We start from the raw sequence: 115,343 nt of genomic DNA on the forward strand, positions 1-115,343 counted from the left end.
AAGACAGCGAGGGGCGTTTAATTGATTTTAAAAACACCCTTATTTTATTGACCAGTAATATTGGTTCAGCGCAGGTTATGCAGCAATGTATCAATACTGATCCGAGTATTACGGACTTTAGCTTACCCGACAGTGATAGCTTAAAACAGGCCATTAATCCGCATCTGTACAAAGCCTTTAAACCCGCGTTTTTAGGTCGTCTGACAGTGATACCTTACTATCCATTGACTGATGACGCGCTGGCAGAAATTATTCGCTTAAAGCTGGATAAAATCACTGGGCGTATTCGTGATAATTATGACGTCCCTTGTGTCATTGATCCGGAAGTGATCGAGCTGATTTTATCGCGTTGTCACGAGGTCGATTCTGGTGCACGTAATGCCGATGCGATTATCAGTCATACCTTGCTACCGCAGCTGGCGGGTCAGCTGCTTGCTCATGATGACAGTCAGAGTGTGCTAAAGAAGATTACAGTATTCGTCGATGAGGACGATAATTTTGCCTATCGTCTCGATACTGATGCCGTCGTGGCGCTCAATCAAATGGCGCAATACAGCGAAGATGAAACTGAAGATCAAGTTGAGAAATCGCCAAGCAAACCAATTTCAGCCAAAAAGTCTACCGTTAAAAAGCCTGCCATTAAAAAGCCGATAGTGAAAAAAACAGCCAGTAAAAAGGCTATTAAAGAGGAGTCATTATAATGAACACTGATAACTCTTTAGTAATTAATATTGATGCGCTTATCGCGCCAATTGGTGGCAGTCATCATGGCGTCGGTGAAGATCTGATATTTGATCCACGTATCGATGCCATCGTTGCTGCTCGTCAAGAAGATGATCCATTACTGGCGCAAGGCAATTGGGTCACTGAGCTAAAAGTCGCCGATTGGGACTTTGTGAAAAATCAGTGTGCCGATTTGCTCAGTCATACCAGTAAAGACATGAAGCTCGCACTTTGGTATGTCGATGCGTTAAGTCATACCGACCATTTAGCAGGTATCAGTCAGGGTTTGAGTCTATTACAGGCGCTGAATGATGAGTATTGGCTGACCATGTATCCGCCACTAGATGGCGAGGAAGACAGTATGGATATCAGGGCAGGGCTGCTGTCATGGTTCGTCAAGGCACTCACTGATGATATCAAACAGCTGTCGCTCGCTGATACTAAAGCAGGAAATTACAATTATAACTACTATCTAACCGCTCGTGATCATGACAAGCAGCGTCAGCAAAACCCCGATAGCGAAACGTCCAATCAACTAACGCTGAGTGACTATAATCATGCCATAAAGACCAGTAGTGAGACTTGGCAACAAGCACTCATGGCCAATCTTAGGGCAGTTACTGAGCAGTGGCAGACACTGACCGACCAGCTCAATAATCTGATGGGTATGGATGCACCAGTATTCGCACCAGTCACGGATTTATTGGTGGCACTGACCCAACATCTGCGCCCATTGATACCAGAGTATTCTGATGATAATAGTATGTCCGCTCAAGATAGCGTAGCCGATACTATGGACAGTATGGGTGATAGTGACAGTGCGATATCGGATAGTAGTGGGCAATCAGCTAGCACAAAAAATGTTACCTCAACCAGTTTTAATCCTAGTAACCGTGATCATCAAAGCAATCGTCAGCAAGCGCTTAAATTGCTGGGTCAAATTCAAGACTACTTTGCGACCAATGAGCCGCACAGTCCGGTGACCTTTTTGCTTGGTCGTGCTATTGATTGGGCGGATATGCCACTCGACCAATGGCTCACCCATATTATCAAAAACGAAGACCAGCTGGCGATGCTCTCTGACATGATTGGTATTCAACCCAAGCGTGATTCATCTGACGATGGTTAGTCACTGAATCAATTACTAACGAATGCTTGGTTAACTGGCAATCTATATACAATTTGTGATCTTGCAATATTAAACTTTCCACCTTTGGACTGATAGAGAAGGGCTTGTCATGGTATGGACTCAAACAAAGCGGCATGTGCAACTGAGTAGTGCCCATCCTGATATTGCCACCAGTCTCATTCAACAGGCTGACTTGGTTGAAAGCTTACTTGGGATGCCATTGCCAGACAGTGTCTGGAGTAAGCCCGCGCTTATGCCAGCACCTACTACCTATCCAAGTCCATACCATCAAGACCAACGACAGCAATCTTATCAAGAGCGCCAGCTTGCTCTTTATTGCGGCTATCGTATTAGCATTACCCTACTGCATCCACGAGCAGGACTGGATATAACGCAATGGCTAGGACAAAGCCTAGCTATTCATTGGCATACGGGTGACACGCTACTGCCAAACCAAACCCGCCACGGTTTCATCACCGAAGCAGTAGCCCTTGGCAGCAACAGCGGTATGGCCGCCTACCGCATTATTTGCGAGCCTACGTTAAGCCAGTTACGTTTATCTAGCCATAACCGCCGTCATCATCATCTCAGTCTCAGTGAGTTAATTACTCAAATCATCAGTCCATATGATATGAACGTTGAGATTGACGAGCGCCTCAGTGATGACAGCAACTACCATATTCAGCACAGCGTGCAATACAACCAAACCGATTTGGCCTATCTGACCCAATATCTTGCCCTCTACGGCATCACCGGCTACTACCGTCATGAGAGCGACAAGCACACTCTAGTCTTACTACCTAGTGATGGCGAAATATTACGTCCAGACACAAATGGTATTCAAAGTATCTTAAGTCAAAACCCTGCCAACCTTGCTGATAGACAAGACCGCATCACTGCCATTCGTCCGCGTATTGCTCAGCATACTCAGCAAAGCGACCTACATCGTTATGACAGTCGCTTGATGAGTACTTATACCGGCAGTAGCAGTAGCGAGCAACCTATCGACTCATCAAACAGCACGCATCAGCGCTTTTTGCACAGTCATAGCCGTTTTGATGATGACAGTCTCGATAAGCTTGCCACCCGCTACCAGCAGAACGCGCAGCAGCGTGCCAATCTAGGCAGCTTAACTGGTAATATCCGTCACCTGAAACTACCAAGCGCGCATCATATCGATGGCAATCCTTATTTAACCGATCCCGTCAGTCTGGTTTCTATTCATCAGCACATTAACAATCATATTCCGGCAGATTGGCTAGGTATAGCCGCCTTTGATCCTATTACATTACAGCCAAATACCGACCATGAAAATGATGACGACAACGTTCATCACGTTACGGCTTGTTATCTACCATTTCCGCACCATTATCATATTCCTTATGGGGAACAGCTTGCTACACTTGGACAACCGCATCCGAGTCTAACAGGTCTTATGAGCGCCAGTATTATTGACACCGATAGCAGCGCCATTACTCATGACCGCAACCACCGTGCTCATATTAGATATCACTGGCAGCAAGAAGAAGGCAATGAACAAAGCAGTCATCAAAGCCAAGACAGCGCCCATTGGATACCCATTGCTAGTCATTTAGTCGCTGACCACATGGGACAAACCCATCCTTTGCGTCATGGCCAACATGTCCTGATTGACTTCATCGGTGGCGACATTACTCATCCCATCATCATTGGCAGCACCCATAACGGCCAAGGTAACTCTGATGCTCAGCATAATAGCATCGTCAGTGACACCGATACCCTTGATGCTACCAGTCCGACTTGGTTTATCAATCAAAGCCATGCTTATCCTATTGATGGCATCAAGACCCAAAGTATCGATAGCAGCCGAACAGGCGAGGCCACCAAAGACAGCCTTATTAACGGTTATAACCAGCTGATGTTTGACGTTCATCCTGACAGTCCGCAGATTAACGTCTATAGCAGCAGCTTCCAGTCTAGCCTAACCATCGGACATCTGTATCAGCATAGCGACCACACTCGCGGTCAAGCGCGTGGACAAGGCATCAGCATCGAAACCCAAGCCGCAGCCAATATGCAAGGCAGCACAGGCATTCATATTAGTAGCCATCAATCAGGCAGTCAATCAAAGCGGCACATGAGTCATGACAGCCATAGCAAACTGCAAGCTGCTGACCAGCATCAACAAGCCTACACGCAGCTTGCCGAGACTCATCAGCCAGTGGGACTAGAGGGCAGCAGCAAAGCCAATAACACCGCAGAACAGCAAACACCGTTTGCCCAGTTTAGCAAAGACACTAACGATATTACGCTTAGCGAATCTGGACAATGGCAAAAAGCCAACCTGCTCATTGACTCCCAGCGTCATCTCGCACTGTTAAGTGGACAACATAGTCAGCATACCAGTACAGAAAGCACGCATAGCCACGCCACCGACAACACCCATCATCACAGTCAAACCCAGATGAATCAACTGGTGGCAGGCAATATTCACTACTACTCAAACAAAGCTCAGACCCATACCGCTGCTCATGGCGATGTGACGATACAAGCGCATCAAGCGCAAATGCGCCTTGATAGTGAGCAAGTTCTACGTATCCATAGCCGAGACAGTATTGAGATTATCGCGCCTGATACGCTGACCCTAAAAGCGGCAGGTAGCGGTATTGAGATAGCAGGGGGTAATGTAACCTTTATCACACCGAAGCAAGTGGGCTATAAAGCCAGTAAGGTGGATTGGGGGAGTGGGGGTGAAAGTAGTCCAACGATTACTATGCCGCAAGATGAGCTGGCTGACTGTGTTGCAAAGACAGAGAGTGCTGGCAAAAAAGGCGGAGCCGTCTAGCTATGCTAATACCAAAAGTAGAGTTTCTTGATGATATTCAAGCAACTGACGATTATCAAAAGCAACTTAATGCTTTATATCTAACAGTTTCTGATAATCAATATCAGCAGCTTACTGTACTTGTTGATCTGAATGCTTACGGCACAGCAGTTTTTGATTTATTAGACTGCGGCATAGATTTGCCATTCGAGCGCATCAAACGTATTCATCATACTTTCAAAGATGATTTAGTACTCATCGACATTCAACTCAATAGCAGTACTGGTCAGCGTTTACTAGAGCAGCTACTGGCATTGGCACTATATGAAAACACCTATGATATATCTGATCATCCGCATAGTATTTGCCTGTGGCTGTTTGATCAACCAATCACCGAAATGCTCAAACATAGTATATACCTGATAGGACAAGCATATGGGCTAGGTTCAAACAAACGACGCTATCTACGTTACTGGGATCCAAGAGTACTCGCGCTACTAACCCACATCTGGACAGCTGAGCAAAAACTACAGATATATCAATTGGGACTGGCGCACATTCATTATGTGGACTGGAACAATACCTTTAGACAGATAATGCTACCAACACCTATTGAGGTATATCCAACCGGTACGCGAACTGCATTAGAGCAACTTAAGCCATTACCTTTTAGATTTAGTCAACAGCAGTGGCAAGTGCTTGAGCAGGTGGAGTGGATGAATATGATACTGCGGCAATTAAAGGATCAGATGACCATGACGGACAATATTTTAAAGATAGTCATATCAGAAGCATTACTCATTGCTCAGCGTCAAATGACTCAACAGCAGGCTATTGATAATATTGTTAAAGACTTAGAGCAGTTAGAAGGGGTAGGGTATGAGTAAAGATATATCTGAAATTATGAAAGATATGACTAACGATCATAAAAAAGATTTAACAAGACAAAAGCAAGCTGAAATAGAACAAGCTCGAAAAGATCGTGAAAGAGAACGACATAACACTGTTCAAATTAAAGACGAAGATATCCCAGTAAGCTTAATTAGATATTGTGATTATGATTGTGAAAAGTTTGGCATTCCCATACTTCCTGTTTTTTTTAGTAGATTAGATTACAAATTGTCTTCTAAAGATGAAAGGTTTTTTGATCACCCTTTGACAAACAAATCTAGTAAACATGATGCGATTACTAGTATGCCTAATCGAACGTATTTATACGTTTATGTAGAGAATACAAACTCATGGATTGAGTACTACTGTGGTAAAGATGGCGCTTTTAGTATATTGAATATATATGAAAGATATGCATTAGAGACAACGGAACGTAAGACTGACGGTGATAGATATATTTATCAAGAGGAACATGCTGATCCAGATTCCGAGCAACCCTTTAACTGTTCAAAATCTGCGCACAGTACCTTAGCGACTAAATATATAACCGTAAATGTAGGAGATATAAATTGGTTAATGATTAGCCATACAAAACTGAGTAAAGGGGCTCTAAAAAGGTACTCTGATGATAAACAGCGACGAAGCAAACGAATGCAGAGTTTTGTAGGTAGAAGTCTAACTAACAATGTTAACACAGTAGAGATGACGAATAGAGAGATAGGCTATATTGAAAGTTTTTATCGTCGTAAAGAGTTATCAAAAGAAAGTGGCAGCCTTGATTCAAAAACGAATATGCAAGAAAAGTCTTCGGATGCAGTACATACATATTCTCAAGAGGATCATTCCAAAACAGTAGCTGCAGTTAGTTATACAGACTCTTATGAGGTCAAGGGTCAAAGTCAGATAGCTAATAAACTGTTCGAACATATGAATAACATTGCTATCTTGAATAAGAGAATACTACCTGAAAGCAAACCCATGATGGTCGCCCTACCAGATCCTGTAGGCGAAGTGATCGCGGCAGCAGAGAAGCGAAATTACTTACTTAGCCAGCTCAGTGAGATATCAGAAGACAAAGACCATAGTCGTAAAGTTATTAATGCTTTGATTATAAAAAATCTTGAAAAATCGAGCATAAAGACCACTCAGTTTGAAGATAAAAAAGTATTTAACTGGGGGGATAGTGATTATGTAGGGACATTACTCAATATAGGTTTTTCAGATACTGATCCAGATGATTTAATATACCCCCACATTAATATCAGTAGCTACAAGTCTTATCTAAAAGCTTCTCAAAAAATAATTGACCTTAAAAATAAAATTGTTAGTGCTCGTCAAGTCTTTGTCAAAGCCATTACTAGTGAAGAGTTTAAATTCGTTCTAGAAAGTGATTTCGATATCGAGCTTTTACATGATGAGGAAACAGCTAAAGGCTTCGAAGCTATAGTCGCGGGTTGTACTGCTGGTTGCGGTATTGATGATAGTAATCTTGGAATACCGCAAAGTATCCTTGATGCGTTTGAAACTGCTGCACCTAAAAGTAACGTTGCTGCCGACGAGGAGTTTAAAGCAGCATTATTACCTCAACTTAGTGCAGGTATTGATATAAACCAGAACTGGCTACTCAAAGCGCTCGGTGGCTTAGATAAAGAGTTGGTTGAAATACTCTATAACTTTAGTAAACAAGATAGAGCTTCGGAAGCAACAGGTGCAGGTATTGGCTACATCAGTGAAAAAATCAGCGTAACTTGGCTGAATAAAATTACAGTAGATAATAAACGTAGTGCCCTTGAAAACAAAGATAAATTAATCAAAACTTTAAGTCAAAACTTATTGAAGCTCAGTTTTTACGATCCAAAAGCTTTTCGGGCTTTGTATAAAACACTTGAACTTAGTATCTATGGTCATTCAGGAGTAGTGGTCGTTCCTATAAAGATTACGGCCACAGCAGATACTATGGCTGCCTTTGCAAATTTCGCCTTAGGTGCAGTATTTCCGAAATCAGTAGTTAGCAAAATTAACGCCAAGGCTAATAAAGCTAGACAAGGTATCACCAATGTTGTGGAAGCTGCTACCGATACTACGATTGTACGTACTCCAAAGATTAACAGTCCGCAGCAATCTGAAACTTTTGTTGCATACTATTTTGATGAAGCTTATTCAACAGGTAAAGGGATGGATTCCTTAAACCAGCTAAATGACGGTCAACGATCCATTAACCTTGACAAGCTAGATGCTAAAGCATTAGCAGCTGAAGCCATTAAGTGGCACAATAATGTCCAAAAAGTAGCGAATGGGGGTATAGGTGTAGTGTCTGGTTTTATCGCATATTTCCAGTTAAATGCAGTGATTGCCAGTATGCCAGCCATTGCCAGATTGAAATACGCAGGTAACCCGCTACGGCTAACGGAGGTGCAGTTAGGGACAATAAGCTCAGGGCTTGCACTGGTCACCGCTAGTATGGATGTTACCGCTTCAGGCGCAGGCGTACTGGGCAAAACCGGTTTTGCAAATAGACTGGTATATCGGGCAGGGTGGATAGGGATAATTGGCGCAACATTTGAGGTGGGCAGTTTAGCCATTTATGGCTATCGTAAGTTTAATGATGGTAATGTAACATCTTCAGCGTTAACAGTAGGTTCAGCTTTCTCGATAGGTGCTTCAGCTTATGCTGGATTAAACCTAGGGTTGTTAGCGATAGCATCGCCAACTGCGCTGCCTGCGTTACCATTATTGGCAATAATGTTCGTTGGCATGACGCTAAGTTATGTCTTTCAACGCTTGGCCTTCAAATTTGATGATAAAAACAATACCTTGATAGAATACTGGCTAGACAACAGTGTCTTTGGTCATAAAGCCATGCGAGGACAAGACTATTATCTGATAAATCCGTTCCAGACACAGTCAGCGTTTATCAGTTTGGAGCAAGATATTAGTGGCTTTATCACCGCTTGCACCTTATTTTTAGCCAATAATCGCCTGCAAACCTTTCAAGGTAGGATGCCTGTGGAGCACAAAGCAAACTCAAATAGTGAGATAAGGCTGCCACCAGTATTTGAAAGTGTGCGAGAGCATCTGACCTTATTCGAAAGTAAGATACTCATTGGAAACTGGGATAAAGCAAGCCAGTTGACTATAGAAGTAGTCGCTGACAAAAATGGTAGCGAACAAAGCCTATATAAAGCGACATTCTATAACTCCGCCACTGGCAAACCCTCTGCTAGTAATATCACATCACTGGCTATCGAGGAGTTGATGCCTATAGTGACTCAAAAAGAGTCAGAACATCAGTTTTTCATTGATACGCAGTTATTAAAGTTTGAACCCCATAATATTAACAAGGCAAAGGTGATTGTTACTTATACTCCTGATACTAGCCGCAATCCGCCATACCCTCTAAAAGACGTTAGCTATTTAGACAATAATAGCTACTAAAGAAAGGTTGCAAATAAAACAATGATCTACAATCCTCCTAATAATACCCATCCTATCGAGAAACTCCTTAGTCGACCTTATGAGGAAACCTTACCTGCTTATCGAGAAAAGATACCTAGTATAGAGAAGCTAAGCCGTTATGTGCATGAAGTAAATCCAGATTATCTACTGTTTCATCCGATTATTAATTCACATCAATTGGTTAGTTTTTTAATGGCTTATACCTTTAGTTGGATTTTTGGGCAAGGTTTTTTTTTCTTTCTAGTAGTAATATTTAGTTATATATTTGTCAAGAATTTTGAATACGCAGCGTTGTTTTTAATAATCATGCTTATCTTGTTTCTGATAGTTTTTGGTTTTGGATCATACTTGGTTTTAAGTCAACTTAAAGATAAGAGATCCTACTACAATAAAATCTTATTATTAAAAAGCACCCAACAGATTGCCTATTACGAACACAATCGCAAGCAAGCTCCTATTTTTCATCTTATTAACTACAAAGACATTGTTGCTTCGGTTCGACGTAATAATGGCGTTGTCTTTGAAGCCCTGAACTTGCATGTGACTGACCCCAAAACAAAAGAAGTTGTTCAAAGTATCAATCTTGAAGACATGCAGCTAAGTCCTTATGACCAATGGTCGTTTATCCGTACCTATATGGAACGTCCAGCAAACGAGCTGCCGCTTGACCCCCCGATATGCCCACGCCTGTCCAACCGATGTCAGTACCTCGCTCCTTGCCTGTGCTGACATTGCTCAAGAAAAAAAGAACAAAGACTTAACAGGGCTACGTCATGAAGTGACGGTTATGGGCTGGTTGCGAGCTTGTACTATTAGCTTTTTAGACCTTGCCGAAGGCAACATTTATCAATCGAGTGCCAACTCAGCACTACATCCTGAAGTGCAACGCAGACTCATGTGGGATGGTCAAAACAATCCGTATAACATCTTACCTGTCACCGCAGAGCGCCAATCAGCCTTTGCTAAGCAAAATAAAGCCGTTAAGCGGAAATGGTATTCAGGCATTGCTATTAATGCAACGTGGTTTATTGGCTCGATACTGTATGTGATGTTAGTAATTGCTTAGATGAGAAATTATCAGCCAATGTCAATTAGACAATACGAGAACCAATAAAAAATGAATAACTACATCATCAGACCTCAAGAAATCTATTGACTGGAGCGCTATAGTTCAGCCGCTTACTTTGAAGAGATGCGCGATGCTTTTGCGAATATGCTGAATACGCTCTAGAGCTGTTTGTCAATGATTTACCGTTTGATTACCGTACGCGTCCTATCAACAGACAACCTGATATTGTCTGGGGCGAGCGGGTATTGCCGAATTTACGCAATACTTTAGACAGTCTTAACGTCGGCTATCAAGAGCTGTTAAAAGGAGACTTAGCGGCAATAGGCTATGGCGGTAATGTAAAAAGTGATTTTCGGGCTATCAGTATGGATTACGATATCGACTGGATGCCTGAGCAGCAACAACTGGATTATTATAAATGGGAAAGAGAGGCAAGCTTACGTGCCTTTAACATGAAAATAACCAGTTACTTTGGCTGGTGTCTTTACGGTTTAATAGAAAATTACAGTATTGAATCAAGAGGACCGCTCAATCCACCTGAATCAAGGCCTATCTATAGCCTAAACCAACAATATAGCGTTAAGACAGATGAGATCGTCCCTGTTGCAGGCATTTATGTACCAAATCGAGCAGATGCCAGTGCCCAAGTGCTATTAGATGGCATGTTAGCAAATGAAGCTAATGTCGGTTATGATCCTGATACGACACACGCTGTCGGTGATGCAGCGGTCACGTGGATGCTAGTCGAGCGTATCGCTGATAGTGGTGGTGGCAGTAGTGCAATACCGGAATCTTCACGTTGTGAGGCAGATAAGCCCTGTCCGCAGACGGGTCTTTGGTGGTCACCTGCGAGTCAGGAACTGCAGCACTTTCAAGCAGATGACATCATGCCAGACATGACTATAGAGATATGGGAAACCATTTGGTATTTTAATGAAACCAATCCGATGGATATTCAACCTACTACTAATTATATAAAAAGGGAAAGAGTAAGGCGCCCCAAAGCTTACAAACGACACAATGGAAATGCGTATTTAAATAGCTATGTTAAATATGCATTTCTTACTATTATCATAATAGATACCACAATTCTGCTTTTTGTTGAACACACCTGTGGACCAGTGGTCTATGGGCAGTTATTAAAGGCTATCTTTATGCAGGCGCTGTGTTTGTTTATGCTCACGGATTCCAAATTGTTACTTGCGTTAGCTAGTATCGTCAATAGGCCGCTTGTGTTTGCTGATATTGCCAATAGACCGTTAGCTATAGTAAAACCCACTTAAAAGTGTTATAAGCTAATTATCAAATCCAATTGTTATTATAAAGACCATGACTTACTCACTAGATTTTCGTAGACAAGTACTAAAAAGCTTAGACGAGGGTATGACCTTTGTTCAAGCGGCTGAATTCTACAATCTCAGCCCAACCACCATACAAAACTGGAAGAGACGTGTTCATAGCAAAATAACCAGGCAAACTAAGCCCTATAAAATACCAGATGACGTGCTACTTAATGACGTCAAAGAACATCCTGATGATTACCAGTATGAGCGAGCACGTCGTTTAAACTGTAGTAAAACAGGTATTTATCACGCCTTAAAGCGTCTTGGCATCAGTCAAAAAAAAGACACTGGAGTATCCAAAAGCGTGCCCGATAAAAAGAGCGACTTATCAAGGTAAGCTGGAAAGTTTTACGCACCAAGGCTACCCCATTGTATATATGGATGAAAGTGGCTTTGAGGCTGAAACCATTCGTCCTTACGGCTATGCACAGATAGGCAAACCTTGTATTGATCGCTACAACTGGCAAGCAAAAAAGCGAACTAACGTCATCGGTGCTCTCTATGAAAAGATACTGTTTGCGCTTGATTACTTTGAGCACAATATTAACAGCAGCACATTCTACTACTGGTGCAAACACACGCTGATCCCAAGTCTTAAAACCAAATGCGTGATAGTCATGGATATGAGCGAGGATAAAGCAAAGCACTGCTTTGCCCGAGCGCAAGGCGAGAGCTGTGCTCGAGTGACTCGGTTTCATAAGAACAAACGCATTCAAAAGCTACTCAATAGACATGGGCATCGTATTCTCTGGCTGCCACCGTACAGCCCAGACTTGAACCCTATCGAGAAAAAATGGGCTCAGGTGAAGTTTCTACGCCAAGGCTGGATGCAAAATGACTTATCTAAATTATTTTATGATATTTGTCCTGGCCATAACAGTTTTATTTTGAACTGACTATAGCTTTCATAAGCGAGTCCAAAGACTACTCAACAGGCACGGTCACAGGCTTCTATTCTTACCGCCTTACAGTCCTGATCTAAATCCCATTGAAAAGAAATGGGCTCAAGTGAAGTTTCTACGTCAAGGTTGGATGGAAAACGACTTATCTAAATTGTTTTATGATATTCATCCAAAACATAACTCTTTTATGGTGCAGTGACTATACTAGGAATTAAGCTGTGAAAAAAATAAGAGTATTTTTACATTTATTATCATTTATATTCTTTACCTCATTGCTTTTCTATTGGTTTTTAAGCGATATGGATAAATCAAAAAATGAAATTTATGGAGTTTTAGGTGCTTATTTATTATTTGTAATTCCTCCTATTCTAAGTTTAGCGTTACAGTATGAAGTAAGTAAAGATAGGATGTTTTTTATTAAATTTATAAATAGTAATACTGAAAATCTGAAGATGGACGACTACCTTCGTATTTCTTTCCTATTGTTTTATCATCTAGGAGCCTATACTGGTGTTGAATTAAGAAAAATATTATTAAAAAAGAATTATAGAAAGACAGATATGGTGCATTTAGAGTTGATAGGAGAGATCATTAAGAGAAAAAAAATTCTGCTGGCCATATTGATGGTTCAGTTAATAATGATAATTGCACTGTTTAGTAGTTATTTTTTTATAAAATAAGATAATGTCCGAAAGAATAAAGGTAAAATCCGAGAGCAAGTTAATGCCATTATTATTGATAATATTAAAAGTAGCATAGAAGCTGTTAATCAATCATCAGTTCATGAACAACATGGTTATTCAAGAGCAGGACTTAGTCGTAATCATAAGGAAGTATCAGTAGTTGGACGAAACATCTATAATTACATTAACGAATCAAAATTCAAAGCTGTCTTAGCATCTGCAAAAAAAAGCCGTAAAGATAAAGAATCTATTGCCAAAGCTAGGCAAGTATTCATAGATACCATTGGCTATGACAAAAACAAACAGGGCACACTAGACTTCGCTTTTGTCATGCGTGAAGACTTTATAGAAAATGATCCAGACTGTCACGCAGGATATGCCCAAATTATCGCTGAAGCGATTCAAGGTATCGGTATTGATGAAAGTAACATTGGCATACCAGATGCCATATGGGCAGACTATAAGTCCGAGCAAGCAGCAGGCATAACAGCCAAGCAAGAGTTTGAGCAGACGTTATTACCCTGTCTCTCAGGAGAAAAACCACCTGAAGACAATTGGCTATCTAAAGCCTTAATCGGCCTAAATTCCGAAGATAATCACAAAATGCAAGATGCGCCAGCATATGAAAACTTCGCGCGCGCGAGTGACTTTATTGGTACAGCAACAACTGGTCACTTGAACATACGCTAAAGCAATTTGACCATGCTGTGGCTGGCGAAGATATTGACCTACGGGATAACTAAATGATAGACATCAATGGCAGAAACCCCTTTGCAAAATTTACTTATAGAGAAGTTAATCAAAAGCTAGATAATAATTTTGGAATGGGCTTAGGTGGTCGAGTCAGAGAGCTTAATGACTTTAAATGGCTTGATAAAAACCATCGTTATGACGTACCACTTTATCCTCAGCGTACCGTCGTACAGTTTAATTCCACCTATATGGAGTTAACAGGACGTCAAGATAGAATACGCGGGGATGTCACGTTTAAGGCGCTATCAGAATGCTGTCGATATTGCCTCAAATGAGTTCGTTAAGATAATAGAACCGCGAATAGCAGCAGATAGTATATCGAACAAACTAGCTACGGGTGGTACATTGGTGCAGGCTATAGCCTGTATGAGCTTGGCTGCTGGTATTTATAGTAATTCTACAGAGCAAGGACTACAAAAAGCAATGGTATCTGAGAGCGGTGCAAAGCTTATTGCTGGTATCGGCTTTTTATATGGCGGAATATTAGATCAACGCGGTGCTATACAAGGTATAAAAGTTAAAAATCCAGCACTTTCAGCTGCGACAAAAGAATCACTAGATGAATCTATTGCTAAAAATGCTACATGGGCGAAAAGACTTAACATAGGCGCTGCTGTTATATTCTCTGGCTTTGATTTTTACCATGCCTATGATGAAGCTGCAAATAAAGGCAATGCAATAATGTCAGGACTATATTTTGTGTCTGGAGTTTCAGGTATTGGTGCAGTAGTGGCAGTCGGTTTAGAAGGTGGCATAATATTATTTGGTGCTAGTATCAGTTGGACAGGTATAGGTATCGTCTTATTTGTTATTGCTATTGGTGTTGGATTTTTAATCGCTAGATTCACTTTATCGCCTATTCAAGAATGGATACAGAACAGTATTTGGGGCAGCGATAGCCTACAGTTATCTCATGCAGCAGATATAGCAGCGTATAAAGCAGCTATTGAAAGTATAACAGCAACATCCGATGATAATGATCAATCAACCAGCAGTGGCTCAGATACTAGCAATAGCTCTGTGAATTCAACAAACAATCAAAAAGCTACATCTAACTCTAATACTGATATACCTGATTATCAATATTTTGAAGCTGACAAGCCACTCGACTATAAAGATATTGAGTATGAGCCTGTTGAGTATAGTCCCGAAGTAAAACGAGAGCTTGAACTTGCGAGACAAAGCCTTGAAAGACAAAGTGACGATTATAAAATTACAGGTATTCCACCAACACCAACACCAACACCAAAATCAAAAGAAGCATTTAGCGTAGATTTCAGAAAAGGTGACCGAACTGAACTTGTCATGAAACAAAAAGATACTCTACCTATTCATGATCAAAAAGCGGAAGAAAAAGCACGAAGACTGAAAAAACTACGACGTCAATTAGAGGCGTTAGAGAAGAATAAAAACTAACGTCTATTTTAGTTTATATCGTGTTTAAATCAAAACTTTCATGAAAATGACTACATAATTGAGAACTTGAGACTACATTATGCTTATTGACCTTGCTGGACGTTCAAAAAACAAAACTTATAACACTATAGGTCAGCCCTATAAAAAAGAGTATGAGGTCCACCGCTTATACCAGCAACAGAACTACGAATTACCACTACGTCCACAGCGTACGGTTGTACAGTTTAACAGTACTTCTATGGAGTTGGTCGATAGATGGGAGTCTGAAAAAGGTTCATTAGTAGTAACATATACATTAGGCTTACTATTAGGACTCTTTGGATTAGGTGTATGCACTTTAATATTTTTTAAAGAGTTATTTGATCATGGTTTTAACTGGGCTATAGTAGCTTTTTTTATCTTAATAGTTATATTAATAGCAGGTGTTTGGCTCGGTATAAAAATACTAAGCCGCGAATTATTTACCTATACCTATTTCCCAGTACGCTTTAACCGCAAAAACGGTAAAGTCTATGTTATTGGTGCGAATAAACAAGTGGAAACCTACGACTGGAACAAACTAAAGATCCATATGCAGAACGATATCAACGCTCCTTGGGATGTACGCTGTTGTGACGTAGATAATGCCGGTATTATTCAGCGCACCTTTAGCTTACCTTTTAGACATACCAGCCCTAATGAGTTTTTAAAACACCACTTTGCCTTTGTCAACGCTTATATGAACAGTAAGACCGACAAAGACATTAAACAAGTGGCGGACAGTATCAGACATGTCTTTCCCATTCATCGGCGCAAAGAGATCTTGCAAGAGAGTATTGAGCGCAGTCGGTTTGAATATCATAGCAGATGGAAAGATATGGAATACCCTGAAACTAGCTTGAAAATCGATTTGCACTATCTAGCGTCCACGCCTTTTTGGTTACTAAAGCTATTGGGACGTCGCTTAGCCGTATTAACCTGTACCACACCGCACTTTCCTTTTGAGATAGAGGCTGAGTGTGATATAAATCCTAATGATAAATTTGATTTAAATAAAAACCCGCCCAATCCGCCAAGGCGAGAGTACAGCTTACTAGAGAAAGCAGGTATTGGCGTGCTACTTGTCATAGGTTCAATTATTGGCTTGTCTGTCTTTGCCTTATTTATAGATATCATGGGCGCGGCAAGACCGCATGGCGACTATCCAAGCTTCTTTAAGATGCTTTGGGATGTATTGTTGTTTCGGTGGTTGTGAGTTTAAATACTAAACTAGTCATTAAAATTAACTATGAGAAGAGTGATATAGAAGTTACATAGCCATAGATAGGGAATAAGAAGTTTTTTATCAAACCGTGCCCATCCTGATATTGCCACCAGTCTCATTCAACAGGCTGACTTGGTTGAAAGCTTACTTGGGATGCCATTGCCAGACAGTGTCTGGAGTAAGCCCGCGCTTATGCCAGCACCTACTACCTATCCAAGTCCATACCATCAAGACCAACGACAGCAATCTTATCAAGAGCGCCAGCTTGCTCTTTATTGCGGCTATCGTATTAGCATTACCCTACTGCATCCACGAGCAGGACTGGATATAACGCAATGGCTAGGACAAAGCCTTGTAGTGGTCAACTAATTTAGGACACCTGATAAGAGGTTTTTATTAAAGTATCGTTTCTCTTTTTCTAGCGGTGTTAAATAATCGTTGAAAGTATGCGGTCTCACGGTTTGATAATAGCCCCAGATATAATTACTGATGGCGATCTTAGCTTCAGTAATATTCTCATAACCGCCCTTTGGCATCCATTCAGTCTTAAAACTTCTAAAGAAGCGTTCAGTAGGCGCGTTGTCCCAACAATTACCACGACGACTCATACTCTGTGTCATACCTTCACAACTCGCCACGGATTCAGCAAACTTCTTACTGGTGTAATGGGTTCCCTGATCAGAGTGAAACAGCACTCCAATTGGCTGTAAGCGCGTCTGATATGCCATCTGCAGCGCTTTGGTTGTCAGCATACTGTCAGGCGAATCTGACACGGCAAAGCCAACAATACGACGGGCATATAAATCTAAAACAACAGCTAAATAGCACCAGCCGCCTTTGATACGAATATATGTGACATCGCCCGTCCAGACTTGATTGGGTGCTGTTTGACTGAAATTTCTATTTAAGATATTGTGATGCGTTTTATGCGCCTCGTCAGCGTGCTTGTATTTATGCATCTTTAACTGACAGCTTTTAAGCCCCATCTGCGCCATGAATTTACCTGCTATATAGCGGGTCAGCTTGATGCCGTGTTCATTCATTAGTATGGCGGCAATGCTGCGAGCGCCTGCTGATTGCTTTGAGTCGTTAAATATTTGACGAATTAATGCCTTGTGCTTGACGGTTTCAAGACTGATGGGCTTGGGCTGCATGCCATAGTAGTAATTGCTTTTCATCACGCCAAACAGCTTGAACAAAAGGCTTTTACTCACCTGTTTATCTTGCTCTGCCAGATTTCTTATCAACGATAGCCGTTCAGACTGTCCAATGCCAGCAGAGCAGAAGCCTTTTTTAGAATGTCACGCTCCATAGTCAGCCGCTTAACTTGTTTGCGCAATTCTTGAAGTTCTCGCTGTTCATCCGTTAAAGCGTTGCCGACTTTAGGTGCTTGGCCACTCATTTCTTGACGGTATTGACTCAGCCATTTCTGCAAGGTGGATTTACCTATCCCTAAGGAATCGGCCACATCAGGTATGGTGCGGTTGTGATCAACAACTAAGCTGATGGCTTCTAATTTAAATTCTCGGGTATATTGATTGCGTTTGTTGGTCATACTATTTTCCTCTTTGGGTTAGTATAAACCTCTTACGTGCTGTCCTAATTTATTATGCCACTACACCTAGCTATTCATTGGCATACGGGTGACACGCTACTGCCAAACCAAACCCGCCACGGTTTCATCACCGAAGCAGTAGCCCTTGGCAGCAACAGCGGTATGGCCGCCTACCGCATTATTTGCGAGCCTACGTTAAGCCAGTTACGTTTATCTAGCCATAACCGCCGTCATCATCATCTCAGTCTCAGTGAGTTAATTACTCAAATCATCAGTCCATATGATATGAACGTTGAGATTGACGAGCGCCTCAGTGATGACAGCAACTACCATATTCAGCACAGCGTGCAATACAACCAAACCGATTTGGCCTATCTGACCCAATATCTTGCCCTCTACGGCATCACCGGCTACTACCGTCATGAGAGCGACAAGCACACTCTAGTCTTACTACCTAGTGATGGCGAAATATTACGTCCAGACACAAATGGTATTCAAAGTATCTTAAGTCAAAACCCTGCCAACCTTGCTGATAGACAAGACCGCATCACTGCCATTCGTCCGCGTATTGCTCAGCATACTCAGCAAAGCGACCTACATCGTTATGACAGTCGCTTGATGAGTACTTATACCGGCAGTAGCAGTAGCGAGCAACCTATCGACTCATCAAACAGCACGCATCAGCGCTTTTTGCACAGTCATAGCCGTTTTGATGATGACAGTCTCGATAAGCTTGCCACCCGCTACCAGCAGAACGCGCAGCAGCGTGCCAATCTAGGCAGCTTAACTGGTAATATCCGTCACCTGAAACTACCAAGCGCGCATCATATCGATGGCAATCCTTATTTAACCGATCCCGTCAGTCTGGTTTCTATTCATCAGCACATTAACAATCATATTCCGGCAGATTGGCTAGGTATAGCCGCCTTTGATCCTATTACATTACAGCCAAATACCGACCATGAAAATGATGACGACAACGTTCATCACGTTACGGCTTGTTATCTACCATTTCCGCACCATTATCATATTCCTTATGGGGAACAGCTTGCTACACTTGGACAACCGCATCCGAGTCTAACAGGTCTTATGAGCGCCAGTATTATTGACACCGATAGCAGCGCCATTACTCATGACCGCAACCACCGTGCTCATATTAGATATCACTGGCAGCAAGAAGAAGGCAATGAACAAAGCAGTCATCAAAGCCAAGACAGCGCCCATTGGATACCCATTGCTAGTCATTTAGTCGCTGACCACATGGGACAAACCCATCCTTTGCGTCATGGCCAACATGTCCTGATTGACTTCATCGGTGGCGACATTACTCATCCCATCATCATTGGCAGCACCCATAACGGCCAAGGTAACTCTGATGCTCAGCATAATAGCATCGTCAGTGACACCGATACCCTTGATGCTACCAGTCCGACTTGGTTTATCAATCAAAGCCATGCTTATCCTATTGATGGCATCAAGACCCAAAGTATCGATAGCAGCCGAACAGGCGAGGCCACCAAAGACAGCCTTATTAACGGTTATAACCAGCTGATGTTTGACGTTCATCCTGACAGTCCGCAGATTAACGTCTATAGCAGCAGCTTCCAGTCTAGCCTAACCATCGGACATCTGTATCAGCATAGCGACCACACTCGCGGTCAAGCGCGTGGACAAGGCATCAGCATCGAAACCCAAGCCGCAGCCAATATGCAAGGCAGCACAGGCATTCATATTAGTAGCCATCAATCAGGCAGTCAATCAAAGCGGCACATGAGTCATGACAGCCATAGCAAACTGCAAGCTGCTGACCAGCATCAACAAGCCTACACGCAGCTTGCCGAGACTCATCAGCCAGTGGGACTAGAGGGCAGCAGCAAAGCCAATAACACCGCAGAACAGCAAACACCGTTTGCCCAGTTTAGCAAAGACACTAACGATATTACGCTTAGCGAATCTGGACAATGGCAAAAAGCCAACCTGCTCATTGACTCCCAGCGTCATCTCGCACTGTTAAGTGGACAACATAGTCAGCATACCAGTACAGAAAGCACGCATAGCCACGCCACCGACAACACCCATCATCACAGTCAAACCCAGATGAATCAACTGGTGGCAGGCAATATTCACTACTACTCAAACAAAGCTCAGACCCATACCGCTGCTCATGGCGATGTGACGATACAAGCGCATCAAGCACAAATGCGTCTTGACAGCGAACAAGTACTACGCATCCATAGTCGAGACAGTATTGAGATTATCGCCCCTGACACGCTGACCCTAAAAGCGGCAGGTAGCGGTATTGAGATATCGGGTGGTAATGTGACCTTTATCACGCCTGCTCAGGTAGGCTATAAGGCGAGTAAGGTGGATTGGGGTAGTGGAGGTGGTATTGGCTTTCCTGCTGTACATTTGCCAACGGCAAACCTGCTTGAGAATAGTGAAATAATTAACCCATTAGTAAAGGTATTTCCACACATTTTCCCACCTTGTCATAATATTCTAGCTTCTATTGAAAAGTTAGATGGCAGCCGTTTCGAGAGCTGTAATGAACTCAAATTTACAAGTGGTATGATTGCTGAGAAATGGTTGGCTGCTAATGGAAAAATTTATTTTATTCCTCAATCTGATATTGCAGGCAATTACACTATATTTATAAATAATGAGCCTTACTCATTAAGTGACGATGTTTTTTTATCTGAACAACCAAAAGATATTATCCAATCTACTTATGATCAATTACAAGTCTTGAATGACATGGGAGCGCAATATGAATCTGAATTTGGGAAAGGAAGTAGTTGCGATATATCATTAAATACAGGTTTAAATAGGTATAGCATAATACTTGATTATATTGAGTCAGCTAATTGGAACCGAGATGATATGAATAAGTTGATTAATATAATGCAAGGCGTATCTATAGATTTTACGGAGAAATACTAATGCCGAAAGCTGCTCCCATATATGAAGAATTGACAGGAGGTGTTCATATTGTCACTTTACCTGGTTCTAGCATAAGAATGACTCCAATACTTCAAAGAGGAACATCGGTACCTTGGCATTTTAGGCATACTGTAGAAGAGGCTCAAGAAGAAGGAGGTTTTGACGTTTGTATTAATGCTCAGTGGTACGATCTTTCTCTTGGTACTACAGGCAATGAAGGAATTGCTGTATTGGGTACAGGTGAAAGATATGGTAGTAGTTTTCCTAGCCTATGGAGCGTTTCACAAACTAGTAACTATAAGTGGGTTGTTCAATACGGAGATCCGCCCAGCAACGCATACACGGGTATCGGAGGATTATGCCCTCTAGTTATTGACAACTTAAAATATGGCGAAAACAATCAATACAGTCGTCAACTTGTTAATTCTGTTCCGAGAGGTGAGCCATTAGCGCGTCATAGACAGTTCCTTACGCAAAGAAGTTCTGCTAGATTTGCAGCATTAAATATTGCAAAAAATAAAGGTAAGGCAGGATTTGGAATACTGTTGGACGGTAGTGTTGTAGTGATTGTTGAACAGGATGATACAGCTAAATTAACATATTATGAGTTTCGAGACTTGTTTGTAGAACGTAACTGTATTCATGCAATGGGATGCGATGGTAGTGACTCGGTTTTTTTATATTATGACAACACTTGGGAAGTAAGCGCTAGTTTCATAAAAAATAATACTCAAACCTCTGGACTAGGATTTAGAATTGATGGATAGCTATAAAAAGAATAAGCTTAAAATTGTGTTTTTTATTATATTACTCTCTATGTGTATCGTATTGAATATTACCTATGTTTCAGTTTTCTTATTAGAATCCAAATATAGTTTTATTTGGTTATGGGCTTCTAAATCGTCAGCAAAAATTTATCAGTTATATTATATAGCTTTTATATTTAACTGTTTAATTTGTATCATTTCTTTGTCAATTCCAGTTTTTCTATCTAAAACCTTACAAAAAATTATTTTAAGGCTTTTTTGGTTTCTTATCATACCGATTTTAATTTTAACTATAAGAGCATTTGTAGGATTTGTAGTTTTTGATCTAGAACTATACCCATTTGAACCATCAAGTTATGTAGAGCAAACCGATATATCGTCTGAATATTATAGCAAGATGTATTGTAATTATTGGAGTTTTGGTGTAGATAGTAGTTATTCACATCCAGAGTTATGCGGTAGGCCGAATTAAAAATATAAAAATGAATAACTACATCATACGACCACAAGAGATTTATCTACTAGAGCGCTATAGTTCACCCGCTTACTTTAAAGAGATGCGCGATGCCTTTGCGAATATGCTAGAAGCTGCTGAATATGCATTGGAGCTGTTTGTCAACGATTTACCCTTTGATTACCGTACGCGTCCCATCAATAGACAACCTGATATCGTCTGGGGCGAACGGGTATTGCCAAATTTGCGTGATACTTTGGATAGTCTTAATGTCGGTTATCAAGAGCTGTTAAAAGGGGATCTAGCGGCAATAAGATATGGCGGTAATGTACAAAGTGATTTTCGGGCTATCAGTACGGATTATGATATCGACTGGATGCCAGAGCAGCAACAGCTGGATTATGAGAAATGGCGGAGAGAGGCAAGCTTATGTGCTTTTAATATGAAGATAACTAGCTATTTTGGTTGGAAAATAGGTAGTCTGACTGAACGCTACACGACTGAATCAAGAGGACCGCTGAACCCACCTGAATCATGGCCTATTTATCGTCTTAGTCCAAAATATAGCGTTGAGTTAGATGAAGTCGTGCCTGTCGCTGGTATGTATATACCAGACAGAGTAGATTGTAGTGGCATAATTAAATTGGACAGCGCATAAGAGGTTTATACTAACCCAAAGAAGGAAAACAGTATGACCAACAAACGCAACCAATATACCCGAGAATTTAAATTAGAAGCGATTAGCTTAGTCACTGATCACAAACGTAAAATACCTGACGTTGCTGATTCATTGGGGATAGGCAAATCCACCCTCCAGAAATGGCTAAGTCAGTACCGTCAAGAAATGAGTAGCCAAGCACCTAAAGTCGGCAATGCCTTAACCGATGAACAGCGAGAGCTCCAAGAGCTGCGTAAACAGGTTAAGCGGCTGACTATGGAGCGCGACATCTTAAATGAGGAGGGATAAAACGAAGCACTGCTTCGTCCCGACGCAAGGCGAGAGCTATGCTCGAGTGAGGCTTCTGCTCTGCTGGCATTGGACAGCCTGAACGGCCAGCTTGCAGAGCAAGATAAACGGGTGAATAAAAGCCTTCTGTGTAAGCTATTTGGCGTGATGAAGAGCAGTTACTACTATGGAGTAAAGCCCAAGCCAATTAGCCTAGAAATCGTCAAGCACAAGGCATTAATCCGTCAAATATTCACCGATTCAAAGCAATCAGCTGGCACTGCATCGTTGCCATACTTATGAATAAACACGGCATCAAGCTTACCCGCTATATAGCAGATAAACTCATGGCGCAGATGGGGCTTAAAAGTTGTCAGTTAAAGACGCGTAAATACAAGCACGCTAATGAAGAACACAAAGCTCATAACAACATAGTGAACCGCAACTTTAGCCCAACAGCGCCCAATCGGGTCTGGACAGGTGATGGCACTTATATTCGTATCAAAGGAGGCTGGTGCTACCTAGCTGTTGTTTTAGATTTATATGCCCGTCGTATTGTTGGCTTTGCTGTATCAGATTCCCCTGACAGCGTACTGACCGCTAAAGCGTTGCAGATGGCGTATTACAGCAGACTCAAACCTAGTGGCGTGCTGTTTCATTCCGATCAGGGAACCCATTACACCAGTGCAAGGTTCGCTGAATCTGTAGTAAGTTGTGAGGGGATGATACAAAGTATGAGCCGTCGTGGAAATTGTTGGGACAACGCGCCAACTGAGCTCTTCTTTAGAAGCTTTAAAATGGAATGGATGCCAGAGGGCGGCTATGAGAATATCGCTGAGGCTAAAAGCGCTATTATTGATTATATTTGGGGCTATTATCAAACCGTGAGACCACACCGTTTTAATGATTATTTGTCACCAGCAGAAAAAGAGAAACGTTACTTTAATCAAAACCTCTTATCACGTGTCCTAAATTAGTTGACCACTACAACCGCAGTACTCGCATCGCACATCATCTAAATAGGCAAAACATTGACCGATTGTCTCGAACAGTAATTGAGAGCTAATCTCATACTTTTCACAGACTGTCTCTACATGCGCGATATAATCACTTTCGTTATCATATGCCCAGTAATCGCTACAGATTCTTAGATCTCGTGCGTTCTGCGTCATATTCGGCTGAAGCTTTACACTCATCACATTCTCCTCATTAGCCGTCATAACCAGACTGCGGTAATAGCTCATAAAGCTCGCTCTGAAGCTTGCTGCTCACATCTTCCACAAAGTACCCATCCTGAGTATCCAGGCGCTTCTGCACCCATACACGCAGTGCAATATCATTATCAAAGTAGCGCTTCACTCCTAAGAAGCGTGCTAAGTTATGACCCGATGAAACATACAGCTCACGCATCAATGCATTAGCGATAACATTCGCATCTTCACTGATCGCACCGTCAGGTTTAAACTCGCTAAACAGCTCTTCATAATTGATAATTTTCATCGTGACGTCTCCTTGTCAGTCTGTGCATTCGTGCTGAGTGTTTCAGTGCTAGCGCTATTCGATGCGTTGGTTAACTTCTCCTTGCTCGCTAGTAGCAAATTATCCATCGCTGAGCCATCCTGACGGGTGATATCAGGCACATAACGGCTATACACCCGAAACAGCATCTCCGTACTGCTATGACCCATCTGCCGAGCTATCCACTCAGGATTCTCACCAGCAGCCAGCCAAAGCGTCGCTGCCGTGTGCCGAGTCTGATAAGCACGTCGGTGTTTCAAACCGAGTAGGGCAAGGGTAGGTTTCCATACCCGCCGATTCACATTGCGGTACTCCATCGGATTGTCTTGTGAGTTGCAAAACACAAACTCTGACTTACCAAAGGTATGTGCTTTCTGCTCCAGTAGGGCGTCATAGACCAGTTGCGACATCGCAATATCACGCTGTGAGCCTAACGTCTTAGTCGGACCCATCTCGCCATTTACTAACGCCCCTCTAATACTGATTTCACGGCGATCAAAGTTAATGCAGTCCCACTTAAGCCCATCAATCTCACTGGTACGCATCCCGGTAAAGAAGCGAATGGTATAGTAGGGCTTATAGTCCGCACGGACATGTTTTAAAATCAGCCATACCTCACTCAAGGTAAAAGGATTCACATCCGGACGAGCTTGTTTGAGATTCTTAATGTTTTTATAAGGAATCTCAAACTCATGGCGATCTGACGCTTCTTCTAGTATCATACGAAGAAGTATCATGATCTGGTTGATCCGTGCTACTGACAGACTTGACTGACCCTCTTTACCGTAACGAACTTTGGCGAGAGAGCTACGGAAGGTCAGCAAGTCTGGTTTTTTTATCGCATGTACTGCTTTACCACCGAACTCAGGTAATAAGTACTTGTTCAAAATAATCTGCGTCTTTTGCCGATAGCTCGGCCGCCATTCAATTTTCTTCTCCTCATACCAAATCTCTGAAAACTGCCTAAAGGTTGGATTACGACTGATACAAGCTTCCGCTCTATCAGCCAGTGCCATCATTTCCTGTGCTCGCTCACTCTTTGGGAAGTAAGCAGCGTAGTCGAATATACCTAGGGTGATTTTGACTTAGCTTTGGCTAATGATGAGCTACTGGGAGCAGCAAAAGAGTTGGAAGTTTGGTTGCGAGGTAAAGAAATGTGTATTGGATATTTGACACCTAGATACTTAGAAAACTAAGGTTAACTGAAATAGTTGACGACTTATCAAATAAATAGGGTAAAAATATAAACTTTATGATTTTTAATAATAGGGAAAACGCTAGGGGGAAATAACCAATTGTTGAAATGAAAAAATAAGGTATCAATCATGAAATTATATGAAGTTTATGGAACTTTCCTTGACTTAGTAAGTGCTAAAGAAAAGATAGAGGTATTATGTTCTTTGAAATTTGAGGAGAACGATAGCTCTTACTACGGGACATATTACATTTGTGGGAAGAGATATAAGGAGGAGAGTTTCCAAGTCGTCAATAATCTTGACTTGCTCAATAATAAACCATTAGAAGAAGATAATTTCCCTGTGGTCTTATATATTAATAATATAAAGTCTGACAAGAATAAGATTATTGCAGAGTCGAAAGATTTTGTTTTAATTTCCAGAGAAGAGGTTTAATAAAAATTTAAGCATAGTTAACCGAAGATACAGCTCACGTTATAAAAAAGCAGGTATAAATTATCTATCCTTAACGTAGAAAATTTGGTTGTGCTCATTTCTGTTCGATCTTTAGTGACTGTCTATTCTAACAGCGTTATAACTGGAATAGCTTTTAGTTTTGGAACGTGGTCACGTTTTGGTCTTTTAATATGTTAGATAAGCTTAACGATTATACTAACTAGCTAATACTAAGGTCGCTATAAGCCTCGAAAATTGGACAAAAAAAAGCCTCACCGCTCATATAAAGAGTAGTGAGGCTTTTTAAGTATTTGGAGCGGGAAAAGAGATTCGAACTCTCGACCCCAACCTTGGCAAGGTTATGCTCTACCACTGAGCTATTCCCGCTAATTATCAATTAACTATCGTCAGTTGATGATGGCGTATTATACGCAGTTTTTTGAGTGTGTCAATAGTCATCAAGAAAAAAAGTAAAAGTTAGCAAAGTAGGCATGTTATTCCAGTATAGAACTATGATATAACAGATTGTTATAATCTGCATTCCAAAAGCTTTGCTTTTCATAAATAGGCTGGAATACAGCTTTATAATAATTTTCAATCACAGTTATAACTATGATTATTTATAAAACAAGTCTTAAGGATAAGCAACATGAGTAAGCAATACACTATCGCTGATTATTTATTTGATCGTGTCGCTGAGGCGGGCGCTACTGAGATATTTGGTGTACCCGGTGATTTTAATTTAACGTTTTTAGATAATGTGCTCGCCTCTGATAAATTGCGCTGGGTGGGTAACACCAATGAGTTAAATGCAGGCTACGCTGCTGATGGTTACGCACGAGAGCGTGGCTTTGCTGCTATGGTGACCACTTTTGGTGTCGGTGAATTGTCAGCGATTAATGCCACCGCAGGCTCTTTTGCTGAGTATGCGCCAGTACTGCATATCGTTGGTGCGCCTAGTATGGCTTTGCAAGATTCAAAAGGTCGTATCCACCATACATTGGGTGACGGTGTGTTTAACCATTTTATCAAAATGGTAGAGCCTGTAACTGTGGCACGTGCACAGATTACGCCTGATAACGCCGCCTCAGAAATCGATCGCGTCATTCGTCTGATTCTTAAAAAGCATCGTCCAGGGTACTTGATGCTATCACCGGATGTGGCAAAAATGCCCATTTATCCACCGACGACCAAGCTTGTCGATAGTGAAGAAGATATTACCAGCCAAGCGGCGCTGTCAGACTTTAAGCAAGCGCTTATAGAATTCTTACCCAATAAGACCACCACGCTAATGGCAGACTTAATGGTGCATCGTTTGGGATTACAAAATCAGCTTAAAGCCTTAATTGCTGATACCGATATCCCTTATACGACGTTATCATGGGGTAAAACCTTGCTCGATGAAAATAGCGAGCGTTGGGCGGGAACTTATGCGGGCGTCGCATCGCGCCCAGTGGTCAAAGATGCGGTGGAAAACTGCGAATGTTTGATAAAAATTGGTGTGCAATATACTGACACCACTACAGCAGGCTTTAGCCAAGACATTGATGAGAATGTAGTGGTTGATTTGCATTATGAGCGCGCTAGCATTGCCGGCAAAAACTTTGCACCTATCGCTTTAAAAGATGCTTTACAAGTATTGCATGAGGTGATGACCTCAGGTATCACGATTGTGCCTAAGCCATTCTGTCAAGAAATGAAGCCGCATGAGCAAACTGGCAAGGATGACGAGCCTATCCGACAAGATGACTTGTGGCATATTATTGCTGATGCCCTCGATGATAAGAACTTGGTGTTCTCTGATCAAGGTACGGCTTATTTTGGTATCAGCGATGTGCGTCTACCAGCAGGTGTGACTTCGTATGGTCAGCCGATGTGGGGCTCAATTGGTTATACCTTGCCTGCAAGTTTAGGCGGTGCTATCGCTTCGCCGCATAAACGTAGTATCTTATTGATTGGTGATGGTTCTGCTTTATTGACCATTCAAGAAATTGCAGTAATGATTAAAGAGCGCATTAATCCTGTGATTGTACTGATTAATAATGATGGCTATACCGTTGAGCGTGCCATTCATGGTGAAAACCAATGCTATAATGATATTCCTACATGTAATTGGCAATTGATGCCGCTGGCATTTGGCGCTACCACGGATAATAGCTTAATACTTAAAGTGGAAACGGCGGGCGAGTTAAAAGCTGCTCTGAAAAAAGCTGCCGTGACAAAAGATAAGCTGGTTATGTTAGAGGTAATAGCAGACAAGCATGACATTCCACCGTTATTGGCTGATATCAGCGCGGCGCTTAAACCTAAATAATATGACTTTTTAACTGTTTAGTAAAAGTAGTCTGTATAAGTCTAACAAATATAAAATTTGTTAACCGTAAAAAGCCCTATTTAGTATCAATGCTAAATAGGGCTTTTTTTAGATATAAACAGCGTTTTCTATATAAATGAGAGGTTTTTAATTAAATTGCTCAATATCGCCGTTTAATAAGGGCTGCCTGCCAGATTGTATGTTATAAAATACAGTCAGGTTTTTGATTTGGATAACTTTAGTCTTTTGATACTTTGAGTACGTTTGATTATTTTTACTATATATGGGCTACAACCTGCAGGAGGGTAAAGCCAATACTGTGATAACAGTGAATAAAATAACGATTAAAATAGGGCATAAAACAACATGGATACCTTAAATATCCTTTATCTAGTAGGAGCAGTATTAATTTTTGCCAGTATTATGGCAAGTACCTTGTCAGCACGTTTGGGCGTCCCTTTATTATTATTGTTTTTAATAGTTGGAATGCTGGCGGGCGAAGAAGGTATTTTGGGTATTGAGTTTTCCCAATATGGAATAGCTAATTTTGTTGGGCAGGCAGCATTAGCATGTATTTTGTTAGATGGTGGACTGCGCACCTCATTTAAATCGTTTCGCGTTGGTCTGAAGCCAGCCGTCACCCTTGCTACTTGGGGCGTGCTGGCTACCGTCATGATACTGGGTGTATTCGTGACTTGGCTACTCGATGTCGATTGGCGACTTGGGCTATTGATGGCGGCGATTGTCGGCTCGACCGATGCGGCAGCGGTATTTTCGTTGCTGCGTAATGGCGGTGTCAAACTTAACGATCGTGTACAAGCCACGCTGGAGCTAGAATCTGGTGCCAACGACCCTTTGGCCATTTTGCTTGTGACAGGATTGATTGCTTTAAATGTCGATCCCGCTGGACAGACGGCGCTAGGGTTTCTGGGATTATTATTACAGCAGCTGAGTTTTGGCTTGGGCATGGGTTTGCTGTTTGGGTATTTATTGGCGAGGCTATTACCCAAGATATTATTAGCAGAGGGCATGTATGCGATTTTGATCATGTCTGCTGGTTTGGCAGTCTTTGCCGCTACTAATTTGATTGGTGGTAGTGGATTTTTGGCGATTTATCTTACCGGTGTGCTGATTGGTAACCATAAAGTCCGCTCAACCGAGCATGTGATGCGGGTGATGGATAGCTTTGCTTGGCTATCACAAGCAGTGCTATTTGTGGTATTGGGTTTATTGGTTACGCCATCGAACGTTATCAATGTCTGGTATTATTCAGTCGCGATTGCCGCCTTTATGATTTTGGTTGCCCGTCCTGTCGCCGTTTATACCAGCGTTAAGCCATTTAAATTTAAAGACAGAGAGATCGGCTTTATCTCTTGGGTGGGGCTACGCGGCGCGGTGCCTATTACCCTTGCGATTTTACCCGTGATGGCAGGGATAGATGGCGCTTTTATGTTATTTGATATTGCCTTTGGCGTGGTGGTTTTGTCTTTAATTTTACAAGGCACGACCATTCCTATCATGGCAAATTTATTCAAAGTGCGTATTCCTAGTAATAAAGACCCAGAAGCAGAGCATGAAGTGTGGGTATCTGATAGGGCGAGCATTACTTTATATGAATTTGAAGTAAAATCAGGGGCGTTTGCGATTGACCGTCATCCGATGGGCATCTCTAAGCGCATTAGCTCTGATGAAATTAGTATATTTGCCTTAGTGCGTAGGCAACATATTGTGATAGTTGAAGAAACGACCAAGCTCAAATTTGGTGATAGAGTGTGGTACGCGATGAGAGGTAACCATGCCAGTCAAATTGCGAAGATTTTTAATGATACAACCTTAAACCATAAAGCCATTGATGACTTTTATGGTGATTGGCTATTATCACCCAGTGTGAAGCTTGGCGATTTGCCGTTTTTTACTGGCATTATGACCTCAGAATCTTTGGTAGATAAGTTAAAGTCAAAACCTGAAGACAGCTCAAAAAGCATGTGGGAGCAAACGGTTGCTGAATATGTCATAGATAACTTGGATATAAAGCCAGTATCGGGCGATACGGTCGCGATCAGTGATGAGTGGTCACTGGTCATTAAAGAAGTGGATGATAAAGGTAAGCTGAGAACGATTGGTTTAAAACATGAAGAGCTTGCCAAGGTGAGCTAATTTTTCTAGCTATAAATATACATGATATATAGATGCTAGCTAAGATGTTTGGAAAATAAAAAGCCCTATTGATAATCAATAGGGCTTTTTCAATAGCATTTTTTATAATATTGACTACCACATCAAATCATCTGGAATCACGTAAGCTGCATACGGATCATCTTCTGCCAGCTCATCTTCTGCGGTATCATTTGATACCACCATAAAGCCTTCCATTTTTGCATCGATACGATCAGCAAGCGGGCGCGGTAGTAGCGCATAGCTGTCATCTAAACGAGCAATGACCACGTGACCTGCCACGATTTGATCGTATAGCTTTTGAGTGATATTAATTTTTTTGACTTTAGCATCATCGACAAACTGATAACTGATGTCGCCAGTTGTCTCAGTTAACTGATGCTGTTTAATCATTTGAATGATATTGGCTTTTAGCATCTTTTCTTCTAAAATCTGTTGTTTTTCTTGATTGAGCTTTTGATCTTTCTCTATCTTTTTTGCTTGTGCGTCTGCCAAGGCTTTTTTAGCTTCAATATTTGATGAATCGCCAGTACGCTTAGCATGCTGCGTCTGCTTGCTTATTTTATTGGCTTTTTTGCTATCAACCAATCCAGCTTTTAAAAGTTGAGCCTGTAGGGCGTTTTTGGCCATGTCTGTATTACCTAAGTGAAATGAGCTAAATCATAAAATCCAAAAAGTCATGGTAGCAAATTTCACTAAGATATGTCACCAATCCGCATTATCTTTAATTTGGTATCCATTAAATAAATATTACAGTATTTAACTTAAATCAATTGCAGTGATTCATACTTACTTCAGTTGCTGTCAGTGCAATTATTTTAATCGGTACAGCAAACTTCCATTCCATACCACCTGTACAAAGGAAACTGTTTTCCTTAGCAGAGACGATAAAAGCAGTAAAATCGTTATTCACTAAATCCTGCATCGCTTCTTCATCACTATAATCAGCCACTGCGCACCACACTTGTTGATCACCTCGAGCTAGCATGGCCCGGGTTAAATGACTGCCTGTTAATCCATTATTTAACATAATAACTTCCATTAGAACCGATTTGAATTTCTGCTTTAATTCATTATTTTTTAGACTTTAGAACTAATTTTGAAAATTGAAAGCGCTGTTCATAAACCATTTAACAACATAATATAACAATGCACACTATATATATAATATGTCATTAATAAATATGGCACAATATGAATCTACTGTAATGGCAAATAACTAAAGAGTTGTAGGCAACGGACACATATTAGGTCTTATTTTTATAGTAAAGTACTCCCTTTTTATCTCGCTCAGGATGAGAGTTTGAGCGCATAGGTAGGACTATAAATAACATATAATTTTACCTTTATTAATAAACATAAGTTTATAAATATTAGTTCGTATTAAAATTAATATGGCTTATATTTAATAAATATACGAATAGTGACGGTTTCTTAAACCTAGGCTGCAGTATGATAAATTTACATTTTGGTTTAATTCGTTATTCCTCGGTTGCTGAATTAAGTTGAGAGTGGGTTTTTATTCATCTTAAAATATTAAGGACAGGGTTAATGGACGCGCTCAGTACGTTATTACAGCAAACACAGCATTTAAGTGAAACGAAGTACTATGGTTTAAAGGTTACAGGCGATTGGGCCTACTCAATAACGAATAGCGATACTATTTATTTCTATTTGGTTCAGTCTGGCAGTTTTAATATGAAGATAGGAGATGTCTCTCAAAGAATTCATAAGGGTGACATCGTTATGGTTCCGAATGCCAATAAGCATGTTTGTTATGCGCAAAATCATCATGGAAACAATGCCAAACCGCTAGATAAGACGCTATTTAATTATGATCAAGGTACTATTGAGTGCACTCAGGGCATAACATTAAACGCGCAATTGATATTGGTTGAGTGTCAGTATGATAAAGATTTGCTAGGACCGCTATTATCTGCGTTACCAGTAATTCTGCCTGAACATGAACATATGCACGAGAGTCGGTTTAGATCGCTTGATGGAGCGGTTGGGTTCTTAAGACTAGAATCTGAATACGAACGTTTGGGTAAACTTGCGATGATTAATCTTTGGGCAAGTATTGTAATGGTCGAGTGCCTGCGTACTTATATTGAAAGCCTGCCTAATACAACAAAAAGCTGGTTACTAGCAATTAAGGATCCGTACTTGTCGAAAGCGCTGACCTTTATGCATGATAAACCAAATTATAGTTGGACGACTCACCAGCTTGCTAGAGAGGCAGGGATGTCTCGTTCAAGCTTTACTCAGCGCTTTAAAGATACTGTTGGTGTGCCGCCAATGACTTATTTGATTGAGTACCGCTTACGTATCGCCGCCCGTCATCTACGCTTACAACAAAATAGTATCGGTCAAATTAGCGAGCTGATCGGTTATGCTTCAAATTCAACCTTTAGCCAAGCCTTTAAGAGACTTTATGGAATGTCGCCTAGAGAATATCGGCAGCAACACCGAGTTGCTATCAGTATCTGAGATAGATAGGGTTGGTGAATAATTATTATCAATCTTGTATGAATGAGACTACTTTTAGCAGTACTAAAAGTAGCCTCATAGTTTTTATAAGCATTATAAAAAAACCGCCAAATAAACTTATTATTTGGCGGTATCTAAAATACAGCGGCTAGTGTCATATTTATAATGACAGTTATAACGAAAACTATAGCGAGATGTGCTGAGCTTCACCTTTCTCGACAGCAAGCTTAGCCGCAGCGGAAGCTACTGCTAAATCTTGCAAGCCAACACCGGTACCATCAAAAATGGTGATTTCTTCAGCTGAGCTACGACCCGGATGCTCACCGTTGATGACATCGCCAAGCGTCGTAATATCACTTTCTTTGATAGCACCAGACTTAATCGCATGCTGTGCTTCACCAATAGTGATCGATTGCGCGATTTCATCAGTAAATACGGTAGCAGACGCTATCAGAGCAGCATCAACTTCTTGCTTACCAACCGTATCGGTACCCATACAAGCGATATGCGTACCGGGTTTGATCCACTCTTTCATAAGCAGTGGCTCAAACGCTGAAGTAATGGTAATGATCACATCTGCCTCGCTACATAACTGTTCGCGTTCAACGGACTCAAATGGTACGCCTAGTTCTTCAGCAACCGCTTGTAAGTTCTTAAGGCGATCTTTATTCTTATTCCAAGCAACTACTTTTTCAAAGTTGCGTTGTTCAAGAGCGGCACGTAGCTGAAAAGTAGATTGATGACCTGCACCAACCATACCAAGCACTTTGCTGTCTTTACGTGCTAGATGGGCGATTGATACTGCCGATGCTGCGGCAGTACGTACCGCCGTTAAGTAGTTGCCGCCAACTAGGGCACGCAATTTACCATTATCAGGATTGAATAAGAAAATCGTTGACTGATGGTTGGTCAAACCTTTAGCCGCATTGCCTGGCCAATAACCACCTGATTTTAAACCCAGCGATTTACCAGCACGGTCAAAACCTGATTTAAAGCCATATAGCGCATCAGCATAACCGATAGCTTCGCGAATAACGGGAAAGTTGTAGGCATCGCCACGTGACATAGATGCAAACACATTTTCAACCGCGATAAATGCAGAAGGGCGATCAATCACTGATTTGCAAGCGGCTTCTGATACGATCAATAAGCCTTCATTGTTAGCATCGTTACTGTTATTTTCTTCACTCATTATAAATTCCTTTTTATACTTCTTAATTTGTAATTCTTAAATACTTTAAGTAAATAAGGGCTGTTGTAGGCTAAAGCTACAACAGCCCCTTTAAACCAAACTAATTCAGCTCATAGTTCTTAATACAGTTCTTAGTACATTTTACCGCGTGCAGATACTGGCCATACTTTTTCAACTTTGCCGTTACGGACACCAATATAAAAATCATGAACGTTACAAGTAGGATCACAATGACCTGGTACCAGTTTTAGTTTTTCATTGATTTTAAGTACGCCATTTGGATCACTTACGACGCCATGTTCGTCTGAACATTTAACATATTCAACGTCATCACGACCGTAGATGAAGGGTAGGCCACTGTCAACTGACTGCGCTTTTAGACCAGCATCAACGATGGCTTTGTCAGGTTTGGCATGGCTCATCACAGAAGTTAGGATGAATAGGGCGTTTTCCCACTCACCAGCATCGATACGGTTGCCATCTTCATCTAAGATACGACCGTAATCGGCGTCCATAAATGCGTAAGAGCCACACTGTAATTCATTGAAAACACCTGAATTACTTTCGAAGTAGTAGCTGCCCGTACCGCCACCTGAAACGAATTCTGGTTTTAGACCGATTTCAGTCAAGGCATCAATAGCATGTTGAACTTGATCGATAGCCACTTGTGTTTTAGCTTTACGATCACTAAAGCTATCCATATGTTGCATCGCACCTTGATAAGCTTGAATACCAGTGAAATGGATATTTTCTGCAGCGTCAATTGCTTTAGCAATTTCAACAACGGCTTCGGTAGTAGTAACACCACAACGACCTGCGCCACAGTCAATTTCGATATAGCAATTAAGTTCAGTACCCGCTTCGGTTGCAGCAGCTGATAGCTCAGCTGCGCTATCGACGTCATCGACACAAACGGTGATTTTTGCGCCTAATTTAGGCAAGTTAGCTAGACGTTTAAGTTTAGCAGGCTCGCGTACTTGGTTTGATACTAAGATATCTTTGATACCACCACGTGCAAACACTTCTGCTTCAGAAACTTTTTGACAGCAAACGCCAACCGCGCCGCCAAGCTCTTCTTGCAAGTTTTGTACATCAACTGATTTGTGCATTTTACCGTGGCTACGGTGACGCATATTATGGTCTTTAGCATAATCGCCCATTTTTTTGACGTTACGCTCAAGGGCGTCCAAGTCTAAGATCAAACAAGGGGTTTGAATGTCAGCTTCGTCCATACCAACAGCGGCTGGTACGTTGTAACCTACTTCTAATTCTTCAGTAATCATTTTAATTCTTCCATGTTATGAGTTAGTTTTATAAAAAGCCGTTTAAACTTGCGCATTATTTGCGCTTAGTTAACGCTTAATTTTCGTACAAATGATGCTTAGTTATTAATGCCTAATATTTAGTTCTAATTAATTAGTTCCAAGGCAACTTATCAAGATCAACGTTACCACCAGTGATGATAACGCCAACTTTTTTACCTGCAAAAACGTCTTTGTTCTTCAAAATGACAGCAAGCGGTACGGCACAACTTGGCTCGATGACGATTTTCATATGAGTCCAAGTCAGCTTCATCGCTTCAATGATTTCTTCTTCAGTCGCCGTCAAAATGTCAGTCACATAATTGCTGACAAAATGCCACGTTAAATCTTTAAGCGGCACTTTTAAACCATCAGCAACCGTGTTTGGTGCATCATCAGCGATAATATGACCCGCTTTAAATGAGCGCGCGGCATCATCAGCATTGACAGGCTCTGCAGCATAAATTTTGACATCAGGGGCTAGGTTCGATAGCGTCAGGCAAGTACCTGAAATCATACCGCCGCCACCAATAGGTGCTACCACCATGTCAGGTTTTACACCCATCTCTTCCATTTGCTCTAAAAATTCACGTGAGCAAGTCGCTTGTCCAGCGATTACGCGTGGGTCATTGTACGGATGGACAAAGTCGCCGCCCGTTTCTGCTTGAACCTTGGCGAACACTTCTTCACGTGAAGTGGTTGATGGCTCACACTCAGTAATAATACCGCCGTAGCCACGTACCGCTGCTTTTTTAGCTTCTGGTGCGCTATGCGGCATCACCACATTACACGGTATACCACGGCGACCTGCTGCATAAGATAAAGATAGGGCATGGTTGCCTGAGCTGTGTGTACAAACGCCATTTTTTGCGGCTTCGTCAGACAGACCAAACACCGCGTTTGATGCACCGCGAACTTTAAAGGCACCGGCTTTTTGAAAGTTCTCACATTTAAAGAACATCTCACAACCTGCCATCTCATTTAAAAAGCGAGAGGTCAAAACAGGGGTGCGATGGATATATGGCTTAATGCGCTCATGCGCCTCTAGCATATCATCAAGGGTTGGAATCACTAATCCATCTTCGTTTGTGATCATAAAAAATAGTCCTTCATCTTTTGTTTAATAGCTCGTTATTTAATGGCTTGTTATCTAATAGCTTTTATTTAGTTGGTGCAGTATTGCGATAATATTCTTGCGCAGCAGCGACGCCTTGACCCAGTTTGATAGGGTAGTCCAAATCAACCATCGCCATCTCAATCGTTGCAAGCCCTGCTAGTACCATGACTTCAGTCAATGAACCTAGATGACCTATTCTGAATGCTTTACCATTCATCTCGCCCAAACCAATACCAAATGAGATACCGTATTTATTAAACGCATGGTCAGTAAGCTCGTTACTGTCAAAGCCTTCAGGCACAAAGATGGCGCTGACGGTATTAGAATAAAGATCAGGCGTTTTTGCACATAGCTTCATACCCCAAGCGCTAACGGCTTGGCGTACGCCTTCAGCTAAACGGTAATGACGTGCATAGACGTTTTCAAGACCTTCGTCAAACAACATTTCAAGGCTTTCTCTTAGACCGTAGATGAGGTTTAATGGTGGCGTATAAGGAAAGCCGCCGTTGGCATTGGCTTTCAACATATCACGGAAGTCAAAGTAAGTACGCGGTAGCTTGGCTTCTTCCATATGACCCAAGGCTTTTTGACTGACGCCTAATATTGCCATACCAGTTGCCAGCATAAAGCCTTTTTGTGAGCCAGCGACAGCAACGTCTACGCCCCAAGCGTCCATCTCAAAAGGCACACAAGCAATTGAGCTGACACCGTCGACGAATAACAAAGCAGGGTGGTCACTGCTATCCATGGCTTTGCGAACCGCGTTAATGTCACTTAAAACACCAGTCGCGGTTTCGTTATGAGTAACCATGACGGCTTTAATTTCGTGCGCGCTATCTTCGCTTAGAATCTTTTGGAATTGGTCAGCAGGTGCGGCTGTACCCCAATCGCATTCAACGACTTGCACATCAAGTCCATGGCGCTGACACATATCTATCCAGCGATGAGAGAACATACCATAGCGTGCAATCAGAACTTTATCACCAGGTGACAAGGTATTGCTAATCGCAGCTTCCCAGCCGCCTGTGCCGCTAGAGGTGAATAGGATAATTTCGCTATCTTGAGTGCCAAATACTTTTTTACAATCAGCAAGTACTGGTAAGAAGGTGTCTGAGAAATCAGGAGCACGGTGATCTTGCGTCGGCACGTTCATCGCGCGACGTAATCTGTCAGGAATATTGGTAGGACCAGGAATAAAAATTGGGTTTTGTAGCGACATGATTTACATCCTTGTAAGTGCATATTAAGGGGGCACAATAGTAGTATAAGCAGGGGTTCATGCGAATTTAATGCAAGAGTCTTCCTGACTCATACAGTTTGGTTTTTGTGTTTTTCAGATTTAAAAAATTAACCATGTCAAAGAAAGGAGTTGCAGGTGATTGGTCACTTTACTACTTACTGCGTTCTTTTTATGGTGTTCTTGCGGTAACGGTTTTTACGAAGGATAAACTAAGAGGTTTTGGTTGAAAAAGTGTAGGTACTTATCAACCAGTTAAAATATAGCATTAATGGTAAGTTGTAACAAGGTATTTTTAAATAACCTTTGTGCTAGACTATGCTTAACTATTACAATGACTATTTTCTGCTCACTTGTCAAGATACATCCAAGTGTTAAGATTTACCTAGGTCATCATAGTTTTTTGCCAACAAACTTACTTTGATTGGTTTTGTTCTGCCAATAGCCAATAGGGTAACGTTTACATCGCTATTCCTGAGCCGTGACACTTAAGTTAGCAGTTTTTTTGCCAGCTTCTGCTTTAAATTCTGTACTATAGCTCTGCATTTTCTTGGTCATGGTAAACGCCTCGTCGAGTGATTGGTTTACCACGTTTATCTTTACAATTTTTTTAGCATTGCTCGACTTCTAACTGACTTATTCAATGAAGCAAACCCAATAAAACAATCCCTTCGTTATCAATACTGAAGGCTTATGGAAGAGATTTAATTTGTTATGGGTATCAATCCTGAATTGTGTTGGTTTGAATAATGTTAAGAAAGTTAGATATAAATATGAATTTAAATCATTTCTGTTATTTCATAAATCGTTTAAAACATTTAAACCATTAACTTTGTACCATCATACACTTTAATAAGAAGATTTTATTATGACAAACAAACGTCCGTTATATATTCCTTTTGCTGGACCAGCACTATTAGAAACCCCTTTACTAAATAAGGGTAGCGCTTTTTCATCAGAAGAACGCGATAGCTTTAATTTAACCGGTTTATTACCTCATAATATTGAGACGATTGAAGAGCAATCATTACGTGCTTATCATCAACTTCGCTCATTTACGAGTGATATGGATAAGCATATTTACTTGCGTAATATACAAGATACGAATGAGACATTATTTCATCATTTGATTGAGCAGCATATTGAGGAAGTGATGCCGCTCATATATACCCCAACGGTTGGTCAAGCTTGTGAAAAATTCTCTCAAATTTATCGTCGTAAACGTGGTTTGTTCATCTCTTATCCTGAGCGTCATAAAATCGATGACATGCTGCAAAACGCCACCAAACAAAAAGTAAAAGTGATTGTTGTCACCGATGGCGAACGTATTTTAGGCTTAGGTGATCAGGGTATTGGCGGCATGGGAATTCCAATCGGTAAATTGGCTTTATATACCGCTTGTGGTGGTATTAGTCCCGCTTATTGCCTACCAATATTACTAGATGTCGGTACCAATAACCAACAATTGCTTGATGATCCTATGTATATGGGTTGGAGAAATCCAAGAATTTCTGGCGATGAATATAATGAATTTGTAGACTTATTTATTCAAGCCGTTAAGCGTCGTTGGCCAGAGGTATTATTACAATTTGAAGATTTTGCACAGGAAAATGCGACCCCATTATTGAATAAATATCGTGATCAGCTATGTTGCTTTAATGATGATATTCAAGGAACCGCTGCTGTTTCAGTCGGTACATTGATAGCAGCGTGTTTAAATAAAGGTCAAAAGCTTAGTCAACAAAACATTGCCTTTTTAGGTGCAGGTTCAGCTGGTTGCGGTATCGCCGAGCATATTATTCGCCAAATGCAGCGTGAAGGGTTAACGGAAGAGCAGGCTCGCAGTCAGGTATTTATGGTTGACCGTTATGGTTTACTAACTGATGACATGACAGAGCTGCAAGAATTCCAAGCACCGTTAGTGCAAAAAAAATCAGCTATTGAACACTGGGATAAGAGTCAGAAACTCGGTTTAGCGCAAGTGGTTAAACAAGCAGGAATCACGGTATTGTTCGGCGTAAGTGGGCAAAAAGGCCTCTTTACCCAAGAGGTTATCGAAGCGTTATGTGTTAATACTGAAAATCCAATTGTATTACCGCTGTCAAACCCAACGTCCCGTGTTGAAGCAACACCGCAGGAAGTGACTAACTGGAGTCGTGGTAAGGCAATTATTGCCACGGGTAGTCCTTTCCCTAATACCACTTTTGAAGGTCAGTCTTTCGAGATTTCCCAGTGTAATAATAGCTATATCTTTCCAGGTATTGGTCTAGGTGTTTTAGCAGCACACGCGACAGGTATCAGCGATAATATGTTAATGGCTGCAAGCCAAGCACTTGCGGATATCTCAATGGAATATGAAAAAGTACCCGGTGCCATATTACCGCCTATTAAATTCATTAGAGAAATCAGTGAAAAAATAGCCTATGCAGTTGCCCTACAAGCGATTGAAGATAGATTGGCATTACCTGTAACGGCAGAAAATTTAGAACGTCGATTAAAAGCTAATTTCTGGTTACCAACATACCGCAACTATCGCCGTACTTCTTTCTAACTATTAGAAACACGCATAAAAAAGCCGAATGTTACTATTAAAAGTAGCATTCGGCTTTTTTTATTGATTTTTATTTCATCTTAATATTTGGCTAATATAAAGATGATTGAATTTGAAAGTATAAATGAACCACCGCGACTTTATCGGAGGCAGATTTATTTGAGTCAGGCAGCAATGCTTGATAGGGTTAAACTATAGTAATGAAAAAGACACATCAAGAATACGAGCAACATCTATCAGCTAAAGATATGGACAAGCTAGATAGTAAGTATATTAGCCCACCAGAATTTGGTGAGCTAATTATGATTGCTGATGGTGTACTTTGGACTCGGTTCAAAATACCAGCTCAGTTGAATCATAGTTCATACACTTTAAAAAGAATACAGTGCTGCTGGGATAAATTTTTCGAAGCCTCTGGAGTGCGAAGCGTACAGCAAGCGAGGAAAATTTATCCCAGCATAATGCTATTTTTAACGTACCTCTTTTATATTGAACTGACTATATGGTGACCATAGACCCTAATATGGTTAATATTTTAGATTTAGAAACAGGAAATTGGTCTAGAAGAGATAGTATCAAAGAGAGATGGTAAATAATGGAATGCTTTATTATATTTTATTTATTTAAAATAAATAAGTAGGCTTCATATATTCGACTTTTTAATAAATATATGTAAGTGATTACAACATGGCTCATTAAAGACATTAAATTATAAGGCACGTTATGTACAGTCCAAAAAATGTCATATCTCATTGTTTAAATAGAACATACCTTAGCCAATTGCTAATCGTATGTTTTTTCTTTGTGCTTGGCATTTTTTTTGTATAGGCTGAAACGAATATTAGTAATAATATCACGTCGAATACGATATGGAGTCAAGCTAACTCCCCTTATATTATTAGTAATGATATAGCTATTACTAATCGAGCGGTATTGGATATTGAGGCTGGAGTGACTGTCTATATGCAGCCACAATCTTCTCTCTCAGTTGAGAATGGCAAGATATTAGCCAAAGGCACAGCAAGTGCGCCTATTTTTGTGACCTCAATTAAAGATAATAAAGTCAGTAATCAGGCAATAAAAGGTAATAAAAGGCGATTGGAAATCGTTGGAACTTTAATGCTGGTAGTAAAGACTCGACACTAAGTTATATTGAGTTCAGGTATGGTTCAGGTATGGTTCAGGAATAACGCTTCAAAATACATCGCTAACCCTAAATAATACTACTATCCGTAATATGAAAGGGGCAGCTATTACATCAGATCTTGAATCGTCATCGTATGGATATAATAACAAAGCGAGTGATAACGATACCAATGCCGTACTTTTGCCCTCTGGGGATATTTTAAATTCAGTTAATTGGAAAATGCAGGGTATACCTTATTATGCAGGGTCGGGTATTATCTCAGTTGGTAAATCATCCGCTATTACTAGTGCTAGCAATCCCTCATTAATGATTGGTGAAAATAAGGATATAACCTTTAAGGGTAATAGGTTAGAAGGCGTTACGCGCGTTCAGTCAATCCCCGAAGGTATCACTGTTAATAAAGTGGTTAGTACTGGCACCTCAATCAGCGCGACACTATCAGCAGTTGGTAGTGATTGGAAGAAATGGGATAAAGCAAAAGATTGGAAGAAAGGAAACGATAGAAATGAAAGCTATAATAGTAAAGGAGTAAGACTTCGTGACTGATACCGACCATATGAATTCAATAAGGAGCTTAAATCTTGAATCTATATATTCTCAGGGTTATGATATTTTCTTCTCTAATCTAAATGATAATATAAATTATTTAGAACCTCCATTCGATAACCCAAAATTGTTTGCTTTTTATGAAAAGTATATTGAAGAAACGCTGCTTTTCGGAAATAATGATATAAAGCGTGAAATGGCTAATTTATTAGAGGTGATGCTATGGGCTTTCTTTAGAGTATGGGCAAAACGAGTTATAGAGACAGGCTTAATAACTTATAGTTTAGGAAGTGAAAACAAACTGATAGTATTAGATATGTTTTTAGACAATCTAGATAATGAAGAAGGTGCAGAATGCCTTTCTATTTTTAATAGCAATCTATCCAATCTTAAGTCTCAAATTAAATGAAATTAGATAAAAAGTATTTAGGGGAGAGTATCTTGCATATAAATCCGGCATCGAAAAACTAAAGAAAAAATGGTTAGAAGCATCAGTAGCTTCGAGGACATTAAGTAATATATAAAAGTAATTTATGCAATCCTTTATCGATACTATCTTTAAAGCTAAAATAAATGGTAACTCTTCCAAGCATAAAACACTAATCAAATAGAATTAAGCTGCCTGAGATAGTTTTTGCACAGGCGTAAAGCTAAGATAACGGGTATTTTGGTCACCCGTTCGCATCCGGATCGTATCGGGTTGGCAGGGTGGTTGCAGTACTTTTACTTTTTATTGTGAGCAATACCGTCAGCAACTTGTATGCTACTTTAGGGTGCCGATATTTCAGGCTTAGACATCGAGCGCCACAACATACCGAATAAAACGTCAAAATTTGCATTTAGTGGCGTATCTGCTTGACGAATATTCTGCATAATGCCAAGTCGACTGACGAACCCCATAAACACATCAAATAGAATATGCAGTGGTACTGTATCAACGAGTACCCCTCGTTTTTGACCATCCTCTAGTACACTCAAAAACGCATTAATAAGCTCTTTATTCTTATAAATAGCAATGTTGTGAAAACGCGCTATCGATACTTTAGATAGCACCATCACGGCGTCAGGTTGAGTATCTACAAAATCAAGACATACCCACAATGTCTTACGTAAGCGATCCTCCACACTGTCAATGCCTTGTAGATGATCCATCATTCTCGCCGCTAACCTCCCCAGCACCAAGTCCATAATGGTGTAGAGCACCGTTTGCTTATCACCAAAATATTTATAGAGCGTTTGCAGCGATACGTTTGCAGCATTTACAATCTGTATCATAGTGATATCGCTTGCATCATGACCTGCAAATAACTGGCGTACTGCTTTTTCTATTTTGTCTAAAGTGGCGGGTCGCATATCGGATAAAGGAGCCAATGATAAGGGTTTAGTCTGAGCCTCTTTTTTGGAGGCTGTACTATTGGTTTTACTATTAGTCTTGCTAACTCTGTGATTAGTGCTCGCATCAGCACTGAGTTGTGGTTTTGAGCGAGTGGTTTTCATACCTTAGGGTTCCTTTATAGTATTGGCCTTTGAAGGGTTTTAGAGTTTATAGTAAATCGATAAAGACAATATATATTACCATTGTAAAATAATCGATTGCACAAGTTGTATTAATTTTCTAATATAATAGCCATACAGATTAGTATTCAATGAGATTATAAGTATTATAGTTAAAGGTAATATTAATTACCATTATTTTATAAATATAATATAGCTGTTATTTTCCAACTCTATTTACCATCTACAAAAAGGGATTTTTTATGACTGAGACTGCCTACATTTATGAGTCACTTCGCACGCCACGTGGCAAAGGAAAAAAAGATGGCTCGCTTTATCAAGCGACGCCTATTTGGCTAGTTCGCACTTTGTTAAAAGAGATGCAGCAGCGTCATAACTTAGACACCAGCTTAGTTGATGACGTGGTGCTTGGCTGTGTAACCCCTGTTGGCGAACAAGGCTCTGATATTGCCCGCATTGCGATCATTGATGCAGGCTGGGATCTGAGTGTGGCTGGTTTAACGCTGTCTCGGTTTTGCGCATCAGGTCTTGAGTCGATCAATCTGGCCGCTGCCAAAGTCATGTCAGGTATGGAGGACATGGTGGTCGCAGGTGGCGTAGAATCGATGAGCCGCGTCCCAATGGGTTCTGATGGTGGGGCATGGTATATGGATCCACGCGTCAACGAAGCCACTCACTTTGTCCCGCAAGGGGTTGGTGCAGATACTATAGCGACGCTCAAAGGCTTTAGTCGTACTGATGTCGATGAGTTTGCCACCGAATCGCATCGCCGTGCTGCTAACGCGTGGGAGCAAGGCTACTATGATAAATCAGTCGTCCCTGTTACCGATATGAATGGCATGCTGTTGTTAGACAAAGATGAAACCATTCGTCCAAACACCGATGTGGCAACCTTAGCTGGCCTTAACCCTTCTTTTATTATGCCGGGAAAAATGGGTTTTGATAGCGTTATCTTGGACAGATACACCACCATTGAAAACGTCAACCACGTCCATCACGCTGGTAACTCGTCAGGCATTGTCGATGGCGCTGCGCTTTGTTTAGTCGGTAGCGCCGCTGCTGGTCGCAAAGCTGGTCTAAAACCACGTGCCAAAATCACCATGGCTTCAGTCATCGGCTCAGAACCTGCCATTATGCTGACAGGTCCGACGCCTGCCTGTCAAAAAGCCCTCGATAAAGCGGGCATGCAAGCGTCAGATATTGACCTTTGGGAGATCAACGAAGCCTTTGCTGCCGTACCACTCAATACTGCCAACGACTTTGGCATCTCACTTGATATTGTCAACGTCAATGGTGGCGCTATCGCTATGGGTCATCCCCTTGGCGCGACAGGCGCGATGCTCATGACTACGGTACTTGACGAATTAGAACGTCGCGACCTAAAAACGGCGATGATCACCTTGTGCGTAGGCGGTGGTATGGGAATTGCGACTATCATTGAGCGCGTATAGCACTGATAGATAGCACTGATAGATAGCACTGATAAATAGCGCTGATAGATTTTTAGTGATTGTCATTAGTCTTTAGTGATTAAAGCGAAATACAATAATATAAGAAGGACTTAATATGAACACAAATAGCGTAAATGCCATCAATGCATTGAACCACTTTTCTGCCGAATCTGATAATGGCATCATCACGGTTATTATCGATCAAGCAGACCGTAAAATGAATGTCATCGGTGATGGCTTTACAGACTCCTTTGCTAAGATGACCGATAGCTTTATCAACGATGCGTCTGCCAAAGGTTTGATTTTAACCTCTGGTAAAGAAACCTTTGTCGTCGGTGCCGATATTGACCAATTGGCTAGTATCCAAACTGCTGAGCAAGCGTTTGACTTGGTTGAGGATCTAAAAGCCAGTATGCGTAAACTGGAGTTATCTGGTAAGCCAGTCGTCGCTGCTATGACTGGCACTGCGCTCGGTGGTGGTTTAGAGTTGGCCTTGGCCTGTCATTATCGTATAGCGATTGATTCTCCTAAAACCAAACTGGGTCTACCTGAAGTTAAGTTGGGTCTGCTACCGGGCGGTGGGGGTACTCAGCGTTTACCGCGCTTGGTTGGTATTCAAGCGGCATTAGAGCTTATGACTCAAGGTAAAGAGCTGCGTCCAGCTGCTGCTAAAGATATGGGTCTGATTGATGCCGTTGCCACTGATAAAGTAGATATGCTAAAGCAGGCCAAAGACTGGATCATAGCCAATCCTACTGCGCAGCAACCGTGGGATAAGAAAGGCTTTCAAATCCCAGGTGGTGATAGCAAAAACCCTAAAATAGTACCGATATTCTCTATTGCACCCGCGATGGCCAACCAAAAGTCGCATGGCAACTATCCTGCGATCACCCACATTATGTCTTGTGTATTTGAAGGATGCATGGTCGATATTGATACCGGTCTTGAGATCGAGTCACGCTACTTTGTCGGCTGTGTGCTCTCAGCTGAATCTAAAAATATGATCAACACCCTTTGGATACAGCTTAATAGCATCAAAAAAGGCCAATCACGACCTGATGGTTTTGAGCGCTATAAAACTAAAAAAGTCGGTATTCTCGGTGCTGGCATGATGGGGGCAGGTATCGCTTATGTCTCAGCCAAAGCGGGCATAGAAGTGGTTCTTTTAGATACGGCTATCGAAGGCGCTGAAAAAGGCAAAAATTATTCTACTAAGTTGTTAGACAAGGCTATCAGCCGTGGTCGCTCTACTGAAGAGAAAAAGCAAGCGTTATTAGATAAAATCAAAACGACGGTGTCTTATGATGATCTAGAAGGCTGTGATTTAATTATCGAAGCAGTCTTCGAAGATGTAGACATCAAAGCAGAATGTACTCGTAAGTCTGAAGCGGTTATACCAGAAACTGCTGTTTATGCATCAAATACATCGACGCTGCCTATTACCGAGCTTGCGAAAGCCAGCATACGTCCAAACCAGTTCATCGGTCTGCATTTCTTCTCGCCAGTTGATAAGATGCCGTTGGTTGAGATTATCGTTGGTGAAGATACTGATGAGGCAACCTTAGCCAAAAGCTTTGACTATGTCGGTCAGATATCTAAAACGCCAATCGTCGTCAACGATAGCCGCGGTTTTTACACCTCTCGTGTATTTGGTACTTATGTCTCAGAAGGTATTGCGATGCTAAGTGAAGGGATACATCCACGCAGCATCGAAGTGGCTGGTATGAAATCTGGCATGCCCATGCCGCCACTGGCGTTACAAGATGAAGTATCGCTCAGCCTGTCATTACATGTTATGCAACAAGCTAAGCGAGCACTAGAAGCTGAAGGTGAAACGTTCACACCACATCCTGCAATGCCAGTGGTTGAAAAAATGGTCAATGAATTTGGCCGTGAAGGTAAGAAAGTCGCTAAAGGCTTCTATGATTACCCTGAAAATGCTGAAAAACGTTTATGGCCTGAGCTTACTGAACTGTATCCAACTAAAGATGAGCAACCGTCGCAGCAAGACTTAGTAGACCGTTTGTTATACGTTCAAGCGAATGAGACCGCGAAATGCTTCGAGGAGAATGTCGTACGTACAGTAGCGGATGCCAACATCGGCTCTATCTTCGGCTGGGGTTTTGCACCTAACCAAGGTGGTACGTTGCAGTTTATCAACTCAGTAGGCGTTAAAAAGTTTGTAGAGCGTAGCCGCGAGCTTGCTAGCAAGTACGGCGAGCGTTTTGAACCAGCTCAGATTCTTGTGAAAATGGCCGAAAAGGGCGAGGAGTTTGTCGATGGCTAATTTAGCTAATACTATGACAAATTGCTTGGATGGATTGTGCGTCGTTGACTTGACGCGCAATCTCCCAGGACCTTTTGCCACCAGACTGCTTGCAGACTTAGGTGCTGAGGTTATCAAGATTGAGCCGAAAAATGGAGATCCTGCGCGTGCGTTGGGTGATTTGTTTACCGCACTCAATCACGGCAAGACAATTGAGAAAGTTGACTTTCGTGACCCTGAAGGTATTGAAGCTATCAAAGCGCATCTTAAAGATGCGGATGTGATGCTCGACAGTTTCCGCCCAGATGTGCTTGAAGGTATGGGACTGGACGCTAAGACCCTGCATGCTCTCAATCCAAAGCTGGTCATGGTATCGATTACTGGTTATGGCATGGCTGATGGAATATCTGACGGCAGTAACGACTCTCAAATTAAGCCGCATATTAAACATAATTGGGCTAACAAAGCTGGTCACGATATCAACTTTATGGCGATGAGCGGCGTGCTTGACCAGCTCAAGACTGCTACTGGTGAGCAGGCAATGCCTAATATCCAGTTTGCAGACTTGGCAGGCGGTAGTGACACGGCAGTGATTGCCCTTTTGGCCGCCGTGTTTTCAGCACAGCGTACCGGTAAAGGTCGTCATGTTGTAGTCAGTATGACGCACAGCTTATACCAGCATATGATCATGCCCAAAGCGACTGGGAAGCTGGTAAAAAGCTTCTCTGGTAAAAATCCAAAGCCGCAACATGACTTTTTAGGCGGATTATTGCCTTGTTATCGTTTATATAAAACAGCAGACGAGCGCTACATGGCAGTAGGTTCGCTAGAGTTGAAGTTTTGGCAAGGGTTGTGTGAAGTACTAGAATTGCCAGAGCTCAAAACCAAACACTGGCAAATGGGTGTCATGCCGAATACCAAAGACAGTCAAGAGGCGGCTCAAGTGGTCGCTGATAAGTTTGCTAGCCAGCCGCTTGCTTACTGGCAGCGGATCTTTGACTCAGCAGATGTTTGCGTTACCCCTGTGTTGACACTGGAGGAAGCCCGCGCGCATCCTTTATTTGCCCATCAAGATGAACATAGTGCTACACCAGGTTGGCAGTAAAGCATAGTCAGTCCTATATAAATCAGATACGGTGTCAGGCTCGCTTAGTCTACTATTTGTAGTACTTTTACTCGCCTTCCTTGTATCCAAATTATATTGAACCGACTATAGCTCATCAAGTTAACCATCAATGATAAAAAACCAAGGAGGGTTTGTTATGAAAAAGGTTTGGATAGAGAACTATCCCAAAGGCGTGGTAGCTGATGTTTCAGCGACCAACCAATCCCTATTAGAGCTGTTTGAGAGCTCTTTTGCAAAATTTTCTCAAGATGAGCTGATCACCAATATGGGCGTGACTTATAGCTACGCTCAAGTTGACGAGGTTTCTAAAACGGTTGCCGCTTGGATACAAAGCCTAGACCTCAACAAAGGATCAGTGATTGCTATTATGATGCCTAATGTCAATCAGTATCTGCCTATTGTTATTGGTGCCATGAGAGCAGGGATGGTCATTACCTTGGTCAACCCTCTATACACCGCACGAGAGCTTAGGCACCAACTTAATGACTCTGATTGTAAAGCCATATTTATTTTGACGCCTTTTTGTGCAACGCTTGAAAAAATAGTTGGTGAAACCGGTATAAAAACCATTGTTTGTAGCGATATCGGCGATATGTTAGGGGCTGTCAAAGGTAAAATCGTCGATTTAGCGGCCAAATATGTCAAAAAAGCGGTTCCAGCTCACACGCTCAAATCCAATAGCCAGTATAAAGTCCACCCCTATAAATCTATTTTAAGAAAGGGTAAGGGTATGCGCTATACCCGACCTGAGATTAGTGCTAAAGACATAGCGCTGCTGACTTATACCGGTGGTACGACTGGCATGGCTAAAGGGATCATCGTCAGCCATCACAATGTAGAAATCGCAACCTCACAGTATGAGGCTTGGTTTCAACCTATTTATGATGGAGTGACTAGCAAAGAGCAAATAAACACTATCGTTGCATTGCCTCTGTATCATATCTTTGCTTTTGTAATCTCTATGGTAGGTATCAGAGTGGGTCAGCACCTAACGCTGATTACCAATCCGCGTGATATAGATGGTTTTATCAAAACACTCAAATCGCGTCCATTCCATCTATTGCCAGCAGTAAATACGCTATTTCAAGCATTAATGGCGCATCCTCATTTTAAAACGATTGATTTTTCAGCGTTTAAAATCGCGGTTGCTGGTGGTATGGCAGCAACGCCAGAAACCGCTAGAAAATGGCTTGAAGCAACGGGTCATCCTATCTTGGAAGGTTGGGGCATGTCAGAGACCATCGGTGTGGGTACTGCTAATCCTTTTACCAATAAAGAATTTAACGGTAGCATCGGCGTGCCATTACCAGGTGTAGATATCAACATCCGTGATGAAGCTGAAAACGTTTTACCGTTAGGGGATGTTGGGGAGCTCTGTATCAAAGGCGATAATGTGATCTCTAGTTATCACAATATAGACAATGTGGGATTTTTCACCGCTGATGGTTACCTAAAGACAGGTGATATCGGCACTATGGATGACAAAGGCTACGTAAAAATATTCGATCGAAAAAAAGATATGATTATTGTGAGTGGTTTTAATGTTTATCCCAATGAAGTCGAAAATGTTATTGAGACGCACCCCAAAGTTGCTGAATGTTCGGTGGTTGGCGTTGATAGTGAATCACAAGGTCAATCGGTCAAAGCCTACGTAGTAAAGTCAGATCCCAGTGTCACTGAGCAAGAAATTAAAGCGTTTTGCAAAGAAAGCTTGGCAGGCTATAAATGTCCTCGTGACATTGAGTTTATCACCGAGTTGCCCAAGTCAACGGTTGGTAAAATACTGCGTCATGAACTGCGAAAAAAAGCCAATGAGGCGGCTTAATCATTAATAGTCATTAATTATCACTTATTGTATTAACTATAGCAGTCAATAGGATGACGCTATTCAACTCGGCAACTAATAATGTTGCTCATTTTATTCATCATGGAGGATGTCTAATGCAAAGAACTTTCTTACTATCGCAGCTTACTTGTGCGCTTGCCGCCCTGTCCCTAACTTCTATAGCAGGAGCCGCCGGATTAGATCGTTCCGGCCAGCCAAGTGAAGACTTCAGCTCAAGCGGTACGATAGCTTATATGAGTGCCTATCACATTAGCCCTGATATTTCAGGCGTAGAGTCAAACGGTGACAAAATCGGAGACCTTGGAGAGGAGTATGAGGGCTACGGTTACGGTGTCAAGACCGACATCAATGACAAATTTAGTGTTGGTGTATTTTACGATCAGCCCTTTGGTGCTGCAGTTCTTTTCGAAGGTGACAATTCACTAACTAACATTAATGCTGTTGACGATGATCGTAAGCGAACTTCAGCTAATGTCAAATCAGATAATTTCACAGGGCTGTTAGGTGTTAATTTAGGAGCCAACAATAACTTCAAAATTTATGGTGGCCCTGTGCTGCAGAAGATTGAAGCTAACGTAAAAATTAATAGTAAAAACTCTCAACTTGCTTCTGTAAACGGTTATGACCTTAATATCGCTAAAAACGATGCCTATGGTTATATGATCGGTGCTGCTTATGTCAAGCCAGAAATTGGTCTAAAAGCTGCTATCACCTATCGTTCAGAGATTGAGCATGATGCGAATTATGCAGAGTCTATGCCATTTATTAACGGTGTTAATACTCAATTACCGCCTGCACTCCAATTAGATGCTACACAAACGAGAGAAAGCGAGCTAACGACTCCTAAATCAGTCAATATCGACTTTCAAACAGGCCTGAATAAAACCACGCTATTAACCGCAAAAGCACGCTGGGTTCCTTGGAGTGACTTTAAGATTACGCCACCATTGTTAAATGAAAATGGCATTGCCTTAAACGCATTACAAAGTAAGACCGTAGATCAAGTAAATCTTTTACAGTATAGCGATGACTCTTATATGCTTGAAGTGGGATTGGGTAAACGTCTTACGCCAAAACTAGCCGTGTCAGGTTCAGTCGGTTGGGACAGTGGTGCTGGTAATCCAGTATCGCCATTAGGACCTACCGAAGGATATTATAGTGTCGGTCTTGGCGCTAAATACAATTTAACGCCTGAGTGGGCAGTATCTGCCGGTGCTAAATATTTGATGCTAGGTGATGCCGAGGGTCTTTTGGCTGCTAGTGGCACGCAAATTGGTAAGTTTGAAGACAATGATGCCTATTTATTTGGTATGAAACTGTCTTACGCATCTAAGTGATTTAATAAAATTGCACTATAAAAACTGAATTTATCTAAAGCAAAACGATAATATTTTTTAGATTCTTAGCCACTATAAAGAAGCCATTATTCATAAATAATGGCTTCTTTTGTAAGATAAATTTGAACTAATATTGACCTGATTCTAACTTAAACACCTGATTTCTTTAAACGATTTGCTTGGACACGGTAAACTGTCAATGGATTGGTTTCTAATAGTGAGCTCAGACCGAGAACCTGATTAATAGTATCTAAATGATTCATCCGGTAGTTATCACGGATGACTTGACCTATACGCGTTGAACAGTTATCTACTAGACCATCGTTGGGGATGCCTTCATGCGTCTGTCCAGTCAATGCTAGAATATAATCGCTTGGATCTAAGACGTTAGTTATATTACTAACACCCGCCCATGAATAATACTCAACACCGTTCATCACATTATTCGCTGGTGGTTGACCACAATACGTGTTTGGTAATGGTGCTGGATACTTAGCATTAAAAGCAGCACTACTTTCAGTGGTCGTTGTGGTAACGAAGTTTAGACTATTTTGGTCTTGTAGTTGATCTAGCGGTACACCGGATAGTATGTCTGCCGACACTCCAAACGCCTCAACACTGGCGGTCAATACTTTAGCCCCTAACTGATTTAGAGGCTTGTCACTGTTTATCAGGTTATCTAGCACATATTCACTCGTCTTACTACCTTTGTGTGGACTAGATACCGCTGTGACAGAAGCGACTTTATCAGAAGCAACGGTTGCAATATAGCGACTATCAAGACCACCTTGACTATGACCAATCAAGTTTACTTTTTTCGCTCCAGTAATGGCGGTGATGTAATTGACTTGTTTTAATAGCTGCTCACCGCGGACTTCAGAGGAATTGACAGAAGAAGTCTTAGTGGTAAAGACATCCGCTCCGTTTGTGATTAGAGTTTGTGGCACGCCAAAAAAATAATCTAAGCTACTGGCAAGCTGGTTCCAACCCAAAAATCCATGTACTAATACCATAGGATATTTAGTAGCGCCGTAGCTGCTAGTGAATATTCTTTTATCGACCTTAGTACAGCTCGTCGGCGCGTCACAAGTGTAGTATGACGATGATGCAGAAGCTGATGTAGAAGTCATTGCTAGTAGGCTTATGGCTGTTATAGCGGCGCCCGTTGATAGCAATTGGAAACGATTAATCCTGTTTTTCATATAACTTCCTTGTTAATGAATAAGCTTGTTAATGAATAAGCTTGTTAATGAATAAGCTCGTTAGTGAATAACATCGATACCATTATCGATGATGGTTGTACAACTTCGTACTTATGGTCTAAATCCTTTAGCCAAAACCCTTTGCTAAGTTACTTAGAGAAGTCTAAATACTGTTTCAAACAGCCTTTATTAAATGAGTGTTACCACTTAACATGGATAACAAATTACCTATTGCAGTCAGTTCTATTTATTTGACTTTATTTTCTCTATTTCCTGCAGTTCAGCATAGCCTGTGAGTCTTTTGCGCTCATCTTCATTAAATTGACTTCGCTCAAGTTGCTCTATTTGTGCTCGAGCTCCCGCTTCATTACCTGCACTATTAATCAATGCTTGTCTCTTTGCTTGGTATTGATTAAATCTATTATCAAAATCCGCTTCTCTTGTATCTACTTCTGCTAAACGAGAAGCTGCTGCTTCGCCAACCAAGCCACGGCGCATAGCGAAAAGTTCCTCTGCACTGGCACCCTTTGCTTTCATCTCTTCGGTACGCTGAGTGAGCTCACCAAAATTCGCTTGTTGTTGAAAGTTTTGCTTTATATCGCCATCTGGTAGCCGACTGATATAATCTTCACGGCGAGCCTTTTTCTGTGCCTCATCCAAGCCAGTATCTTGTTCGATACTGAGCATAGCAACGCTATAGTCTTCATACGCATCCTCTCCGCCAAAGAAGGCTTCAATCGTTGGCTGATCGAACAGCTGTTGACGTAGGCGGTTAACATCTTGCCGCCGCTGAGCAATCAAGTTCAGGTCCAGTTTGCCTGCTTGGGTCGTCTGCATCTGTAGGCTGCCGTAATTGGCTTGTAGATCATCTAACCCTTTTAGATAATTGACATATTGCTGAAATATTTGGATGGCTGAGCTGGCCGCAGGTTCTGGCGTATGACTGCGGATATAGGCTTCCACTCTTGCAATAATAGTCGCTTCATCTTCCTCACCCATTGCTGAGAGGAAGTAATCGAATAAGCGTCGCAATCCTTCCGTAACGACTAGCTGTCTATTTTCATCAACGATAATTCCACCATCGACATCGGTACCTTTTAAAGAGTTAGGTAGTTGTTCAAGCCCAGTAGTAAACCTAGAAAGGTTATCACTGTTCGTGATTTGATTATTATCATTGGCTGTGTCAGTTGTATTGGTTAAGGAAGTGGATAGCGTTGTAGATGAGATTTTGGTCTCTTTGGCAGGTATTGATACTGATTTTGGTTTTAACCACCAAATCAGTCCAGTTAAAACTGCCAGTAGCAATAAAGCAATAATGATAATAGTTTGAGTGTGACGTTTATTATTCATAAGAGTATCGATATCCTGACAATATTTAATCTAAGCTATCCAAGCTAAAACAGACTAAGCTAAGACAGAGTGCTATTGGAGTGACAGCTATCAGCAGTACGCATTTATTAATAGGAAAGGTGTTTATTCTGCTTGTATGGTAATTATTATTACTATAATGATTTGTAATAAAGCTAATTAATGCTTGACTATGATTGGAATATTGACAAATAATAGGGTATTAAGCAATATTATGAATATTAATAGTAATAAAAATTACCATTGACTTAATATCAATTAAGTTGCTTACTTTGAACCATAAATATCACGAAGCGTGTTTTAGAAAACTGTGATTATTTTATAAATTTTTTATCAACTTAAGATCAACACACAATCAAGGAAGACTTTATGGCTATCGCCTGTTTTAAACCAAAGTGGATGGACGAAGAGATTGAAATGTTGCACGAGAGTGCATTGAAGCTATTTAAAGATTGGGAACAGCATGATGAAAAGTGGCGTGAAAGCGGCATGCTTGATCGTGAGGCGTGGTTAGAAGCTGGCGAGATGGGTTTTTTATGTGCCTCTATGCCAGAAGAGTATGGCGGAGCAGGCGGTGACTTTCGTCACGAAGCGGCATTAATTTATGCGCAGTCAGAAGCCAACCAAGCAGGATTTGGCGGCTTTTTGCATTCAGGAATCGTAGCACCTTATATCTTGCATCATGGTACCGAAGAGCAGAAGCAGAAATGGTTACCGAAGATGGCGACTGGTGAGCTTATCGGCGCTATTGCCATGACTGAGCCAGGTACCGGCTCTGATTTGCAAAACATCAAGACTTTTGCGGTCAAAGACGGTGATGACTATATTATCAATGGCTCAAAGACCTTTATCACTAACGGTCAACTAGGCAACTTAATCATCGTTGCTTGTAAGACCGATAGAGAGCAGGGTGCTAAAGGCGTCTCGCTAATTGTGGTAGAAACCGACAATGCTCCCGGGTTTGAGCGCGGTAAAAAGCTGAAAAAGCTAGGTTTGGCTTCACAAGATACCTCAGAGTTATTCTTTAGTAATATGCGTGTTCCGCAAGCGAATTTGCTCGGTACCGTTGAAGGTATGGGCTTTATGCAGCTGATGCAAGAGTTGCCGCAAGAGAGATTAATTGTAGCGTTGGCAGGGATTGGCGCTATGAAACTAGCACTAGATTTGACCATTGACTATACCAAAGAGCGTACTGCTTTTGGCAAACCGGTATGGGGCTTTCAAAATACCCGTTTTAAGCTGGCTGAGTGTAACAGCCATTATATTGCTGCAAGTGCGTTATGTGATGCCGCTATAGAAGCCTTATTAGAGAATAAGCTCACCGTACAGCACGCCGCGTTAATCAAATATTGGGTCACGCAAAAGCAGTGTGATGTGATGGATGAATGCGTACAGCTATTCGGCGGTTACGGCTATATGATGGAATATCCTATCGCTCGACTCTATGCCGATGCACGCGTACAAAAAATCTATGGTGGCACCAATGAGATTATGAAAGAGTTAGCGTCACGCTTTATGTAATCTTTAATTTATTAAATAAGGTATCAAAAATAATTTTTTGGGTGTTATTAATACGCTTGTCATTTTGATTTTTTAAACCTTTGATTAATGTGCTAGATTAGGTAACACCCAACTATTCAGAACAACCTTTCAAGGAGGAAAGTATGCTCGGACAGATGATGCAACGCCCATTATTGATTAGCCATCTAATTCAACATGCTGCTAACTACCATGGCGATACCCCAATTATCTCGCGTGAGACTGATGGTAGTACCACTCATTCCGATTGGAAAACCATACATAGTAATAGTAAGCGTCTTGCTAATGCTTTGGCTAAACTTGGTGTAGAGCAGGGTGATCGCTTAGCGACTATCGCTTGGAATAATAGGCGTCACCTTGAAATCTGGTACGGCGTGTCTGGCGCTGGCATGGTATGTCATACTATCAACCCGCGTTTATTCCCACAGCAAATTATCTATGTCGTCAATGATGCGCAAGACCAAGTGCTGTTTTTTGAAAAGACATTTTTACCATTAATAGTCGGGGTTAAAGACCATCTACAGACAGTCAAACACTTTGTTTGTATGACCGCACCAGATGAAGAAGTCAGAGCGCAAATACCTAATGTTATCTTCTATGATGACATCGTTGATGAAGAGTCGGATGAGTTTGAATGGCCTGAGCTTGATGAAAATACACCAGCATCATTATGCTACACCTCAGGCACGACCGGTAATCCTAAAGGCGTGCTATATACCAATCGTAGTACGGTGCTGCATAGCTTTGGTATCAGCTTGCCTGACTCGCTCAATCTATCAGCAAAAGACATAGTCTTGCCTGTGGTACCGATGTTCCATGCTAATGCTTGGGGTTTGCCTTATGCCGCAGCGATGATTGGCTCATCATTAGTGTTACCAGGACCGAATCTAGATGGGCACAGTTTGGCGAATATGATTGATGACTATAAGGTTAATGTCGCTGTTGGCGTACCGACTATTTGGCAAACCTTACTAGCCGCTGCTAAAGAGACGGGTACTAAGCTGCCTAGCCTTAAACGCAACGTGGTCGGTGGTTCAGCGTGTCCGTCGTCTATGATTAAAACTTTCCGTGACGAGTTCGATTGTGAGACTCTGCATGCGTGGGGTATGACTGAGACCAGCCCGCTAGGAACGGCCAACCAGCTCAAGGCTAAACATAGCGATTTATCAGAGGAAGATAAACTAACGATCCGTTTATCGCAGGGTCGCCCGCCATTTGGTGTTGAGATTCGTATCGTTGATGCCGAGCAGAATAATCAACTGCTACCTAATGACGGTAAAACCTCGGGCAACGTGCAGATCAGAGGTTACTGGATCGTTGATACTTACTTTAATAGTGAAAAGTCGGCGCTTGAGTCGGATGGCTGGTTTGATACGGGCGACATTGCAACCATCAACGAAGATGGGTATTTAAGGATTCGAGATCGTGCCAAAGACTTAATCAAGTCAGGTGGTGAGTGGATATCCTCAGTAGAGCTAGAAGACATTGCCATGTCGCATCCGGCAGTAGCGATGGCAGCGGTTATTGGCGCCACACATCCAAAATGGGATGAGCGTCCGATTATCATTACTCAACTGGCGGTTGGCGAGCAGGTAAGCGAAGAGGCGCTAATCGCTCATTACGAAGGTAAAGTAGCAAAATGGCAGCTTCCTAATGCTGTCATCTTCGTAGAAGCAGTTCCGCTAAATGGCACTGGGAAAATGCTCAAAAAAGACTTACGTGAGCAGTATGGTAATCATCTTATTGAGCGCGGTTTGATCGACTAAATAAGCAATATTTCGGCTTTCATTTAAAAGAAAGTTATTTATTCGACAAGCTGTTGATACTACATATTTTGTAGTATCAACAGCTTTTTTTATAAGATTAAGAAAGTAATAGTCCTGTCTCCTAGGGCAGGATAGGAGATATAGATCACATGGTTACCTTACTAAAGGCCAAGTATGCTTAGGTCAATACCACTGGTAACTTAAAAATCAAACCAATGCTATCGGTGCTATTTTAAATAATGATCTATTTGCAGTGGGGCTATGCAACTGCAGTATAAAAAGTGATGTCTTTCACAGCTGGGTGAGTCAGTGACTGCTACCCACTCTACACAGCTATTAATGTTTAATCCTGTTAGGTTTAACGTCCTGACTCCAATTAAATAGTCATTAACATAGCAATAGCGGTCTATATTTGGTTATGTTATTTTTAGGACAACATTATGAGTATTATTATACCTAAAATCGTTGTTATTGGCGGTGGTGCTGGCGGATTAGAGCTTGTAACTCAGTTAGGGCACAAATTAGGCAAAAAAAAGCACGCGGACATACTGCTAATAGATAAAAATCGCACCCATATTTGGAAGCCATTACTGCATGAAGTTGCAACAGGCTCTATTGACCCTGATTTAGATAGCGTTGTGTACTCAGCGCATGCCGTCAAACATTATTACCGTTTTCAGCTTGGGACATTTTTTAATATTGACCAAAGTAATCAAACTATTACTCTTGCCCCTTTTTATGACGAGTTAGGCCACACTATTCTGCCAGAGCGCAGCGTCCCCTACGATTACCTCGTTATTGCCATAGGCAGCGTAAGCCATGACTTTAATATCCCTGGTATCAAAGAGCATTGCTACTTTTTAGATTCAAATCAGCAAGCACAGCGTTTTCAGCACTCACTACTCGATAGCTTTACACGTATTCATCAAGACGATAATCAACAGCAATCACTCACTATTGCCATTGTTGGTGGCGGTGCTACGGGAGTAGAGCTTTCGGCTGAGCTGTATCATGTCTCTGGTTTATTGAAGCTATACGGTTTGACAAATATGTCATCTAAGCGCTTACGTATACAGCTGATTGAAGCCGGACCGCGTATTCTACCTGCCTTGCCAGAACGCATTGCCACTAGCGCTAAACTTGAGCTATCGAAACTAGGTGTTAATGTGTGCGAACATACGCAAGTCAAAGAGGCTAACGAGCACGGTTTTATTACTCAAAATAATGAGCGGATTGACGCTGATATTATGGTATGGGCAGCAGGTATAAAGGCGCCTGACTTTATTGAAGACTTGGGTATTTTTGAGATTACTCGTAGCAATCAAATCCAAGTAAACCAATTTTTGCAAAGCACAGTAGATGACAGTATTTTTGTATTGGGCGATTGCTGCGCCTTTACCCAAGCCGATGGCATACAAGTACCACCGCGTGCCCAATCGGCGCATCAAATGGCGCAATGTGTTGAGAGAAATTTGATTGCGACATTAAAAAATCAGCCCCTTAGTAGCTTTGAATATAAGGACCATGGATCGCTGGTTAACTTATCTGGTTATAACACGGTAGGAAATTTAATGGGCAACCTAACCAACAATAGCTTTTTTATTGAAGGAAAAATTGCTCGTTTTATGTATATATCCCTTTATCGCATGCATCAACGTGCTATTCACGGCATAGTCAAAACATTTATCTTATGGATTGTTGAAAAATTACTGCGCGTAGGGCGTCCAAAAATGAAGTTACATTAATCAGAATAATCATTATAGATTGCTCATTCCTATAATTTTAAACCATATACAGTCTCTATAGAATGCAAGTAATCCAGTATCTTCGGAGAAAGACCATTAAGCGGGTTTCCCTTAAGATTAATACAGTCTAGATTGGTTAGCTGCAAAATACTGTCAGGCAAGTTGTTAAGATTACAGTGAATCAGATCAAGCTTAGTGAGGTTAGAGAGTTGACCGATGCTATCAGGCAGATCTTTAAGATCACAATGACTGATGAACAGCTCAGTTAGGTTAGTGAGTTGTCCAATACTATCCGGTAAATCTCTAAGTTCGCAATGACTGATATAAAGCTTATTTAGGGTGTTGAGTTGGCCCATGCTATCAGGCAGATTTGTAAGCTTACAACCAGTAAGATTAAGCATAGTAAGACTAGTGAGCTGTCCAATACTATCTGTCAACTCTCTAAGCTCACAGTGGATCAGATTAAGCACAGCAAGATTAGTGAGTTGACCAATGCTATCCGGTAACTCTTTAAGCTCACAGTGAATAAGATTAAGCTCAGCAAGGCCAGTCAGTTGTCCGATGCTATCCGGTAAGTTTTTAAGCTTACAGTGAATAATATCAAGTTTAATTAAGTTAGTAAGCTGCCCAATACTATCCGGTAGGTCTTGAAGCTGACAATGACTAATGAACAGCTCAGTTAGGTTAGTGAGTTGTCCGATATTGTCAGGTAATTCTTTAAGCTCACAATGATTAATATAAAGCTTATCGAGGATGGTGAGTTGACCAATACTATCTGGCAACTGTCTAAGCTCACAATGAATCAGATCAAGCTCAGTAAGATTACTGAGTTGGCCGATGCTATCAGGCAGATGTTCAATCTTACATTCACTGATAAAAAGCTTAGCAAGATTAGCCAGTTGACCAATAGCGTCAGGTAACTCTTTCAGCTCACAGTGAATAAGATCAAGTTCAACAAGATTAATGAGTTGACCAATACTGTCAGGCAATGCTTTAAGCTCACAATGACTGATAAAAAGTTCAGTAAGGTAAGTGAGTTGGCCGATACTGGTAGGCAATTCTTTAAGTTCGCAATGACTAATAACTATCTTAGTTAAGTTACTGAGTTGACCAATACTGTCGGGCAGGTGTCTGAGCTTACTTTTATCAATAAAAAGCCCCGTAAGGTTACTCAGTTGCCCAATGCTATCAGGTAGCTCTCTAAGCTCGTAACGATTAATAAAAAGCTTCGTTAGGTTAGTGAGTCGGCCCATATTATTTGATAAGTCACTCGAATTAATACCATGAAAATTAATTTCCACGTGACTTGTGAGGTAAGCCAGTTCGTTAGAGCTATAATTTATTCTATATATACGTCTATATTCCCGTTCATCCAGCCCAGTGACTTCCACTTCTATAATTTCTAGAACCTCTAAAGTCTCTAACTTTCTGATTGCCAGTGACGACTCTTTATCATGAGGCGTCTCATAGCCGAGCATATCAAATGTGTCTGCCCAATCCCATATTTCCTCAATCCAACTATCGTTAATATCTAGCGCTTTAACCTCTAGCGCTGTACTGAAAGTATCAAATATAGAGATTTCTTGAGATTTATTATTAGTATCTTGACTCATAATCTCGCTCCTTAGCCTGCTTGGTTAATCAGCATATTACGCAAGTTGCCAATGGCTTTAGTTGGATTCAAGCCTTTTGGACAATACAACACGCAATTCATAATACCGCGGCAACGGAATAAACTAAAGGGGTCTTCTAAACGTAACAAACGTGCTCGGGTATCTGTATCACGGCTATCAACAGCGAAGCGATTAGCGTTCAATAATGCGGCTGGGCCTAAAAACTTATCAGGATTCCACCAAAACGAGGGACATGCCGTTGAACAGCAAGCGCATAAAATACATTCGTAGAGACCGTTCAGTTTTTCGCGCTGCTCAGGAGTCTGCAAGCGCTCCGTTACTGGCAGTGGCTGATCGTTGATTAAGTAGGGATGAATCTTTTCATATTGTTCATAAAATTGGTTCATATCAATAACCAAGTCACGAACAACGGGTAAGCCTGGTAGCGGACGAATGGTGACTTTCTCAGGCAAGCTATTCATATTCGTTAAACACGCCAAGGCGTTTTTACCATTGATGTTCATACCATCAGAGCCGCAAATACCTTCACGGCAGGAACGGCGAAAAGTGATGGTTTCGTCTTGTTTTTTAAGGCGTATCAGTAGATCAAGCAGCATACGATCTGAATCTAGTAGTTCAATCGTATAGCTTTGCATACGCGGCGCTGCGTCCTTATCAGGATCGTAGCGATATATTTCGATGGTGCGAGTACCTCGGCTCATAATGCTAAACTCCCAATATAAGTAATCTGCTTTTCATAAAATATATAGCTATATATGACTATATACTAATTTCTTACTTAATAGTGGTCGATAAGTTCAAAGTCGGGTTTGATGGTAATTGTCATTTGTGAACACTAGGGCGTGTCCTTCAATTCGAATGATAGTTATCTTAATAGGCTAAAAATGGCTAAATCTACGCCAAAATCCGTCAAGTATCTGGCTGATATACTTATATTACCTGCGCTATTTTTATTATTTGGCTAATATTTATTACCATTTTTCAAATGAGGACATGCCCTAGGTATCTTTACTTTATACTAAGATAAAAGCCAATGTTAATTTTGATTGAATGAGAGGGTTTATGAAAATCTTGCCGACATCATCGCTAAATGCATTGCTAACAAAAGTAATCAAAACCGTAGAAACCACTGCGCTTAAACGTACCAATCAGCGACACGTCCTGCATTATATTCTAAAAGGGTTAGGTGACTTACCAACGCCAGTCCTTGAGCGACTTAATCGCTATCTAAAGTCACCTACAGTTGAACAGTACCCTAACGCTGATGCTCATATGAGGCTAATTATCGGTTTGAACGATAAGCTTAAGCCGCCTATACAAATCACGCAATTAATACAGTTACGGCAAAAATTTGCAACCGAGATGGTCGCTATTCAATCTCCAAGTGTATGGCAGCAAAGAAATGCTGACGATAACTTTAAAAATAAAAAACGTAACCATAAAGAAAACGGCAATTCGGTGAGCTGGCAAGACAAGGTTATTGCCAACGCTGATAGTGGGGATATGATTATTCGCTGTTATCAGGCAGAGTCTAGCGCTACTCAAAATCCTGAACAAAACGATGATAATGTGGTGATGTTATTTTTTCATGGGGGCGGATTCTGCGTCGGTGATGTCAATACAGATCATGAATTCTGTCATGCCGTTTGTGCGCAAACCAGCTGGGCAGTTGTCAGTGTTGACTACCGGCTGGCACCGGAACACCCTGCTCCCACCGCTATTAGAGACTGTCTTGAGGCTTATGCTTGGTTGGCTAAGCATGCTCATACCCTTGGCGCATCATCATCTCGTATCGTTTTAGCAGGTGATAGCTCAGGCGGTGGTCTTGCAGCATTGGTAGCGCAGCAGGTGAGCAACGCCACTGTTAGGCAATCTTCCGATAAACAGGAATATATTAATATGCTTGATGACTTCACTATTGATATTTTCCAGCAGTTGCAAAATTTACCGCGTCCACTGGCACAGCTATTGTTATACCCGATTACGGATATCGGAACGGATTATCCAAGCTGGAAGTTGTATGGTCAAGGCTTAATGCTAGATTATAAAGATATTGAATTGTTTCATGCCGCTTATCTGAAAGATAGCTCCTTAACACAACCGCACGCGCTTATCTCACCCATGTATGGTGATAATACAGAGATATGTCCAAGCTATATCGTTGCTGCTGAATTAGATATTTTACGTGACGAAGCACTGGTTTATGCCAAAAATCTGCAAGATCATGGTATCAACGTGCAGACTCATATTATCCTTGGCGTACCACATGGTTTTACTCATTTGATGAGCGTACATAAAGGTCTTGGGCGTGAGATGACTGATACTATCGATAAGTTTGCCATTTTTGTACGGCAGATAATTGGTACAGAAACAAACACAACGATGTTGGAATAAAAATTCATAGGGATTATTGAGGCGGTTATGATTGATAATTTTAGCGCTAAAGGTTTTACTTTTAGTGCAAAGGGTGTGTCAGTTGGGCGTTAAATAAAATGCAGTTATTAAGATGCGGGCTGGTTTGACCTATGCTGTCAAATCTGTAGACATTCACTTGGGAGATTTTAGTTACGCAGCCTGACGATAATAATCAAACCACATTTGTCTTAGTGTTCTATAGCCTAAACCCTTTTGAATCCTAGTCTGGTTATACTCAAGCACTATATATTTAGTCATATATAGTGCTTTTATAATATAATTTTACAGATATGTTGATTTTGTGCTTTAATAAGTTACAGTTGTCATTTATAAGAATTATTAATGTAACTCATTAATCTTCTAACAAATACTTTTGCTTTAAGTTCTAGCTAGAACCTTTATTTTATCAACGAATAATTTTTTAGGCTTATGGAGCGAACTATGAATAAGGTGTTTAAAAAAATTTGGAGTAAATCATTAGGTTGTGTCGTTGTGGTATCTGAAAGTGCTAAGAGCGCTGGTAAGACTAACTGTACCACTGGCGCTGTCACCCAGACTGCTCGCTCAACTGGCTATAAAGTGCTGATTATAAAAGGAATTGTTTTCAGTATTGCAGCTGTTAGTGGCACTACAGTTTGGGCAGGCGTAGTATGCGTAACTGATCCTGTTTCTGCGGGAAGTACCGCAGTAGGTGCAACTACACTGGCATGTGGAATAAATAACACAGCTAACGGTCTCTATAGCAATGCCTTAGGTATTGATAATAAAGCAATGACTGAAGCTAGTGCATTAGGTTATGCAAATGAAGCAACAGGCGACTCTAGCAGTGCAGTAGGGTTTTTTAATAAGTCCACGGGTAATGATAGCAGTGCGTTAGGCTATATAAATACTGCATCTAAAATTAACAGCAGTGCCGTAGGGTCTAACAATATCGCATCAGGTAGTTATAGTAGTGCGTTAGGTTATAGGAATACTGCATCTGAAACTAAAAGTAGTGCAGTTGGTTATGCTAATGAAGCATCAGGTGATTCTAGTAGCGCAGTGGGTTATACCAATAAAGCGTCAGGTAGTTATAGTAGTTCGTTAGGTTATAGGAATACTGCATCTGAAACTAAAAGTAGTGCAGTTGGTTATGCTAATAAAGCATCAGGTAATTCTAGTAGCGCAGTGGGTTTTGAAAATACATCAGAAGGTGATTATAGTATTGCAGTTGGTTATAGAAACACTGCATCAGGTGAAGATAGCAGCGTGTTCGGAAGTTATAGCCAAGCCACTGCAACAGGCGCAACCGCCATTGGTAGTTTCTCCATTGCAGATGAAAAAAATACGGTTTCAGTTGGTAGCAAAGGTTTCGAAAAGCGTATCACTAACGTAGCAGATGCGACAAACGAAACGGATGCTGTAAATAAACGTTATACCGATGGCAAAGCATCTGAGACTTTGACCGCATCCAAAGGTTATACCGATGGAAAAGCGACCGAGACTTTGACTGCCTCCAAAGGTTATACCGATGGCAAAGCGACCGAAACCTTAACCGCATCCAAAGGTTATACCGATGGCAAAGTATCTGAAACTTTGACTGCCTCCAAAGGTTATACCGATGGAAAAGCATCTGAGACCTTGAGCGCATCAAAAGGCTATACCGATGGCAAAGCATCTGAGACTTTAACCGCATCCAAAGGTTATACCGATGGCAAAGTATCTGAAACTTTGACTGCCTCCAAAGGTTATACCGATGGCAAAGTATCTGAAACTTTGACTGCCTCCAAAGGTTATACCGATGATCAGGTTTTGATCGTTAAACAGAGTATTGCTGCACAGCATAAATACCTAAAAGTTAATGGTGGTACGTCTGCCGAAGGGATTGCTAGTGGAGACAACGCAATGGCTTTAGGAGCTAGTGCAATTGCACGAGGCAAGCAATCTATTGCAATGGGCGATGGTGCCCAAGCAATAGGTGAGCAATCTATTAGCATTGGTACAGGTAATAAAGTGACTGGAAATTATTCAGGTGCGATTGGTGACCCAAGTACTGTCAGTGGCAATAGCAGTTATAGTATGGGCAATAATAATACAGTGTCTGGCGACAATACTTTTGTGCTAGGCAATAACGTCAATACTGCTGCAAAAAATGCAGTGGTACTCGGTAATGACTCTAGCTCTAGCCGTGAAAATACGGTGTCGGTTGGTTCTGCTACTAACCAACGTCAGATTATCAATGTTGCTAATGGTACCGCTGATAATGACGCAGTCAATGTAAGTCAGTTACAAGCCGCAAAAACGAGCGCTATCGAAACCTCGAACACCTATACTGATGAAAGATTTACGTCTCTAAATGATTCGATTCACAATTATGTGCAAGACAATGGACAGCGTTTTAAAGAAATTGATGAGCGTTTTGATCGTCAAGGTGCGATGAGTGCTGCGATGTTAAACATGGCAACCAGCACATCAGGTCTACAAGGTAGAAACCGTATAGGTGTAGGCGCAGGTTTTCAGGGTTCTGAGCAAGCGGTCTCCTTAGGTTATCAACGTGTTATAAACCCCAATACCAGCTTCAGTCTAGGTGGTGCTTTCACTAAAGATGAGAGCTCTGGTGGTGTGGGTATGGGCTTTAGCTGGTAAGCCTTAAGTAAATCAAAACTAAGAAAAGGGACATTAATTTGTCCCTTTTACGTAACTATCATTCCACATTCATTATCTACATTCCATCAAAAAAAGTGAAGGCAAGCAGGTTTCTACGCTAAGCCTAGATGGATAATGATAGAGATAAACATACCCTTTATAACTGGTGCCTTAAAACGATAAAAAAATAACTATTTTACGCATCGCACTGTTTGAACCGCCCTGATATTGTCATATTCTCTCAGAATGTTGAGTCTCCGACAATCCCGGGGCGGTTCAGAGCTTATTTTTTAGATACTAATGCATATACAAGGCGATATCCTGAATCACCTGCGGTCGAAACATAGTCTGCTTTCTCTTCTGCTATCAATTTTATCTCATAATACTCAGCATAGTATTGCTCAAGTTGAGATTGTGTCACTAAGAAAGGGGGCAAGTTTTTATGATTATCACTGCGCTGCTTTTCGCCATCATAAGCAAAAGATAAGAGAAGTTGGCTTGCTTTATTACTAAGCGCCATAATTTTCTGTGTATAGCGTGTCCGTAGATTATCAGGCTTAGTATCTGGAAGAGCTACTAATGCACCACGATCATAGACAGCATCTATTTTTCCAATATCAATAGGACTTAATTCAAATATATCACCCACCCAGATTTTGAGAGCTTGTCCTTCGTGTTCAGTTTGATAACAGGTGAGATTAGGGGTATTTGGATGTGGTGATACTGTCGCTTGCAAATCGTTTTCAGTAAAAAACTGTGTGACTGCTATCTGTGACAGCTCAACACCAATAACATCAAAACCCTGATTTGTAAACCATAGCATATCCACGCTCTTACCGCATAATGGCACAAAAACGCGACCATTTTTATGTGTATTAAGTGCTTTGAAATGATGGGTTAGCATAGGGTTTGGTTTTTTCTGAGTAAAATTAGTTTGGCTCTTTTGCCATGCGTTTTTCCAAAATTCAGGATTCATAACATTAACCTTTATTGTAATAGACTGATTCTGCCTTGTTCTTTTACTATGGATGGTATTAAGCTTACTAAAGTAGTTTAATGCATAATTATTTTATATGCCTTTTGTCTAGTTCTATTAAAGTGAGTTATATAAACCGTTAAATGCAATAAAAAGGAAGCCTGCCACCATCCTATTCGATACCTGTTGCCACCCACAAATATCCTCCGATATCACCACGCCCGATGCTTTTTGCACACTGAATAGCTGAGGTATTATTAAAATGAATCGTTCCAAACAACATATCAGTTTTCTGTCTTTTTGATTGTCTACTTTGATTATTAACCAACTGATATATCATAGCCTGTTGCATCCATTTCCCTAAACCCTGTTCTCTATATTCAGAAAATATAATGTTTTCAATAATATAAAAGCCTGTCATTCCTAAGCTATTATCAGGCTCTACTATTATCACGCCTGCTAACTTATCGTTGACACATAACAGATTAACGAAGCCCTGAGCCACCCAAGTTCTCATATCCTCTATCGGCTTTAATTCCATCATCACAGCATGTTGGGGGAATTCATCAAGCAACTTGTTATATGCCATTTCATATTGGTTATAAAACGTAAGAGAGTTTGCAGATACTAGCTCACATTTGGTATGAGCAGGACAGGCTATATCTTGTACTGCGTTTTCAGTTAGCGTGTCTAGGGAAGTTGCTAGTATACGATTGTCCCAATGGGCTGAGGAAAAGTTTGCAGGATCAATGTCTAAATAACTTGGAATATAGAATTGAACATATTGAGGCTTAAAGCCCTCAAATGCCTTTGAGATATTATCTACCAATACATTAATACTATTTATACTGAGTGGTTTTAGCGTAGCCGTTACAGTGACAAATGGTTGGGAGATATCCATACCACGAAAGCGAATACCGCATAATGCAATATTGCCATTGTCGCAGTTAATTAAACGGGTTTTGTATTCTGATGGATGCCGACCAGTAATGGACGCGTATTTAGCGGATAATAATGCTAAGTGATCACTTTCCAGTCTTTCTATATCCTCTTGAAGCTCATGAGCACATTGCTTATACGGATCTGTTTTAGTATATATTCTTTTCAATAGTGGGTGTGCTTGAGCAGCTTTTGCTTGTATTAACGATTCAATTATTTTTGTCATGTTCGACCTGATATGGAAAAATATAGAGTATAAATATGACTTTTAAAAGTTTAGAATTCGAGATAATTTCAGTTAAAAAAAGTACACATAAATAATGTTGTTTGAAATATTCTTATCGATAAAGCCATTACGATCCGCACAAAAGCACGACTATTTTTAGGTGTGTTAATTGCTTTGAGATGATTTATTAACATGGGGTTTGGTTTTTTCTGAGTGAAATTAGTTTGGCTCTTTTGCCATGCGTTTTTCCAAAATTCAGGAGTCATAAAGTAAACCTTCGCTTTGATAAGATAGGTATGAACGGTAACTAGCACGCCATTTACTGATAGGGTATTTCTTAAGTAATTTTCTTCAATATTTCATAATAGTTCTCAGGCAAAATCGTTATTTTATTCGAGTAATGGTTATGAGCCTATCCTTAATTTTACCGATGTCTGCCTTCGCCTTAGTAGCTTCTATTTCTCCTGGCCCTGTGAATATCGTTGGTTTGAGTAGTGGTGCACGCTATCCTTTATCTAAAGGCTTAATTTTTATTACTGGTGCCACACTTGGTTTCGTTATCTTATTTTTAGCTATAGGTTACGGTCTTAGTGCTTTGCTAGTCACTTTTCCAAATTTTGAAAAATGGCTGACGTGGGCAGGTATCGCTTTTTTGTTATATCTGAGTTACCGCTTAGCGCGTGATGATGGCAAGATAGACGCAGAAGCCATAACAAAAGTACCTGGGTTTTTTACCGGATTTTTAATGCAATGGCTCAATCCAAAAGCATGGATTGCTTCTGCCGCTAGTATCGGTGCTTATACCAATAATGGAGAGCTTGCTCAGGTTTTGTTGTTTGCTGGGCTATATCTACCTATATGCTGGCTGTCTTTAAGTTGTTGGGTTTATGCTGGTGCTTTTATGCGCCAAAAGGTTCAGCAGCCTAAAACATTGAGGACTATCAATCGAGTGTTAGCCGTGTTGCTTGCAGGCAGTTGTGTATTGTTAGTGCTTGGTTGAGGATTTGCGATATTGGTTGGGTGTGGCTGCTACTAAACGTTTAAAAGTACGCTGAAAGTGCGCTTGATCAGCAAACCCGGCATTTAAAGCAGTATCGATAATAGATATCCCTTTTTTCAGTTGTTGCTGACCGTATTGAATGCGTTTATTGACAATATAAGCATGGGGCGTCATGCCAAAGTGCTGCCTAAAGCTTCGAATAAGATAACTGGGACTATAGCCACTCAATGTACATAATTCATCAAGCGATAATTCCTCAGTGCAGTGCTCATTTAAGTAAATGGCTAATTTATTCAATGCTGCGGGCGTCTGTCTATCAAGTACTAATTTTTGATTATCAAGTGTATGCATAAGAGTAGATAAGTATTCAATCACTTGCGTTTGCTTATCAAGTAGCTCTCGGGTATCGTCCAAAAGGATCGCTGCCATTGTACAGTAGCCTTGATACAGGTGCTTATCGGTAATAACCGCATTGGCGATATCTTGCCAGCGCGGTCGTTGTAATAAACCTTCATCATAGCGCAGCTGCGTTAGCCACGCGGTATCGACATAGAGCATGAGATAAGCCCAAGGCTGGTTTTCGATAGGGTTACAGGCATGCGGCCAGTCTGGATTCATCAGTACCAAATGGCCTTGTCTGACATGGTAGCTATCATCACGATAAATAAAGGTGCTTATGCCTTGCGTTATCCCGCCTAAAGACCAGTGGGTATGACTATGAAGATCATAACAAACCTTGCGACCATCCGTGATTTTACGCAGCTCTATATGTGGCATTCTAGAATCGCGCCAAAAGATAGGCGTGTGTGGGTCAGTCATAAAGTGTCCTGATAAGTAAAATTGCAAAAGCTACTATAAGGTTGAAAATAGCGGAATCTAGCGTTTAACCTTTATAGTATCTGTAAACTCTAGTTACTTCAAAGACTACTATTTATAACTACTAGTGCTTAAAATTAAGGCACAGCTAATACAGCGCAATTACATAAATCGCTACTCTCAAATTGAGTCATATCACCAGCCCTAAGCTCTGGTACCGGAAACACTCTGACCGTCAAAGGTTTATTTAATCGATAAGCCATAGTGCCCGTATCTCGCATCAAGGCACATAGTTTATCGATAGGCGTATCCCCCGGAATAGGAACCGTATCAAGACCAATGCCGCAGACAGCGCTATTGGTTAATAACATAGGTATGTCAAACTCATTATCAATGGTGGCTTGCGCTAATCCCTTATCCTCAGTAACCGCCAACATCAATCCTGAAAATCCGATGATATCAACACCTGTTACGGTTTTAAAAACTTTCGTTAATAAAGCCGATACCTCAACCGTACCTGAAGCGCCAAAATAAGGAACGCCAAGCAGTTTGTAAACGTCAACCATCGAATGACATTCTTTAGAGGGTGCAGGCGAGGTATCCATACCTAGATAAGTCCAGCCTGATGCTGCGTCAAGTCGCTTCACGCAACTATCTATATTATCAATATGATGCTGTAACGCTACGCTCAAAGCATCAAAGGCAAGGCGCTGACGTTGCTGATAAGTAGCAGAGTTAAAGCCGGACTTCTCACGAACATGCTGTAAGGTTTTTACCAATAAATCAGGCGTTTCAAGACCAACAACAAAGCCTTTATCAGTCTTACCGCTATGATAGCTCGCTGGAAAATAAGGAATAAATTCATCACAGTTAAAATTTACCGTAAAGTTAAAATTACCTTCACCCCTAGGTGTGAGCTTAGAAATATTCTGTATCGCTAGAGCACATTGTTCAATCAATGCATTATCTAAAACACCGATCTCATTAGCGGTGACATTCACACAAGCGTTGCACAAATCGCCATATTTAGCGATAAGCTCAGGCAAAAGGCTAATCTCATGCGCTGTCTTAGCTTCTCCTATGGCAAAGCGAACTCGCAGACCATTTTTACCTTTATTGAGCGTCGCTAAAATATCAGTGATGGTAGCCAATCCAGTGGCAGCAGCTGACACGTTTGAGATATCCAAATACTTGCCGAATGGATTGGTTACTATACGAATGGATTGCACGCTATAGCCTTCATTGCCTAGACCTGCAACTATTTTTTCACAGTGCTTGATAGCCTCTTCTAGTGCAGCATGCCATGTTGTCATGTCCGTATTTAAATTGATGAATGTAGTTACTGTACGTACTTTACAAAGATCTTTATCCTTTAACTCTTTTGCTATCTTAAAATTACTACTATTGTTCATGGTTGTCTCCGTTTTTTAATCAAAATATATGAGGAGTGAAATTTAACAACACCTCTACAGATAGCTGGTTTTACCTAATTTAGGTAAAACCTATAAAAATTCTGACTGTGGCCTAGAAATTATATAGATAGTGAACTGATATATTCACCCAACCATTTCAGAAACTCATGACTCGTCGTCGCCACATTTAACCTTAAATAAGTTGAAGACTGAGCATTTGGATTAAACAACTGACCAGGGGCAACAAGCCAGCCGTCTTTATAAGCTTCTAGGGCAAGTTTTCCAGAATCCACTCCTGTATCTATCCAAGCAAAAATACCTTGATTGGTATGTTCAGGGTAATTTATATCTATTTTAGATAGTGCATCTCGCATATCTTGATGAGCGATATAGAGTTTCTGATGTACTTTCTTGAGCTGACGACGGTATTCTCCTTGCGTCCATAGCCGATGAACCACGCGCTCGCCAAACTCTGGTGAGGTCATATTGCTAAGGGTTTTAAGCTTAATTATCTGATTGATAAACCTATCAGGACTCACTAACATGCCCACGCGCCAGCCTGATGCCATCGATTTTGAAAAACCAGTAGCATAAAATACGCGCTCAAACTGGTCTATATTAGCGTACCTAAGCGGCTTTTCATCAGGTAAAAATGCGGCGTATAAATCATCCTCAAAAATACAAACATCGTATTCATGCATTAAGTTTAAGACTTGATGGGCGCGGGCAGGTTGCAAATTATAGGATGTTGGATTATGAAGTACGCTGTTAGTAATGTATAACTTGGGACGATATTTTTCTAAAATCTGTCTCATTTGTTCAATGTTCGGGCCTTGGTAGTCACGTTCAACTGATACCACCTGATAGCCTTTGATACCACCTGATAGCCTTGCTGTTGTAAGGTACTTGACGTCCAATACCAACCAGGATTATCTACTACGACCGTATCACCTACGTTTAATAATAGTTGAGTAACTGTCAAAATAGCCTGCGAAACCCCTGTTGTAGTGATAATATTATCGGTACTAGTATGAATACCTAGCAAACCTAAATACTGGACTAATTGCTCGCGAAGAGGTAAATAACCTTGAATCTCACCGTAGTTATAGATAAAGCTATCGATATCTTGGTTAACCTGCCTGACCGCCCATTGCATCCTATCATTCTTAACCCACTCCACGGGCAGCTCACCTGATCCTGGTGCTCGGTGATTAGGAACATCGTTCAACATTTGCTGTACTAGCCAGCTAGTATCGACCACGGCTTTTTTATCTAAAATCTCTATACTTCTATTCTGATTCGATTGAGGTAATACGTAATAGCCGGAATTCGGCTTAGCCATTAACACATTCGTAGCGACTAGTTGCTCATAAGCTTGGGTCACGGTAAAGCTCGAAACACCCAAAATTGTAGCTAGTTTACGTATAGAAGGCACTCTCTGGTAGGGTTTGTAGACTTGACTATCAATTCGCTGCTGAATCCATTCGATCACAGCAGCGGTTTTACTGATATTAGGATTAAGAGTGAGAGTGTCGTTCATAAAGTAGTGGGCTTATTATTAGAATTAAGAAAGTGTGCCCATAGCTGTCAAGGGCTATCTAACTATACACTTTGTTGGTAATTTTAAAAAATGCATCGGTATTCTTAGGTGGTGAAGTCGTACTATTACTCCATATATATAACACAACGATTTGGAGACATGATGTTTACCCCTAAAGCTTTTAAAGAAGACAGTTTTGAGACCATACAAGCGTTTATTAAAGAAAAACCGTTAGTGACGGTCATTGCACAAACGGGCAACGGACTGGAAGCTTGTCATATTCCCATGTACTGGCAAGATGATGGTAGTGAGTTTGGTTGCCTATATGGTCATATTGCTAAGGTAAATGCGCTAAATAACAGTGCCAATCTTGCTGCGCCGTGGCTGGTTATCTTTCAAGATGCTGGGCACTACATTAGCCCTAATTGGTATCCTAGCAAAGCAGTGACCCATAAAGAAGTACCGACATGGAATTATCGTAGCGTACATATCACGGGCAATGTCAGCCTATTAACTGCGCCTGAAGCACTTGTTGACATCTTATCGAAGCAGACGATCGATTTTGAAGCTAGCCAACCACATCCTTGGTCACTTGATGATGCGCCTGTAGAGTACATTCAGGCGATGTGTCGCGCCATCGTTGGTATTCGTGTCGATATCACCGATGTTCAAGCGCAGTTTAAGCTGAGTCAAAATAAAACGGTTGAGAATAGAGTAGGGGTTGTCGCAGGTTTGAAAGAGCTTGGAACGTTTGAAGCTGACAAGATGGCAATGTTAGTTGAAAAGGTAAATGAAGATTAAGCTTGATTATAAGGGTATGAATGAGCGATATTTCATTCAATAAAACCAACTTGAGATAAAACTATGATATCAACGCGAACCGTTGGGATATTATTATTCAACGACGTTGAAGTACTAGACTTTGCAGGACCTTTTGAAGTGTTCTCTCTAGCGGAGAGCGATAAAGGTCATAAGCACTTTAACGTCATTACCATTGCCGAGCAGCAAGCGCCAATATATGCTAGAAATGGTTTAACCGTTATTCCTGATTACAGCTTTGCAAATCAGCCTAATATCAATATTTTAGTGATTCCGGGTGGTTACGGTGCTGAGAAGGTTGAGATAAACAATCCAGTGGTTACCGATTGGATTATCTCTCAAGTAAAGCTTACCGAGTTAACGCTTTCAGTTTGTACGGGCGCTTTGCTATTAGCTAAGGCTGGATTGCTGGCTGGCAAGTCTGCAACTACCCATTGGATGGATTTGGAAAATTTAGCATCCTATCCTAATATTGAAGTTATCGCTAACACCCGTTTTGTCGATGCTAGCGATAAGACGACTAATCTTGTCACCTCAGCAGGAATAAGTGCAGGTATTCACGCTAGCCTGTACTGTGTGGAGAAGTTAATAGATAGTCAAACCATGCAAACAACTGCCAGACGTATGGAGTTTGATATAAGTTAAAAGCGTTGATAAATTTGCGTAATAGTGCAAAAACCAGTCGTTTGATTCTACGAATGAATAAGTTTTTTACCGCCACTAATCTTCACATTAGCTAATACCAACCCTGATAGAATAAACAGCATAGCCAGCATCTTCCACCACGTCACGACTTCCCCCATAAGCAGCACTGAGGTCGCCATACCGAATACGGGCACCAGCAAGGCAAATGGCGTAACTTTTGAGGCCGTATTTTGCGCGAGCAAGTGTGCCCACAGTCCAAAGCCAATCAGCGTTGAGATGTACACGATAAATCCAAGCGACAGCCAAGACTTAATTGATGCTTGCGTAAACGTCGCCACCTGCCATGCAGCGCTCTCAAATATAAGAGACGATAGGGTCAAAATTACACAAGCGATCAAACCGCCCCATGCCACCAGTGCCAACGCAGACAGTGCTGATGCTTTATTCTTGCTGTTAGTAAGTGAACCAGTATGCAGGCTAGTGCCTTGCTGCATCGTCTGTGCCATTGCTTGCATTGATACTTGCTTCGAGGCAATGTTGCCAAAACTCCAACCAATTGCTGCAATCAAGATACAAAAGAACCCAATCAAAGGCATATCACCGCCAAGGTTTAGCGCGATGACGCCAAGACCTAGCATACCAACTAACATACCGACGATCTGCATGAGATTTACTGCCTCACCTAAGATGACATACGCCAGTAATACCGTGATAAATATCTGAACTTGTAGCAATAGTGCTGTTAATCCTGCCGAGGCACCCAAATGCATGGCGGTAAATACAAACGCATATTGCATGACAAACGTACCAATAGCATAGATAAATAGCGTACGGTTAAACTTGGGCGGCTTAAGAAATAAAACCAGTGGCACAGCGGTAAAGAAAAATCGCATGGCGGTGAGCATTAGTGGTGGAAAGCTTTCGAGCGCCCATGCAATAAAGGTAAAGTTCACACCCCAAATAAAGGCAACTAGTACTGCTAAGGCGATGTAGATTGGGTTCATACATTATCCTAAGGTTGTTATTCTAAAGATTAAGTGTCCTGAAAAAATACTTTTAAATTCAAAGCACTACACGAGCCATGAAGCTAATTAATTATCACTCTATTAATAGCCTCTTTTTTTGAAGGCAAATACAAATAGGATAAATAGAGCCGATATCGAAATAGAAAATATAAAGAATACTAAGTTGGTATTTATCCAGCCAAAATAGCTCAGTATAGGCGCAGGAAGAAAAGCGCCTAAGGTTGCAAAAAAAGCAATGACGGTTTCATTAATTCCTTGAAATCTCAGCCTTCGCTCCCCTTGAATATTACTTAGCAGCGTTGATCCTCCTGAATAAGTAAAATTCCAGCCAATGCCTAAAATAACTAAAGCGATATTAATAAAAATAGTGTCAACAAAAATAATAGGCAATAAACAAGAGATGGAGATCAAAACAAAGCCAAGTATGATTGTGTTAATGCTATTGACGAGATTGATAATCTTTGCCACAAAAAATGAGGGCAAAAACATGGCAAGTACATGCATTTGGATCGCGTAAGATGCATAATCAAAAGAATGGCTTTGCTTTAAAAATAGTGACGACGCTATCATCATAAGGTTCATGATGTAGTAGCCTAGAGCACCGCCTAATATACCGATGACAATGATGTATTTTCTAACCTCTGTCGTGTTTAAGGGTACCGCTTTTGTTTTTAGACTGCTTTTACCGTGACGAACGTTTGCTCTATTCCAAAAATAAATAATGACAAATAAAATAATGGCAAGCGCTGACAAAGCTAGATAAATGAGCGAATAATTAGGTAAGTCTGACGCTTTGGCTAAATTGATAGCCAATAATGGCGCGACTATCGCAGCAAACACACCACCTGAGATGACCATTGACGTGGCTTTGGGAATAAGCTCACTACTTATAGTATCTGTAGCGGCAAATCTATAAAAGTTAGCGGTTGAGATAAAAAGCCCTAGTAAAAAGTGACTTAGGCATAAATACAAAAAGTTATTATCTATTAAAGATAAAAATCCAATAATGCCTGACAAAAATAAAAACCCAATACCTGCGTTAAAAATACGATATCTACCGAATTTTTTCATGAGTTTTGAGAATAAAACGGTGCTGACTAGAATGGCTAAAAATTGCAATCCATAAGGAATAGTGGCATAGCTCACTGTTGGTGCTAAAGATAACCCGACTAAAGCGGCTACCGTTACCGATAGCACCGCGGTTGTTAAATTAATACTTTGGCCAATTAATAAAAAATAGACATGGTTGGGTAGTTTTTTATTGGTTTGCATATAGTCTCTATCTAAAGTCGAATTTTAAGCGTTAAGCAATTATTATCTATAGCCAAAGCGTTAGAGCACAATATAGCGTCATAAGTACAATCACCGCATGAATTACCCGCATTACTCGCGGTAAATGCACCAATTTACGTAGCCAGTGACCACCAGCCGCCCAACAGCTGATGGATAAGATATTAATGACTGCACTCATCGCGAGTAATGAATAGTTATCTAACCAAGGCCTGCCAGCATTAAACATCGCTAGACTAGGAGCGACTACGGTCATCGTCCATGCTTTGGGATTGAGCCATTGAAACAGTAGCGCTTGTCCAAAACTTAAAGGCAATTCACCGAAGCTTTTTTTTACCTCAATAACACTCTCACCAGCTTGTTGACGTTGTCGTTCCTGTAGTAGCGCCTCATTAATGATAGCGGTAAAGTTGGTCTTAGCCATTTGATAGGTGAGCCATAACAGATATAGTGTGCCCAACACTTTTATAATCAACATAACGGCAGGGAAACTAACGACTAACGCCGCCATCCCCCAATAGCTCAGCCAAAGCATAATCGTGACGCCGAGAGTAATCCCAAGCATGTGCCAGCGACATGCCCAAAATCCACGTTTAATACTGCCATGCAGTAGCATCAAGTTATTGGGACCTGGCGTGATAGAATTGACCAGCATAAAAATAGCTAATGCCGTTATACTGCCTTCAAAGCTTACGGTTGACCCCATTTGTATATTGTCCTTATGGTTTTAAGTTGTTGATGAACTCAACTATAATTTAAATACCCATAACAGACCCGCTACAGTTTCACGAGTGGTGAACAAAGTGTATAGTTGCTCCTAACATTACAATTTACTTATTTGCCTATTTATAATTAGACAAGAAAAGAAGCGCATTCATTATGGTCGAAACTTATACTCTCAATCCCAACTTGACCAAAACTGCTGCTGTTACTGAATGGCTCCAGCAGCGTATTGACTGGCAGATTTATTTGCCCAATCAGCGCGTGCCATCGGTGCGAAAATTAGCAAAACTATTAGACATATCAAGCTTTACGGTGGTACAAGCTTATGAGCAGCTGGTTGCTACTAACGTATTAATCGCTAAGCCCAGCTCAGGCTATTATGTCAATACGCAAGCAAAATTAGCTCAGCCGAATGATGATAAAAGAGCGGTCATTAAGTACCCAGTAATAGATACGCGCTGGCTGGTGCAGCAAGTTTTTAGTGATATCCCGCACTATCGCTCACCAGGGGTGGGAACATTACCGAGAGACTGGGTACGTAATGATAAGATGGAATGGGCAATACGGCAGGTAACCCAGCAAGCCGATAGCTTTATCTATGATTATGGTAATGTTCAAGGTTATTTGCCGCTACGTCAGCAGCTGGTGCAACACTTAAGTACTCAAGGTATGCAAACCTCTACTGATAATGTTATTACCACAGCGGGTGTCTCACAAGCGGTCACGATGGCCGCACAGCTGCTTACCCAAGCTGGCGATACCGTCTTAGTCGATGGGCCAGGTTGGTATTGGTTATCAAGCTGCCTACAACAACAAGGCCTAAATGTAATAGCGATTGAGCGTGATTATCAAGGACCTAATATTGAGCAAATGCAAAAGCTATTCGCGGCGCACCGTCCTAAGCTCTATCTCACTAATAGCGTGCTGCACAACCCAACATCCTATAATCTACATCCTGCCCGCGCGCATCAGGTCATTAATTTGATTCATGAATACGATGCTTATATATTCGAAGATGATTTATATGCCGCCTTTGTACCGAATAATCAGACACTACGCTACGCAAGTCTAGATCAGTTTGAACGAGTGTTCTATGCAACAGGGTTTTCAAAGTCGATGTCGTCTGGTTGGCGCGTCGGTATGCTGGTAAGTCCCGATAAATTCGTTGATGATATGCTGAGGATCAAAACTTTGAGTAATTTGAACACCCCAGAATTTGGTGAGCGAGTTATCCATAGATTATGGACGCATGGTGAGTATCGCCGGCAAATTAAAAAGGTTCAGCAGCTTATATATGCTGCGCACGAAAGACTGCGTAAATTATTGCCAAGGATTGGGCTTATTTATCCTGAGCATACACAAGCAGGTCTTTTTGTTTGGGTAGACACAGGGCAGGATACCGGACCGTTAGCATTGGATGCGTATAAAGACGGCTGGCTAGTCGCGCCAGGGCAACTGTTTTACCCAGATGTTCGTACTTCGACATATCTGCGACTCAATGTATCGACAACTAACGATGAGTTTTTGGCTTGGTTAGAGAAGTATTTAGATAATTGAATACAAACACTCGTTTTCCATTAAAGGTAGTCTTCTACCACCAATACGTTGGATACTGCTTATCCTTACCTAAATTGTTATAAATAAGCGCTACCATGACCAAAATAATAGAACCGAGCAGGGTAGGTGTTATCAAAAACCCCCAATTCACCGCACCCAGCATGACTATCAAAGGGTTGGACCCCGCAGGCGGGTGCGGCATTCTAAATACCAGCATTAGCGCAATGGCGGTGCCTACAGCGCTTGCCATACTCCACCAGTGAATGCCAAATAACATCATAAATACCAGTCCTGTAAAAGTCGCAATAACATGTCCGCCTATGACGTTTCTTGGCTGCGCAAAAGGGCTGGCAGGATACGCAAATATCAATAAACAACTAGCACCAAATGATCCCAGTATCATTATTAATTCTACCGAGCTTCCTAGCATAGCAAGCGTTGCCGTTGCGAGGGTTCCGCCGAGCCAAGCCACTAGTATCATCGATAACGGCAATCTTTTTGGGCATGGACTGACTTGACCATTTAATTTGTACCAATTAAAAAATGAATGCATGCTGACTCCTATGATAAATAAACAATTTAAAAGTATTGCTGTTGGTATACTGGTCAGTATATTATGTAAGTATACCGAACGGTATATAAAAATAATAGTTTTTTATTGAATAAAATAATAGGAACGAAAAGAAGAGGAGATTTAGCCAATGCAATTACGAGACACTATTTTACGAAAAAGCTATGAGCTCTTTTATAAGCAAGGCTTTCACGACAGTGGAGTGGAGCTTTTAGCAAAGAGAGCAGGGACTACTAAGCGGACTTTGTACGCTCATTTTGGTAATAAAGAGGGACTTATTGAGGAGGTGCTTAAATATCGTCATCAGATGTTTATGGGTCAGCTAAAAGATTACTTCGATATTTTTGAGCTTAAAGATGTGCCAGGTATTGCAAGGTGCTACTTAACCTTCCTAAAAGACTGGACGTCATCAGAGGATTTTTATGGTTGTATGTTTATCAATGCTTGCGCAGAGTATTCAGATACCCAATCTTCCCCGCATCAAATAGCCAAACAGCATAAAACTGAAGTCAGACAATGGCTACTTGCTAAGTTTGAACAGGTAGGTGCGGAAAATGCTAAGCAGAAATCTGACACTCTGTTCGTATTTGGGGAAGGTATTATTGTTGCAGCACAAACGGGCCAGGAGTCATTGGAATTAGATGCTGAGTTTTTTAAGGTTTTTGCTTAAAGAGCTTGCAATAAAGCCTTAGTAGTAATGACCCTAGCAAACTCCTCATTTAAGCTTGCCAGCGTAGTCTGATGCATAAGCTCTGCTTCATACTTTTCACCGTTGATACCTACTCTATCAAATGTGGCAGTAGCATCAGCTATCAAATAAGTCTCATAGCCATAGTTACCTGACATACGAGTACTAGTAGAAATACAGTGGTTGGTCGTCAATCCAATAATGACTACCGTTGATATATTTTGATTATCTAATTGTTGTTTTAAATCGGTACCAATGAAGGCGCTATTCACCTGTTTGGTAATCACGGTCTCATCTTTATTAGGCAGGGCATATTCGCTGAACTCAAATCCTGAATGGGTAGGATGCAATCGAGAATTAGGATTAAGTGAGCTATGACGTACATGAAAAACAGGCAACTTATGCTCTCGCCATTTCTGTAGTATCTCTCCGCAAATCTTTTCAGCATTTTTATTATTACGATTACCACCCCAATAGGCTTCATCTTCGAAGCCTTTTTGAACATCAATAACTAGCAAAGCCGGTTTTTTATCTCGTAAGCTCATTATTTTTACCCTTATGATAGTTCGTGCTTATAGGTTAAATGGAGTAATCATAATCTTTGTATTTCTTCTAGGTCATACACAGCCTTTTAATCGCTGTATAATATCAAAATTTTAGTCTTCATCAATTTAAATGACCAATAAAAGGTGTTTTATGACTCTACGTATTCATGCATTACTTCATGTTGATTTTGAAGACCTTGGTTTTATTGAACAATGGGCAAATAATCACGGGCATACCATCACCTATACTCGATTTTATAATGAGGACTCATTACCAGAGCAAGAAAGTTTTGATTGGCTCATAGTCATGGGTGGACCGATGAGTATTCACGATCAACAAGAGTTTGTTTGGTTAGCCGATGAAAAGTATTTCATTAGACAAAGTATTGATAATGGCAAGAACGTCATTGGTATATGTTTAGGGGCGCAGCTCATTGCGCATTGTTTGGGTGCTATTGTTAAGCCTTCTGGCGTCAAAGAGATAGGCTGGTTACCTATTGAATTGACAGAAGAAGGAAAGAGTCATCCTTTACTACAAAAGCTACCCAAGCAAGCGTTCACTGTATTCCATTGGCATGGTGATGGTTTTGACTGTCCGAAGGCAGCAACTGCTATTGCAACATCAGATGCGTGGGCTAACCAAGGGTTTATTTACCAAACACCGCTGCATAAAGAACTTGGATCTTTTGTTATCGGCTGGCAGTGTCACTTTGAAGTGAGCCAAGAGAGTATGATCAAAATGGTAGAGCATGGGCGTGATGAAATCCAAAACGAACTTAATAATTATCCTAAATCTGTCCAATCACCTGCTGAGATAATAGAGCATGGTAATAAATATATCGAAGATAACAACGCATGGTTAGCAGTTATGTTGGATAACATATCAAGTATTTGAAAATTTCCAAATGGAGACAAATATGAAAAATAATACGCCCATTCAAATGATTGATTTATCAGATATAGATTTCAAGGCTTGGTTAACTTCATAGCAAAGGTATCTAAATTTTTATGAGACTACTTTACCAATAAGCACGATTGAACAGACATGGCAGAGTTTACTTGAAGAAAATGTAGCTATTTATGGGTTTGGGGCATGGAGTGACAATAGGTTAATAGGTATCACACATGTAGTACTACACCCTAATACGTGGAACACTACTGAATGCTGTTATTTGGAGGACTTATACGTTGATGATGCCATTCGTGATCAAAGCGTAGGTCGTAAACTTATTGAGCACGTTTATAACGTTGCTAGTGATAAAGGGTGTAACCGTGTTTATTGGGTGACTCAGGAAGGTAATACGCCAGCTCGGGCTTTCTATGACACCTTAGCAACTCAAACTGATATAGTGCAATATCGCAAAAATTTATAAAAAGATATGGCGTTCGGAACACGCCAGCTGCTCATAGGCATAGTTATTTAACTATCTTTGAAGTGCGAAAACCCAATAGCAGCCTTGCCAATCGTTGGTGTTTCCGTGTCGATGAAAAAGAAAAAAGATGACGCTTTTTATGCTCAAGGCATCACTGATGCTGGGCAGCCAAAGCTTAGAGCTGAGTACCATGAGAGTTATTATGCCACTTTTCTTATCAATCCTTCAGAAAAAAGAATCAAGCGTGAAAATCGTGTGAATATAAATACTCAAAAATGAGATTATTATTACGTTAGCTTTCATCCTGCGATTTTTGTAAATAATAATCTTCAAACATTGATATCATTTCGCTAGTGGCTCCAGGGCCTGGTTTAAACACCACATCGCGCGCTTCCAAAATTTTACCTGAGCGTGCTTGTAGACCTAACTGCTGAATTGATGCTAGCTCTTCTTTATCCCAAATCTCTATCGGCTCTTGCCCTTCTCCAAAAACCCATTTATCACCCCACTGGACTAGAGAGACAACAGTCACAAGCAAATCTCTTCCTCTTGGCGTCAGCTTATATATAAATCGATCTACTTCTGGATTGGTTGATACCTTTTTTAATATCTCATTCTCTACAAGAATATTTAAACGATTGGATAATACTGTTTTGGCTATTCCCAATCTATCTTCAAATTCAGAAAACCGCTGTACCCCAAAAAAGGCATCACGAATAATAAGTAGAGACCACTTGTCACCAATGATATCGACTGTTCTTGCTAAGCTACAATTAATTTCGTTAAATGATGTTCTAGTCATAATAGCCTGATATAGATTTTTGTAAAAAACCATTATGGCATGCTCTAACCCTTTTATGGTCAAGAGAGATTAACTATTCTAATTTTTATTTAAATTCATTAAATTAGTATCTTGAAGATACCAAATAAATAGTATAGTATCTTAAAGATACCAAATACAGAAGGTTCCGATGCCATATGAATAACTTGAGTTTTATCTTGTTAAAAAGTTATATAAATATACTGGGTTATGTGGCACCTGAAATGGCTGCAAAAAAGGCACAGAGTATATTTTTTACGCCAAGAAAATATGCGCAGAAGCCTTGGGAGATAACTGCGCAGGATACAGCGCGAACAGTGGTATTGGATAGCGGCATTAATTGTTTAGTATGGGGTCAAGGTGAGCCGATTTTGCTCATGCATGGCTGGGAAGGCAGAGCCAGTCAGATGTCTGTTTTTTTACCTTTTTTATCCACTAAATATATGTTAATTGCTATTAATGCTCCAGCTCACGGCGATAGCCAGGAAACTAGAAGCAATCCAAACAAATTCATCAAGGCCATTTTTGAAGCCCAAAAATATTTCGGTCCTCTAAAGGCTATCATAGGTCACTCGATGGGTGGCGGTGCAGCAGTGTATGCTGCTATTGAAGGCCTAAAAGTTGAGAAAATTATTTCGATAGCTGGACCATCAAATTTTCAGCATAGTGTTGAATCATTTGCTGCTCTTATTGGTTTACGCGGTAAAGTGTTAGGGCACTTTATGAAACAAACAGAGCAAGAAGTTCAGTTAACTTTTTCAGAAATAGACATGGCATCAAGGATAGGTAATGTAGATCAATTTGTACTAATCGTGCATGACGAGAATGATTTGGAAGTACCGTTTTTACAGGGGCGCAGGTATGAAGATAAGCTAATCAACGGGGAGTTTTTTGCCACGCAAAATCTTGGGCACAGGAAAATTATGAAGTCTGAGATAGTTCTGCAAAAAGTGACTGATTTTATAGCCTAAAAGGCGTTTATTATTCTTTTAGAATACAAAGTCACTTTTGAAGTTGAGAATGTAATATAGGAATGTCTGAATTATGAACATGTTTTTAGTTTTTGCAGGCGTTTTAAGTGCTATTACTGCAGCTCTTCATATAGGTTGCATCATATTTGGTGGTTCATGGTATCGATTTTTTGGTGCTGGAGAACAAATGGCTGTTCTCTCTGAACGTGGTAGCGTTGAACCAACTGTCATTACCTCTGTAATCGTACTCATTTTTTCAATTTGGGCACTTTATGCTTTTTCCGCTGCAGGTTTGGTTGGTAAATTACCATTCACACGTACAGCCCTCATTGTAATAACTGTTATATATTTCAGTCGTGGCCTTGTTGGGCTTTTCTTTATTAATAATCCTATTGGAAGAAGTCCTAAGTTTTGGTTATGGAGTTCAGTAATATGTTTATTAATTGGTGTAATTCATTTTATTGGTCTCAAGCAACAGTGGTCAAGTTTATAGATATAGTAAGATTCAAATAGATCGTGACGTTTGTCAGATTATAAACTTAGCCCACAAGAATGAGTTAATTCTATGTAAAACGCGTTGATTATATTACCCAAAGTGATTACTCATATTCGTAACTATGAACCCAACTTACTTATCCACATTCATTGCCATAGCTCTATACACTTAAGAGAAATGCTAAGTTTGGGTGCTTTGGATACCGTTATTGTTGTATTACGGTCGTTGCCCAAAGTAGTCTAGGTCAAATGACAGCGCTGACACCTGAGAATAATCCCCTTCTGTTCAAATTACCGAAATTGCCTGAACTTATCATTGAGATGGTCATCGCCTCAAATCCTCATCCAAATTTTGGATGCGTATAGCTATTAGAAGTCTGTAAGCTTTAGCTTGATTAGTAAGTTAAGTACTAGTTTGTTGATAGCTCGCCGCCGCCCATCATTTCAGAAGCTACTATTTTTTTATAATTGCAAAAATTAAATTGAGACAGCTCATTGGTTTAATCTGAAGACAACTACTCACAGCCTAACAAAGTTAGGCAAAGACTCAATACGTTTAAACCAATTAAGTAAGTCTTGATAAGGCGACAAGTCTAGTCCACCTTCCTCGGCATTGTGCGTGTAAGCATATAGGCTAATATCTGCCAAACTGACATTATCTCCCAATATATAGGCTTTACCTTCAAGCTGCTGGTTTAGATAACTAAGAACATCATTCGATTTATCAAATTTCTGCTGATATTCCTCCAGCCTACTAGGTATCATATTCTGAAATTTTCTGATGAAACGAACAGACGCTATATTGGGTCTAACTTCACCTTGCTCATAAAGTAACCATTGCCACATTCTTGCATAGTCTATGGCAGAGTTAGGAATGAGTGCTGAACCTTCAGCTAAATATCTAATAATGGCATTGGACTCTAATATTAGGGTAGGTTCGCTATTAGCTGCCAAGTTATCAGGTGTAATTAGTAAAACAGGTACTTGGCCTAATGGATTAATCTGTAAAAATCCAGCTTGTCTATTTTCCTGCGTTAATATATCGATTTCAATCCATTGGTATTCAATGTTTAGTAGCTCGCAAGTCAATCTTGCTTTATAGCTATTTCCAGAAACTTTATTACCGTATAGGGTATACATAGCTTATCCTTATTATTAAATTTAAATTGTAATACCCTAATTATTTGAGTGAGAATATTTCTAACTCAAAAACGCAAATAATTAACAGCTTTAACATCTGATAGAACCTAGCGTTTTAACAACGATACGCGTAAGTTTTTCAACCAGTTGATCGCTTTCCTCACGTGAAAAGTTTAACGCTGGCAGCAATCGTATGACATTATTACTTCTTACGTCAGTGATGAGCTTTTCATGGATTCGCGCATTATGGACTAAGTGACTGCAATCCGTTTCGCTGGGTAACACCACTCCGATCATCATACCTTGACCTCGTGTGGTCACACCATATTGTGATAACTCTTGCGAAAGGCTGGATTGTATATAATCTCCCTCTTGAGCAGCGTTATGCATAACATCAGTATTACTTAACACATCATACACGGTGTTTACCACACGGCTTCCAAGTGGTGTACCGCCATACGTAGATCCATGACTACCTACTTTAAATAAATCTCGCGCTTTACCACTGACTAAGCAAGCACCAATAGGAAATCCGTTAGCCAACCCTTTAGCGGTTGAGAGCACGTCAGGCTTGACTAGGCTGTGCTGAAAAGCAAAGTATTTTCCAGTACGTCCGTTTCCAGTCTGAATCTCGTCTAACATAAATAACCAGTCATGTTGATCACATACAGCTCGTACTTGATCTAAGTAAGAAAAACCTGCTTTCGGTACATTTAAACCGCCTTCACCCTGTATGGGTTCTAACAAAATGGCAGTAATTTCATCATATTCGCTTGCAGCCTTCTTGATAGCGTCGATATCTCCATACGGAACACGTATAAAATCATCATCTAATGTGAAAAATCCTTCACGGGCTTTAGGATTGGCAGTTGCAGATACCGTCAAAAAAGTACGACCATGAAACGAGTTATCCATAACAATAACTTTCGGGTTTTTAAAGCCCTTGTTATGCCCATAAAGTCGCGCCATTTTTAATACCGCTTCATTAGCTTCAGCACCGCTATTAGCAAAAAACACGCTATCTATACCCGCAGCGGTACAGAGTGATTCTGCCGCTTTTTCCTGCCAATCAATCTGGAATAAGTTGCTAGTGTGCACTAAAGTTGCAGCTTGTTGCTGAATAGCCTCGGTCACTTGAGGGTGGCAATGTCCCAAACCGCATACGGCAATGCCTGTTAAAGCATCCAAGTAGGCAGTGTCATCAGAGGTGTATAGCCAGCTACCCTGACCACGCGCAAAACTAATAGGTTGTGGGCTATAAGTGGGCATGACGTAAGAATTAGAGTCTGACATAAATAGTCCTTTAAAAAGTAATTAAGTTAAAATTATAAACAATGTTTTATAAATCTTTATTATATAGTTTGGTTTTTAATATGTATTTTGAATAGTCACTCGGTACTGTCCATTAAGGCATATCCTTCCTCGCTCGGAAAATTTTAAGAATAAAGTGTATAGAAGCAGAAAGATTCATATATTGCCATTCATACCATAGGTATTAAATACTAGAGTTAATTACAATCAGGAGTAAGATGATGGCAGGAATTAAAGACTTAAATGAATTACTTAATTCGATGCAGCCGGAGCTTGTAGATGAAGCGTTCGTCTTTTGCTCAGTAGCTGGTAGGCTAGAGCAATATCTCCAATTAGAACCAATAGCTACTTTTAAGGAGCCAGAGGGTATAACTTTGGTTTTAACAAAAGATAAAGCTGATGAGGCTGGTTTAAATTACGAAGGTGTTTTTCGGCAAATTACTTTAACAGTTCATTCAAGCCTACAAGCTGTAGGCTTGATAGCAGCAGTGTCGACAAAACTTGCTTCGAAAGGTATCAGTGCTAATGTCATTGCTGCTTATTATCATGACCATATATTCGTATCATTAGAGCAAGCAGAACAAGCTTTACTTGCTTTAAAAAAGTTGAGTAATGAATCAATATTTTAAAAAATGTAAAGCAGACTAAGAGAGTATCAATGCTTAAAGTAATAGTACAGGAAGAGGTAACAGGATGCGGAATAGCGTCCGTAGCTAATATAGTTGGTAAAACCTATCAAGAGATGAAAGCTATAGCGAATGACTCAGGCATCTATGCAGATGACAGGTCACTATGGTCAGATACTCGGTATGTTCGAGAGCTGTTATCTCATGAAGGTTTCAAGACATCGGATAATGAAATTGCATTCGAGTCTTGGGATAAACTGCCTGATAGATCATTACTATCCATCAAGCATCACGAAGAAGATGGAATTAATTTTTGGCACTGGGTAGTGTTTAAGCGTATAGAGGGACAGCCTTTTGTGATTGATTCAGCCAGCTATTTACCCTCAAATATCAGAGTAGATTTCGAAGCTATGCACCCCAAATGGTATATCGAGGTTAATAAGTTATAGCATAGTATTATGACTACTTGTCATCTCCTACATACATGTTCAATCATCTAACTCTGGCATTAGCATCAATAGATCAGTCTCTCCTACGTTTATATTCATCTGAGTAAGCAAAGTCGTTACTTGCCCGCGATGATGGGTTTGATGATTAAAAAGGTGTTGAAGTAGCATTAAAAAAGACTTATGAAAAGTGTTATTTTTAGTATTTTGATACCTCAAAACTTTTGAGTAGTCGTCTTCATTCGACTCGTTAATAAATGGCATGATCATTTGATCTAGATTTTGCCGATTACTACTAAAGCTTTCTTTGTCTTTATATAAAACTTGAGTGAGCAGGGTAGGTAATGGCAAGTCTCTTAAAGGTGTTAACGATTTAAAGCCTTTCGGATAACTTGGATGTTGGTTAAAGCGATTAAGCCAGATCAAGTCGCCCACCATAAGATGGTTTAGTGTTCCTAATATAGAACCAAAAAACGCTTTTTGGTCTTGCCACAGAATATTATTAGAAATAGTTGATATACTGTCACAAAATTTCTGATTCATCAAAGCGTTGTATTCTGCCATGAGTTCAAAATTATGCTTTATCATATTGCTTATGCCATTTTTATAGGTGCGCTCAGTATAACAATGTTTTTGATGCCAACATTAAACTATGTTGGCTATAGAGCCAGACTGAAAGTTAATAATTAATACGGCTATTTCCTCAGTTCATCTAATGACTCTGCCAACACCTCAAATACTTTTGAGTTACTCATCTGCGCCACATTAAAACGCATAAAGTTCTCAGCATTTTTTGATTGACTAAAAGCATTGCCTGGGGCTAAGACTACACCTTGTGACAAACAGCGAGTTGCTAACGTAGTGGCGCTATTCCCATCAGGCAAGCGGCACCATAAAAACATCCCTGCTTGCGGTAGTAACCACGGCACAATTCCTAATTTTGCCAAGCGTGGCAGCGTTTGAGAACGTGCGCTTGCAAGTCGCGTATGAATCGTACTCATATGTTTGCGATAACCGCTATCAGTTAACGCTGATAACACCACGGCTGCCGCTAACTGCCCGCCGCCAAAACCAGTCGCTATTTTCAAGTCAAGCAAACTCTCAACCCATTCATTCGGCGCAGCTATATAACCGCAGCGCAAGGATGCCGATAACGTTTTAGAAAAACTACCAATATAAAACACGCGTGATAAGCCGTCTAATGCCGCAAGCCGTGGCGCAGGCTTAACTTCAAAATCAGAAAAAATATCGTCTTCAATAATATATAAACCAGCGGCCTGTGCCAATTGCAGTATTTGGTACGCCGTAGCATGCGATAAGGTTGCACCGGTGGGATTATGGATGGCGGCATTGGTAATATATAGGCGCGGTTTGTGTTCTTCTAAAATTTTCGCAAAGGCATCTACATCTGGACCACTCGGCGTATAAGGCACGCCAATGACTTTGACTCTATGAGCACGCAATAGCGCTCGAAAATTAAAATAACAAGGGTCATCGACGACTACCGTATCACCTGCGGTCAATAAAAAGCGAAGGATTAAATCTATCGCTTGCGTGCCAGACTCTGTCAGCATTACTTGTGATGGTTCGGCATTGATTCCCAGTCCTGCCATACGCCGTGTCAGTAATTGGCGTAACGCGGGCAATCCTAGCGGCGTTGCATACTCGCTGATAACGGTAGCGTCACCTCTTGCCGCATGTCGTAAACCGCGGCGCATACCCTCCACAAATAACCAATCTGGTGGCAACCAACCACAGCCGGGCTTTAGTACATTATCGGATGGCTCAAGCGATTGCCGCGACACCCAGAGAGGATCTATCGCACGATCAAGATTGTGCCCTGTTTCTGTTAATGAGAGCGGCGCTGTCGTCTCTGCGACATAGAACCCTGCGCCAGGACGCGAGTAAATAATACCTTCGGTTTGCAAGCGCTCGTAAGCTTCAACTACCGTTGAGGGTGAAAACCCGTAACTGTTTGCTGCTGCCCGTACGGAGGGCAGGCGTGTTCCGGGCATGTAGACGACGGTTGCTATCTTTTCTTTAACGTCAGCCTTGACGATTTCAATTCGTGTTAATTGATGCTTCATATTTTTCAAGTGAACCCATGAATATATAAATTCGATAGAAGAACTGTATGGGTTTTATATGCCAAACAGTTCTGTCTAATTGTACTGGATTGTATATAGATAACCTAATGCGCTTTTGTTTTAATCATTCAACCTAAAACGATGTGATATGGCTATAAAGCTCTAGTTATGACAACCATTAACATCAATCAATCCAATGATACTTTTTTAAAAGCGGCTATGTATGACCACTCAAAAATATAATAGATATCTGGCATTTGCACTATGCGTGATAACAACTAGCGTTAATATTCAAGGCCCTTTATATGCTTTTTACGCACGTAATGACGGCTACGGTGTTTTAGCAACCACGGTCGCATTCTCTTTTTATGTGTTAGGGGTGATACCGGTATTATTAGCTTTTGGTGGACTCTCCGATAGAATTGGGAGACGCAAGACGATTTTAATCTCTTTAGGGTTATCTATAGCGGCAACTGCTCTGATGATGTTCTACCCTTATATACGAGCGTTAGCAGTAGCGCGATTGTTGCTTGGTGTTGGCACAGCATTAATGGCAGCAACAGCGACCGCATATATGATTGAGTTGATTGGCTCCTCCGATACGGGGCGTGCCACCACTTGGGTAACTGCAAGTACCACTATAGGTTTTGGTCTTGGGCCTGCACTAACGACAGTTTCTTTGTTATTTTATGAGACAGAGCAACCTGCTAGCTTTTTCCTCATGTTAATAAGCGCATTTTTATCAATAGTTTTAGTATGGCGATTACCTGAAACTGCGCACGAGCGCTCGAACAAACTTGGATCAATGCTCAAACTGCCGTATTTTAATCGTGAGGTAATATGGTATGGCGGCGGCATTTTGATTTGTTGGGCAACCACCGGATTGGTGTTGTCAATTATACCCTCGGTGCTGGCCACACATGGACTGGCTAAGTATGCTGGAATATCCTCTATGCTTGCCATCAGTTGTGGATTATTGTTTCAGCCTATCGCTCGAAAGCTTGACCCGCAGGTATCATGTAAACTGGGTATTCTGATTTTACTGCCCGCTTATGCGCTGCTTGCTTGGGGCGCTTTGAATGCCAATCTACCAGCAATTCTTTCAGCGGCTTTTTTAGCGAGCAGTAGTTGTTATGGCTTTGTTTATCTAGGCGGGTTGTCAGGGGTGACACGGTCTGCTGGCACTGAGCAAGCTCGTGCTAGTGCTGGCTATTTTTTAATGGCTTACATGGGGTTTAGTATTCCGGTAATCTTTACGGGTTTAATTGTCGATCAGTACGGCGCTGCTATTGCATTTTACGCTTTTGGATTGTTTTTACTGCTTGGAGCATTAGTATTGTTTGCAAGCGGGTCTATTTTGAAAGTTGATCGAGCGAGATTCGAGCCAAACAATTTATAGTTATTAATTGAAAAAACGCCGCTGGCAAGTATACTGAGAATAGCGTTGTGCATAGTGGATGATAAATTAGTGGTGTAAATATTGAGTCGCTTTATAGTTTCTAGATACAAAATTTAGTTTATAGTCAGATTCTTTATTAGACCTCTTTTGTAAGTCGTTACTAGCTTTTAAAAGAGGCTTAATTAGATTCAGTAAAATTTTATTTTTGAAGATATATTGAATTAATCTATAATTCCAAAGTGATTGTCAACTCTTAGCTCGCTATAACATTATCTACCAAACACAGACCCTAACCATTCTGCAACGATCCTGACTCTCGCAGAGCGCCGTACATCAGGATGCATGACTATGTATAAAGGTTGCGATTGAACCAAAGGTATAGCTTGCTTGTCTATATGTGCATGATTAGCAGCAGTCGCTGCTATTTCATGCATAGTCATGACCGTCCTATCAACTGGATCAATCGGTAATAGGGCTGGGTTTTTAGCCGCTAAAAAGTAAGGCAAGATAGCAATACCCAATTGCTGACACACGCTACTATAGGTTACGTACAAGTCATTACTGCTGAAAATGACAGGATAGGAATGTTGATGTATTAGATTTTGCAACCAGTTAAATAGGCGCGCGTTAGCCTGAAACTCAATCAATTGCCACTGTTCAATTGGCGTATGCTCAATATAACCTCGGTGGGCAAAGAAGCCATAATTTACGTGAGATATTGTGCGGATAAGTAAGTCGTTCTGTGTAGGCCTGCTTAGGCGTAGTGCAATATCAGCCTCCTTGCGGTACAAATCACTAAAATGAACATCACCGTGCACATGCAGTAGGATATCGGGATAGCGTTCACGAAAGGCAGGCAGTTCCGCTATTAACACTTCATTTGCCAACACTGGTGGTGCTGATATGACGACGTTACCTTGCATCGCGTTTTGGTCGATTGCCATTCGTTCGAAGGTTACAATCTCTTTTTGCACTTCTGCCGCCTGAGCATACAAAAGCTCACCTTCTTTAGTGAGTATATAACGCTTCCCTAAACGATCAAACAAAGTCAAAGATAGTGCTTGTTCGAGGCGCTCAATACGTCGAGATACGGTACTGTGTTGTACGCCTAACTGCTCTGCACAAGCTGTTAATGTTTGCTGTTCTACCAAGCAAACAAAATATGCCAAATCATGCCAATCCATTATTAGAGCCCGCCTTTTATTTTAACTTCCCACTGTTACTTTCAAAATATAGCCACTCATTATTATATCTGGAGTCTTTAAGTTACTGTGCATTATTGCACAGCGCTTGCTTTTTCGTCGTCTATTATCTGTGTATTGTTTGGATTACACTGTTTATAAATTATCGACTTACTTATTACTTATTAATTCAAAGGAACTGCCTTATGGCTGATAGTGCACTTACCCAACATGGCAAATCTATTATGAACCAGTTGCAAGACGGTCTTGCTGATAATGTCACCAATCGTTTGGCTGAGCTGGATGCCGATTTGCCGGCATTGATTACTGATTACGCTTTTGGCGCAGTAGTCGGTCGCCCTGGGCTAGATTTAAAGTCTCGAGAGATGATAACGGTGGCCTCGTTGATTACCTTAGGTCATGCTGCACCGCAGCTGAAACTACATATGCGGGCCGCATTAAATGTCGGCGTCAGCCAGCAAGAGTTATTAGAGATTGTCATTCAAATGGCGATTTACGCAGGAGTACCTGCCTGCATGAATGCGCTGACTATTTATAGAGAAGTCATTGAAGCATGATTGACATGAATTATTTTGAATAAAATAAATGTGAGGAATAAGATGCAAACACGATTATTACAGCATATTAATCAGCCCGTTTCAGCCATTGGTCTTGGCTGTATGGGCATGAGTGAGTTCTATGGAGACAGTGACGATAGTCAATCGTTAGCGTTACTTGATAAAGCATTGGATCTTGGCATTAACTTCTTTGATAGTGCTGATACTTATGGTTTTGGTCACAATGAAACGTTACTAGGACAATTTATAGCCGCACATAAAGCGCATCGAGAGCAAATAGTGATTGCCACTAAGTTCGGAATTGTCCGCGCCAAGGGTCAATATGAGCGTCATTTAGATAACAGCCCTGATTATATTAAGCAGGCTTGCCACGACTCTCTACAGCGGTTGGGCACAGATTATATTGACCTGTATTATTGCCATCGCCGTGACCACAACACGCCGATTGAAGATATGATGCAGACGTTAGGCGCTTTAGTAAAGCAAGGAGATATATGCGGTATCGGTCTATCTGAGGTTTCAAGCGCGACTTTGCGTCAAGCGCATGCTATTCATCCTATCACAGCGGTACAAAGCGAGTATTCGCTCTGGTCGCGACAACCAGAAGAGGAGTTATTAGAGACGTGTCGTGAATTGGGTGTCAGTTTTGTCGCTTATAGTCCATTGGGACGAGCTTTTTTAACCGGTAAGCTTGATACTGAGAGTTTGGAAGCAGATGATTTTCGTCATGCTGTACCGCGCTTAAACGGAGAAGCGCTTACTAATAATCAGCAGATAGTAAAGCAGTTCAGTAAGCTAGCTACCGAATGGCAATACAGTAATGCCCAGCTTTGTCTGGCATGGCTACTAAATAAACATCCGCATGTCATTCCTATCGCGGGTACGCGTCACGAAAAATATCTCATAGAAAATGCGCGAGCAGCAGAGATTACGCTTAAGTCCGAGCAAATAGATGAGCTGGATGAATTATTTAATCCCCATAAAATTGCTGGCGAGCGTTATCCAGAAGCAGGGTGGGGTGGTATTGAGAAGTAGTTAAGAGAGATTGATGATACAAACCTCAATATCTACAACATCACCTAAGTAAAACACTAAATAAAAAAAGGTTATTAACGCTATATATTATATAACGTTAGTAACCTTTTTTTCCCTATCAAAATTTAGTTATTACTGATATGTGTTTATCTTATCAATATTCATAGCTCAATAACTTGCCAGCCGCTTACCACGTATATTCTATGCGCCAAGCGATTGAAGAAGGCTCTATTTTAGATATGCTTAAAAACTACACCAATTATAAAGTGGCCTATCAGCTGAGCCAAAAGCTTGCGGCGGCTGATAAAGAAGTTGATACCCGCCGCGCTACTACTAAGCTCAATAACTGGGTGCGCCTGCGAGACCATAATATCGCGCAAGATGCTAGTGGTCAACAAGTTTCAGACAGGCTTTGATCAGCCCAAACTATGCGCCATGTATGTTGATAAGAAGCTTGGCGGCGTGGACTGTGTGCAGACTCTTTCACGCTTAAACCGTACCTATGCGGGTATAGACAATAAAAAACCCTTACAAGTCAATGACTGTAAGGGTTTAAATATGGTGGGCCCAGTAGGACTTGAACCTACGACCAAAGGATTATGAGTCCTCTGCTCTAACCAACTGAGCTATGGGCCCTTTAGACGCACAATGATACCTGATTTTTAAATATTTTCAAGTAAAAGTTAGCAAGTAGGGCATACTATTTGATTAATTGTTACTAACTACCGCCAGCCAGCGTCAAACTTCGCCCACCATCTACCGTTATTATCTCGCCAGTAACATAATTGGCCTGCGCTAAATAGAGCACACTATGAGCAATTTCATCAGGCTTGCCTATCCGCTGCATAGGAATGGAGTCGATAATACTTTTTTGCTGCTCACTATCAAGCGCCTGATCGCTATCAACTTCAGGTAAGATATTTACGCCGGGAGCAACGCCATTCACGCGCACATCTGGCGCCATATCAAGGGCAAGCGAGTGCACCATCATCCTATGAGCTGCCTTTGCCATATTATATACAGCATAATTGGCAAACGGCTTATCGTGCGCATGAATATCAAGCAGGCTAATGATACAACCTTGCTGCGTTTTCAAATAAGGATAAAACGCTTGGCTTAACAATAAAGGCGCTTTGGCATTGGTTAAAAACAGCTCATCCCACTGTGATTGATCAATACTGCCAAGTGGGCTAGGGTAAAAACGTGAGGCATTATGTACCAGTACATCTAATTGCCCAAATGCTTGCATAATAGTTTGGACGAATTGTGCTAAAGCTTTGGTATCATTGACGACTGCTAAATCTGCAACAATGACCATTGCACTATTAGCCCAAGTTTCATTAAGCTCATTTGCTAGTGTATTCGCTTCCTGCTCACTATGATAACAATGGATAATGACACGATAGCCTTGCTTATGTGCTGCGCGAATAATAGCCGCACCAATGCGTTTAGCGCTACCAGTCACCAGCATGACAGGTTCAAGTGTATGGGTTGGTTGGATATTTTTTGTCTTTTGAGTCATAGGAGAGTTTTAATCAGTATTTGGCGTTAATATCTAAAGTGAGTTTTGACGCAGTTTCTAAGCTGACTTTTAAGATAGCTTTGGAGACATATTATGCACTTGTAAGTGCTCAATTCTATGTTGTCTTAAGGCTTCGCCAATCGCTGGACCTTTAAGGTTTTTCTCGATATCGTTCATACTAATACTATGGAAGCTATCCAACGCCAACATCATCTGACGGTGCTGTATAGCTAGCTGTAATACGTGACTACATACGAGCAATTGCGAGAGTTTTTCAGGCTCCTTATGGGCGCTACAAGCTTGAATAAGATCGATTTTTCCAGCAGCATTAATCTGATTGATTACGCTTAATTTCTCAGCTTGTTGTACAAATAGAGTCGCAAACTGGGTTTGTGCTTTTGGTACCTTAGCCGTATTGCCTATCTCGTTAATCGCTTTGGCAGCTGTCTTCAATTCATCAGGCTTTAAATCATTGGCGTTAAGATTAAATAACGACGAATTGAGGCTAGCCATTAAGATTGCCCAACGCTGTGATAAATTTAACTGCATTTGACCGGCAAAATACAGCGCTGTCTGCACAGTTTCTCTTATGTGAGCATGATTCCAAGCCTGATTTAATGGCGCAAAATATTCTGTGAGCGCCCCGATTTCAAACAGCTGCTGCCAGTATACATGAGGGGATAGTTGCATCATCGCGCGGCTCGACTCTTGCCAAATACGCTCGCTACTCAAATGCGCAAGCTCTCCTGAACTAACCAGTTGGCGCATTAATAGTAAGGTTTCATCAGCGATGGTAAAACCCAAATCATAATAACGACTATAGAAGCGAGCCGTTCTAAGCACCCGTAAAGGGTCTTCGCTAAAGGCGCTGGATACATGACGCAAGGTTTTGTTTTCTATGTCAGTCAGTCCGCCATAGTAATCAATCACTTCGCCGTTTATAGGGGTGTCATCGCTTAAGCTTATGACTTCAATTGCCATGGCGTTGACGGTCAAATCACGCCGCTGTAAATCGTCTTTTAAGCTAACGTTTGGACTGGCATGGACGCTAAAGCCCTGATAGCCAACCCCTTGTTTGCGTTCAGTGCGTGCAAGCGCATACTCTTCACGGCTCACTGGATGCAAAAATACGGGAAAATCTGCGCCTACCTGTTGAAATCCTGCATCAAGCATTTTTGCAACGGTTGCTCCGACAACGACAAAGTCTTTATCTTTGATAGGGCGTCCTAATAGCTGATCACGTACTGCACCGCCAACGAGATAGACTTGCATGGTAACCTCTTTCGTTATTTTAGTTTTAATCGGGTTATAAAAATAAAAGTATTAAATGCTAAGCCAACACATTCTAGGTCAATAAGTGATAGACCAAAAAAAACCATTCAGTGCCTTATTATGATGGCACTGAATGGTCTGATTATAGCAGACTGCTACCCTTAACGAATAATAGTAGCAGATCAATGTATAGCGGTATCACTTATACACTAGCGGCAGCTGCTGCCTCATTTTCTAAATCTTGGGCTTCAGTCACCGCAAGTGCCGTCATATTAACCACACGGCGCGCTGTGGCTGATGGCGTTAGGATATGCACAGGTTTGCTTGCGCCTAATAAAATAGGACCAATAGAAGCGCTGCCGGTTGCTGTCTTAAGCAGGTTAAAGGCAATGTTTGCCGCATCTAGCGTTGGCAAGATAAGCAGATTTGCTGAACCTTTAAGGTTGCTCGAAGGCAAGTCATTGGCACGAATATGCTCATCAAGTGCGGCATCACCTTGCATTTCACCATCGAATTCAAAGTCGACGTTCATGTCTGTCAGCAGTTGATGCACTTTGCGCATTTTGACAGCGCTAGCGCGGTCAGAAGTACCAAAGTTTGAATGTGACACCAACGCCACACGCGGTGTGATGCTAAAGCGGCGCAATTGCTCTGCAGCCAATACAGTCATCTCAGCCAATTGCTCAGCAGTTGGATCTTCATGAATATAAGTATCAGCAATAAAGATATTACGATCTTGCATGAGCACTGCATTCATTGCATAAAAATCATTGATGCCTTCTTTTTTATTGATCACTCCGCCGACATATTTTAAATGCAGTTGATAATGACCGAATGTACCACAAATCATGCCATCAGCATCGCCATTTTCAACCAAAAGTGCACCGATTAAAGAGGTTTTACGACGGACATCACGGCGAGCAAGCTCGATACTGACACCACTACGTTTGTTTTTCTCGTAGTAGCCTTTCCAGTAATCGTTGTAGCGTGGGTCATCATCAATATTGACAATAGTAATATTTTCGCCACCCTTCAAGCGTAATGCTAGCTTGGCGATGTTATTTGCGATCACTGAAGGACGACCGACCAAGATAGGGTGAGCCAGTTGTTCATCGACGACCACTTGAACAGCTAACAATACATTGCTGTCTTCACCTTCACAGTAAACGATACGCTTTGGATCGGCTTTTGCACGTGCAAAGATAGGCTTCATCACAAACGCGGAGTTATAGACAAACTCAGATAAACGCTGGCGATAAGCTTTCATATCAGTGATAGGAAGGGTTGCAACGCCTGAATCCATCGCCGCTTTAGCGACTGCAGAAGCAATTTCAATGATTAAGTTTGGCTCAAGTGGTCCTGGAATTAGATATTCACGACCAAAACTTGGCGTACTTTCAACGTTTTTAACGTTGCTCATAGGTGTCGCTTCAACATGCGCCATCGCAGCGATTGCTTTTACGCAAGCAATCTTCATCTCTTCGTTAACAGTCGTGGCACCAACATCTAACGCACCGCGGAAGATATAAGGGAAGCACAAGGCATTGTTTACTTGGTTAGGATAATCCGAGCGACCAGTAGCCATGATGACGTCTGGACGTACGGCATGTGCCAATTCTGGCATAATCTCAGGCGTTGGATTAGCAAGCGCAAAGATAATAGGGTCTTTTGCCATACGGCGAACCATATCTTCTGTCAATGTGCCCGGCATAGATAAGCCTAAGAACATATCGACATCATCGATGAGCTCTTCAATAGTGGTCGCTTCTGTATCACGCGCATACATTTGCTTGGTTTCGTCTAGATTCTCACGGCTAGTCGTAATAATACCGCGTGAGTCAGAAACGTAGATATTGTTTTTATTAACGCCAAGCGCACAAATAATATTTAGGCATGAAATGGCTGCTGCGCCTGCACCTGAACAAATAACTTTGAGGTCTTCAATCTTTTTGCCAGTGATTAATAAAGCATTAAGCATTGCCGCGGCAACGATAATGGAAGTACCGTGCTGATCATCATGGAATACTGGAATGTTCATACGTTTACGCAATTCGCGCTCGATTTTGAAACATTCTGGTGCTTTGATGTCTTCTAGATTGATACCACCAAAAGTAGGCTCAAGAGACGCAACTGCCTCGATGAATTTATCTGGATCATTTTGTGCAATTTCAATATCAAAAACGTCGATACCCGCGAATTTTTTGAATAGAACCCCTTTACCTTCCATCACCGGTTTTGACGCCAATGGACCAATATTCCCTAAACCTAATACCGCGGTACCGTTGGTGATGACACCGACCAAGTTGCTACGAGCGGTGTATTTAGCTGCTAAAGAAGGATCTCTTTGAATCTCAAGACAAGGTACCGCGACCCCTGGTGAATAGGCCAGTGCCAGATCACGTTGGTTGGCCAATTGCTTGATAGGGGTGACCGAAATCTTACCCGGTCGTGGGTGTGAATGGTAATGCAAGGCAGCTTGTTCAAACTGCTCTTTTTCCGTACTAGGGGTGTCCGTATTCAAAGTGATATCGTCATTCATAATAATTGCCATGGTTAGGATAAATTGGAATAAAGTAAATGGTGATAAAAACTAATGCCTAATGCTCAAAAACCATAAGAGATGATAATGAGCGTACATTGATAGTTACAGGGTCGTGATTGGCGACTAGACATCAGCATAAAAACAACAATCTTGCAAAATAGTTATTCTAGCATTATTGGTAATTGGTTGCCTAGTTAAGCGCCATGAAGTATGCAAACAATATAATAAATTGATATTCGTTATTTATCTAGTTGATAATGCCAAAAAACAACGCTAAATATCAACCTTAATTTTACAGTGTTTCAAAATATTACAGAATAAGCTACTTATTAAGATGAGCAGCTGATCGGCATTTGCGGGGCATGAGGGGCAGGCGGCATTGTATCAAGTTCGATGGCCGTATCATTTATAATATAAGGGTTGGCAAGCAACTCAAACACTCGATTTAATTCACCAAATTGTCCTTGCTCTGCAGCCACAATGGCACGCTGAGCCATACTATTACGCAAGATATAAACGGGATTGTTGGTTTGTAGGCTACTAATCACTTGTTCGCTAGAAAGCTGTTTTGTTTGCGATAAATAGCGTTCTGACCAATCTTGCCATATTTGTAATGGCTCATCTTTTAGCTCAGCAACCATCGTTGCCAGTAGTTGCTGCTCATAAGGATGCTCGCTTGGCGCAATTAATCCCAATAATGCCCGGAAGCTATTGGTATAGTCGAGCAAGTTATCTTCTAACAAAGTTAGAAACTCAAAAGCCAATGTTAAGCTCTCTTTTGCATGCGGCAGTCCCAGCTTGCGGCATAGCCCTTGTTGATAATGCTGCATAAAAGTCGCTTCATAAGGAGCTAAACAATCCGCTAACGTTTCGCGGGTGACACCAGCCTGAGTCAAGCGCATAAAGTGTGGTAGCCAAATGTTCAGGTTCCAGTGCCCGATGGCAGGTTGGTTTTGGTAGGCATAGCGTCCTGTGTGGTCGGAGTGGTTGTTAACCCAAGCCGGATTAAAACGTTCCATAAAGCCGAAAGGTCCAAAGTCTAAAGTGCTGCCGGTAATCGACAAGTTATCCGTATTCATGACCCCATGAGCAAAACCAGTCAGCTGCCAATCGGCAATCATGCGTGCCGTACGTTCGACCACTGTTTGCAGGAACGCCAATACGGGCTTTTCACTATCACGGCACTCTGGATAATAAGTATCGATCATATAGTCAGTAAATTCAGCGAGTAAATCGGGCGCGAAGCTGGCAATCCACTCCACGTGACCCAAGCGAATATGGCTGTCAGCCACACGCATCAATGCCGCACCAGCTTCCATCCGCTCGCGTCGTATAGCCGTATCAGATACCACAAACCCCAAAGCGTTAGAGGAGGGCACACCAAGCTGGGTTAGTGCATGACCACATAAATACTCTCGAATAGTACTGCGTAAGACGGCACGGCCATCACCCATCCGTGAGTAGGGTGTCAGGCCGCTACCTTTAAGATGTAAATCTTGCAACTTATCATTATTATCGAGTACTTGCGCCATTAATAAGCCGCGTCCATCACCCAATTGTCCTGCCCATTGTCCAAATTGATGACCTGCATAAGCCATTGATAACGGCTGAAACTGGGCAGGCACGTACTGCCCACCGAGTATCTCAACCCAGCGTGCCATCAAATCTTCATCTTCTGTCCAGCCTAATTGCTGTGCAACCTGTATATTAAAATGACCGGCACGAGGATTGTCTAATGGTGTCGGCACCTGCTCATGATAAAGGCGGGTGTCTAATTTGACATAAGTGTTTTGATAGCGCATATGAGCCGGTCCAATTGAGGTATAAAGAGAATAAACTCACTATAACATAGCCTGCATATAGCAGCATTGCACTCTGTCCCTCTCTTGTAATTAACACACAAAAAAATCCCCCTATCTTTGACAGATAGAGGGAAGGAGAAGCGTCACAATATCAAGGCTAAATTATTAATCAGCCGTTAAGCTTAAGCAGCTTTGGCGTCTTGACCGATTGCGCGAAAGGCTGTTTTCAAGTTGCTGTTATGCGCCAGTATTTTTTGTTCAATCTTGGCATAATCTTGCTTCAACTCATCTTCAACTTCATGCAAGCGATCAGCAAACTCAGTCTTTTTCAGCTCAATGGTTTTTGCTTTTAATGCTTGCCATTCTTCGACTGTCTGCGTAAAGGCATCATATTCAAACTTAATACGCTCTTGGAAGCTTTTCATCGCATGAGGAATATCAATACCACTTGATGTTGCCGTATCAATCTGCTGCTGTGCCGCTTTGAATTGCATTTGCACTTCAGCATGCTTGATGGTTGTGTCATCAACGGTACGTAGCTCGCTGGTCAAGCCAAGTTTCGATAAGCCAGCAATTAACCATTTGGTTGGGTCATATTGCCACCATTTTACGCCATTACGATAATCGTATTGGAAGAAGTGATGATAGTTGTGATAACCCTCGCCCCACGTAAAGATAGCTAAGAAGAAGTTATCACGGGCACTGTTGGTATCCGTATAAGGACGCGTCCCAAACATGTGGCATAACGAGTTGATAAAGAAGGTAAAGTGATGGGTCAAAACTAAGCGTAGCAAACCAGCAACGATTAAGGTACCCCAAACATCACCTAGTAACCAGCCAATGGCGGCAACCATACCGACGTTCAGCGCCACGACCCATAGACCATAATATTTATGCTGAATCTGCAAGGTTCTATCTTTGGTCAAATCAGGAATATTTTTATAGTCAAACTTACCGCTAGGGTAGTTGCGTAGCATCCAGCCCATATGACTAAAGAAAAAGCCACGCTTCGCTGAATACGGATCGTCTAAGCGATCATCAACATGACGATGATGGCTACGATGGCCAGAAACCCAGTCAAATGCTGAACCTTGAACCGCTAAGGTAGAACCAAGCAATAAAAAGTTTTTGACGATCGGATGCGCCTTATAAGCACGATGCGACAATAAACGGTGATAACCGGCTGTGATACTGATACCCGTCCACACCATAAAGGCACCAAACACGCCCCAAACCGGTGCGCTGACTTGATGGGTAAACAGATACCATGGGGTAATGATAGCAGCAGCAATAGGCGTGGCTACCAGAATAGTCGCTGGAATCCAGTTGATTGGTGCTTTTGTGAATTCAAACTCGCGCATATCGATGCTGTCCGCACTGGTAGAGACATCTTGCTCTCCAGAAGCATTAGCATAGTTGCGTTTGGCAACCGGTGTCTCATCGAGTGAGTTTTTCGCTTTATTCTCATCGAAACGTGCCTTAAAACGCGTGACTTGAGTGCTGGCGGTTTTCACAAGTGTGTCACCAGATTTGATAGCGAAACGTAAGCCTTTAAGCGGTAAGCCAAGTGCTTTTTTTGCAATCATATAATATCCCTAGCGGTATTAATTTAAGCCTCTATATTACCTTAAATACTTAGTAAAGTGAACACTTATACACTATAAAAATATTGCTAAATAACAATAACTTGTATCGTTTATACCATCTATGATGATAAATAAGCCATGACTTATCAGTTCTTAAGTAAAAGTGTAAGTAGAACGATAAATATGTAGGCTACAACAGCTTCTGTTCGAACACAGTTAACACGCTTAACGTAGCAGAAGAGTGGATGGATAATCGGTAATAATGACGTCGACCTGCCAATCTATAAGCTGTCTAATCGTATCACTATCATTGACCGTCCACGCACTCACAGGCAAGTCATATCGATGACAATGCTGAATGACTTCTTGGTTGAGCAGCGGGTAGTAAATACCAAGTTGCACACAGCCAAGTTGCAAGGCAGTATTCGGCGCAGTTACCAATAAGTCAGGCGTACGAATAAGCAATCCACGTGGGACGTGCGTTAATAATTTGTTGCGTTGCAGTCGTGCATGCAGCTCTACATCAAAACTGGTCAGTACAATAGGTAGGCTGGCAAGTGGGCTATCGACTAGGTCACGCATCAAAGCCTTTATTAATTTGTCATAATCAGTTCTATTATGCGTTTTAACCTCAAGCTCAATATAAGTAAAGCCATGTAGTGCAGGCGCTATGCTAGGCAAAGTAATAATCTGATGACCGAACTGTAAATGGCGTTGAATCTCAATAAGACTTAACTGGTCGATGCGTGATTGCTGCGCGCACATGCGTTCTAGGTCGTCATCATGAAAGACCAATAACTCTCCATCCTTGCTGAGCTGTACATCGAACTCAACACCGGCTAAACGAGCTGTTTGTAAACGTTGAGCATACTCAAATCCTGATAAAGTGTTTTCTAATGCTTCACCGCGAGCGCCACGATGACCGAGTAATAGTGTGTTTTTAAGGTTTATCATAATGAATAACCATAGAATATTTGGAACGTCATCATATAATCTCTAATAAAAAGCGTCTAACAAAATATTTATAACATTCTTTAAAGGCTCGAAAATTTACCTAAGCATCTAGCCATGTATTTGTTCTGACTGTGTATTTGTTGCGTTTTTGCAACCAAAGCTAGGTTTTGGGCACAATGTTAGACGTTATTTGTATATCAATAGGCTACACTGATGACCATTTAATACAAACACCGTATAATAATGTGATTTTCAAATCTATCACAATGAACATTTTTGATTTAATCATTTTTTCATTGTTTTAGTTTGAGTGTCATGGTTTGAACGTCAAATACTGTCCGTCGGTGGCGGTATGAATCAGTAAATTGGAGCAAAATAAATATGAGCGTAGCAAATAAAAGTTTGAGCAAGTGGTACAAAGTTGCTGGTGTTGGCATAGCATGTAGTTTAGCGCTTGCTGGTTGTGACCGCTCAGAAAAAGAAGATACTCCTGAAACGGCAGAGGTTACAGAGCAAGAAACAGAGGTCAGTGAAAATGCAGCTGCCACTGCGGTTAGTTGTGATGATCCAATAGTACAAGATCGCCTCAAATCGGCCTTAAAAAATACGCTCAATCAACAAGCGCAAACACTGGCTACAAGTTATGCTAACGATGCAGAGATTGGTCTAAGCAGTGGCGTTGTCACTACTAAAACCAATGGCATCGTCATCGATATACAAAATGCCGCGACCTTACAAGCAGCTAATGCCAACGGTATGACGACTTGTCAGGCTAGTGTTAGCATGACCTTGCCGAGTGAAGACTTGTATCAAGCCAGCCAAGTTCAAGCGGCTAATAACCAACCAAGTTTGCAATCTCGTTTAGCCCAAGACAATATTCGTATCAATAACAACATGCTCGTTGATGATGCCTTTACTTATGTCGTCGGTACGCAAGGTGGACAAATACGTACCCGTATCGCTGGACAGCCAGCATTGCTCACGGTTGTATCAGAAGTAGTGGCAAGCTCAGTATATCAGTCAGCATTGGAAGAGCAGCGCGCCCAACGTGCAGCACAGCAAGCAGAACGCCGCCGTGAAACAGCGCAAACTAATAACGACAATCAGCCAAGACCAGTAACGCCAGCTGCCCCTGTGCGCCCAGCCGCACCTGCTACGCCGCCGAGTGTGAATCAAAACAATCAAGGTAGCAGCGCTACAACGCCTAGCACCACTGCACCTGCGACCCCAGAAGCGCCAAAATCTACACCTAAAGATGAAAGTATCGATATGGTGATTATTGAAGATGAAAACGCTACTTACTAATCTATAAAGTAAAGCATGGTCAATAAAGTAAAATAAAGTTATTGATAATAAAACGCCCGCAACTTGAAGGTTGTGGGCGTTTTACATTTTACGTTAAATCGTTCAGTTATCAGTTATCAGTTATCAGTTATCAGTTATCAGTGAATTTTTGTAATACTTGACTGTCCCATAGGACTTCAGAGACCTGCTCAGGATCCGTGCAAAAGCGTGCGGCGACAAACAGCCAGTCGGACAAGCGATTGATAAAGCTGACAGCAGTATGGCGAATGGCTTGCGGGCGCTCTTGTTGTAACAATACTGCTTGGCGCTCAGCACGGCGACAGACGGTACGTGCCACGTGTAATTGGCTAACCAATAACGACCCTGTCGGTAAGATAAAATCTTTCAGCGGTGGCAACGTGCTATTCATTGCGTCAATCTGTTGCTCTAACCAATCGATATGAGTCGCATTGACACCTTCATATTCTGGCATCGACAGCTCACCGCCGATATTGAATAATAAGTGTTGAATAATAATCAATGCTTGAGAGAAATCTTCTTTTTGAATAGCGTCCGTCACCGTTTGCGTGAGCTGCGCGCGTACTAAGCCAATATGTGAATTAAGCTCATCAATATCGCCCATCACGCTGAACAGACTATCAGCTTTACTCACGCGGCTGCCATCTGCCATGCCGGTACTGCCATCATCTCCAGTACGAGTATAAATTTTGCTTAAACGATTGCCCATCTCTATATCCTTACCTGTCATTATTTTTCATTATTAAAAATTATCACATTAAAAAGTAATACTTGATTTAAGTATGTTGCTTGCGCGATAGAAGAAGCTTGCTCACGTACTTAAAAAAGGTTACTTGTGCGCTCATTGTAGTATTTTACGAGTATTTTCGCTAAGATAATGGGTTAAGTTTTATATTGCTGCTTTTTTAAAATAATCACGACGTTATTTACCTTTGCATAAATAAACGTCTTTATTTGCTAAGCGTGCATTATTGTTAGACTTGTTTTTTTTCTTATACTTTTAATCAAAAGGCTACTACGTTATGACAACCCCACTTGCCGACGCCATGTCACAGCTCTCGATATACGATTCATTAACTGGGCGTAAGCAGTCATTTAAACCGCTGGTTGAGGGTAAAGTTGGCATGTATGTATGCGGGATGACGGTTTATGATTATTGTCATATCGGTCATGCGCGGGTGATGGTTGGCTTTGATATGGCGGTGCGCTGGCTTGCACAATTGGGTTATGAGGTGAATTACGTACGCAATATCACCGATATTGATGACAAAATCATCACTCGTGCTGCCGAAAATAGGGAAGAAATCGGCGCGTTGACACAGCGTTTTATTACCGCCATGCACGAAGATGCAGCGGCGCTCGGCTGCTTGTCACCTGATGCAGAGCCGCGTGCGACTGACCATATCGATGAGATGCAGCAAATGATTGAGACGTTGGTTACGGGTGATTACGCCTATGCTGGCGATAATGGCGACGTCTATTATGCGGTTGATAGCTTTGCTGATTATGGCAAATTATCTAAGCGTAATCTTGATGAGATGCAGGCAGGTTCGCGGGTTGATGTCGAAAACGACAAGCGCAATCCATTTGATTTTGTGTTATGGAAAGCGGCGAAGCCTGATGAGCCGCAATGGGCATCACCTTGGGGTCAAGGACGTCCAGGCTGGCATATTGAATGCTCAGCGATGTCGACCAAATGCCTTGGCAATACTTTTGATATTCACGGCGGTGGACATGACTTACAATTTCCGCATCATGAAAATGAAATTGCCCAATCTGAAGCGGCTACTGGTTGTGAATACGCACGTAACTGGATGCACGTCGGTTTTATCAATGTCGATGGGGAAAAAATGTCTAAGTCGCTAGGTAACTTCTTTACCATTCGCGATGTGATGGCACAATATCTGCCAGAAACGGTGCGCTTTTTCTTATTATCGAGTCATTATCGTAGCCAAGTAAACTTCTCTGATAGCGCGTTAGACGAAGCGCATAATAGCCTAAGCAGACTGTATCAAGCACTTAAAGTTGCTGAACAACAAAAAGGTGAAGAAATCATCATTAATGATAAATTGCTGAATACCGCGTATGCAAGCGCTGCCGGACAAGACTTTATCAAAGCCATGAATGATGATTTTAATAGCTCAACGGCTATCAGTGTGCTGTTTGGATTGGCACGTGATATTAATAAAGCGGGTAAAGTAGAAGATGTAGAGAGTGCGTGGCAGTTAGCGCAGCACTTAAAGGCATTGGCACAAACGCTGAATATTTTACAGCAACCTGTCCAGCAGTTTTTGCAAGCCGTTATTGGTGAAGCAGCAGAAAATGGTTTAACAGATGAAGCTATCGATGGCTTAATTGTTGAGCGTGCTGATGCCAAAACCAATAAAAACTTTGCTCGTGCTGACGAGATACGTGTACAGTTAAAAGACGCGGGTATCGAGCTTGAAGACAGTCGCGCTGGCACGACTTGGCGACGTGCTTAACGCAATAGCTAAAATTAATACGTGCTAAAGCAACCAGTATGCTTAGAAATTTATACTCAGAAATTAAGTCAGCTTAGCGCTGGCTTTTTTTTGTAGAGTACATTAGCTTAACCTTATACATAGGTCAGATATATATCGTATGAAAAACAATCATCAGTCTTTGGCTTCTAACTTGGATTCTAACAACGTTCAAGCTTTGCAATGCGGCATGGGTGACAAAGGCATCAATTCTGGCGACGCCAAGAGTGAGGTCTTTACTACTTTTACTGTTGGCGATAAAAAGATTATTAAGCACTCAAACGTATGGCAATTTACCCTCAGTATATTTGTCATGATATTGAGTGTCGTTTATGTTCCTGTATATGCCGCTACTAGTGATGATCTAACGGTTAATAATCAAAAAGATGTAAAAGCTCAAAATTATGACGCAGCAGAAAAAAGTACTGTACCAGAAAATATAGTTGATTATGCAGCGCAGAAAATTGAGGATATTAAAGCAGAAGGAGTCAGCGTTTCTGCCATCGCAGAAGAAATGACTAGTCCGATAGAAAAAAACACGGTGCAGCAAGCAGGGGTGCTACAAGGAGATTCTGGTCTTACCGGTGATTATAATGAAGGCTATTATTCTTTAAATAAGCTCAATGCCGGTTTGCCGCCATTATCTGAGCCGCCGAATTTGTCGACACCCCTTGCAACCTTAGAGTTTTTCCAATCAGCAGTCATGAAGCAGCAATATGATTTGGCTGCTTATGCGCTGAATATGAACTTGATTGATAGTGAGTTACAGCGCAGTCGTGCGATAGATCTTGCCAAACAACTGGATTTTTTGCTGGTCGAAAAAAAACTCTATGTATTTGATAAGTTGCCTGATCGTCCTGATGGCTTGATTGAACCACCTCTTGGCAGTACTAGTAGCATTCAAGGTATTCCTAGACGTTCGATTCAGCTCGGTTATATCGATTATCGCGAGCGCCGAGTACCGTTGCATCTAGAGCGCATACGCATTGGTGATGGCGCGCCTTTTTGGGTGTTTTCAGCGCAGACCGTTTCGAACATCGATAAGCTTTATGAGCAGTATCATCCGGCAAAGTTTGAGCGCTATTTGCCTAGTTGGACAAAGCTAAAGTTTTTTAGCATTGCTATCTGGGAGTTTTTAGCGTTATTTATATTCTTCTCGTTTACCATGGGTATAGGTTGGCTATTAAGTACAGCCGCTGGCAAGCTCCTTAATTGGTATGTCATGGATAAAGAGGGCAACCGTCTTAGTACGCTTCATCACAACGGTGTGGAAGATTTGGTCAATAAGTTGACCGTGCCTTTGACTTTTACTATCAGTTTTTCCTCTGTCTATACTTTAGTATCGGGCGGCTTTCCTTATTTGGATGCATTGGCCTCATCAACCCGACCTATTATTTGGGTGGCACTGGTATTTAGTGCGATGTGGCTTGGTATCCGTGCCACTAACTTTTTTGCCAATCGCTATAAAGATTTGCAAATCGAAAATTTAAGCGATGAGCATTTTGATAAAAGTCGCCGCCGTCGCACTTATGTTTCTATCTTTCGTCGTGTTTTTATCTTTGTCATGATTCTTGGCGGTATTTGGATTGGATTGAGTGAATTTACCAATATCGATGGGCTTGGTAAAACCTTATTAACTTCAGCAGGGATTGCAGGTGCTGTCATTGGTATTGCCGCGCAGCCTATTTTAGGCAATATCATCGCAGGGATGCAGGTCGCGATTACCCAGCCTGTGCGTATCGGCGATACGGTGATGATGGAAGGTGAGTGGAGCACAATTGAAGATTTGGGTTATACCTATGCGGTACTAAAAACATGGGATGAGCGGCGTTTGATTGTGCCCATGCGGCATTTTATTACTGAGATTGTGGAAAACTGGTCGCATACAGAGTCACATCAAACGTCAGTGATTTACTTATATGTCGATTATGGTGCTGATATTGCCGCCATTCGACAGAAATATATTGAGTTGGTAAAAGAGAATGCGCTATGGGACAGTGAAACGGAGCCTGAAATGTTTACGGTATCCGTATCAGAAACTAGCATTAAGCTCCGCTGTAGCCAAGCAGCTAATACTCCTTTAGATGCATGGACGCTTGAATGTGAAGTGCGTGAGCAGATGCTAAGCTATTTGTATGAGCAACAACAAGCCTATCTACCGGCTGAGCGTTTGATATTTAAAACCAATCATGATTAGATATCAATGATTATGTTCAGCAAATAACAGTGTTGTTATAGCAAAATAAGCTGACAAATAAGTCATGCGAAAGCTTGCATTATTTGTTATAATATGGCGTTATTTTTAAGGGATAATTCAGTAGTTAAGCGTTGTGTAATCAGATTTTGGGATATCTAGAAGCGCTGTATTGGCGAGTCTATTGAACCAATGATTTAATTACCAATGATAAATTGGTAACGTGCCGAGCGAATGTACATACTTAGTGTTTGTTCCTCACGGTTTTATCATTTTTTGCTAGGTTTTAATGACCTGATGATTTTGATAAAGCGTCAATTTATCGACTTGATACTGCATTACCCGCCCATCAAAATAACCACTACTAGGGGTCTGTATGTTGCGAATTGTCGATGAAGCCTTAACCTTTGATGACGTTTTATTGTTGCCAGCTTATTCTGAAATTCTACCAAAAGCGGCTAATTTAACGACCCGCCTAACAAAAAGCATCACGCTAAACTTACCGCTAATCTCTGCTGCTATGGATACGGTTACTGAGTCTGAGATGGCCATTACCATGGCTCAGCTTGGTGGTTTAGGTATCTTGCATAAAAGCATGGATATCGATAAGCAAGCAATGCAAGTACGCCGCGTCAAAAAATTTGAAGCGGGTACCGTCGTAGATCCTATTACCGTTCATCCAGAGATGACGATTGGTGAGTTATTAAGATTGACCCAAGATAATAATATCTCAGGTGTACCGGTGGTCGAGAAAGGTACCGATAAAGTAATCGGTATCGTTACGCATCGTGACTGGCGTTTTGAAACCAATTTATCGTTACCGGTCAGCCATATCATGACGCCAAAAGAGCAGCTCGTTACCGTTAAAGAAGGTGAGAGCAACGAAAACATTAAAAGATTGCTACATGAACACCGTATCGAAAAAGTAATCGTGATTAATGATGACTTTCGTTTGCGCGGTCTGATTACCGTCAATGATTTTGCCAAAGCTGAAAATAACCCAAATGCTTGTAAAGATGAGCAGGGTCGTTTGCGTGTTGGCGCGGCTGTCGGTACTGGCGCAGATACACAAGCGCGCGTTGAAGCGTTAATTGCTGCTGACGTTGATATCATCGTTGTTGATACGGCGCATGGTCATTCAAGAGGCGTGATTGATAAAGTATCTTGGATTAAAAAGAATTTTCCGCATGTGCAGGTTATCGGCGGTAACATTGCCACGGGTGACGCCGCTAAAGCGTTACGTGATGCCGGTGCAGATGCGGTAAAAGTTGGTATCGGTCCAGGATCTATCTGTACCACACGTATTATCGCTGGTGTTGGTGTGCCGCAAATATCTGCGATTGATAATGTTGCAAGCGCTTTGCAAGACAGTATTCCATTGATTGCTGATGGTGGTATTCGCTACTCTGGCGATATGGCAAAAGCCATTGCCGCAGGTGCGTCATGCATCATGGTTGGCTCGTTGATGGCAGGTACGGAAGAAGCACCGGGTGAAGTTGAGTTGTTCCAAGGTCGCTACTATAAAGCCTATCGCGGTATGGGTAGTCTAGGCGCCATGTCAGGTCAAAATGGCTCATCAGATCGCTATTTCCAAGACGCCAAAGATGGGGTAGAAAAATTGGTACCAGAAGGTATCGAAGGTCGTGTACCGTATAAAGGTCCAGTTGCTGGTATCGTCAACCAGATGGTTGGTGGCTTGCGCTCATCAATGGGTTATACGGGTTGTGCAACGATTGAAGAGATGCGTACCAAGCCACAGTTTGTCAAAGTGACTTCAGCGGGTATGAAAGAATCACATGTCCATGATGTGCAGATTACTAAAGAAGCGCCTAACTATCGAGTCGACTAAGTACACTTTGACTCTCTATGATGCTATGAATGCTTATAATTCAGGGCCTTGCAGAGTTAAGTGACGTCAAGATACAAACAGCCAACAATGCCCCGTTATTGTTGGCTGTTTTTTTTGTAAAATACAACAATAGATTATTCTAATAATTATTTATATTTACTTATTACAATCACTGATTATAGTTACTGATTGCAATTACTTCGCCTGCGTGTACGTCTGGTTTTTTACTTTTAGACTTGAGGAACAATAATAATGAGCTATTTTGGCACTGATGGTATTCGCGGTAAATTTGGTGAGCTGCCAATTACCCCTGATTTTATATTGAAATTGGGCTATGTAATGGGACTCGTGCTGATAGAAAACAATCATAATTCTGCTCGTAAGCCAAGTGTCGTGATTGGTAAAGACACTCGCCTATCAGGCTATGTGATTGAAGGTGCACTACAAGCGGGCTTTAATGCGGCAGGTGTCGATGTGCATATGCTGGGGCCATTACCAACGCCTGCTATCGCTCATTTAACCCGTAGCTTTAATGCCGATGCTGGCGTTGTTATTTCTGCCTCACACAATCCGTACTATGATAATGGCATCAAATTCTTCTCAGGCGACGGCAAAAAATTAACCGATGCGATGCAAAATGCCATTAATGATAAATTAACGGCCATTATGATTTCCTCTGATAACAATGATGTACTGATGCCGATTCTTGATCCGGCACAATTGGGTAAGAATAATCGCATTAACGATGCAAAAGGGCGTTATATTGAATTTTGTAAAGGTAGCTTTCCTTATCAATACGATTTAAATCATTTAACCGTGGTCGTCGATTGTGCAAATGGCGCAGGCTATAGTGTTGCACCCCGAGTCATGCGTGAGCTTGGTGCTAATGTGATTGCCATCAACAACAAGCCCGATGGCATCAATATTAATGCTGACTGCGGCTCGACCCATCCTGAAAGCCTACAAAAAGCGGTACTCAAGTATGAAGCTGATGTCGGTATTGCCTTAGATGGCGATGGCGACCGTATCGTGATGGTCGATGAAGCCGGTAATCTGGTTGACGGTGATGGTATTCTGTATTTGCTTGCGACCCAAGGTCAAAACAAGGCTAAAGGCGTCGTTGGGACACTAATGAGTAATATGGGTTTAGAGTTGGCATTAAAGGATGCTGATATCGAATTTACCCGTGCAAAAGTGGGCGATCGCTATGTGATGCAAGAGCTTGAAGCAAACGGTTGGATACTAGGCGGTGAGCCATCAGGTCATATTTTATGCTTGGATAAAAGCCGAACGGGCGATGCTATTATTGCAGGCTTACAGGTGCTCGCGGTGATGCAAGCACGCGGCAAAGCGCTGAGTGATTTGACCGAAGGCTTTGAGGTATTACCGCAAAAACTGGTCAATGTGCGCCTGTCTCAAATGCAAGATCCCTTTGAACATGAAGAACTGGTTGCCGCTTTTGATAAAGCCCGTGCTACTTTAGAGGGGCGTGGTCGTTTGCTTATTCGCCAATCCGGTACAGAGCCGATGATTCGAGTGATGGTTGAATCAGACGATGAGATAGAATGCGATGTCATGGCGAATGATTTGGCAGACAAAATCAAGGCCGTATTGGGCTAACAGTATTTACATATAATGATATTAAAATAAGCTATTAAAAAAGGAATTATCATGAGTATGGACTTTACCGATCAGCGCTTATCCTACGAAAAAGGCGAGCTTGACCAGCAGTCAGTACCTGAATCACCGTTTGAGCTGTTAAAATCTTGGATGAATGAGGCCATAGAGGTACAAGTGCAAGAGCCGTACGCGATGAGCTTAGCTACTTGCGGGGCGGACAACAAACCCAGTGTACGCATTGTATTGATGCGTGAAATTACGGATAAAGGTATCGTTTTTTATACCAATTACGAAAGCGCTAAGGGTCAAGATATCGCCGAAAATCCAAATGCCGAAGCACTATTTTTTTGGCATAAACTTGAACGTCAAATTCGTATCAGCGGCAGTATCGCTAAAATTGACGCCGACAAGTCTGCTACTTACTTTCAAAAACGTCCACATGATAGCCAAGTGGGCGCGTGGGTCAGTCAACCGCAAAGTGGTGAAGTTGCCAGTCGAGAAGTAATGGAGCAGACGTTTGAGCAATTACAAACAGATTATCCGGAAGGCACAGCAGTACCAACGCCAGAGTTTTGGGGTGGCTATGAGATTACGATTGAGAAAATTGAGTTTTGGCAGGGTCGTGCCAACCGTATGCATGACCGCATTGTCTACATCCGCGAAAATAGCGAAAGCTGGAGTACAAAACGCTTCTTACCTTAAATCTTTAAGATACTTAAGCTTAGATATCAGTAGAAAATAATTAAGTTGCATAAAAAAGCCACTTTAGATGTCATGCTAAATATGACGCCTAAAGTGGCTTTTTATTATGCTTTCTTTAATAAAAAAGACTTCAATCAGTGCTTAGCTGAGACTATGAATTCAGTATTATTACTTCGTATCAACATCGACTGATACTGACATACCGGGACGCAGTTGAGCAAGTTCAGGCTGATTTTGGTCTAAGTCAATACGTACTGGGATACGCTGAGCTATTTTAATATAGTTACCTGTGGCAGGATTAGCGGCGCCGGCACTAAACTCACTACCGGTCGCAGGCGAGATGTTACTCACGTGACCCGTAAATTTAGTACCACCAAGCGCATCAACACGAATAGTAGCTGGTTCACCAACAGTCATATTGGCAACTTGTGTCTCTTTAAAGTTAGCAATAATCCATATACCTTTTGGCACGATATACATCAGTTGTGTACCGGCGCTGACGTATTGACCAGTTTTAACGCTCACTTGACTTAACTGCCCTGATTCAGGAGCAGTAATAACTGTATTCTCCAAATTAATTTGCGCTTGCTTAGCACCGGCTTCAGCATTTTTAATATTGGCATCGAGTGACGAGCGGCTACCACTGGTTTTCTCACGCGCTTGACGGGCAACTTGTAAATTCGCTTCCGCTTGCTGTACGCCTGCCTGTGCTTTGGCAAGTTGTGCTTCGGCATGAGCGACTTCAGCTTTTGAGACTGCACCAATAGCAACCAGTCCTTGATAGCGTTTCACATCCTCACGAGCACTATAAACACTGACTTTTTCGCTATTTAGATCTGCTTCGCGCGCCTCAATTTGTGCTTGGTTTGTTCCAGTATCTTGGGTATTACTAGAGCGATTGGTCTTGGCAACTTCAATATTAGCCTGCGCTTGTTCAAGCTGCTGCTGAAAGGTGCGATCATCTATTTTTACTAATAAATCACCTGCTTTTACGCTGGCAAAATCTTGTACGGCAACCTCAGTAACGTAGCCAGAAACCTGCGGACTGATAACGGTGGTTTGACCTTTTACAAAGGCATTATTCGTTTGCTGCACGGTTGGTGTAAAGGGCGGTA

Annotated in this window: 101 protein-coding genes, 2 tRNA genes and 3 pseudogenes (2 of these 106 cut by a window edge); 62 read left to right on the plus strand and 44 right to left on the minus strand. The window is 41.4% G+C overall.

Annotated elements, in window-relative coordinates; all coding sequences use genetic code 11:
* The 17 genes and pseudogenes from tssH to DABAL43B_RS14210 form a co-directional block, all read left to right on the plus strand.
* A protein-coding gene (gene tssH, locus DABAL43B_RS05505; RefSeq protein ID WP_079691441.1) for a type VI secretion system ATPase TssH crosses the window boundary here: on the plus strand, positions 1–701 show its final stretch. 2,224 nt of this gene lie to the left of the window's left edge; 701 of the gene's 2,925 nt are visible here — the last part of the coding sequence; its start codon lies off the left edge, out of view; its stop codon occupies positions 699–701.
* Positions 701–1,852, plus strand: coding sequence for a type VI secretion system protein TssA (tssA, locus tag DABAL43B_RS05510; RefSeq protein WP_079691442.1), 1,152 nt, complete (start codon positions 701–703; stop codon positions 1,850–1,852). Before tssH ends, tssA begins: the two co-directional genes overlap by 1 nt.
* Positions 1,853–1,961: 109 nt before the next feature.
* Complete coding sequence (locus DABAL43B_RS05515; protein WP_079691443.1) at positions 1,962–4,676, plus strand: type VI secretion system Vgr family protein; 2,715 nt, start codon at positions 1,962–1,964, stop codon at positions 4,674–4,676.
* A 2-nt stretch (positions 4,677–4,678) separates the two neighbouring features.
* Positions 4,679–5,542: a hypothetical protein gene (locus DABAL43B_RS05520; RefSeq protein ID WP_079691444.1), complete on the plus strand. Its 864-nt coding sequence runs from the start codon at positions 4,679–4,681 to the stop codon at positions 5,540–5,542.
* On the plus strand, positions 5,535–8,981 hold the full coding sequence (locus tag DABAL43B_RS05525; protein ID WP_079691445.1) for a toxin VasX: 3,447 nt from the start codon (positions 5,535–5,537) through the stop codon (positions 8,979–8,981). Before DABAL43B_RS05520 ends, DABAL43B_RS05525 begins: the two co-directional genes overlap by 8 nt.
* A gap of 21 nt (positions 8,982–9,002) precedes the next feature.
* The gene (locus DABAL43B_RS05530; protein ID WP_079691446.1) at positions 9,003–9,731 is read left to right on the plus strand and encodes a DUF6708 domain-containing protein; all 729 of its coding nucleotides are present in this window, start codon (positions 9,003–9,005) and stop codon (positions 9,729–9,731) included.
* Complete coding sequence (locus DABAL43B_RS05535) at positions 9,667–10,068, plus strand: hypothetical protein (protein WP_145952504.1); 402 nt, start codon at positions 9,667–9,669, stop codon at positions 10,066–10,068. Before DABAL43B_RS05530 ends, DABAL43B_RS05535 begins: the two co-directional genes overlap by 65 nt.
* A gap of 248 nt (positions 10,069–10,316) precedes the next feature.
* Positions 10,317–11,354, plus strand: coding sequence for a hypothetical protein (locus DABAL43B_RS14305; protein WP_197684673.1), 1,038 nt, complete (start codon positions 10,317–10,319; stop codon positions 11,352–11,354).
* A 46-nt stretch (positions 11,355–11,400) separates the two neighbouring features.
* Positions 11,401–11,751 (plus strand): IS630 transposase-related protein, encoded by a 351-nt coding sequence (locus DABAL43B_RS05545; protein ID WP_079691448.1) that lies wholly within the window; start codon positions 11,401–11,403, stop codon positions 11,749–11,751.
* A 40-nt stretch (positions 11,752–11,791) separates the two neighbouring features.
* Positions 11,792–12,310: a transposase gene (locus DABAL43B_RS05550; protein ID WP_079691449.1), complete on the plus strand. Its 519-nt coding sequence runs from the start codon at positions 11,792–11,794 to the stop codon at positions 12,308–12,310.
* A 25-nt stretch (positions 12,311–12,335) separates the two neighbouring features.
* Positions 12,336–12,515 (plus strand): annotated as a pseudogene (locus DABAL43B_RS05555) (transposase); the annotation flags it as partial.
* Positions 12,516–12,534: 19 nt separating this feature from the next.
* Positions 12,535–12,996 (plus strand): hypothetical protein, encoded by a 462-nt coding sequence (locus DABAL43B_RS05560; protein ID WP_079691450.1) that lies wholly within the window; start codon positions 12,535–12,537, stop codon positions 12,994–12,996.
* Between the two features lie 333 nt (positions 12,997–13,329).
* A complete protein-coding gene (locus tag DABAL43B_RS05565; RefSeq protein ID WP_079691451.1) occupies positions 13,330–13,689 on the plus strand; it encodes a hypothetical protein in 360 nt (119 codons plus the stop codon).
* A gap of 53 nt (positions 13,690–13,742) precedes the next feature.
* Positions 13,743–14,027, plus strand: coding sequence for a hypothetical protein (locus DABAL43B_RS14150; protein ID WP_145952505.1), 285 nt, complete (start codon positions 13,743–13,745; stop codon positions 14,025–14,027).
* 91 nt (positions 14,028–14,118) lie between these two features.
* Positions 14,119–15,168: a hypothetical protein gene (locus DABAL43B_RS05570; protein ID WP_145952506.1), complete on the plus strand. Its 1,050-nt coding sequence runs from the start codon at positions 14,119–14,121 to the stop codon at positions 15,166–15,168.
* A gap of 79 nt (positions 15,169–15,247) precedes the next feature.
* Entirely contained in the window at positions 15,248–16,402 is a 1,155-nt protein-coding gene (locus tag DABAL43B_RS05575; protein WP_079691453.1) for a DUF6708 domain-containing protein, read from the plus strand.
* A 201-nt stretch (positions 16,403–16,603) separates the two neighbouring features.
* Complete coding sequence (locus tag DABAL43B_RS14210; protein ID WP_171996327.1) at positions 16,604–16,780, plus strand: hypothetical protein; 177 nt, start codon at positions 16,604–16,606, stop codon at positions 16,778–16,780.
* Here the strand turns inward: DABAL43B_RS14210 and DABAL43B_RS05585 are convergent.
* Both DABAL43B_RS05585 and DABAL43B_RS05590 read right to left on the minus strand, forming a co-directional pair.
* Positions 16,777–17,658, minus strand: coding sequence for an IS3 family transposase (locus tag DABAL43B_RS05585; RefSeq protein WP_171996307.1), 882 nt, complete (start codon positions 17,656–17,658; stop codon positions 16,777–16,779). The two genes, DABAL43B_RS14210 and DABAL43B_RS05585, sit on opposite strands and share 4 nt — an antisense overlap.
* Positions 17,655–17,966, minus strand: a complete 312-nt coding sequence (locus tag DABAL43B_RS05590; RefSeq protein WP_079690625.1) for a transposase — start codon at positions 17,964–17,966, stop codon at positions 17,655–17,657. Before DABAL43B_RS05590 ends, DABAL43B_RS05585 begins: the two co-directional genes overlap by 4 nt.
* Before the next feature lie 54 nt (positions 17,967–18,020).
* Between DABAL43B_RS05590 and DABAL43B_RS05595 the strand changes: the two genes are divergently transcribed.
* The 5 genes from DABAL43B_RS05595 (at position 18,021) to DABAL43B_RS05620 (ending at position 24,050) form a co-directional block, all read left to right on the plus strand.
* Positions 18,021–20,906 (plus strand): contractile injection system protein, VgrG/Pvc8 family, encoded by a 2,886-nt coding sequence (locus DABAL43B_RS05595; protein ID WP_079691455.1) that lies wholly within the window; start codon positions 18,021–18,023, stop codon positions 20,904–20,906.
* A complete protein-coding gene (locus DABAL43B_RS05600) occupies positions 20,906–21,673 on the plus strand; it encodes a hypothetical protein (protein WP_079691456.1) in 768 nt (255 codons plus the stop codon). Before DABAL43B_RS05595 ends, DABAL43B_RS05600 begins: the two co-directional genes overlap by 1 nt.
* A 482-nt stretch (positions 21,674–22,155) precedes the next feature.
* On the plus strand, positions 22,156–22,785 hold the full coding sequence (locus DABAL43B_RS05610; RefSeq protein WP_079691458.1) for a hypothetical protein: 630 nt from the start codon (positions 22,156–22,158) through the stop codon (positions 22,783–22,785).
* Positions 22,786–22,818: 33 nt separating this feature from the next.
* Complete coding sequence (locus tag DABAL43B_RS05615) at positions 22,819–23,094, plus strand: transposase (protein ID WP_079691459.1); 276 nt, start codon at positions 22,819–22,821, stop codon at positions 23,092–23,094.
* A 263-nt stretch (positions 23,095–23,357) separates the two neighbouring features.
* A complete protein-coding gene (locus tag DABAL43B_RS05620; protein ID WP_227516771.1) occupies positions 23,358–24,050 on the plus strand; it encodes an IS3 family transposase in 693 nt (230 codons plus the stop codon).
* On the opposite strand, the gene DABAL43B_RS05625 is transcribed toward DABAL43B_RS05620, so the two are convergent.
* The 3 genes and pseudogenes from DABAL43B_RS05625 to DABAL43B_RS05635 all read right to left on the minus strand — a co-directional run.
* Positions 24,042–24,269: a hypothetical protein gene (locus tag DABAL43B_RS05625; RefSeq protein WP_227516744.1), complete on the minus strand. Its 228-nt coding sequence runs from the start codon at positions 24,267–24,269 to the stop codon at positions 24,042–24,044. The two genes, DABAL43B_RS05620 and DABAL43B_RS05625, sit on opposite strands and share 9 nt — an antisense overlap.
* Positions 24,270–24,282: 13 nt before the next feature.
* On the minus strand, positions 24,283–24,573 hold the full coding sequence (locus tag DABAL43B_RS05630) for a hypothetical protein (protein WP_079691461.1): 291 nt from the start codon (positions 24,571–24,573) through the stop codon (positions 24,283–24,285).
* Positions 24,570–25,673: pseudogene (locus tag DABAL43B_RS05635) on the minus strand (tyrosine-type recombinase/integrase); the annotation flags it as partial. The gene DABAL43B_RS05630 and the pseudogene DABAL43B_RS05635, both read right to left, overlap by 4 nt.
* Before the next feature lie 243 nt (positions 25,674–25,916).
* Here DABAL43B_RS05635 and DABAL43B_RS05640 point away from each other — a divergent pair.
* Positions 25,917–26,222, plus strand: coding sequence for a hypothetical protein (locus DABAL43B_RS05640; RefSeq protein WP_079691462.1), 306 nt, complete (start codon positions 25,917–25,919; stop codon positions 26,220–26,222).
* 312 nt (positions 26,223–26,534) lie between these two features.
* Here DABAL43B_RS05640 and DABAL43B_RS05645 read toward each other — a convergent pair.
* Positions 26,535–26,609, minus strand: a tRNA-Gly gene (locus DABAL43B_RS05645).
* 262 nt (positions 26,610–26,871) lie between these two features.
* On the opposite strand from DABAL43B_RS05645, the gene DABAL43B_RS05650 reads away from it, so the two are divergent.
* Entirely contained in the window at positions 26,872–28,536 is a 1,665-nt protein-coding gene (locus DABAL43B_RS05650; protein ID WP_079691463.1) for an alpha-keto acid decarboxylase family protein, read from the plus strand.
* Positions 28,537–28,902: 366 nt separating this feature from the next.
* Positions 28,903–30,693, plus strand: a complete 1,791-nt coding sequence (locus DABAL43B_RS05655; protein WP_079691464.1) for a potassium/proton antiporter — start codon at positions 28,903–28,905, stop codon at positions 30,691–30,693.
* A 114-nt stretch (positions 30,694–30,807) separates the two neighbouring features.
* On the opposite strand, the gene DABAL43B_RS05660 is transcribed toward DABAL43B_RS05655, so the two are convergent.
* Positions 30,808–31,341, minus strand: a complete 534-nt coding sequence (locus DABAL43B_RS05660; protein WP_079691465.1) for a DUF2058 domain-containing protein — start codon at positions 31,339–31,341, stop codon at positions 30,808–30,810.
* Positions 31,342–31,480: 139 nt separating this feature from the next.
* The gene (locus DABAL43B_RS05665; RefSeq protein WP_079691466.1) at positions 31,481–31,741 is read right to left on the minus strand and encodes a hypothetical protein; all 261 of its coding nucleotides are present in this window, start codon (positions 31,739–31,741) and stop codon (positions 31,481–31,483) included.
* 521 nt (positions 31,742–32,262) lie between these two features.
* Here DABAL43B_RS05665 and DABAL43B_RS05670 point away from each other — a divergent pair.
* Positions 32,263–33,201, plus strand: coding sequence for an AraC family transcriptional regulator (locus tag DABAL43B_RS05670; protein WP_079691467.1), 939 nt, complete (start codon positions 32,263–32,265; stop codon positions 33,199–33,201).
* Between the two features lie 184 nt (positions 33,202–33,385).
* Here the strand turns inward: DABAL43B_RS05670 and bhcD are convergent, their stop codons facing one another.
* From bhcD to bhcA, 4 genes are all read right to left on the minus strand, one after another.
* Entirely contained in the window at positions 33,386–34,393 is a 1,008-nt protein-coding gene (gene bhcD / locus DABAL43B_RS05675) for an iminosuccinate reductase BhcD (protein ID WP_079691468.1), read from the minus strand.
* 131 nt (positions 34,394–34,524) lie between these two features.
* Positions 34,525–35,676 (minus strand): 3-hydroxy-D-aspartate aldolase BhcC, encoded by a 1,152-nt coding sequence (gene bhcC / locus DABAL43B_RS05680; protein WP_079691469.1) that lies wholly within the window; start codon positions 35,674–35,676, stop codon positions 34,525–34,527.
* Positions 35,677–35,809: 133 nt separating this feature from the next.
* On the minus strand, positions 35,810–36,790 hold the full coding sequence (gene bhcB, locus DABAL43B_RS05685; protein WP_079691470.1) for a beta-hydroxyaspartate dehydratase BhcB: 981 nt from the start codon (positions 36,788–36,790) through the stop codon (positions 35,810–35,812).
* A gap of 64 nt (positions 36,791–36,854) precedes the next feature.
* Entirely contained in the window at positions 36,855–38,030 is a 1,176-nt protein-coding gene (gene bhcA / locus DABAL43B_RS05690) for an L-aspartate--glyoxylate aminotransferase BhcA (RefSeq protein WP_079691471.1), read from the minus strand.
* 886 nt (positions 38,031–38,916) lie between these two features.
* Here bhcA and DABAL43B_RS05695 point away from each other — a divergent pair.
* From DABAL43B_RS05695 to DABAL43B_RS05715, 4 genes are all read left to right on the plus strand, one after another.
* Positions 38,917–40,599 carry an NAD-dependent malic enzyme gene (locus DABAL43B_RS05695; protein ID WP_079691472.1) on the plus strand — a complete coding sequence of 561 codons (1,683 nt, stop codon included), beginning with the start codon at positions 38,917–38,919 and terminating at the stop codon, positions 40,597–40,599.
* A 963-nt stretch (positions 40,600–41,562) separates the two neighbouring features.
* Positions 41,563–41,745: a hypothetical protein gene (locus DABAL43B_RS05705; RefSeq protein ID WP_079691474.1), complete on the plus strand. Its 183-nt coding sequence runs from the start codon at positions 41,563–41,565 to the stop codon at positions 41,743–41,745.
* Between the two features lie 91 nt (positions 41,746–41,836).
* Positions 41,837–42,292 carry a hypothetical protein gene (locus DABAL43B_RS05710; RefSeq protein WP_079691475.1) on the plus strand — a complete coding sequence of 152 codons (456 nt, stop codon included), beginning with the start codon at positions 41,837–41,839 and terminating at the stop codon, positions 42,290–42,292.
* Positions 42,285–42,701 carry a hypothetical protein gene (locus DABAL43B_RS05715; protein WP_079691476.1) on the plus strand — a complete coding sequence of 139 codons (417 nt, stop codon included), beginning with the start codon at positions 42,285–42,287 and terminating at the stop codon, positions 42,699–42,701. The genes DABAL43B_RS05710 and DABAL43B_RS05715 overlap by 8 nt, the downstream gene beginning before the upstream one ends.
* 359 nt (positions 42,702–43,060) lie before the next feature.
* Here DABAL43B_RS05715 and DABAL43B_RS05720 read toward each other — a convergent pair whose 3' ends face one another.
* Entirely contained in the window at positions 43,061–43,789 is a 729-nt protein-coding gene (locus tag DABAL43B_RS05720; RefSeq protein ID WP_079691477.1) for a TetR/AcrR family transcriptional regulator, read from the minus strand.
* A 260-nt stretch (positions 43,790–44,049) separates the two neighbouring features.
* On the opposite strand from DABAL43B_RS05720, the gene DABAL43B_RS05725 reads away from it, so the two are divergent.
* From DABAL43B_RS05725 to DABAL43B_RS05745, 5 genes are all read left to right on the plus strand, one after another.
* Positions 44,050–45,258 carry an acetyl-CoA C-acetyltransferase gene (locus tag DABAL43B_RS05725; RefSeq protein ID WP_079691478.1) on the plus strand — a complete coding sequence of 403 codons (1,209 nt, stop codon included), beginning with the start codon at positions 44,050–44,052 and terminating at the stop codon, positions 45,256–45,258.
* A 115-nt stretch (positions 45,259–45,373) separates the two neighbouring features.
* Positions 45,374–47,545 (plus strand): 3-hydroxyacyl-CoA dehydrogenase NAD-binding domain-containing protein, encoded by a 2,172-nt coding sequence (locus tag DABAL43B_RS05730; RefSeq protein ID WP_079691479.1) that lies wholly within the window; start codon positions 45,374–45,376, stop codon positions 47,543–47,545.
* Positions 47,538–48,629 carry a CaiB/BaiF CoA transferase family protein gene (locus DABAL43B_RS05735; RefSeq protein ID WP_079691480.1) on the plus strand — a complete coding sequence of 364 codons (1,092 nt, stop codon included), beginning with the start codon at positions 47,538–47,540 and terminating at the stop codon, positions 48,627–48,629. The genes DABAL43B_RS05730 and DABAL43B_RS05735 overlap by 8 nt, the downstream gene beginning before the upstream one ends.
* Positions 48,630–48,786: 157 nt before the next feature.
* On the plus strand, positions 48,787–50,475 hold the full coding sequence (locus DABAL43B_RS05740; protein ID WP_079691481.1) for an AMP-binding protein: 1,689 nt from the start codon (positions 48,787–48,789) through the stop codon (positions 50,473–50,475).
* A gap of 116 nt (positions 50,476–50,591) precedes the next feature.
* The gene (locus tag DABAL43B_RS05745) at positions 50,592–51,833 is read left to right on the plus strand and encodes an outer membrane protein transport protein (protein WP_079691482.1); all 1,242 of its coding nucleotides are present in this window, start codon (positions 50,592–50,594) and stop codon (positions 51,831–51,833) included.
* 149 nt (positions 51,834–51,982) lie between these two features.
* On the opposite strand, the gene DABAL43B_RS05750 is transcribed toward DABAL43B_RS05745, so the two are convergent.
* Both DABAL43B_RS05750 and DABAL43B_RS05755 read right to left on the minus strand, forming a co-directional pair.
* The gene (locus tag DABAL43B_RS05750; protein ID WP_079691483.1) at positions 51,983–53,035 is read right to left on the minus strand and encodes an esterase/lipase family protein; all 1,053 of its coding nucleotides are present in this window, start codon (positions 53,033–53,035) and stop codon (positions 51,983–51,985) included.
* Positions 53,036–53,278: 243 nt separating this feature from the next.
* The gene (locus DABAL43B_RS05755) at positions 53,279–54,385 is read right to left on the minus strand and encodes a lipase secretion chaperone (RefSeq protein ID WP_079691484.1); all 1,107 of its coding nucleotides are present in this window, start codon (positions 54,383–54,385) and stop codon (positions 53,279–53,281) included.
* Positions 54,386–54,772: 387 nt separating this feature from the next.
* Between DABAL43B_RS05755 and DABAL43B_RS05760 the strand changes: the two genes are divergently transcribed.
* The 3 genes from DABAL43B_RS05760 (at position 54,773) to DABAL43B_RS05770 (ending at position 59,453) form a co-directional block, all read left to right on the plus strand.
* Positions 54,773–55,924, plus strand: a complete 1,152-nt coding sequence (locus DABAL43B_RS05760; protein ID WP_079691485.1) for an acyl-CoA dehydrogenase family protein — start codon at positions 54,773–54,775, stop codon at positions 55,922–55,924.
* A gap of 143 nt (positions 55,925–56,067) precedes the next feature.
* The gene (locus DABAL43B_RS05765) at positions 56,068–57,708 is read left to right on the plus strand and encodes a long-chain-fatty-acid--CoA ligase (protein WP_079691486.1); all 1,641 of its coding nucleotides are present in this window, start codon (positions 56,068–56,070) and stop codon (positions 57,706–57,708) included.
* 440 nt (positions 57,709–58,148) lie between these two features.
* Positions 58,149–59,453 carry an NAD(P)/FAD-dependent oxidoreductase gene (locus tag DABAL43B_RS05770; protein ID WP_079691487.1) on the plus strand — a complete coding sequence of 435 codons (1,305 nt, stop codon included), beginning with the start codon at positions 58,149–58,151 and terminating at the stop codon, positions 59,451–59,453.
* 29 nt (positions 59,454–59,482) lie between these two features.
* Here DABAL43B_RS05770 and DABAL43B_RS05775 read toward each other — a convergent pair whose 3' ends face one another.
* Positions 59,483–61,066, minus strand: a complete 1,584-nt coding sequence (locus DABAL43B_RS05775) for a leucine-rich repeat domain-containing protein (RefSeq protein ID WP_079691488.1) — start codon at positions 61,064–61,066, stop codon at positions 59,483–59,485.
* Between the two features lie 11 nt (positions 61,067–61,077).
* Positions 61,078–61,788: a succinate dehydrogenase iron-sulfur subunit gene (locus tag DABAL43B_RS05780; RefSeq protein ID WP_079691489.1), complete on the minus strand. Its 711-nt coding sequence runs from the start codon at positions 61,786–61,788 to the stop codon at positions 61,078–61,080.
* A gap of 361 nt (positions 61,789–62,149) precedes the next feature.
* Between DABAL43B_RS05780 and DABAL43B_RS05785 the strand changes: the two genes are divergently transcribed.
* Both DABAL43B_RS05785 and DABAL43B_RS05790 read left to right on the plus strand, forming a co-directional pair.
* Positions 62,150–63,481, plus strand: a complete 1,332-nt coding sequence (locus DABAL43B_RS05785) for an alpha/beta hydrolase (RefSeq protein ID WP_079691490.1) — start codon at positions 62,150–62,152, stop codon at positions 63,479–63,481.
* Between the two features lie 462 nt (positions 63,482–63,943).
* Positions 63,944–66,127, plus strand: coding sequence for an ESPR-type extended signal peptide-containing protein (locus DABAL43B_RS05790; protein ID WP_171996328.1), 2,184 nt, complete (start codon positions 63,944–63,946; stop codon positions 66,125–66,127).
* Between the two features lie 283 nt (positions 66,128–66,410).
* On the opposite strand, the gene DABAL43B_RS05795 is transcribed toward DABAL43B_RS05790, so the two are convergent.
* From DABAL43B_RS05795 to DABAL43B_RS05805, 3 genes are all read right to left on the minus strand, one after another.
* Positions 66,411–67,103, minus strand: coding sequence for a hypothetical protein (locus DABAL43B_RS05795; protein WP_079691492.1), 693 nt, complete (start codon positions 67,101–67,103; stop codon positions 66,411–66,413).
* 172 nt (positions 67,104–67,275) lie between these two features.
* Positions 67,276–68,268 (minus strand): hypothetical protein, encoded by a 993-nt coding sequence (locus DABAL43B_RS05800; RefSeq protein ID WP_079691493.1) that lies wholly within the window; start codon positions 68,266–68,268, stop codon positions 67,276–67,278.
* 68 nt (positions 68,269–68,336) lie between these two features.
* Entirely contained in the window at positions 68,337–68,534 is a 198-nt protein-coding gene (locus tag DABAL43B_RS05805; protein ID WP_079691494.1) for a hypothetical protein, read from the minus strand.
* 140 nt (positions 68,535–68,674) lie between these two features.
* On the opposite strand from DABAL43B_RS05805, the gene DABAL43B_RS05810 reads away from it, so the two are divergent.
* Entirely contained in the window at positions 68,675–69,268 is a 594-nt protein-coding gene (locus DABAL43B_RS05810) for a LysE family translocator (RefSeq protein ID WP_079691495.1), read from the plus strand.
* Here DABAL43B_RS05810 and DABAL43B_RS05815 read toward each other — a convergent pair.
* The 4 genes from DABAL43B_RS05815 to DABAL43B_RS14480 all read right to left on the minus strand — a co-directional run bounded on the left by DABAL43B_RS05815 (position 69,254) and on the right by DABAL43B_RS14480 (position 73,036).
* The gene (locus DABAL43B_RS05815) at positions 69,254–70,087 is read right to left on the minus strand and encodes an AraC family transcriptional regulator (RefSeq protein WP_079691496.1); all 834 of its coding nucleotides are present in this window, start codon (positions 70,085–70,087) and stop codon (positions 69,254–69,256) included. The two genes, DABAL43B_RS05810 and DABAL43B_RS05815, sit on opposite strands and share 15 nt — an antisense overlap.
* Before the next feature lie 134 nt (positions 70,088–70,221).
* Entirely contained in the window at positions 70,222–71,496 is a 1,275-nt protein-coding gene (locus tag DABAL43B_RS05820; protein WP_079691497.1) for a DUF711 family protein, read from the minus strand.
* Positions 71,497–71,615: 119 nt separating this feature from the next.
* Complete coding sequence (locus tag DABAL43B_RS14475; protein ID WP_264753836.1) at positions 71,616–72,356, minus strand: aminotransferase class I/II-fold pyridoxal phosphate-dependent enzyme; 741 nt, start codon at positions 72,354–72,356, stop codon at positions 71,616–71,618.
* On the minus strand, positions 72,308–73,036 hold the full coding sequence (locus DABAL43B_RS14480; RefSeq protein ID WP_264753837.1) for an aminotransferase class I/II-fold pyridoxal phosphate-dependent enzyme: 729 nt from the start codon (positions 73,034–73,036) through the stop codon (positions 72,308–72,310). The genes DABAL43B_RS14475 and DABAL43B_RS14480 overlap by 49 nt, the downstream gene beginning before the upstream one ends.
* A gap of 159 nt (positions 73,037–73,195) precedes the next feature.
* On the opposite strand from DABAL43B_RS14480, the gene DABAL43B_RS05830 reads away from it, so the two are divergent.
* On the plus strand, positions 73,196–73,837 hold the full coding sequence (locus DABAL43B_RS05830; RefSeq protein ID WP_079691498.1) for an FMN-binding negative transcriptional regulator: 642 nt from the start codon (positions 73,196–73,198) through the stop codon (positions 73,835–73,837).
* 63 nt (positions 73,838–73,900) lie between these two features.
* Entirely contained in the window at positions 73,901–74,500 is a 600-nt protein-coding gene (locus DABAL43B_RS05835) for a DJ-1/PfpI family protein (RefSeq protein ID WP_079691499.1), read from the plus strand.
* Positions 74,501–74,547: 47 nt separating this feature from the next.
* Here DABAL43B_RS05835 and DABAL43B_RS05840 read toward each other — a convergent pair whose 3' ends face one another.
* The 3 genes from DABAL43B_RS05840 to DABAL43B_RS05850 form a co-directional block, all read right to left on the minus strand.
* The gene (locus tag DABAL43B_RS05840; protein ID WP_079691500.1) at positions 74,548–75,504 is read right to left on the minus strand and encodes an EamA family transporter; all 957 of its coding nucleotides are present in this window, start codon (positions 75,502–75,504) and stop codon (positions 74,548–74,550) included.
* A gap of 102 nt (positions 75,505–75,606) precedes the next feature.
* Entirely contained in the window at positions 75,607–76,797 is a 1,191-nt protein-coding gene (locus tag DABAL43B_RS05845) for an MFS transporter (protein WP_079691501.1), read from the minus strand.
* Between the two features lie 46 nt (positions 76,798–76,843).
* Positions 76,844–77,521, minus strand: a complete 678-nt coding sequence (locus tag DABAL43B_RS05850; RefSeq protein ID WP_079691502.1) for a LysE family translocator — start codon at positions 77,519–77,521, stop codon at positions 76,844–76,846.
* Positions 77,522–77,694: 173 nt separating this feature from the next.
* Here DABAL43B_RS05850 and DABAL43B_RS05855 point away from each other — a divergent pair, with 173 nt between their 5' ends.
* Positions 77,695–79,095 (plus strand): PLP-dependent aminotransferase family protein, encoded by a 1,401-nt coding sequence (locus DABAL43B_RS05855; RefSeq protein WP_079691503.1) that lies wholly within the window; start codon positions 77,695–77,697, stop codon positions 79,093–79,095.
* Positions 79,096–79,129: 34 nt separating this feature from the next.
* Here the strand turns inward: DABAL43B_RS05855 and DABAL43B_RS05860 are convergent, their stop codons facing one another.
* A complete protein-coding gene (locus DABAL43B_RS05860) occupies positions 79,130–79,648 on the minus strand; it encodes an HPP family protein (protein WP_079691504.1) in 519 nt (172 codons plus the stop codon).
* Between the two features lie 148 nt (positions 79,649–79,796).
* On the opposite strand from DABAL43B_RS05860, the gene DABAL43B_RS05865 reads away from it, so the two are divergent.
* Positions 79,797–80,336: a TetR/AcrR family transcriptional regulator gene (locus tag DABAL43B_RS05865; protein ID WP_079691505.1), complete on the plus strand. Its 540-nt coding sequence runs from the start codon at positions 79,797–79,799 to the stop codon at positions 80,334–80,336.
* Here the strand turns inward: DABAL43B_RS05865 and DABAL43B_RS05870 are convergent.
* The gene (locus tag DABAL43B_RS05870; RefSeq protein ID WP_079691506.1) at positions 80,333–80,899 is read right to left on the minus strand and encodes a cysteine hydrolase family protein; all 567 of its coding nucleotides are present in this window, start codon (positions 80,897–80,899) and stop codon (positions 80,333–80,335) included. The genes DABAL43B_RS05865 and DABAL43B_RS05870 overlap by 4 nt on opposite strands.
* Positions 80,900–81,050: 151 nt before the next feature.
* Between DABAL43B_RS05870 and DABAL43B_RS05875 the strand changes: the two genes are divergently transcribed.
* The 3 genes from DABAL43B_RS05875 to DABAL43B_RS14215 all read left to right on the plus strand — a co-directional run bounded on the left by DABAL43B_RS05875 (position 81,051) and on the right by DABAL43B_RS14215 (position 82,551).
* Complete coding sequence (locus tag DABAL43B_RS05875; RefSeq protein ID WP_079691507.1) at positions 81,051–81,794, plus strand: type 1 glutamine amidotransferase; 744 nt, start codon at positions 81,051–81,053, stop codon at positions 81,792–81,794.
* Positions 81,795–81,933: 139 nt separating this feature from the next.
* A complete protein-coding gene (locus tag DABAL43B_RS05880) occupies positions 81,934–82,272 on the plus strand; it encodes a GNAT family N-acetyltransferase (RefSeq protein ID WP_227516772.1) in 339 nt (112 codons plus the stop codon).
* 111 nt (positions 82,273–82,383) lie between these two features.
* The gene (locus DABAL43B_RS14215; RefSeq protein WP_171996329.1) at positions 82,384–82,551 is read left to right on the plus strand and encodes a hypothetical protein; all 168 of its coding nucleotides are present in this window, start codon (positions 82,384–82,386) and stop codon (positions 82,549–82,551) included.
* Positions 82,552–82,564: 13 nt separating this feature from the next.
* On the opposite strand, the gene DABAL43B_RS05885 is transcribed toward DABAL43B_RS14215, so the two are convergent.
* Complete coding sequence (locus DABAL43B_RS05885; RefSeq protein WP_171996330.1) at positions 82,565–83,074, minus strand: winged helix-turn-helix transcriptional regulator; 510 nt, start codon at positions 83,072–83,074, stop codon at positions 82,565–82,567.
* Positions 83,075–83,250: 176 nt separating this feature from the next.
* Here DABAL43B_RS05885 and DABAL43B_RS05890 point away from each other — a divergent pair, with 176 nt between their 5' ends.
* Both DABAL43B_RS05890 and DABAL43B_RS05895 read left to right on the plus strand, forming a co-directional pair.
* Positions 83,251–84,063 (plus strand): alpha/beta fold hydrolase, encoded by an 813-nt coding sequence (locus DABAL43B_RS05890; protein ID WP_079691509.1) that lies wholly within the window; start codon positions 83,251–83,253, stop codon positions 84,061–84,063.
* Positions 84,064–84,136: 73 nt separating this feature from the next.
* Positions 84,137–84,556: a hypothetical protein gene (locus tag DABAL43B_RS05895; RefSeq protein ID WP_079691510.1), complete on the plus strand. Its 420-nt coding sequence runs from the start codon at positions 84,137–84,139 to the stop codon at positions 84,554–84,556.
* A gap of 521 nt (positions 84,557–85,077) precedes the next feature.
* On the opposite strand, the gene DABAL43B_RS05900 is transcribed toward DABAL43B_RS05895, so the two are convergent.
* Together DABAL43B_RS05900 and DABAL43B_RS05905 are read right to left on the minus strand one after the other, a co-directional pair.
* A complete protein-coding gene (locus tag DABAL43B_RS05900) occupies positions 85,078–85,698 on the minus strand; it encodes a glutathione S-transferase family protein (protein ID WP_079691511.1) in 621 nt (206 codons plus the stop codon).
* Between the two features lie 90 nt (positions 85,699–85,788).
* Positions 85,789–86,991, minus strand: a complete 1,203-nt coding sequence (locus tag DABAL43B_RS05905) for an aspartate aminotransferase family protein (protein WP_079691512.1) — start codon at positions 86,989–86,991, stop codon at positions 85,789–85,791.
* A 236-nt stretch (positions 86,992–87,227) separates the two neighbouring features.
* Between DABAL43B_RS05905 and DABAL43B_RS05910 the strand changes: the two genes are divergently transcribed.
* Both DABAL43B_RS05910 and DABAL43B_RS05915 read left to right on the plus strand, forming a co-directional pair.
* Positions 87,228–87,638 carry an ACT domain-containing protein gene (locus tag DABAL43B_RS05910; protein ID WP_264753838.1) on the plus strand — a complete coding sequence of 137 codons (411 nt, stop codon included), beginning with the start codon at positions 87,228–87,230 and terminating at the stop codon, positions 87,636–87,638.
* Positions 87,639–87,667: 29 nt separating this feature from the next.
* Positions 87,668–88,084: a hypothetical protein gene (locus tag DABAL43B_RS05915; RefSeq protein ID WP_079691514.1), complete on the plus strand. Its 417-nt coding sequence runs from the start codon at positions 87,668–87,670 to the stop codon at positions 88,082–88,084.
* A gap of 39 nt (positions 88,085–88,123) precedes the next feature.
* Here DABAL43B_RS05915 and DABAL43B_RS05920 read toward each other — a convergent pair whose 3' ends face one another.
* Together DABAL43B_RS05920 and DABAL43B_RS05925 are read right to left on the minus strand one after the other, a co-directional pair.
* Positions 88,124–88,669 (minus strand): DinB family protein, encoded by a 546-nt coding sequence (locus DABAL43B_RS05920; RefSeq protein WP_079691515.1) that lies wholly within the window; start codon positions 88,667–88,669, stop codon positions 88,124–88,126.
* A gap of 107 nt (positions 88,670–88,776) precedes the next feature.
* Entirely contained in the window at positions 88,777–90,168 is a 1,392-nt protein-coding gene (locus DABAL43B_RS05925; RefSeq protein ID WP_079691516.1) for a PLP-dependent aminotransferase family protein, read from the minus strand.
* Positions 90,169–90,391: 223 nt separating this feature from the next.
* On the opposite strand from DABAL43B_RS05925, the gene DABAL43B_RS05930 reads away from it, so the two are divergent.
* A complete protein-coding gene (locus DABAL43B_RS05930) occupies positions 90,392–91,567 on the plus strand; it encodes an MFS transporter (protein WP_079691517.1) in 1,176 nt (391 codons plus the stop codon).
* A gap of 269 nt (positions 91,568–91,836) precedes the next feature.
* On the opposite strand, the gene DABAL43B_RS05935 is transcribed toward DABAL43B_RS05930, so the two are convergent.
* Entirely contained in the window at positions 91,837–92,751 is a 915-nt protein-coding gene (locus DABAL43B_RS05935; RefSeq protein ID WP_079691518.1) for a LysR family transcriptional regulator, read from the minus strand.
* 203 nt (positions 92,752–92,954) lie between these two features.
* On the opposite strand from DABAL43B_RS05935, the gene DABAL43B_RS05940 reads away from it, so the two are divergent.
* The 3 genes and pseudogenes from DABAL43B_RS05940 to DABAL43B_RS05950 all read left to right on the plus strand — a co-directional run.
* Complete coding sequence (locus tag DABAL43B_RS05940) at positions 92,955–93,326, plus strand: carboxymuconolactone decarboxylase family protein (protein ID WP_079691519.1); 372 nt, start codon at positions 92,955–92,957, stop codon at positions 93,324–93,326.
* A gap of 42 nt (positions 93,327–93,368) precedes the next feature.
* Positions 93,369–94,361: an aldo/keto reductase gene (locus DABAL43B_RS05945; protein ID WP_079691520.1), complete on the plus strand. Its 993-nt coding sequence runs from the start codon at positions 93,369–93,371 to the stop codon at positions 94,359–94,361.
* 173 nt (positions 94,362–94,534) lie between these two features.
* Positions 94,535–94,871, plus strand: a pseudogene (locus DABAL43B_RS05950) (UvrB domain 3-containing protein); the annotation flags it as partial.
* A gap of 49 nt (positions 94,872–94,920) precedes the next feature.
* Here the strand turns inward: DABAL43B_RS05950 and DABAL43B_RS05955 are convergent.
* The 7 genes from DABAL43B_RS05955 to DABAL43B_RS05985 form a co-directional block, all read right to left on the minus strand.
* Positions 94,921–94,997, minus strand: a tRNA-Ile gene (locus DABAL43B_RS05955).
* An 82-nt stretch (positions 94,998–95,079) separates the two neighbouring features.
* On the minus strand, positions 95,080–95,883 hold the full coding sequence (locus tag DABAL43B_RS05960) for a pteridine reductase (protein WP_079691521.1): 804 nt from the start codon (positions 95,881–95,883) through the stop codon (positions 95,080–95,082).
* A gap of 69 nt (positions 95,884–95,952) precedes the next feature.
* Positions 95,953–97,155: a tRNA nucleotidyltransferase gene (locus tag DABAL43B_RS05965; RefSeq protein ID WP_079691522.1), complete on the minus strand. Its 1,203-nt coding sequence runs from the start codon at positions 97,153–97,155 to the stop codon at positions 95,953–95,955.
* Positions 97,156–97,357: 202 nt separating this feature from the next.
* Positions 97,358–99,694, minus strand: a complete 2,337-nt coding sequence (locus DABAL43B_RS05970; RefSeq protein WP_079691523.1) for an NADP-dependent malic enzyme — start codon at positions 99,692–99,694, stop codon at positions 97,358–97,360.
* Positions 99,695–100,026: 332 nt separating this feature from the next.
* Entirely contained in the window at positions 100,027–101,499 is a 1,473-nt protein-coding gene (locus DABAL43B_RS05975; RefSeq protein WP_079691524.1) for a protein adenylyltransferase SelO, read from the minus strand.
* 182 nt (positions 101,500–101,681) lie between these two features.
* Complete coding sequence (locus DABAL43B_RS05980; RefSeq protein ID WP_197684686.1) at positions 101,682–102,860, minus strand: acyl-CoA desaturase; 1,179 nt, start codon at positions 102,858–102,860, stop codon at positions 101,682–101,684.
* A 450-nt stretch (positions 102,861–103,310) separates the two neighbouring features.
* A complete protein-coding gene (locus DABAL43B_RS05985; protein WP_079691526.1) occupies positions 103,311–104,039 on the minus strand; it encodes a glycerophosphodiester phosphodiesterase in 729 nt (242 codons plus the stop codon).
* A 381-nt stretch (positions 104,040–104,420) separates the two neighbouring features.
* Here DABAL43B_RS05985 and DABAL43B_RS05990 point away from each other — a divergent pair, with 381 nt between their 5' ends.
* Complete coding sequence (locus DABAL43B_RS05990) at positions 104,421–105,344, plus strand: hypothetical protein (RefSeq protein WP_079691527.1); 924 nt, start codon at positions 104,421–104,423, stop codon at positions 105,342–105,344.
* Between the two features lie 130 nt (positions 105,345–105,474).
* Here DABAL43B_RS05990 and DABAL43B_RS05995 read toward each other — a convergent pair whose 3' ends face one another.
* Positions 105,475–106,071, minus strand: coding sequence for a cob(I)yrinic acid a,c-diamide adenosyltransferase (locus DABAL43B_RS05995; protein WP_079691528.1), 597 nt, complete (start codon positions 106,069–106,071; stop codon positions 105,475–105,477).
* Positions 106,072–106,384: 313 nt separating this feature from the next.
* Between DABAL43B_RS05995 and cysS the strand changes: the two genes are divergently transcribed.
* The 5 genes from cysS (at position 106,385) to pdxH (ending at position 114,228) form a co-directional block, all read left to right on the plus strand.
* On the plus strand, positions 106,385–107,845 hold the full coding sequence (cysS, locus tag DABAL43B_RS06000) for a cysteine--tRNA ligase (protein WP_079691529.1): 1,461 nt from the start codon (positions 106,385–106,387) through the stop codon (positions 107,843–107,845).
* A gap of 139 nt (positions 107,846–107,984) precedes the next feature.
* Positions 107,985–110,060 (plus strand): mechanosensitive ion channel family protein, encoded by a 2,076-nt coding sequence (locus DABAL43B_RS06005; RefSeq protein WP_227516745.1) that lies wholly within the window; start codon positions 107,985–107,987, stop codon positions 110,058–110,060.
* Positions 110,061–110,433: 373 nt separating this feature from the next.
* The gene (guaB, locus tag DABAL43B_RS06010) at positions 110,434–111,906 is read left to right on the plus strand and encodes an IMP dehydrogenase (RefSeq protein WP_079691530.1); all 1,473 of its coding nucleotides are present in this window, start codon (positions 110,434–110,436) and stop codon (positions 111,904–111,906) included.
* Between the two features lie 252 nt (positions 111,907–112,158).
* Positions 112,159–113,526 (plus strand): phosphoglucosamine mutase, encoded by a 1,368-nt coding sequence (gene glmM / locus DABAL43B_RS06015; protein ID WP_079691531.1) that lies wholly within the window; start codon positions 112,159–112,161, stop codon positions 113,524–113,526.
* A 51-nt stretch (positions 113,527–113,577) separates the two neighbouring features.
* Positions 113,578–114,228, plus strand: coding sequence for a pyridoxamine 5'-phosphate oxidase (gene pdxH / locus DABAL43B_RS06020; protein ID WP_079691532.1), 651 nt, complete (start codon positions 113,578–113,580; stop codon positions 114,226–114,228).
* A 168-nt stretch (positions 114,229–114,396) separates the two neighbouring features.
* Here the strand turns inward: pdxH and DABAL43B_RS06025 are convergent, their stop codons facing one another.
* Positions 114,397–115,343 carry the 3' portion of an HlyD family secretion protein gene (locus DABAL43B_RS06025; protein ID WP_079691533.1) on the minus strand. The gene runs 331 nt beyond the window's last position, so the window shows 947 of its 1,278 coding nt (coding positions 332–1,278); the start codon falls outside the window, past its right edge; its stop codon occupies positions 114,397–114,399.

It is taken from the genome of Psychrobacter sp. DAB_AL43B (assembly GCF_900168255.1).
Lineage (GTDB): Bacteria > Pseudomonadota > Gammaproteobacteria > Pseudomonadales > Moraxellaceae > Psychrobacter.

What these genes read in the sequence shown, in the direction of transcription:
- tssA (WP_079691442.1), top strand. Translation starts at nt 701, where the DNA reads ATGAACACTGATAACTCTTTAGTAATTAATATTGATGCGCTTATCGCG.
- DABAL43B_RS05515 (WP_079691443.1), top strand. Translation starts at nt 1,962, where the DNA reads ATGGTATGGACTCAAACAAAGCGGCATGTGCAACTGAGTAGTGCCCAT.
- DABAL43B_RS05520 (WP_079691444.1), top strand. Translation starts at nt 4,679, where the DNA reads ATGCTAATACCAAAAGTAGAGTTTCTTGATGATATTCAAGCAACTGAC.
- DABAL43B_RS05525 (WP_079691445.1), top strand. Translation starts at nt 5,535, where the DNA reads ATGAGTAAAGATATATCTGAAATTATGAAAGATATGACTAACGATCAT.
- DABAL43B_RS05530 (WP_079691446.1), top strand. Translation starts at nt 9,003, where the DNA reads ATGATCTACAATCCTCCTAATAATACCCATCCTATCGAGAAACTCCTT.
- DABAL43B_RS05545 (WP_079691448.1), top strand. Translation starts at nt 11,401, where the DNA reads ATGACTTACTCACTAGATTTTCGTAGACAAGTACTAAAAAGCTTAGAC.
- DABAL43B_RS05550 (WP_079691449.1), top strand. Translation starts at nt 11,792, where the DNA reads ATGGATGAAAGTGGCTTTGAGGCTGAAACCATTCGTCCTTACGGCTAT.
- DABAL43B_RS05565 (WP_079691451.1), top strand. Translation starts at nt 13,330, where the DNA reads ATGCGTGAAGACTTTATAGAAAATGATCCAGACTGTCACGCAGGATAT.
- DABAL43B_RS14150 (WP_145952505.1), top strand. Translation starts at nt 13,743, where the DNA reads ATGATAGACATCAATGGCAGAAACCCCTTTGCAAAATTTACTTATAGA.
- DABAL43B_RS05570 (WP_145952506.1), top strand. Translation starts at nt 14,119, where the DNA reads ATGAGCTTGGCTGCTGGTATTTATAGTAATTCTACAGAGCAAGGACTA.
- DABAL43B_RS05575 (WP_079691453.1), top strand. Translation starts at nt 15,248, where the DNA reads ATGCTTATTGACCTTGCTGGACGTTCAAAAAACAAAACTTATAACACT.
- DABAL43B_RS14210 (WP_171996327.1), top strand. Translation starts at nt 16,604, where the DNA reads ATGCCAGCACCTACTACCTATCCAAGTCCATACCATCAAGACCAACGA.
- DABAL43B_RS05590 (WP_079690625.1), bottom strand. Translation starts at nt 17,966, where the DNA reads ATGACCAACAAACGCAATCAATATACCCGAGAATTTAAATTAGAAGCC.
- DABAL43B_RS05595 (WP_079691455.1), top strand. Translation starts at nt 18,021, where the DNA reads ATGCCACTACACCTAGCTATTCATTGGCATACGGGTGACACGCTACTG.
- DABAL43B_RS05600 (WP_079691456.1), top strand. Translation starts at nt 20,906, where the DNA reads ATGCCGAAAGCTGCTCCCATATATGAAGAATTGACAGGAGGTGTTCAT.
- DABAL43B_RS05610 (WP_079691458.1), top strand. Translation starts at nt 22,156, where the DNA reads ATGAATAACTACATCATACGACCACAAGAGATTTATCTACTAGAGCGC.
- DABAL43B_RS05615 (WP_079691459.1), top strand. Translation starts at nt 22,819, where the DNA reads ATGACCAACAAACGCAACCAATATACCCGAGAATTTAAATTAGAAGCG.
- DABAL43B_RS05625 (WP_227516744.1), bottom strand. Translation starts at nt 24,269, where the DNA reads ATGAGTGTAAAGCTTCAGCCGAATATGACGCAGAACGCACGAGATCTA.
- DABAL43B_RS05630 (WP_079691461.1), bottom strand. Translation starts at nt 24,573, where the DNA reads ATGAAAATTATCAATTATGAAGAGCTGTTTAGCGAGTTTAAACCTGAC.
- DABAL43B_RS05640 (WP_079691462.1), top strand. Translation starts at nt 25,917, where the DNA reads ATGAAATTATATGAAGTTTATGGAACTTTCCTTGACTTAGTAAGTGCT.
- DABAL43B_RS05650 (WP_079691463.1), top strand. Translation starts at nt 26,872, where the DNA reads ATGAGTAAGCAATACACTATCGCTGATTATTTATTTGATCGTGTCGCT.
- DABAL43B_RS05655 (WP_079691464.1), top strand. Translation starts at nt 28,903, where the DNA reads ATGGATACCTTAAATATCCTTTATCTAGTAGGAGCAGTATTAATTTTT.
- DABAL43B_RS05660 (WP_079691465.1), bottom strand. Translation starts at nt 31,341, where the DNA reads ATGGCCAAAAACGCCCTACAGGCTCAACTTTTAAAAGCTGGATTGGTT.
- DABAL43B_RS05665 (WP_079691466.1), bottom strand. Translation starts at nt 31,741, where the DNA reads ATGTTAAATAATGGATTAACAGGCAGTCATTTAACCCGGGCCATGCTA.
- DABAL43B_RS05670 (WP_079691467.1), top strand. Translation starts at nt 32,263, where the DNA reads ATGGACGCGCTCAGTACGTTATTACAGCAAACACAGCATTTAAGTGAA.
- bhcD (WP_079691468.1), bottom strand. Translation starts at nt 34,393, where the DNA reads ATGAGTGAAGAAAATAACAGTAACGATGCTAACAATGAAGGCTTATTG.
- bhcC (WP_079691469.1), bottom strand. Translation starts at nt 35,676, where the DNA reads ATGATTACTGAAGAATTAGAAGTAGGTTACAACGTACCAGCCGCTGTT.
- bhcB (WP_079691470.1), bottom strand. Translation starts at nt 36,790, where the DNA reads ATGATCACAAACGAAGATGGATTAGTGATTCCAACCCTTGATGATATG.
- bhcA (WP_079691471.1), bottom strand. Translation starts at nt 38,030, where the DNA reads ATGTCGCTACAAAACCCAATTTTTATTCCTGGTCCTACCAATATTCCT.
- DABAL43B_RS05695 (WP_079691472.1), top strand. Translation starts at nt 38,917, where the DNA reads ATGACAAACAAACGTCCGTTATATATTCCTTTTGCTGGACCAGCACTA.
- DABAL43B_RS05705 (WP_079691474.1), top strand. Translation starts at nt 41,563, where the DNA reads ATGCAGCCACAATCTTCTCTCTCAGTTGAGAATGGCAAGATATTAGCC.
- DABAL43B_RS05710 (WP_079691475.1), top strand. Translation starts at nt 41,837, where the DNA reads ATGAAAGGGGCAGCTATTACATCAGATCTTGAATCGTCATCGTATGGA.
- DABAL43B_RS05720 (WP_079691477.1), bottom strand. Translation starts at nt 43,789, where the DNA reads ATGAAAACCACTCGCTCAAAACCACAACTCAGTGCTGATGCGAGCACT.
- DABAL43B_RS05725 (WP_079691478.1), top strand. Translation starts at nt 44,050, where the DNA reads ATGACTGAGACTGCCTACATTTATGAGTCACTTCGCACGCCACGTGGC.
- DABAL43B_RS05730 (WP_079691479.1), top strand. Translation starts at nt 45,374, where the DNA reads ATGAACACAAATAGCGTAAATGCCATCAATGCATTGAACCACTTTTCT.
- DABAL43B_RS05735 (WP_079691480.1), top strand. Translation starts at nt 47,538, where the DNA reads ATGGCTAATTTAGCTAATACTATGACAAATTGCTTGGATGGATTGTGC.
- DABAL43B_RS05740 (WP_079691481.1), top strand. Translation starts at nt 48,787, where the DNA reads ATGAAAAAGGTTTGGATAGAGAACTATCCCAAAGGCGTGGTAGCTGAT.
- DABAL43B_RS05745 (WP_079691482.1), top strand. Translation starts at nt 50,592, where the DNA reads ATGCAAAGAACTTTCTTACTATCGCAGCTTACTTGTGCGCTTGCCGCC.
- DABAL43B_RS05750 (WP_079691483.1), bottom strand. Translation starts at nt 53,035, where the DNA reads ATGAAAAACAGGATTAATCGTTTCCAATTGCTATCAACGGGCGCCGCT.
- DABAL43B_RS05755 (WP_079691484.1), bottom strand. Translation starts at nt 54,385, where the DNA reads ATGAATAATAAACGTCACACTCAAACTATTATCATTATTGCTTTATTG.
- DABAL43B_RS05760 (WP_079691485.1), top strand. Translation starts at nt 54,773, where the DNA reads ATGGCTATCGCCTGTTTTAAACCAAAGTGGATGGACGAAGAGATTGAA.
- DABAL43B_RS05765 (WP_079691486.1), top strand. Translation starts at nt 56,068, where the DNA reads ATGCTCGGACAGATGATGCAACGCCCATTATTGATTAGCCATCTAATT.
- DABAL43B_RS05770 (WP_079691487.1), top strand. Translation starts at nt 58,149, where the DNA reads ATGAGTATTATTATACCTAAAATCGTTGTTATTGGCGGTGGTGCTGGC.
- DABAL43B_RS05775 (WP_079691488.1), bottom strand. Translation starts at nt 61,066, where the DNA reads ATGAGTCAAGATACTAATAATAAATCTCAAGAAATCTCTATATTTGAT.
- DABAL43B_RS05780 (WP_079691489.1), bottom strand. Translation starts at nt 61,788, where the DNA reads ATGAGCCGAGGTACTCGCACCATCGAAATATATCGCTACGATCCTGAT.
- DABAL43B_RS05785 (WP_079691490.1), top strand. Translation starts at nt 62,150, where the DNA reads ATGAAAATCTTGCCGACATCATCGCTAAATGCATTGCTAACAAAAGTA.
- DABAL43B_RS05790 (WP_171996328.1), top strand. Translation starts at nt 63,944, where the DNA reads ATGAATAAGGTGTTTAAAAAAATTTGGAGTAAATCATTAGGTTGTGTC.
- DABAL43B_RS05795 (WP_079691492.1), bottom strand. Translation starts at nt 67,103, where the DNA reads ATGAATCCTGAATTTTGGAAAAACGCATGGCAAAAGAGCCAAACTAAT.
- DABAL43B_RS05800 (WP_079691493.1), bottom strand. Translation starts at nt 68,268, where the DNA reads ATGACAAAAATAATTGAATCGTTAATACAAGCAAAAGCTGCTCAAGCA.
- DABAL43B_RS05805 (WP_079691494.1), bottom strand. Translation starts at nt 68,534, where the DNA reads ATGACTCCTGAATTTTGGAAAAACGCATGGCAAAAGAGCCAAACTAAT.
- DABAL43B_RS05810 (WP_079691495.1), top strand. Translation starts at nt 68,675, where the DNA reads ATGAGCCTATCCTTAATTTTACCGATGTCTGCCTTCGCCTTAGTAGCT.
- DABAL43B_RS05815 (WP_079691496.1), bottom strand. Translation starts at nt 70,087, where the DNA reads ATGACTGACCCACACACGCCTATCTTTTGGCGCGATTCTAGAATGCCA.
- DABAL43B_RS05820 (WP_079691497.1), bottom strand. Translation starts at nt 71,496, where the DNA reads ATGAACAATAGTAGTAATTTTAAGATAGCAAAAGAGTTAAAGGATAAA.
- DABAL43B_RS14480 (WP_264753837.1), bottom strand. Translation starts at nt 73,036, where the DNA reads ATGAACGACACTCTCACTCTTAATCCTAATATCAGTAAAACCGCTGCT.
- DABAL43B_RS05830 (WP_079691498.1), top strand. Translation starts at nt 73,196, where the DNA reads ATGATGTTTACCCCTAAAGCTTTTAAAGAAGACAGTTTTGAGACCATA.
- DABAL43B_RS05835 (WP_079691499.1), top strand. Translation starts at nt 73,901, where the DNA reads ATGATATCAACGCGAACCGTTGGGATATTATTATTCAACGACGTTGAA.
- DABAL43B_RS05840 (WP_079691500.1), bottom strand. Translation starts at nt 75,504, where the DNA reads ATGAACCCAATCTACATCGCCTTAGCAGTACTAGTTGCCTTTATTTGG.
- DABAL43B_RS05845 (WP_079691501.1), bottom strand. Translation starts at nt 76,797, where the DNA reads ATGCAAACCAATAAAAAACTACCCAACCATGTCTATTTTTTATTAATT.
- DABAL43B_RS05850 (WP_079691502.1), bottom strand. Translation starts at nt 77,521, where the DNA reads ATGGGGTCAACCGTAAGCTTTGAAGGCAGTATAACGGCATTAGCTATT.
- DABAL43B_RS05855 (WP_079691503.1), top strand. Translation starts at nt 77,695, where the DNA reads ATGGTCGAAACTTATACTCTCAATCCCAACTTGACCAAAACTGCTGCT.
- DABAL43B_RS05860 (WP_079691504.1), bottom strand. Translation starts at nt 79,648, where the DNA reads ATGCATTCATTTTTTAATTGGTACAAATTAAATGGTCAAGTCAGTCCA.
- DABAL43B_RS05865 (WP_079691505.1), top strand. Translation starts at nt 79,797, where the DNA reads ATGCAATTACGAGACACTATTTTACGAAAAAGCTATGAGCTCTTTTAT.
- DABAL43B_RS05870 (WP_079691506.1), bottom strand. Translation starts at nt 80,899, where the DNA reads ATGAGCTTACGAGATAAAAAACCGGCTTTGCTAGTTATTGATGTTCAA.
- DABAL43B_RS05875 (WP_079691507.1), top strand. Translation starts at nt 81,051, where the DNA reads ATGACTCTACGTATTCATGCATTACTTCATGTTGATTTTGAAGACCTT.
- DABAL43B_RS14215 (WP_171996329.1), top strand. Translation starts at nt 82,384, where the DNA reads ATGAAAAAGAAAAAAGATGACGCTTTTTATGCTCAAGGCATCACTGAT.
- DABAL43B_RS05885 (WP_171996330.1), bottom strand. Translation starts at nt 83,074, where the DNA reads ATGACTAGAACATCATTTAACGAAATTAATTGTAGCTTAGCAAGAACA.
- DABAL43B_RS05890 (WP_079691509.1), top strand. Translation starts at nt 83,251, where the DNA reads ATGAATAACTTGAGTTTTATCTTGTTAAAAAGTTATATAAATATACTG.
- DABAL43B_RS05895 (WP_079691510.1), top strand. Translation starts at nt 84,137, where the DNA reads ATGAACATGTTTTTAGTTTTTGCAGGCGTTTTAAGTGCTATTACTGCA.
- DABAL43B_RS05900 (WP_079691511.1), bottom strand. Translation starts at nt 85,698, where the DNA reads ATGTATACCCTATACGGTAATAAAGTTTCTGGAAATAGCTATAAAGCA.
- DABAL43B_RS05905 (WP_079691512.1), bottom strand. Translation starts at nt 86,991, where the DNA reads ATGTCAGACTCTAATTCTTACGTCATGCCCACTTATAGCCCACAACCT.
- DABAL43B_RS05910 (WP_264753838.1), top strand. Translation starts at nt 87,228, where the DNA reads ATGATGGCAGGAATTAAAGACTTAAATGAATTACTTAATTCGATGCAG.
- DABAL43B_RS05915 (WP_079691514.1), top strand. Translation starts at nt 87,668, where the DNA reads ATGCTTAAAGTAATAGTACAGGAAGAGGTAACAGGATGCGGAATAGCG.
- DABAL43B_RS05920 (WP_079691515.1), bottom strand. Translation starts at nt 88,669, where the DNA reads ATGATAAAGCATAATTTTGAACTCATGGCAGAATACAACGCTTTGATG.
- DABAL43B_RS05925 (WP_079691516.1), bottom strand. Translation starts at nt 90,168, where the DNA reads ATGAAGCATCAATTAACACGAATTGAAATCGTCAAGGCTGACGTTAAA.
- DABAL43B_RS05930 (WP_079691517.1), top strand. Translation starts at nt 90,392, where the DNA reads ATGACCACTCAAAAATATAATAGATATCTGGCATTTGCACTATGCGTG.
- DABAL43B_RS05935 (WP_079691518.1), bottom strand. Translation starts at nt 92,751, where the DNA reads ATGGATTGGCATGATTTGGCATATTTTGTTTGCTTGGTAGAACAGCAA.
- DABAL43B_RS05940 (WP_079691519.1), top strand. Translation starts at nt 92,955, where the DNA reads ATGGCTGATAGTGCACTTACCCAACATGGCAAATCTATTATGAACCAG.
- DABAL43B_RS05945 (WP_079691520.1), top strand. Translation starts at nt 93,369, where the DNA reads ATGCAAACACGATTATTACAGCATATTAATCAGCCCGTTTCAGCCATT.
- DABAL43B_RS05960 (WP_079691521.1), bottom strand. Translation starts at nt 95,883, where the DNA reads ATGACTCAAAAGACAAAAAATATCCAACCAACCCATACACTTGAACCT.
- DABAL43B_RS05965 (WP_079691522.1), bottom strand. Translation starts at nt 97,155, where the DNA reads ATGCAAGTCTATCTCGTTGGCGGTGCAGTACGTGATCAGCTATTAGGA.
- DABAL43B_RS05970 (WP_079691523.1), bottom strand. Translation starts at nt 99,694, where the DNA reads ATGAATGACGATATCACTTTGAATACGGACACCCCTAGTACGGAAAAA.
- DABAL43B_RS05975 (WP_079691524.1), bottom strand. Translation starts at nt 101,499, where the DNA reads ATGCGCTATCAAAACACTTATGTCAAATTAGACACCCGCCTTTATCAT.
- DABAL43B_RS05980 (WP_197684686.1), bottom strand. Translation starts at nt 102,860, where the DNA reads ATGCGCGAGTTTGAATTCACAAAAGCACCAATCAACTGGATTCCAGCG.
- DABAL43B_RS05985 (WP_079691526.1), bottom strand. Translation starts at nt 104,039, where the DNA reads ATGATAAACCTTAAAAACACACTATTACTCGGTCATCGTGGCGCTCGC.
- DABAL43B_RS05990 (WP_079691527.1), top strand. Translation starts at nt 104,421, where the DNA reads ATGAGCGTAGCAAATAAAAGTTTGAGCAAGTGGTACAAAGTTGCTGGT.
- DABAL43B_RS05995 (WP_079691528.1), bottom strand. Translation starts at nt 106,071, where the DNA reads ATGGGCAATCGTTTAAGCAAAATTTATACTCGTACTGGAGATGATGGC.
- cysS (WP_079691529.1), top strand. Translation starts at nt 106,385, where the DNA reads ATGACAACCCCACTTGCCGACGCCATGTCACAGCTCTCGATATACGAT.
- DABAL43B_RS06005 (WP_227516745.1), top strand. Translation starts at nt 107,985, where the DNA reads ATGAAAAACAATCATCAGTCTTTGGCTTCTAACTTGGATTCTAACAAC.
- guaB (WP_079691530.1), top strand. Translation starts at nt 110,434, where the DNA reads ATGTTGCGAATTGTCGATGAAGCCTTAACCTTTGATGACGTTTTATTG.
- glmM (WP_079691531.1), top strand. Translation starts at nt 112,159, where the DNA reads ATGAGCTATTTTGGCACTGATGGTATTCGCGGTAAATTTGGTGAGCTG.
- pdxH (WP_079691532.1), top strand. Translation starts at nt 113,578, where the DNA reads ATGAGTATGGACTTTACCGATCAGCGCTTATCCTACGAAAAAGGCGAG.